Source organism: Pseudomaricurvus alcaniphilus (assembly GCF_011440395.1).
Taxonomy (GTDB): domain Bacteria; phylum Pseudomonadota; class Gammaproteobacteria; order Pseudomonadales; family Cellvibrionaceae; genus Pseudomaricurvus; species Pseudomaricurvus alcaniphilus.
Genome location: NZ_JAAOIX010000007.1, coordinates 115,344 through 230,686 on the forward strand (window position 1 = coordinate 115,344; position 115,343 = coordinate 230,686).

At 59.8% G+C, this 115,343-nt stretch carries 101 protein-coding genes (1 of these 101 only partly in view); 53 read left to right on the plus strand and 48 right to left on the minus strand.

The annotated features are described in order from the left end of the window. From G8764_RS14305 to nhaA, 7 genes are all read left to right on the plus strand, one after another. On the plus strand, positions 1–678 hold the end of the coding sequence (locus tag G8764_RS14305; protein WP_166165341.1) for a Na/Pi cotransporter family protein. It extends 972 nt beyond the left edge of the window; only the last 678 of its 1,650 coding nucleotides appear in the window; its start codon lies beyond the left edge, outside the window; its stop codon occupies positions 676–678. A 108-nt stretch (positions 679–786) separates the two neighbouring features. Further along, entirely contained in the window at positions 787–1,626 is an 840-nt protein-coding gene (locus G8764_RS14310; RefSeq protein WP_166165342.1) for a mechanosensitive ion channel family protein, read from the plus strand. Continuing rightward, on the plus strand, positions 1,619–2,518 hold the full coding sequence (locus G8764_RS14315) for a magnesium transporter MgtE N-terminal domain-containing protein (protein ID WP_166165343.1): 900 nt from the start codon (positions 1,619–1,621) through the stop codon (positions 2,516–2,518). Before G8764_RS14310 ends, G8764_RS14315 begins: the two co-directional genes overlap by 8 nt. Beyond that, positions 2,511–3,830 (plus strand): magnesium transporter, encoded by a 1,320-nt coding sequence (gene mgtE / locus G8764_RS14320; RefSeq protein ID WP_166165344.1) that lies wholly within the window; start codon positions 2,511–2,513, stop codon positions 3,828–3,830. Before G8764_RS14315 ends, mgtE begins: the two co-directional genes overlap by 8 nt. 57 nt (positions 3,831–3,887) lie before the next feature. Then, positions 3,888–4,718, plus strand: a complete 831-nt coding sequence (locus G8764_RS14325) for a universal stress protein (protein ID WP_166165345.1) — start codon at positions 3,888–3,890, stop codon at positions 4,716–4,718. A 213-nt stretch (positions 4,719–4,931) separates the two neighbouring features. Further along, complete coding sequence (locus G8764_RS14330) at positions 4,932–6,380, plus strand: dicarboxylate/amino acid:cation symporter (RefSeq protein WP_166165346.1); 1,449 nt, start codon at positions 4,932–4,934, stop codon at positions 6,378–6,380. Between the two features lie 513 nt (positions 6,381–6,893). Beyond that, positions 6,894–8,147 (plus strand): Na+/H+ antiporter NhaA, encoded by a 1,254-nt coding sequence (gene nhaA, locus G8764_RS14335; protein WP_166165347.1) that lies wholly within the window; start codon positions 6,894–6,896, stop codon positions 8,145–8,147. Positions 8,148–8,216: 69 nt separating this feature from the next. Here nhaA and G8764_RS14340 read toward each other — a convergent pair whose 3' ends face one another. Further along, the gene (locus G8764_RS14340) at positions 8,217–9,182 is read right to left on the minus strand and encodes a zinc transporter ZntB (RefSeq protein ID WP_166165348.1); all 966 of its coding nucleotides are present in this window, start codon (positions 9,180–9,182) and stop codon (positions 8,217–8,219) included. A gap of 98 nt (positions 9,183–9,280) precedes the next feature. Here G8764_RS14340 and G8764_RS14345 point away from each other — a divergent pair, with 98 nt between their 5' ends. Continuing rightward, a complete protein-coding gene (locus G8764_RS14345; protein WP_166165349.1) occupies positions 9,281–10,087 on the plus strand; it encodes a hypothetical protein in 807 nt (268 codons plus the stop codon). 36 nt (positions 10,088–10,123) lie between these two features. Continuing rightward, the gene (locus tag G8764_RS14350; protein ID WP_166165350.1) at positions 10,124–10,969 is read left to right on the plus strand and encodes a mechanosensitive ion channel family protein; all 846 of its coding nucleotides are present in this window, start codon (positions 10,124–10,126) and stop codon (positions 10,967–10,969) included. 73 nt (positions 10,970–11,042) lie between these two features. Here the strand turns inward: G8764_RS14350 and speB are convergent, their stop codons facing one another. The 4 genes from speB to speA form a co-directional block, all read right to left on the minus strand. After that, on the minus strand, positions 11,043–11,933 hold the full coding sequence (speB, locus tag G8764_RS14355; RefSeq protein ID WP_166165351.1) for an agmatinase: 891 nt from the start codon (positions 11,931–11,933) through the stop codon (positions 11,043–11,045). An 11-nt stretch (positions 11,934–11,944) separates the two neighbouring features. Beyond that, positions 11,945–13,120, minus strand: coding sequence for a carboxynorspermidine decarboxylase (gene nspC / locus G8764_RS14360; RefSeq protein ID WP_166165352.1), 1,176 nt, complete (start codon positions 13,118–13,120; stop codon positions 11,945–11,947). 11 nt (positions 13,121–13,131) lie between these two features. Beyond that, positions 13,132–14,328, minus strand: coding sequence for a saccharopine dehydrogenase family protein (locus G8764_RS14365; protein ID WP_166165353.1), 1,197 nt, complete (start codon positions 14,326–14,328; stop codon positions 13,132–13,134). 148 nt (positions 14,329–14,476) lie between these two features. Further along, the gene (gene speA, locus G8764_RS14370) at positions 14,477–16,405 is read right to left on the minus strand and encodes a biosynthetic arginine decarboxylase (protein ID WP_166165354.1); all 1,929 of its coding nucleotides are present in this window, start codon (positions 16,403–16,405) and stop codon (positions 14,477–14,479) included. Positions 16,406–17,059: 654 nt separating this feature from the next. Here speA and G8764_RS14375 point away from each other — a divergent pair. From G8764_RS14375 to G8764_RS14385, 3 genes are all read left to right on the plus strand, one after another. After that, positions 17,060–17,641 (plus strand): porin family protein, encoded by a 582-nt coding sequence (locus tag G8764_RS14375; protein WP_166165355.1) that lies wholly within the window; start codon positions 17,060–17,062, stop codon positions 17,639–17,641. A gap of 313 nt (positions 17,642–17,954) precedes the next feature. Further along, positions 17,955–18,722: a DUF1499 domain-containing protein gene (locus G8764_RS14380; RefSeq protein WP_166165356.1), complete on the plus strand. Its 768-nt coding sequence runs from the start codon at positions 17,955–17,957 to the stop codon at positions 18,720–18,722. A gap of 160 nt (positions 18,723–18,882) precedes the next feature. Continuing rightward, complete coding sequence (locus G8764_RS14385) at positions 18,883–20,694, plus strand: lipase maturation factor family protein (RefSeq protein WP_166165357.1); 1,812 nt, start codon at positions 18,883–18,885, stop codon at positions 20,692–20,694. Positions 20,695–20,915: 221 nt separating this feature from the next. Here G8764_RS14385 and G8764_RS14390 read toward each other — a convergent pair whose 3' ends face one another. Genes G8764_RS14390 through G8764_RS14400 form a run of 3 tightly spaced genes read right to left on the minus strand, consistent with a single transcriptional unit; the run spans position 20,916 to position 24,371 of the window. Next, the gene (locus tag G8764_RS14390) at positions 20,916–21,956 is read right to left on the minus strand and encodes a hypothetical protein (RefSeq protein WP_166165269.1); all 1,041 of its coding nucleotides are present in this window, start codon (positions 21,954–21,956) and stop codon (positions 20,916–20,918) included. Between the two features lie 32 nt (positions 21,957–21,988). After that, positions 21,989–22,822: a tetratricopeptide repeat protein gene (locus tag G8764_RS14395; RefSeq protein WP_166165358.1), complete on the minus strand. Its 834-nt coding sequence runs from the start codon at positions 22,820–22,822 to the stop codon at positions 21,989–21,991. Then, positions 22,803–24,371 (minus strand): metallophosphoesterase family protein, encoded by a 1,569-nt coding sequence (locus G8764_RS14400; protein ID WP_166165359.1) that lies wholly within the window; start codon positions 24,369–24,371, stop codon positions 22,803–22,805. Before G8764_RS14400 ends, G8764_RS14395 begins: the two co-directional genes overlap by 20 nt. 361 nt (positions 24,372–24,732) lie before the next feature. On the opposite strand from G8764_RS14400, the gene G8764_RS14405 reads away from it, so the two are divergent. From G8764_RS14405 to G8764_RS14415, 3 genes are all read left to right on the plus strand, one after another. Further along, the gene (locus G8764_RS14405; protein WP_207951898.1) at positions 24,733–25,926 is read left to right on the plus strand and encodes a multidrug effflux MFS transporter; all 1,194 of its coding nucleotides are present in this window, start codon (positions 24,733–24,735) and stop codon (positions 25,924–25,926) included. 220 nt (positions 25,927–26,146) lie between these two features. After that, positions 26,147–26,491 (plus strand): hypothetical protein, encoded by a 345-nt coding sequence (locus tag G8764_RS14410; RefSeq protein WP_166165361.1) that lies wholly within the window; start codon positions 26,147–26,149, stop codon positions 26,489–26,491. 49 nt (positions 26,492–26,540) lie between these two features. Next, on the plus strand, positions 26,541–26,846 hold the full coding sequence (locus G8764_RS14415) for a 2Fe-2S iron-sulfur cluster-binding protein (RefSeq protein WP_166165362.1): 306 nt from the start codon (positions 26,541–26,543) through the stop codon (positions 26,844–26,846). 93 nt (positions 26,847–26,939) lie between these two features. On the opposite strand, the gene G8764_RS14420 is transcribed toward G8764_RS14415, so the two are convergent. Together G8764_RS14420 and gtfA are read right to left on the minus strand one after the other, a co-directional pair. Beyond that, positions 26,940–28,490 (minus strand): sodium:solute symporter family transporter, encoded by a 1,551-nt coding sequence (locus G8764_RS14420; RefSeq protein ID WP_166165363.1) that lies wholly within the window; start codon positions 28,488–28,490, stop codon positions 26,940–26,942. A 56-nt stretch (positions 28,491–28,546) separates the two neighbouring features. Then, positions 28,547–29,989 carry a sucrose phosphorylase gene (gene gtfA, locus G8764_RS14425; RefSeq protein WP_166165364.1) on the minus strand — a complete coding sequence of 481 codons (1,443 nt, stop codon included), beginning with the start codon at positions 29,987–29,989 and terminating at the stop codon, positions 28,547–28,549. A gap of 404 nt (positions 29,990–30,393) precedes the next feature. On the opposite strand from gtfA, the gene modB reads away from it, so the two are divergent. The 7 genes from modB to G8764_RS14460 all read left to right on the plus strand — a co-directional run bounded on the left by modB (position 30,394) and on the right by G8764_RS14460 (position 37,446). Then, the gene (gene modB / locus G8764_RS14430; RefSeq protein WP_166165365.1) at positions 30,394–31,128 is read left to right on the plus strand and encodes a molybdate ABC transporter permease subunit; all 735 of its coding nucleotides are present in this window, start codon (positions 30,394–30,396) and stop codon (positions 31,126–31,128) included. Continuing rightward, positions 31,128–32,201 carry a molybdenum ABC transporter ATP-binding protein gene (gene modC / locus G8764_RS14435; protein WP_166165366.1) on the plus strand — a complete coding sequence of 358 codons (1,074 nt, stop codon included), beginning with the start codon at positions 31,128–31,130 and terminating at the stop codon, positions 32,199–32,201. Before modB ends, modC begins: the two co-directional genes overlap by 1 nt. A gap of 212 nt (positions 32,202–32,413) precedes the next feature. Next, positions 32,414–34,093: a phosphoethanolamine transferase gene (locus tag G8764_RS14440; protein ID WP_166165367.1), complete on the plus strand. Its 1,680-nt coding sequence runs from the start codon at positions 32,414–32,416 to the stop codon at positions 34,091–34,093. Positions 34,094–34,099: 6 nt separating this feature from the next. After that, entirely contained in the window at positions 34,100–34,579 is a 480-nt protein-coding gene (locus tag G8764_RS14445; protein ID WP_166165368.1) for a diacylglycerol kinase, read from the plus strand. Next, complete coding sequence (locus G8764_RS14450; protein ID WP_166165369.1) at positions 34,576–35,304, plus strand: phosphatase PAP2 family protein; 729 nt, start codon at positions 34,576–34,578, stop codon at positions 35,302–35,304. Before G8764_RS14445 ends, G8764_RS14450 begins: the two co-directional genes overlap by 4 nt. Positions 35,305–35,417: 113 nt before the next feature. Next, a complete protein-coding gene (locus G8764_RS14455) occupies positions 35,418–36,119 on the plus strand; it encodes a response regulator transcription factor (RefSeq protein ID WP_166165370.1) in 702 nt (233 codons plus the stop codon). Positions 36,120–36,144: 25 nt separating this feature from the next. Continuing rightward, entirely contained in the window at positions 36,145–37,446 is a 1,302-nt protein-coding gene (locus G8764_RS14460; RefSeq protein ID WP_166165371.1) for a sensor histidine kinase, read from the plus strand. Between the two features lie 3 nt (positions 37,447–37,449). On the opposite strand, the gene G8764_RS14465 is transcribed toward G8764_RS14460, so the two are convergent. Together G8764_RS14465 and G8764_RS14470 are read right to left on the minus strand one after the other, a co-directional pair. Further along, a complete protein-coding gene (locus tag G8764_RS14465) occupies positions 37,450–40,602 on the minus strand; it encodes an efflux RND transporter permease subunit (protein WP_166165372.1) in 3,153 nt (1,050 codons plus the stop codon). 109 nt (positions 40,603–40,711) lie between these two features. Beyond that, complete coding sequence (locus tag G8764_RS14470) at positions 40,712–41,857, minus strand: efflux RND transporter periplasmic adaptor subunit (RefSeq protein ID WP_166165373.1); 1,146 nt, start codon at positions 41,855–41,857, stop codon at positions 40,712–40,714. A 234-nt stretch (positions 41,858–42,091) separates the two neighbouring features. Here G8764_RS14470 and G8764_RS14475 point away from each other — a divergent pair, with 234 nt between their 5' ends. Continuing rightward, entirely contained in the window at positions 42,092–42,901 is an 810-nt protein-coding gene (locus G8764_RS14475; RefSeq protein ID WP_166165374.1) for an IclR family transcriptional regulator, read from the plus strand. A 156-nt stretch (positions 42,902–43,057) separates the two neighbouring features. Here the strand turns inward: G8764_RS14475 and G8764_RS14480 are convergent, their stop codons facing one another. The 4 genes from G8764_RS14480 to G8764_RS14495 all read right to left on the minus strand — a co-directional run bounded on the left by G8764_RS14480 (position 43,058) and on the right by G8764_RS14495 (position 45,677). Continuing rightward, positions 43,058–43,777, minus strand: a complete 720-nt coding sequence (locus G8764_RS14480; protein ID WP_166165375.1) for a hypothetical protein — start codon at positions 43,775–43,777, stop codon at positions 43,058–43,060. Between the two features lie 5 nt (positions 43,778–43,782). After that, positions 43,783–44,028, minus strand: coding sequence for a cupin domain-containing protein (locus G8764_RS14485; RefSeq protein ID WP_166165376.1), 246 nt, complete (start codon positions 44,026–44,028; stop codon positions 43,783–43,785). A gap of 187 nt (positions 44,029–44,215) precedes the next feature. After that, positions 44,216–44,941, minus strand: a complete 726-nt coding sequence (locus tag G8764_RS14490; RefSeq protein ID WP_166165377.1) for a ZIP family metal transporter — start codon at positions 44,939–44,941, stop codon at positions 44,216–44,218. A gap of 46 nt (positions 44,942–44,987) precedes the next feature. After that, positions 44,988–45,677: a VIT1/CCC1 transporter family protein gene (locus G8764_RS14495; protein ID WP_166165378.1), complete on the minus strand. Its 690-nt coding sequence runs from the start codon at positions 45,675–45,677 to the stop codon at positions 44,988–44,990. Positions 45,678–45,899: 222 nt separating this feature from the next. On the opposite strand from G8764_RS14495, the gene G8764_RS14500 reads away from it, so the two are divergent. Next, positions 45,900–47,381 (plus strand): protein adenylyltransferase SelO, encoded by a 1,482-nt coding sequence (locus G8764_RS14500; RefSeq protein WP_166165379.1) that lies wholly within the window; start codon positions 45,900–45,902, stop codon positions 47,379–47,381. Between the two features lie 65 nt (positions 47,382–47,446). On the opposite strand, the gene G8764_RS14505 is transcribed toward G8764_RS14500, so the two are convergent. Beyond that, positions 47,447–49,372, minus strand: a complete 1,926-nt coding sequence (locus G8764_RS14505; RefSeq protein WP_166165380.1) for a sigma 54-interacting transcriptional regulator — start codon at positions 49,370–49,372, stop codon at positions 47,447–47,449. 364 nt (positions 49,373–49,736) lie between these two features. Between G8764_RS14505 and G8764_RS14510 the strand changes: the two genes are divergently transcribed. From G8764_RS14510 to G8764_RS14545, 8 genes are all read left to right on the plus strand, one after another. Further along, on the plus strand, positions 49,737–51,203 hold the full coding sequence (locus G8764_RS14510; RefSeq protein ID WP_166165381.1) for a CmpA/NrtA family ABC transporter substrate-binding protein: 1,467 nt from the start codon (positions 49,737–49,739) through the stop codon (positions 51,201–51,203). Positions 51,204–51,205: 2 nt separating this feature from the next. After that, positions 51,206–52,033 carry a nitrate ABC transporter permease gene (gene ntrB / locus G8764_RS14515; RefSeq protein ID WP_166165382.1) on the plus strand — a complete coding sequence of 276 codons (828 nt, stop codon included), beginning with the start codon at positions 51,206–51,208 and terminating at the stop codon, positions 52,031–52,033. 3 nt (positions 52,034–52,036) lie between these two features. Continuing rightward, entirely contained in the window at positions 52,037–52,948 is a 912-nt protein-coding gene (locus tag G8764_RS14520; protein WP_166165383.1) for an ABC transporter ATP-binding protein, read from the plus strand. A gap of 33 nt (positions 52,949–52,981) precedes the next feature. Continuing rightward, a complete protein-coding gene (cynS, locus tag G8764_RS14525; RefSeq protein WP_166165384.1) occupies positions 52,982–53,422 on the plus strand; it encodes a cyanase in 441 nt (146 codons plus the stop codon). 161 nt (positions 53,423–53,583) lie between these two features. Continuing rightward, a complete protein-coding gene (locus G8764_RS14530) occupies positions 53,584–54,054 on the plus strand; it encodes a nuclear transport factor 2 family protein (RefSeq protein ID WP_166165385.1) in 471 nt (156 codons plus the stop codon). 389 nt (positions 54,055–54,443) lie between these two features. Then, the gene (locus G8764_RS14535; RefSeq protein ID WP_166165386.1) at positions 54,444–55,862 is read left to right on the plus strand and encodes an MFS transporter; all 1,419 of its coding nucleotides are present in this window, start codon (positions 54,444–54,446) and stop codon (positions 55,860–55,862) included. 222 nt (positions 55,863–56,084) lie between these two features. Then, positions 56,085–56,720 carry a uracil-DNA glycosylase family protein gene (locus G8764_RS14540; RefSeq protein ID WP_243748818.1) on the plus strand — a complete coding sequence of 212 codons (636 nt, stop codon included), beginning with the start codon at positions 56,085–56,087 and terminating at the stop codon, positions 56,718–56,720. Between the two features lie 148 nt (positions 56,721–56,868). Beyond that, entirely contained in the window at positions 56,869–57,195 is a 327-nt protein-coding gene (locus G8764_RS14545) for a cupin domain-containing protein (RefSeq protein WP_166165387.1), read from the plus strand. Positions 57,196–57,199: 4 nt separating this feature from the next. Here G8764_RS14545 and G8764_RS14550 read toward each other — a convergent pair whose 3' ends face one another. Next, positions 57,200–58,315 (minus strand): PA0069 family radical SAM protein, encoded by a 1,116-nt coding sequence (locus tag G8764_RS14550; RefSeq protein WP_243748819.1) that lies wholly within the window; start codon positions 58,313–58,315, stop codon positions 57,200–57,202. Between the two features lie 400 nt (positions 58,316–58,715). Between G8764_RS14550 and hisA the strand changes: the two genes are divergently transcribed. After that, entirely contained in the window at positions 58,716–59,477 is a 762-nt protein-coding gene (gene hisA, locus G8764_RS14555) for a phosphoribosylformimino-5-aminoimidazole carboxamide ribotide isomerase (RefSeq protein WP_166165388.1), read from the plus strand. A gap of 100 nt (positions 59,478–59,577) precedes the next feature. Here the strand turns inward: hisA and G8764_RS14560 are convergent, their stop codons facing one another. The 12 genes from G8764_RS14560 to G8764_RS14615 form a co-directional block, all read right to left on the minus strand. After that, entirely contained in the window at positions 59,578–60,873 is a 1,296-nt protein-coding gene (locus G8764_RS14560; protein WP_166165389.1) for an adenylosuccinate synthase, read from the minus strand. 79 nt (positions 60,874–60,952) lie between these two features. After that, complete coding sequence (locus G8764_RS14565) at positions 60,953–62,143, minus strand: ATP phosphoribosyltransferase regulatory subunit (RefSeq protein WP_166165390.1); 1,191 nt, start codon at positions 62,141–62,143, stop codon at positions 60,953–60,955. 37 nt (positions 62,144–62,180) lie between these two features. Then, on the minus strand, positions 62,181–62,366 hold the full coding sequence (locus G8764_RS14570; protein WP_166165391.1) for a DUF2065 domain-containing protein: 186 nt from the start codon (positions 62,364–62,366) through the stop codon (positions 62,181–62,183). A 172-nt stretch (positions 62,367–62,538) separates the two neighbouring features. Next, positions 62,539–63,411, minus strand: coding sequence for a protease modulator HflC (hflC, locus tag G8764_RS14575; RefSeq protein WP_166165392.1), 873 nt, complete (start codon positions 63,409–63,411; stop codon positions 62,539–62,541). A gap of 2 nt (positions 63,412–63,413) precedes the next feature. Then, entirely contained in the window at positions 63,414–64,559 is a 1,146-nt protein-coding gene (hflK, locus tag G8764_RS14580) for an FtsH protease activity modulator HflK (protein WP_166165393.1), read from the minus strand. 140 nt (positions 64,560–64,699) lie between these two features. Beyond that, positions 64,700–66,004, minus strand: coding sequence for a ribosome rescue GTPase HflX (gene hflX, locus G8764_RS14585; RefSeq protein WP_166165394.1), 1,305 nt, complete (start codon positions 66,002–66,004; stop codon positions 64,700–64,702). A gap of 21 nt (positions 66,005–66,025) precedes the next feature. Then, a complete protein-coding gene (hfq, locus tag G8764_RS14590) occupies positions 66,026–66,280 on the minus strand; it encodes an RNA chaperone Hfq (RefSeq protein WP_166165395.1) in 255 nt (84 codons plus the stop codon). A 153-nt stretch (positions 66,281–66,433) separates the two neighbouring features. After that, complete coding sequence (gene miaA, locus G8764_RS14595; RefSeq protein WP_166165396.1) at positions 66,434–67,396, minus strand: tRNA (adenosine(37)-N6)-dimethylallyltransferase MiaA; 963 nt, start codon at positions 67,394–67,396, stop codon at positions 66,434–66,436. A gap of 30 nt (positions 67,397–67,426) precedes the next feature. Beyond that, entirely contained in the window at positions 67,427–69,286 is a 1,860-nt protein-coding gene (gene mutL / locus G8764_RS14600) for a DNA mismatch repair endonuclease MutL (protein WP_166165397.1), read from the minus strand. A 14-nt stretch (positions 69,287–69,300) separates the two neighbouring features. Further along, positions 69,301–70,686, minus strand: a complete 1,386-nt coding sequence (locus tag G8764_RS14605; protein WP_166165398.1) for an N-acetylmuramoyl-L-alanine amidase — start codon at positions 70,684–70,686, stop codon at positions 69,301–69,303. A gap of 94 nt (positions 70,687–70,780) precedes the next feature. Beyond that, positions 70,781–71,290: a tRNA (adenosine(37)-N6)-threonylcarbamoyltransferase complex ATPase subunit type 1 TsaE gene (gene tsaE, locus G8764_RS14610; protein ID WP_166165399.1), complete on the minus strand. Its 510-nt coding sequence runs from the start codon at positions 71,288–71,290 to the stop codon at positions 70,781–70,783. After that, positions 71,291–72,829, minus strand: coding sequence for an NAD(P)H-hydrate dehydratase (locus tag G8764_RS14615; protein ID WP_166165400.1), 1,539 nt, complete (start codon positions 72,827–72,829; stop codon positions 71,291–71,293). Positions 72,830–72,956: 127 nt separating this feature from the next. Here G8764_RS14615 and queG point away from each other — a divergent pair, with 127 nt between their 5' ends. Next, the gene (gene queG / locus G8764_RS14620; RefSeq protein WP_166165401.1) at positions 72,957–74,114 is read left to right on the plus strand and encodes a tRNA epoxyqueuosine(34) reductase QueG; all 1,158 of its coding nucleotides are present in this window, start codon (positions 72,957–72,959) and stop codon (positions 74,112–74,114) included. Positions 74,115–74,478: 364 nt separating this feature from the next. Next, positions 74,479–75,120: a class I SAM-dependent methyltransferase gene (locus G8764_RS14625; RefSeq protein WP_166165402.1), complete on the plus strand. Its 642-nt coding sequence runs from the start codon at positions 74,479–74,481 to the stop codon at positions 75,118–75,120. On the opposite strand, the gene orn is transcribed toward G8764_RS14625, so the two are convergent. After that, positions 75,107–75,667, minus strand: coding sequence for an oligoribonuclease (gene orn, locus G8764_RS14630; RefSeq protein ID WP_166165403.1), 561 nt, complete (start codon positions 75,665–75,667; stop codon positions 75,107–75,109). The two genes, G8764_RS14625 and orn, sit on opposite strands and share 14 nt — an antisense overlap. Positions 75,668–75,742: 75 nt before the next feature. Between orn and rsgA the strand changes: the two genes are divergently transcribed. From rsgA to asd, 3 genes are all read left to right on the plus strand, one after another. Further along, positions 75,743–76,771 carry a small ribosomal subunit biogenesis GTPase RsgA gene (gene rsgA, locus G8764_RS14635; RefSeq protein ID WP_166165404.1) on the plus strand — a complete coding sequence of 343 codons (1,029 nt, stop codon included), beginning with the start codon at positions 75,743–75,745 and terminating at the stop codon, positions 76,769–76,771. A gap of 255 nt (positions 76,772–77,026) precedes the next feature. Next, a complete protein-coding gene (locus G8764_RS14640) occupies positions 77,027–77,833 on the plus strand; it encodes a sulfurtransferase (RefSeq protein WP_166165405.1) in 807 nt (268 codons plus the stop codon). Between the two features lie 57 nt (positions 77,834–77,890). Next, positions 77,891–78,757 carry an archaetidylserine decarboxylase gene (gene asd / locus G8764_RS14645; RefSeq protein WP_166165406.1) on the plus strand — a complete coding sequence of 289 codons (867 nt, stop codon included), beginning with the start codon at positions 77,891–77,893 and terminating at the stop codon, positions 78,755–78,757. Positions 78,758–78,823: 66 nt separating this feature from the next. On the opposite strand, the gene G8764_RS14650 is transcribed toward asd, so the two are convergent. The 12 genes from G8764_RS14650 to G8764_RS14705 form a co-directional block, all read right to left on the minus strand. Beyond that, positions 78,824–80,176 (minus strand): HD-GYP domain-containing protein, encoded by a 1,353-nt coding sequence (locus G8764_RS14650; RefSeq protein ID WP_166165407.1) that lies wholly within the window; start codon positions 80,174–80,176, stop codon positions 78,824–78,826. A 213-nt stretch (positions 80,177–80,389) separates the two neighbouring features. Continuing rightward, entirely contained in the window at positions 80,390–81,454 is a 1,065-nt protein-coding gene (hemE, locus tag G8764_RS14655) for a uroporphyrinogen decarboxylase (protein WP_166165408.1), read from the minus strand. A 162-nt stretch (positions 81,455–81,616) separates the two neighbouring features. Then, a complete protein-coding gene (locus tag G8764_RS14660; protein ID WP_166165409.1) occupies positions 81,617–83,035 on the minus strand; it encodes an FAD-dependent oxidoreductase in 1,419 nt (472 codons plus the stop codon). A 40-nt stretch (positions 83,036–83,075) separates the two neighbouring features. Continuing rightward, the gene (gltB, locus tag G8764_RS14665; protein WP_166165410.1) at positions 83,076–87,527 is read right to left on the minus strand and encodes a glutamate synthase large subunit; all 4,452 of its coding nucleotides are present in this window, start codon (positions 87,525–87,527) and stop codon (positions 83,076–83,078) included. Positions 87,528–87,766: 239 nt separating this feature from the next. Beyond that, positions 87,767–89,518 carry an AAA family ATPase gene (locus G8764_RS14670; protein ID WP_166165411.1) on the minus strand — a complete coding sequence of 584 codons (1,752 nt, stop codon included), beginning with the start codon at positions 89,516–89,518 and terminating at the stop codon, positions 87,767–87,769. A gap of 167 nt (positions 89,519–89,685) precedes the next feature. Continuing rightward, positions 89,686–90,765 carry a 3-dehydroquinate synthase gene (gene aroB / locus G8764_RS14675; RefSeq protein ID WP_166165412.1) on the minus strand — a complete coding sequence of 360 codons (1,080 nt, stop codon included), beginning with the start codon at positions 90,763–90,765 and terminating at the stop codon, positions 89,686–89,688. Between the two features lie 85 nt (positions 90,766–90,850). Next, entirely contained in the window at positions 90,851–91,366 is a 516-nt protein-coding gene (gene aroK, locus G8764_RS14680) for a shikimate kinase AroK (protein WP_425049211.1), read from the minus strand. Continuing rightward, the gene (locus G8764_RS14685; RefSeq protein ID WP_166165413.1) at positions 91,367–93,511 is read right to left on the minus strand and encodes a type IV pilus secretin PilQ; all 2,145 of its coding nucleotides are present in this window, start codon (positions 93,509–93,511) and stop codon (positions 91,367–91,369) included. It abuts the gene before it with no gap. Positions 93,512–93,516: 5 nt separating this feature from the next. Continuing rightward, positions 93,517–94,056 (minus strand): pilus assembly protein PilP, encoded by a 540-nt coding sequence (locus tag G8764_RS14690; protein ID WP_166165414.1) that lies wholly within the window; start codon positions 94,054–94,056, stop codon positions 93,517–93,519. Between the two features lie 2 nt (positions 94,057–94,058). Next, positions 94,059–94,670: a type IV pilus inner membrane component PilO gene (locus tag G8764_RS14695; RefSeq protein WP_166165415.1), complete on the minus strand. Its 612-nt coding sequence runs from the start codon at positions 94,668–94,670 to the stop codon at positions 94,059–94,061. A 2-nt stretch (positions 94,671–94,672) separates the two neighbouring features. Next, a complete protein-coding gene (locus G8764_RS14700) occupies positions 94,673–95,287 on the minus strand; it encodes a PilN domain-containing protein (RefSeq protein ID WP_166165416.1) in 615 nt (204 codons plus the stop codon). Then, positions 95,287–96,354, minus strand: coding sequence for a pilus assembly protein PilM (locus tag G8764_RS14705; RefSeq protein ID WP_166165417.1), 1,068 nt, complete (start codon positions 96,352–96,354; stop codon positions 95,287–95,289). The genes G8764_RS14700 and G8764_RS14705 overlap by 1 nt, the downstream gene beginning before the upstream one ends. Positions 96,355–96,663: 309 nt before the next feature. On the opposite strand from G8764_RS14705, the gene G8764_RS14710 reads away from it, so the two are divergent. After that, positions 96,664–99,069: a penicillin-binding protein 1A gene (locus tag G8764_RS14710; protein WP_341806400.1), complete on the plus strand. Its 2,406-nt coding sequence runs from the start codon at positions 96,664–96,666 to the stop codon at positions 99,067–99,069. A 64-nt stretch (positions 99,070–99,133) separates the two neighbouring features. On the opposite strand, the gene G8764_RS14715 is transcribed toward G8764_RS14710, so the two are convergent. From G8764_RS14715 to rpmE, 3 genes are all read right to left on the minus strand, one after another. Beyond that, positions 99,134–100,396: a malic enzyme-like NAD(P)-binding protein gene (locus G8764_RS14715; RefSeq protein WP_166165419.1), complete on the minus strand. Its 1,263-nt coding sequence runs from the start codon at positions 100,394–100,396 to the stop codon at positions 99,134–99,136. A gap of 143 nt (positions 100,397–100,539) precedes the next feature. Further along, on the minus strand, positions 100,540–101,406 hold the full coding sequence (locus G8764_RS14720) for a thermonuclease family protein (RefSeq protein ID WP_166165420.1): 867 nt from the start codon (positions 101,404–101,406) through the stop codon (positions 100,540–100,542). A 13-nt stretch (positions 101,407–101,419) separates the two neighbouring features. After that, positions 101,420–101,635: a 50S ribosomal protein L31 gene (gene rpmE, locus G8764_RS14725; protein ID WP_166165421.1), complete on the minus strand. Its 216-nt coding sequence runs from the start codon at positions 101,633–101,635 to the stop codon at positions 101,420–101,422. Positions 101,636–101,817: 182 nt separating this feature from the next. Here rpmE and G8764_RS14730 point away from each other — a divergent pair, with 182 nt between their 5' ends. From G8764_RS14730 to tatC, 13 genes are all read left to right on the plus strand, one after another. Beyond that, positions 101,818–104,049: a primosomal protein N' gene (locus G8764_RS14730; protein WP_166165422.1), complete on the plus strand. Its 2,232-nt coding sequence runs from the start codon at positions 101,818–101,820 to the stop codon at positions 104,047–104,049. A 125-nt stretch (positions 104,050–104,174) separates the two neighbouring features. Then, complete coding sequence (locus G8764_RS14735) at positions 104,175–104,747, plus strand: SPOR domain-containing protein (protein WP_166165423.1); 573 nt, start codon at positions 104,175–104,177, stop codon at positions 104,745–104,747. Between the two features lie 261 nt (positions 104,748–105,008). Beyond that, on the plus strand, positions 105,009–105,557 hold the full coding sequence (gene hslV / locus G8764_RS14740) for an ATP-dependent protease subunit HslV (protein WP_166165424.1): 549 nt from the start codon (positions 105,009–105,011) through the stop codon (positions 105,555–105,557). Between the two features lie 41 nt (positions 105,558–105,598). Continuing rightward, complete coding sequence (gene hslU / locus G8764_RS14745) at positions 105,599–106,918, plus strand: ATP-dependent protease ATPase subunit HslU (RefSeq protein WP_166165425.1); 1,320 nt, start codon at positions 105,599–105,601, stop codon at positions 106,916–106,918. After that, the gene (locus G8764_RS14750) at positions 106,918–107,301 is read left to right on the plus strand and encodes a gamma-butyrobetaine hydroxylase family protein (protein ID WP_166165426.1); all 384 of its coding nucleotides are present in this window, start codon (positions 106,918–106,920) and stop codon (positions 107,299–107,301) included. Before hslU ends, G8764_RS14750 begins: the two co-directional genes overlap by 1 nt. 153 nt (positions 107,302–107,454) lie before the next feature. Then, complete coding sequence (gene ubiE, locus G8764_RS14755) at positions 107,455–108,216, plus strand: bifunctional demethylmenaquinone methyltransferase/2-methoxy-6-polyprenyl-1,4-benzoquinol methylase UbiE (RefSeq protein ID WP_166165427.1); 762 nt, start codon at positions 107,455–107,457, stop codon at positions 108,214–108,216. Between the two features lie 73 nt (positions 108,217–108,289). Then, the gene (locus G8764_RS14760) at positions 108,290–108,916 is read left to right on the plus strand and encodes a ubiquinone biosynthesis accessory factor UbiJ (RefSeq protein WP_166165428.1); all 627 of its coding nucleotides are present in this window, start codon (positions 108,290–108,292) and stop codon (positions 108,914–108,916) included. An 11-nt stretch (positions 108,917–108,927) separates the two neighbouring features. Continuing rightward, the gene (gene ubiB, locus G8764_RS14765) at positions 108,928–110,559 is read left to right on the plus strand and encodes a ubiquinone biosynthesis regulatory protein kinase UbiB (protein ID WP_166165429.1); all 1,632 of its coding nucleotides are present in this window, start codon (positions 108,928–108,930) and stop codon (positions 110,557–110,559) included. Between the two features lie 132 nt (positions 110,560–110,691). After that, a complete protein-coding gene (gene hisI, locus G8764_RS14770; RefSeq protein WP_166165430.1) occupies positions 110,692–111,081 on the plus strand; it encodes a phosphoribosyl-AMP cyclohydrolase in 390 nt (129 codons plus the stop codon). Between the two features lie 35 nt (positions 111,082–111,116). Then, positions 111,117–111,482 carry a phosphoribosyl-ATP diphosphatase gene (locus G8764_RS14775; protein WP_166165431.1) on the plus strand — a complete coding sequence of 122 codons (366 nt, stop codon included), beginning with the start codon at positions 111,117–111,119 and terminating at the stop codon, positions 111,480–111,482. A gap of 24 nt (positions 111,483–111,506) precedes the next feature. Next, the gene (tatA, locus tag G8764_RS14780; RefSeq protein WP_166165432.1) at positions 111,507–111,752 is read left to right on the plus strand and encodes a Sec-independent protein translocase subunit TatA; all 246 of its coding nucleotides are present in this window, start codon (positions 111,507–111,509) and stop codon (positions 111,750–111,752) included. 9 nt (positions 111,753–111,761) lie between these two features. Further along, on the plus strand, positions 111,762–112,166 hold the full coding sequence (gene tatB / locus G8764_RS14785) for a Sec-independent protein translocase protein TatB (RefSeq protein WP_166165433.1): 405 nt from the start codon (positions 111,762–111,764) through the stop codon (positions 112,164–112,166). 12 nt (positions 112,167–112,178) lie between these two features. Next, complete coding sequence (gene tatC, locus G8764_RS14790) at positions 112,179–112,949, plus strand: twin-arginine translocase subunit TatC (RefSeq protein WP_166165434.1); 771 nt, start codon at positions 112,179–112,181, stop codon at positions 112,947–112,949. A gap of 65 nt (positions 112,950–113,014) precedes the next feature. Here the strand turns inward: tatC and dtd are convergent, their stop codons facing one another. Next, positions 113,015–113,452: a D-aminoacyl-tRNA deacylase gene (gene dtd, locus G8764_RS14795; protein ID WP_166165435.1), complete on the minus strand. Its 438-nt coding sequence runs from the start codon at positions 113,450–113,452 to the stop codon at positions 113,015–113,017. Between the two features lie 31 nt (positions 113,453–113,483). Beyond that, the gene (pip, locus tag G8764_RS14800) at positions 113,484–114,455 is read right to left on the minus strand and encodes a prolyl aminopeptidase (protein WP_166165436.1); all 972 of its coding nucleotides are present in this window, start codon (positions 114,453–114,455) and stop codon (positions 113,484–113,486) included. 125 nt (positions 114,456–114,580) lie between these two features. Between pip and G8764_RS14805 the strand changes: the two genes are divergently transcribed. After that, positions 114,581–115,183 carry a DNA-3-methyladenine glycosylase I gene (locus G8764_RS14805; protein ID WP_166165437.1) on the plus strand — a complete coding sequence of 201 codons (603 nt, stop codon included), beginning with the start codon at positions 114,581–114,583 and terminating at the stop codon, positions 115,181–115,183. Positions 115,184–115,343: the final 160 nt, after the last annotated feature.

Genomic DNA, 115,343 nt, shown 5'->3' on the forward strand with positions numbered 1-115,343 from the left:
AACTTTAATCAAATTCGGGAAAACCTGGAAACCGATGGCCAGCAACTGCTCAAGTTTTTGCAGGAGAATTACAGCACGGTGACCCTGAGTATCGAGACCAACTACAAGGGGATTTACGATGCCGCCGAGAAACGCCTGGAATACATCAGATTTGTCAAAAAAGAGTACATGAGCTACTTCTCCAAAATAGTCACTACCGTCACCGACCAACAGGATTCCAGGGAGCTGATCCGAATCATCAACCAGTTCGATTACCTGTTTCAAATCCACGATTCCATATGCGACCTGTTCGAAACCAAAAAGGTCATGCAGGAGCACTTTCTGGAGCTAAAAAGTGACATCCTGCTGCTGGTACGTGAACTGGCCAGTCAAACCCTCGGCCTGTTCGAGGACATCCACAAGTGCATGAGCAGTGACCAGAAGATTGACCTGCAAAGCCAATCCCGGGAGCTACAAGAGCAACTCGACGCCGCCAACTTCAAACTGCTGGAGCTGCTGGCCAACCCCCTGCGGCACGATGCCGGCGCCCTGACCAACTTCATTACCTACTCGCAACGCCTGAAAGACAAGCTGGAAAACTTCTATCGCGCCAAGCGCTTTAACGGCGCAAAAATCACCCCCGTCCCGGCGGCAATAGAGACCAGTGAACCGAATCTGCCGGCAAACAGTAATGATTAACTTGCCGGCCGCTGAAAAATAGCTGATATTGCCCTATACCTAGCGATAAAAGACTGGCTGGGGCAAGACCGCAAACCCCTTGCTCTCGCCCACTAATGGAGAATAACAATGCTGGATACAAACCAGGTTTCAGCGCAGCTCCAGGCCACAGTCGTCGAGTCTCTCAACACCCTGATAGAGCGCATTCCCAGTATTGCCGGTGCCATTCTGATACTGGTGCTGGGCTGGCTGATTGCCCGGCTGGTGCGCAGCCTCACCATCAAGCTGCTGACTGTATTCAATCGTTTTATGGAGCGGATACTGTCGGGTCGCACCCGCACAGTGGTGCATTTTTCCAGCGGCGTTACCCAGCTGGTCGCCGAGGTGCTGTTCTGGATCATCCTCTTCGTGTTTACCACTGCCGCCCTGCAGACAGCGGGGCTCTCCGCCATTGCCAGCTGGCTGGAGCGAATCGTCGATTTTCTGCCCGCCATTGTCACCGGCAGCCTGATTATGCTGATTGGCTATGTGCTCGCCTCGCTGGTAAAGGGCGTCACCTACGTCGCCGCCCACTCCGCCAACCTGGCCGAAGCGGAATTATTGAGCCGACTGGCCCAGGCCATTACCCTGGTTACGGCAGCGGTGGTCGGCCTCGACCAGGTCGGGGTGGATGTCACCTTTATTACCACCATTCTCGGCGTCTCCACCGCCGCCCTGCTGGCCGGCTTTGCCCTGGCCTTCGGCATGGGCGCGCGCACCATGGTCAGCAACCTGATCGCCGCCCACTACCTGCGCGAACTAGTGGAGCCCGGGCAAAAGATTCGCATTGGCGATTACGAGGGCACGGTGCTGGAGCTGTCCCCCACCACCGTAATTATTGAGAGCACCCACGGCCGCACCTCGATTCCGGCCAAGCTCTACCACGAACAGGCGGTAGTGGTGTTGCTGGAGGACAGCAGCAATGGATAACAGCAACCCTCTCAGCCTCGCCTTCCTGGAGCAAAAGCCCGGCGCCGCCGCCTCGGTCCTGCAGGAGTTTAGCGCCGAACGTTTGGCAGAGTTCCTGAGCGAAGTGCCAATCGACATATTGATACCGGTTATCGAGAATATGGCGGCCTGGCCGGCGGCCCGCTCGCTGGCGGAAATTCCACCCCATTTAAGTGCCGCCGTATTGCGCAAGCTGCCAGACGCAAAGGCCGAAACCCTGTTGCGGCTCATCGGCAGCGATCGCTACCAGGCCATTATCAAAAAAATGCCCGCCGCGGTGGCGCGCAAGCTGTACCACAAACTCGCCTACCCGATCAGTACAGTGGGTGCCTGGATGGACACGGCGATACCCAGCTTTACCGGCACCACCACCGTGGCTCACTGCCTCGAACAGGTGCGGCAAAACAAGAGCCACCTGGGTGGTATTGTCATGGTCATCAACGACAAGCGCGAACTCAGTGGCGTGGTCGATATTGAGCAAATCCTGATCAGTGATAAATCCGAAGCTCTCAATCGGCTAATGGACAAAAGTGTGACCGCCATCTCCTCCCGGGCCACGCTGTGGGAAGTGGAACACCACGACGGCTGGATCCACTTTCCCACCTTGCCGGTCACCGATCTCGATGGTCATGTGCTGGGCGCACTCACCCACAGCGCCCTGCGCACCGGCACCGCCAAGGCTGTCTACCGCGAGCGCCCGTCCAAATACTCACTGTTGACGCATATGACGCGGGCCTATTTTGTCGCCCTCGGCGGCATGATGCACGTGGTGACCGGGGTCGACTCCAGCGCAACCGAGCAGCGCATAACGCCGGCTCATGGCGGCGAGAAGGAGCCCGCGGAGACGGAATCCTGGGAGCGGCACTATGAGTAACCTTGCAACGCTTGACAGCGCGCAGATCGAGACAGAGCTGACCCGCAACTTCCTGCTGCGCTACCCGGCAGACGCCGCCCTGAAAATAGAAGCGCTGACGCCGACAGAGGTACTACCCTATCTCACCCCGCAATCCGCCGAGGTGCTGATCCCGGTCTGGAACAAGCTGGTACCCAGCATCGCCGCCAGATACACATTGCTGCTGCCGCAGCCGCTGGCAACCCGGATACTGAGTGATATGCCACCCAATAACGCGGTGCGTATCCTCACCCAGATGCCCCCCGGCAAGCGCCAGGAACAACTGGATCTGCTCAGCCCTGGCATCAGCCAGGAGCTGACCCAGCTGATGTCCTATCCGGAGGGCACCGCCGGGCGCCTGATGGACACCCGCATTCCCACCTATCGCGGTACCATGCTGGCCGGGGAGACCCTCGATTCCCTGCGCGAAACCGGTATGAAAACAGTTCGGGCGCTGTTTATCACCGAGACCGACGGCCGAATTCTCGGCCGGGTGTTACTGCAGGATCTGGCCCTGGCGCAGCCCTCAGCACACCTGGCGAGCCTGGCACAGCCGGTCAAGGCCACGGTCCAGCCCGTGGCCAGCCAGGAGGAGATTGGAGAGCTGTTTAAACGCTTCTCGCTGCTGGACCTGCCCGTGGTGGATCTCGATGGCGTTATGCTAGGCGTCATCATGCACACCAGCCTGCTGCAAACCATGCAGGAGAACTCCTCCGCCGACATTCAAACCATGGTCGGTGTCAGCCGTGAAGAGCGGGCGCTGTCGGCGCCACTGTTTGCGGTAAAAAAGCGCATGCCCTGGCTGCAAATCAACCTGTTAACCGCGTTTCTCGCCGCTGCGGTGGTGGGTATCTTCGAAAACACAATCGCCCAGTTCACCGCCCTGGCGATACTGCTGCCCGTGGTGGCCGGGCAGTCTGGTAATGCCGGCGCCCAGGCGCTGGCGGTGACCATGCGCGGTTTGGCGCTGCGGGAAATCACGGTGCGCCACTGGGTCCGGGTTATGTTCAAGGAAGTGCGAGTGGGTTTTCTCAACGGCCTCAGCATCGCCCTCACTTGTGGCATTGGCGTCTACTTCTGGAGTGGCTCCATCGGCTTGGTGGCCGTGATCAGCATGTCGATGGTACTGGCTATGATAGCTGCCGGTTTCGCCGGCGCGGTGGTGCCTATCCTGCTGGTGCGCCTGGGCCAGGATCCGGCCCAGTCATCGTCGATTATTTTAACCACGGTCACCGACGTGGCTGGCTTTTTTTCATTCCTCGGCATCGCCACTTTGTTAATGAGATACTTGTAGTGCACAGCCGAGTTTCGTTCCCCGAACATTCACTGTAACCCCATCAGGAGATCAAACATGCAAAACATTTTAGTCATTTGGGAATACGACAACCCCCACGATAATGTACTGAGCAGAATTCGCCACTTGCTGGGTGACAGCGTGGAGCACTTAACTCTGGTTGGCTACGCCTCTGGCGGTGCTGGTAAAACCGAGGCTGAAGTTCGCACTGCGGCCGGCGAAATAATTCCGCAGCCACTGCAGATCGATAAGGTCGTCCTGTCCAGCGCCGACACCCTGGAACAGGACATTATGGCCACCAGCGAGGCGCAAGCGTTCGACCTGCTGATCAAATCCGCAGCGCCGAAGACATCCCTGTTTACCACCAGCATCGATGCGAAGCTGTTGCGCCAGTTGCGACTACCGAAATTAATCTGCGCCAACCATCGACGTAAATCCGGCAATGCGATGCTGGCCACCGTGGACCTGAGCGACGACGCCCTGCAATCGGCCATCAACGACCAGGTGCTGACTGCCGCCGGGGAACTGTCGAAAAGCCTGCATAAAGAACTGAATATTGCCTATGTCATCCCCATCAAACGCACCGACTATGAACTGGAGTTGAGTGACCCTATGGTGCTGATGAGAAAACACGGCCCGGCCGCTACGGAAAAACTGAAGCAACTGGCGGCCCGCCACAACCTGCAGTCCGCCAAGCTGCACGTCAGTGCCGGCCTGCCGGAGATTGAAATAGGGACACTGGCGAAAGCATCCAAGTCCGACCTGGTGGTGGTCGGCAGTGTGGGTCGCAAGGGCCTCAAGGGCCTGCTGCTCGGCAACACCGCTGAAAGGGTTATAGAAAACCTGAAGAGAGATGTACTTGTTATAAGGCCGACAACGCAGGACTGATAGCTGCTCGCAGTATCACCGGGAGCGCCCTGCTGTACACGCCGGAAAGCGAACCAGGTTGGGGAAAACGCTAGCCTGGTGAGCTACCTGATTTCCCGGTAGCTAAACCCGGTGCCGCCAGGACACCGAATGTGCTAGCGCACATTCGGCCTGTCTCGGAGTTAATTCATCATCAGAACCCAGTCAGTAAAGACTGTTATCCAGGACGCCTGCATGGCAAACAGCCAACACTTTCCAGCCCTGAGCGCCCTTTATCCGCGCTCACTGAAATACCTCAGCCGCCATTTACAGACCCTGGTCAAAGGCCGGCTGTGGCTGCAGGTAATGGTGGGCATGGTGCTGGGCATTGTGGTCGGTGTCGCCCTAGGCCCCAGCGTCGGCCTGGTAGACCCGGCGCTGGCGGCGACCCTGGGTGACTGGCTGTCACTGCCGGGCAAGCTGTTCCTCGCCCTGATCCAGATGATGGTTATCCCGCTGGTATTCGCCTCCATCATTCGCGGCCTCGCCGCCACGGAAGACCTGGAGCAGTTGCGCAGTATCGGCGTGCGCGTGGTGCTGTATTTTATCGCCACCACCGCGCTCGCGATTGTCATCGGTATCGGCCTCGCCCTGATCATCAAACCCGGCACCTATGTCGACAGCCAGGCCCTGCAGGCAACCCTGGGCAGCATCCCGGCGGCCGCTGAGCTGCCGGCCCACAACGGCATCAATATCCAGGAATTGCCGCAAAAAGTGGTCGCTTTGCTGCCCACCAATCCGCTCAGTTCCATGGTGGAAAGCAATATGCTGCAGGTGGTCATTTTCGCGATAGTCATCGGCATCGCGCTGGTGATGATGCCGCCGGCACAGGCCAAACCGCTGCTGGACCTGATGGGTTCGCTGCAGGAGGTGTGCATGACGGTGGTGCGCTGGGCCATGCTGCTGGCACCGTTTGCGGTGTTTGGCCTGCTGGTGCAACTCACCGCCAAACTCGGCCTCAATGCCCTGCTGGGCATGGCGGTCTATGTGGGCACGGTACTGCTGGGCCTGCTGATCATGTTCGCGGTTTACCTGATTATCCTGTTTGTGGCCGCACGCCAATCGCCCATAAGCTTTATCGTCTCGGTAAAAGAAGTGTTGCTGCTGGCCTTCTCCACCTCCAGTTCCGCTGCGGTGATGCCCCTGTCCATCAAGACCGCCGAAGAAAAGCTCAAAGTAAGGCCTTCGGTGTCGCAGTTTGTGATCCCGCTGGGAGCCACCATCAATATGAATGGCACGGCACTCTACCAGGGTGTGGCGGCGATATTCCTGGCCCAGGTGTTTGGCATCGACATCAGCACTGGCGGTATGGTCCTGCTTATTATTACCGCGGTGGGCGCCTCTATCGGTTCCCCGGCCACACCCGGAGTCGGCATTGTCATTCTCGCCATGGTGCTGGGCAGTGTCGGCATACCCGCCTCGGGCATTGCCCTGATCATGGGCGTTGACCGAATTCTCGACATGAGCCGCACCGCAATCAACGTCGCCGGCGACCTGGTCACCGCCAAACTGATGGACCAAATGGTCGGCAGCAAGAGCAACCGCCGCAGCGAAGTGGTGACCGAACTCAGGCAGGAGCGTATTCGCCAGCAAACCGGAGAAGATGTACTGATCAACGGCAGTCGCGTCGACACCGGCAAGTGATGCCGCAGGGCGACCGCATCGGTATTGCTTGATTTTGCGCCGGGCATCAATACTATTGGAGCTCTAGGAGCCTGTCGGACTTAGGTGCCCGTAGCGAGAGAAAGTCCGATTTGAGTCAGTTTTTAACCATTTTTGAGGCGAATAGTGGTTCTATTTAACGAGAAAATGGTTAAAAAATGGCCAAGCTCGGCTTTTTCGCAGCAGGGCAACCCTAAGTCCGACAGGCTCCTAGTGCAGGAGTTGGCGTAATGTCCGGCGCTTACCCAAGGTGTGGACCTTAGCCAACTGCGCGGCCGACGCAATCCAATCTCCAGTTGTCCACGTAACCACAGCTTGCCTGTCACAAGCAAGCAACGACCAGCGTGCACAATAGGCGCAGGCGGCGTACCACTGCGGTGACCGGCCGCACCTGCAGATGCCTGCAAACCATTGATCGTGGCATCGACAAACCCTGTGCTCGCAGATTTAGCTGAGCATACAAACCGAATATTATTGAGCTGGTAAAGGCAACTAATGACTGCAGACCTCACCCCTGATGACGACCTGACCCCCATCGAGCGCTTTAGCCGCAACATTGAACGCTATATGCACACGGAAAGCTCCGCCGGAGTGATGCTGATTGGCGCCACCGTGCTGGCCATGATCATTGAAAACTCCCATCTGTCAGAGCTCTATGTATCCTTCCTGAGAATTGTCGGCCAGGTACAAATAGGTGCCCTCAGCATTGAGAAGCCCCTGTTCCTGTGGGTCAACGATGGCTGGATGGCGATCTTCTTTTTCGTGGTCGGGCTGGAGATCAAGCACGAATTGCTGCACGGCCACCTGTCGGATCGCTCGCAATTGGTGTTGCCACTGACCGGCGCCATTGGCGGCGTCGCAGCACCGGCCCTGATTTACGTGGCGCTGAATTGGCACGATCCAGTGGGCCTGAAGGGATGGGCGGTGCCAACCGCCACCGACATCGCCTTCGCCCTGGGGGTACTGGCAGCGGTGGGTTCACGTATTCCGGTGGCCTTAAAAGTATTTCTTATGACCCTGGCCATTCTCGACGACCTGATTGCCATTGTCATTATCGCCCTGTTCTATACCTCCGGCCTGTCGGTCGGTTCGCTGATCGCGGCTGCAGTAGTGCTCGGGTTGATGGTGTTGCTCAAGGTGCTCGGCGCTCGCGGTCCGTTTCCCTACATGGCCCTCGGCGCCATATTGTGGGTGTGCGTGCTAAAATCCGGCGTGCACGCGACCCTGGCCGGGGTTATAACGGCCTTCTTTATTTCGGCAAAGATTCCTGAAGGCCAGACGGAGTCTCCATCCAAGGCACTGATCGAAGACCTCCACCCCTGGGTGGCCTTTGTCATCCTGCCCATGTTTGCCTTTGTCAACGCCGGGATTCCCATGGAGGGGCTGAAGCTGTCGAGTTTGCTGGATCCGGTTCCCCTCGGCATCGCCCTGGGTTTGCTGGTCGGCAAGCCCGTTGGTGTCATGCTCTGCAGCGGCCTGGTGGTAATGGCTGGTAAAGCGCGCCTGCCCGACGGTGTCAGCTGGACCCAACTGTTTGGTGTGTCGCTGCTCTGTGGAGTGGGCTTTACCATGAGCCTGTTCGTCGGCGGCCTGGCGTTTGCGGAGGGAGGATCGGGCTATGCCCGGATCGATCGACTGGGTATTCTGGTGGGTTCCGGCTTGAGCGCCATAGCCGGCTACCTGGTGTTGCGGGCATCGGTCAGGGGGCAGCCCAAACCGGCAGCTGTTCCCGCTGGCACCTCACACTAAACTGGAAACTGGCTTGCCTTGTAAAAGGCTAGTCAGCTTCCATTTGCCCGCCAGTACCGCTCTGGCGGGCTAGAACCATTTTCGCCACTTGAAGAACAGCACCTGTACCACGACCATCGCTACCAGTAAGAGCGAAAACTCCCAAAAGGCAGAGGGATCATCCACCCCTGGCAGGCCGCCTACATTGATGCCGAGCAGACCGGTAAAAAATCCCAGCGGTAAAAAGACCGCGGCGATGACGGACAGTAGATAGGTATTCTTGTTGAGGCGATCACTCAGCAGTGAGGTCAATTCATCCTGCACGATTTGCGCCCGCTCCCGCACTGCATCCAGGTCCTCCACAAAGCGGGTCAAACGATCGTAACTTTCCTGCAGGTAGCGCTTGTCCATGCTGCTGAAAAATTTCAGGTCGGTGTTGCGCAGTTTGGCCAGCGCGTCGCGCTGCGGCGACAGGTAGCGCCGAAACATAATGGCGCGCTTGCGAATCAATACCACCTCGTGACGCAATCTGCTGTCGGGCTTCTCGATAATCCTCTCTTCCACGTCATCGGTTAACTCCCCCAGGCGGATCACCGAACTTTCCATGCGATCACAGAGCCCGGCGATCAACATAGAGAGCACTTCGCCCGTGGTCTTCGGGCCACTGCCTTTTTGCAGGCGCTGCTCCAGGTCCGCGACCGCCTTCAGTTTGCGCCGGCGATTGCTGATGATGCGATTCTGGTCGATATACAGGCGAATAGAGACCATGTCTTCCGGGTCTGCGTCTTCATTCAAATTGACAGCGCGCAAGAAACACAGCATACCGTCGCCGTGCTCCACCACTCGAGGCCTGGTCTCTTCCGCCGTCAGTGCCTCTACCAAGAGTGAGTCGAGGCCGCTGTGCTGGCGCAGCCAGTCCTGCGCTTGTGGCTGGGTAATATCCAGGTGAATCCAGTGCTTGCCGTCGATAGGTTGCGTTACTTCTGTGGCGGAAATAGGGTCGGCCCCACCCTTGCCATCCAACTTACAGGCCAATAACAGCCAGCCTTCATTCATAATCATTTTCCAGGTGTCGTCATTTCCGGGTAATCGCAGCGGGCCGCGATTGACCCGACCTCGGGCTACTGTATATCATCGAAGGCTTTAGCCGACAAATGAATGTAGATTCGATGAACGATTCGAGCAGCCAGCCAAACAACAACTCGGCCCCTGCACTCTGGGCCTCCCTGCTCACTGTCGCCGACAAACCTGTCTATGTCGAGGTAGGCGACCTGTGCCTTACTATTCGCAAAATGCTGCACGAGTGGCAGTTGAGTTATCACTGGGAAAAGAAAGGCAATCAGGGAGGGTTTGACTGCCGCTCACTGGACGGTATCGGCGACAACCCGGAAACCATTGTGCGCATCGCGATGGAAACCATGAGCGATGGCCTCAGCCTGCTGCCCCGGCTCGCCGACCGGCCAATTGTGGTGCGACCCTACTCGCCGTTTACCATCCCCGCGCACAACAAGGTCACTCTCTATGTGACCACGCCCATTTGGCTGAGTGTCAATTTCGCCGAACGGGTGACCCGGGAGTTTCCGGTGCAGCAGCTGTCCGACACCTGGATGGGCCCCAAATCCAATGCCGGCGAGCTCTGTTACGGCTCCCACACTCACGCCCGGCTGGATGAAGACATGTTGTTGCACCTGCCCTACCGGGCCCTGACTCCGGTGACTATGCACAACAAAAGTGGCGCTGACTTCACCCTTGAGCGCCTCAGTATTCCCGCGCCCCACCTGGCGCTTTATCACGATGGCGAACAGCTGATAACCCAGCCCCTGACCATTACCATCGATGCGGAAGGAAGACGCGGAATCGTTAATATCGGCAAGATCAGCGACCGCGAAGTCCTCTCCCCGGCACGCAAGAATGCCGAGCGCGGTATTCTGGTCAGCACCTGGGAAAACCTGTTTGCCTGAAACTGATCCACGCACCCAATTGTGAATGAGTAGTTTATGAATGAAGTAGTCACCGATCACAGCGTGCAGGACGCCATCACCTGGGCCGCGATTCTGAAAGCCATGGTGATCGTCATCGCCGGCTGGTATCTGTCCGGGTTGTTGAGCCGCACTTTCCGGCGCTCCAGCGAGGAAAAGCTCACCGTGCACCAACTGGCCATATACGGCCGCCTGGTATTTTACGGCGTCTTTGCGCTGTTTGTGGTCACCGCCATTCACCAGCTGGGCTTCAAGATATCGGTGCTGCTGGGTGCCGCCGGCATTCTCTCAGTAGCCATTGGTTTTGCCTCCCAAACTTCGGCCTCCAACCTGATCAGTGGCCTGTTTCTGCTGGGCGAGAAATCGTTTGAAGTGGGCGATGTGCTGCGGGTTGGCAGCGATGTCGGCGAGGTGATCAGCATCGACCTGCTGTCGGTAAAACTGCGCACCTTCGACAACCTGTTTGTGCGCATCCCCAACGAAGCGATGATCAAGGGTACCGTCGTCAACCTGACCAAATTCCCCATTCGCCGCGCCGACCTGACCGTCGGCATTGCCTACCGGGAGGATGTGCGCCAGGTGACCGAGCTGTTGCTGGATATCGCCGACCGGGAGATTCGGGTGCTGGAAGAGCCGCAACCCTTCTGCATTACCACCAATTTCGGCAGCTCGTCGGTGGACTTGCAGCTGTCGGTATGGTGTCGGCGGGAGTTTTTCCGGGAGCTGAAAAGCGAATTGATGATGGCCATCAAGGAAGAGTTCGACCAGCGCGGCATCGAAATACCCTTCCCCCATGTGTCCCTTTACAGCGGCTCGCAAACGGAGCCATTTCCGGTGCAGAGAGTCGAAGAGGGGCGGCCATAGTCACGAACTCTCGCGCTGTCCGGGGCGCTCCAGACCGGCAGCCTGTTTTGCCGCCGGCGGCGAACCGGTCACGCTATACCGGGGGGCGTTCGATAATTCCCATCATCTTGTAGGCCAGCAGCGCCGCCGAAAACTCGTAGGCATGAAAGCCCTCGATCGGGGCAAACTCGACAATATCAAAGCCGATAATCTGGCGCTGTTTGCGCACCGACTCAAACAGCGCCAGGGTCTGGTACCAGCCCAGGCCGCCGGGCACGGGTGTGCCGGTGGACGGAAAGATGGACGGGTCCATGCCATCGATATCGAGGGTGAAGTAAACCTTTTCCGGGAATTCGTCGGGCAACTCAAAGGTCTGCACGTTTTTCGGCACCAGCACCTCGGCGTCGAGATGACGCACACCGTGCACCTTGCGCGACTTGATCTCCTCCTGGCACATGGCTCGCACCCCCAGCTGGAACAGCGGCACATCCTCGTCGACGATGCGCTTCATCACCGAGGCGTGGCTGTAAGGGTTGTCTTCGTAGGCATCGCGCAGGTCGGCGTGGGCATCGATCTGCACCACCCCGAAGTCCTCCACCCCGGCCTCCAGCAAGCCCTTGATTACGCCGTAGGTGACCGTGTGTTCACCGCCCAGCATCACCGGCATCTTGCCCGCCTTGACGATTTCCTGGGTCAGCTGGGAGATCCGTTCGATCACCTCTTCCGGCGTGCCGCCCATATCCACCGGGGCGTGGGTGTAGATACCCTGCTGCGCCGGCGTGCTCTTGCCGTCCCAGGTTTCCAGCTGCCAGGACGCCGCCAGGATGGCCGCCGGCCCCTTGGCAGTGCCACCGCCGTAGGATACGGATTCTTCGTAGGGCGCCGGAATAATGTGAAAGCGTGCGTCTTCCGGCTTGGGCTGTTCCTGCTCGGAACCCAGGAATACGGGATAGCCCGGCGCAGCCAACTGGTCAAATTGATTCATAGTATCACCTGTCACGATAAGCGCTGCTTAAAGTCCTGATAACCAAACTCTTTTACCAGCCGCAGGTCGTCTGTTTCAGAGTTCCAGATAGCAATAGCCGGCAGGCCGATGCCATTAAAGGTCGAGGTTTTCACCATGGTGTAGTGAGCCATATCGTCAAACACCAGGCGCTGACCAATCCGCAACGGCTCGTTAAAACTGTAATCCCCCATGACGTCCCCTGCAAGACAAGTTTGCCCCCCCAAGCGATAGCAATGGGGCTTGGCACCGGCCTCGCCGGCGCCGAACACTTCGGCCCGGTAGGGCATCTCCAGGGTATCGGGCATATGGCAGGTGGCCGAGGTGTCGAGAATGGCCAGGTCCATCTGGTTGTGAGTCAGGTCCAGCACCTCGGCGACCAGCACCCCGGTGTGGATGGCGATGGCTTCGCCAGGCTCCAGGTAGACCTGCAGCTGGTACTTTTCCTGTACCTGCACGATGCGTTCGATCAGCCCATCCACATCGTAATCGCCCCGGGTAATGTGATGACCCCCACCGAAGTTGAGCCACTGCATATCCGGCAACAGGTGGCCGAATTGCTCTTCGACCGCGTCCAGGGTGCGCGCCAGCGGGGCAAACTCCTGCTCGCAGAGGGTGTGGAAATGCAGCCCGGAGATGCCCTCCAGCGACTGGCCGGCAAACGCCTGCAGCGGTATACCCAGGCGCGAACCCGGGGCACAGGGGTCGTACAGGGGCACGGCGCCTTCGGAGTGATTGGGGTTGACCCGCAAGCCGAATTTCAATTCTGGCCGCAGCGCCTGGGCCTCCTTGACCAGCGGCTGGAAACGCTGCCATTGGCCGAACGAGTTGAACACCACGTGGTGGGAGATTTTCAGTATCTCGCGCAGGTCTCGCTCCGTGTAGGCGGCGCTGAAGGTGTGCACTTCACCGCCAAACTCCTCCTGCCCGAGGCGCGCCTCAAACAGGCCGCTGGCGCAGGTGCCCGACAGATAGCGCCGCACCAGCGGCGCCAGACTGAACATGGAGAAGGCTTTCAGTGCCAACAGCACTTTGGCGCCGGACTCCCGCTGCACCCGCGCCAGTACCTGCAGGTTCTTTTCCACTGCCGCTTCATCGACCACGTAGCAGGGCGACGGCACCCGGGTCGGGTCGAAGCGGTGAAAGGTCTGACTCTTGATTTCAGCCATTGGCAACAACCTTAGAGCAGGTCAAAGTCGGGATCTTCGATAACGGTCCAGGGCAGGCCGTAGGCGTTCATATCCGCCAGGAACGGATCCGGATCCAGCTGCTCGATATTCCACACACCGGGCTGCATCCAGGTGCCTTCCATCATCATCTTGGCGCCGATCATGGCCGGCACGCCGGTGGTGTAGGAAATCGCCTGGGACTGCACTTCCTTGTAGCAGTCCTGATGGTCGCAAATATTGTACAGGTAGACGGTTTTTTCCTTGCCATCCTTGATGCCGCGCACCACACAGCCAATACAGGTGCGGCCCTTGGTGCGGGGGCCGAGGCTGGCGGGATCCGGCAGCAACTGCTTGAGGAACTGGATCGGTACGATCTGCTGGCCCTGGAACTCCACCGGCTCGATGCCAGTCATGCCGACATTGCCCAGCACCTCCAGGTGCTTCAGGTAGCTGTCGCCGAAACTCATCCAGAATTGGGCCCGCTTCAGGCTGGGGTAGTTTTTGGTCAACGACTCCAGTTCTTCGTGGTAGAGGCGGTAAATATTGAATGTGCCGACCCCTTCCGGGCAGGTAAAGGACTGCTTCACGGACATGGGTGGAGTGGTCACAAATTCGCCGTTCTCCCAGTGCCGGCAGTCCGCCGTCACCTCGCGAATATTGATTTCCGGGTTAAAGTTGGTGGCGAACGGGTAACCGTGGTCACCGCCGTTGACGTCGATAATGTCCAGGTAGTGGATTTCATCGAAGTAGTGCTTGGCGATATAGGCGGTAAAGACATTGGTGGCACCGGGGTCAAAGCCGGAACCGAGCAGGGCCATCAGGCCGGCGTCGCGAAAACGCTGCTGGTAGGCCCACTGCCAGCTATACTCGAATTTGGCGGTGTCCAGCGGCTCGTAGTTGGCGGTATCCAGGTAGTGCACGCCGGTTTCCAGGCAGGCATCCATAATGGTGAGATCCTGGTAGGGCAGTGCCACATTGATCACCATAAACGGTTGCACCTTGCGAATCAGGGCCACCAGTTCAGGTACATTGTCAGCGTCCACCTGGGCCGTCTCAATAGGGCGCGAGAGCTGGGCGGCAATTTTCTTGCACTTCTCTTCATTGCGGCTGGCCAGCACGATCTCCGGAAAGACATCGGCCAATTGCGCGCATTTGTGGGCTACCACCTGGCCGACGCCGCCGGCACCTATGATCAATACTTTTTTCATTTATGGGTCTCCATTGTCTCCGGTGGGCATACGGCATTCAACGCCCGGTGGAGGTTCCGATTTAGCGGTTTAAACAGACTGCCGGATTGCGCCCCGGCACGGATCCGGCTTGCGCGGCGGCGCCGTGGCACGGGCGCCGCACAAGCTGTTAGTCATCTTCGCGTTCGTAGTAGGTGTAACCGTCCATGCTGGCGCGGTAGGTCTTCAGCATTTGCTGGCGCTCGCGGGTGGTAATGCGCCCCTCGCGCACGGCGCGCTCGGCGGTGTTACGGTAGCGCAGCTCCATTTCTTTGGGCTCGAATTCCACGTAGCTGAGCACGTCGGCGATGGTGTCGCCGTGAATTTCCTTGACCATATCGAAGCTGGCATCGGCATTCAGTCGCACACTGACCACATTGGTGTCGCCAAACAGATTGTGCAGGTCGCCGAGCGTTTCCTGGTAGGCGCCCACCAGGAACACCCCCATATAGTACTCTTCGTTCAATTCGATGGCGTGCACCGGCAGGGTCTTGCTGACGCCCTTCTCCTGGTCGATAAAGCGGTCGATCTTGCCGTCGCAATCACAGGTAATGTCAGCCAATACCGCCTGCCGGGTAGGACGCTCATCGAGCCGGTGAATCGGCATAATCGGGAACAGCTGATCGATCGCCCAGATATCCGGCAGTGACTGGAACAGGCTGAAGTTGCCGTAATAGATATCGGCCATGGAGGTCTTCAGGTCTTCCAGCTCCGGGGGAATCTTTTCTACCTCATCCAGCATCGCGTCGATGCGGTGCAACACCTTCAGGAACAGGTTTTCGGCGATGGCCCGGCCGCGCAGGTCGAGCTGGCCGCGGCGAAACAGCTCGCGCACTTCATTGCGGTAGTAATAGGCGTCGTTGTAACACTCCTGCAGCCGGTCCGGCGTCAGGTAGTTCATGATCTCGCGCATCAAGGCCACCTGTTGCGGCTCATTGGCGGAATGATCCGGCAAGTCGATGGGCTCGAAATGGTTGTAATCGAGAATATTGAACAGCAGCACCGAGGAGTAGGCCACCGTCGCCCGACCTGACTCGGTGACAATGACCGGGTGCGGCATGTCATAGCGATCGAGGGTGGTCTTGAGGGTTTCGACGATGTCGGTGCAGTACTCTTCCAGGCTGTAGTTGCGGCTCTGGTTGTCGTTGCTGCGCGCGCCGCTGTAATCCACCGCCAGGCCGCCACCCAGATCGATATGGGTAAGTTGGGCGCCCTCCTTGAGCAAGTCGATATAGTAGCGACAGGCCTCGTTAATACCCCCGCGAATCTCGCGGATATTGGGGATTTGCGAACCCAGGTGGCAGTGCAGCAGCTGCAGGCAGTGCAGCATTTCCTCCCGCTTGAGAGTATCCACCACCTCGATGATCTGGGTGGTGCTCAAGCCAAACACGCTGCGGTCACCGCTGGTGGAATTCCAGTGACCACTGACCTGGGAGGTCATTTTGACCCTCACCCCGATTTTCGGCTCCACCCCCAATACCCGGCTGCGCTCGACAATAATCGGCAGCTCGGTAGGGGTTTCGATAACGAAATAGCACTGGAAGCCGAGCTTGATGGCCTGCAGGCCGAGGTCAATAAACTCCTGGTCCTTGTAGCCATTGCAGACTATCAGGCTGCCCGGCTCTTCCAGTGTAGAGAGCGCGGCGATCATTTCCGGCTTGCTGCCCACCTCGAAGCCGTGCTTGAAGCGCGCGCCAAAGTCGGCGATCTCCTGCACCACATGGGCCTGCTGGTTGACCTTGATGGGGTAGACACCGCGGTAGATATTCTTGTAACCGAGCTCTTCGATGGCTTTTCTGAAGGCGTTATTCAACCGCGACACCTGGGCGTCGAGAATGTTTTCGATCCGCAGCAGCACCGGCATTTGCAGGTCGCGCTCCAGCACGCCCTTGACGATGTTCATCAAGGGCACCTCGGTATGCAGGGTCTTGGCAGTTACCAGGCCGTCTTTATTGAGGCCAAAATAGTCATTGCCCCAACCGTTTATGCCGTACAGTTCAGCCGAATCCTCAGTGCTCCAGGCAGTGCGGTCACTCTCAGTGCGGTCACTCTGTTCCAATGGCGTCTCCCGTGTCAAAATACAGTTCTATCGAATAGAGTCTTACTCGCTGGCCAATATGAACCCGGGCCGACCCTGAAAGCGCGCAATTCTGGCGTAAATCCCCGGCCTTTACCACTCCTATATACGCGTGCCGGAATAACCCCGGCCGGGCACCGCCACAGCCGCCATTTCTGGCACCCGCCTATCAAAACATATAAGAAAGCACATTGAAACCCGAGCCCGGATTTGGCAGCGCCGGGGCGGCTGCCCGTGCTGTGATCGTCGCAGCAATTATGGCCAGGCTCCTTATTGGCGGGAAAATTGTCGCGCTATTTATCCGCGTCAGGATCGCCCCTCGCGCCCGTGATCGACACGGCGCCTCGGAAAAATGTACCCAGGTAACCATACTGGACAATCAAATGCGAAAAAGCATTGTCGATTCCATTTCGGCAAGCTACTCTGCTGCGCTGGTCCCTGGCAGCAGTCCGATAGCCTCGGGCCCGCTCACCGTCACTAGTGCATTGCGCAGCGGTCACATAGCCTACAATTATTGTGGCGGTAGCAACCAACCGCAGAACAAACAATTGCAATCATACTGTTGCGGCAACAGACGCTTGCTACAACAGCACCAATGAATCGGGCACATCCAGGAAAACAGACAAGGAAATTTCCATGAGTAACGGCACCAAAATAGTCGCAACAACCCTTCTCGCACTTGCCTCAGCAGCCACTTATGCAGGCCCCTACAGCCCCAGCGAGTCGGAGCGGTCTTATGTGACCGTCGCAGTTGGCAAGACCGACACGGGCGAGAAGGGATTTGACGAGGGCGATTACATCAGTGGCGCCCTGGGCTGGCAGTTCAACAAAAACTGGGGTATCGAAGGCAGTTACGCCGATATCGGTGACATCCATTCAGACGCGCCAGTGCCCGGTATTGGCATCGTTGAATTCCAGGGCAGCGCGTTCGTCGTATCCCTGGTTGGAATTATTCCGGTAACCGGTTTTATGAACCTGTACGGTAAATTCGGCCTGGCGTTCTGGGATGCCGAATTAAATGTGCCGGGCGAGGGCGAACTGCAAAGCTTTAACGGCGAGGATATTGCCCTGAGTGTGGGCGCCGAATTTCGCCTCAACGACAGTTGGAGTGCACTTGCGGAATACCAGCGCATCGACCTGAACGACTCCGGCGATGACGAATGGGAGTTGGACGGCGACCTCGACAGCTGGTCAGTAGGCATTCGCTACTCCTTCTAACAGGCTAACTCTGCCTGGGGCTGCTGTGTATTCGTGGCGCCCGACACGCCCGGAGCCAGGCAACTGCAGAGCCCCTCATCTTCAAGCGCAGGGCAATCTTGCCCTCGCTACGGGCGACCCCGGCGCAGCTGTGGGCTTGCCGGTCTCACCCGCAGGGTCTGCAAGCCTGTACCAAACCCAGCGGCCGCTAACCCGCTCGCGGCTCGCAGCCACGCTGCAGCATTGATCTTTGCAGGTTATAGTGGCAACTTAGCTACTACCCAATCGCGCCGACTTAACGCCCCCGATGGCGGTATAATCCCGGGACTACCTTATGCCTGAACAGCTTGCTCCAACCTACACCTGGCCGCGCCGCAGCGCCCTCGTCGCCCTGCTGGCGGCCTTTATCGCGCTGGCACTGCTAACCGCCAGTGGTTTCGGCTATCGCTGGCAGTGGTGGCCACTGGGCACCGCCTTCGCCATGCTGCGCTGGGGCGCCTGGCTGGGGGCGGCGGCAATGCTGCTGGGGCTGATTGCCGGCGGGCTGTCGCTGCGGCGTAAATCCGGCCACTTCACCGCCCTGGCCCTTATAGCACTGATCGGTGGCGGCGTGGCCCTGGCCATGCCCGGCCAGTGGCTGCTGAAAGCCCGCGACTTGCCGCGCATTCACGACATCACCACCGACCCCGCTGACCCACCGGCCTTCGTGGCCATTGTCCCCCTGCGACAGTCCGCACCCAACCCGGTGGGTTACGATTACGCCGTCAATGCCGAGGCCCAGCGCCAGGCCTATCCCGATATCCAGACCATGCGCCTGCCTGTACCCTCAGACCAGGTCTTCGCCGCCGCCAACCTGGCGGTGCAGCAACTGGGCTGGCAGCTGGTCGCCGCCGACGCTGAGGACGGCCGCATCGAGGCCACCGACACCACGCGCTGGTTTGGCTTTAAGGACGATGTAGTGGTGCGTATTCGCGCCGCCGATGACCAGACCCTGGTGGATGTGCGCTCCAAGTCGCGGGTGGGTAAATCCGATGTTGGCGTCAACGCCGATCGCATTCGCACCTTTCGCAAAAAACTGGAAAAGAATCTGCGCTTGCCTTAATCCGGCTTGAAGCTGTCCTGCAACCGAAAACAGCAACTTATATGACCTTTTCTAATCACCACTAAATCAATGCGTCGTGCAGCTGGTACTGAGGTTGGTCTGGCTTCGGGGGCTAATTAGATAGCCTTGCGCAACCGGTTTTTGGTTTATAGTCGAGTCTATGAGCCGACAACCCGTTCTTGTCTACGATGGTGAATGTCGCTTTTGCTGCAGCTGGATCAACTACTGGTCGCAGCTAAGTGCCGGACAGGTTCACTACCGCCCCTACCAGCAGGCCGCCGGCGACTACCCGCAGCTGGATACCCAGCAGTTCCAACAGCATATCCAGTACTTCGATAAACAGGGGCGACGCTACCAGGGAGCGGCGGCCGCCTTCCAGGTGCAGCGCAAAATAGCCGGCCAGGGTTATTGGTGGTGGCTGTATAGCCACCTGCCCGGCTTCGCCCCGCTCAGCGAGCGTATTTACAACCTGGTCGCAGCCCACCGCGGTCCGGCCTTTGCCGCGCAAAAGTTCTTCTGGGGCAAGGAGCTTTACCCGGATCGATACCAGCGTGTCAGCTGGCTATTCCTGCGCCTGTTGGCACTGCTCTACTTTGCCGCCTTTTTCTCCTTCTACCGCCAAGCGCTGGCTTTGATCGGCAGCAACGGCCTGTTGCCGCTGCCGGAATTTCTCGCCCAGGCTCGCGACCTCGGTTTCTGGCAGTTGCCCACCCTGTTCTGGTGGCAAACCTCGGACCTGGCCATCGAAGGGCTGTGCCTGGCGGGCCTGCTGGCCAGCTTGCTGTTGCTGCTCAACCGGCTGGTGCTACCCTGCCTGGTATTTCTCTACCTCGCCTACCTGTCGCTGCTGCACGGAGGCCAGGTCTTTATGCAGTACCAGTGGGACCTGTTGCTGCTGGAAACCGGGTTCCTGGCAATATTCCTCGGCCGCGGCCATAAACCGGTAATCTGGCTGTTTCGCTGCCTGCTGTTTCGCTTCGTGTTTCTCGCCGGCGCGGTCAAGCTGCTCAGCGGCGACCCCAGCTGGGCCAACCTCAGCGCCCTCCAATTTCACTTTCAAACCCAACCCCTGCCCTCACCACTGGCCTGGTATGCCCACCAGTTGCCGGAGACGTTGCTGCAAGTGGCCACCGCGCTGGCACTGGTCATTGAACTGGTCCTGCCGTGGCTGTTTTTCCTGCCACGGCGCCCGCGCCAGTGGGCGGCCTGGGGCCTGATCCTGCTGCAACTGGCGATCCTGCTGACCGGCAACTACAACTTTTTTAACCTGCTCACTCTGGTGCTGTGCCTGTTCCTGTTCGATGACCACAGCCTGCGCTGGCTGCCGATCCCGCTGGCCGCTGCTGAGCGCCAACCCCCGACCGGCCGCTGGCGGCTGGCGGCTATCACCACTGTCAGCCTGTTGCTGTTCAGCCTCAACGGGGTCTGGCTGTGGCTGGGATTGCAGCGCCCAACAACACCCGCCGCGATCTACGCCGTGGCCCGGGTCACCGAGCCCTGGCACTGGGTCAATGCCTACGGCCTGTTTGCCAACATGACCACCGAGCGGCTGGAAATCGTTATCGAGGGCTCGCTGGACGGGCAGCAGTGGCAGGCCTATGAATTGCCGTTCAAGCCCGGCGCTGTCGACCGGGCACCGGGCTGGAATATTCCCCACCAGCCGCGACTGGACTGGCAACTGTGGTTTGCCGCCCAGGACAGCGTCCGCCATCCCCCCTGGCTGCGCCCGCTAATGCTCAACCTGCTGTTCAACGCCCAACCGGTCACCGGCCTAATGGCTCACAACCCGTTTGCCGACACCGCGCCACGCTACCTGCGGGCACGCCTGTTTCGCTACCGGTTTACAGACTGGTCCGAGCGCAGCAAGTCAGGCAACTGGTGGCAGCGACAGTTGGTGAGTGATTACTACGGACCACTGTATGTGGAGATCGGTGTGTCCGAGCTCAGCCCGGGCCTGGAGCGGGCAGAGTAGCATTGTTCGCCCGCTGGCAGTGATGCAAGCCGGCGCTTTTAATCCTTAATGCTGCCACGCTTTCCGGTCGCTTTACTCTCGCACCGCTACTCTTTCGTGCCTTTCGCACCGCTAAACATTCCTACCGTTAAATATTGATACCGCCACACTCGATAGCGTCACGCTTTCACGCTGCCAACCTGATGATCCGGCCACCATTCAGGCTTTTACGCTTCATCCTTTTACAAAGACATAGTGCTTGTTACAAAGACATAGTGCTTGTTGGCCACCACACAGCTTACCAAAGTGGCGCCCCGGCGCTGACAGGCAGCAAGCTTGAGCGACGCACCGGGCCCCTGGGAGATGGCCACCTGCAGGCGCGCCTTGTCGCGCTTGAGGTATTTGTACATGGTGTCAAAGCGGCGGCTAAAGCTCACTCCCCGGGCACTGATGTCGTAAAAAATATACTGGAACTTGGCGAAGCTGAGGGTCGATTCCGCCAACCCGATCTCGATCATCTTGTGCACATAGCGGACAAAGGCGGCCTCCAGGTAACGCTGCACTTCGCTGGCATCCTCTATATTGCCGCTAAACGCCGGCAAATCCATACTGTTGGCCTCACTGAGGGCTGCTGCGGCCAGGGCATCATTGCGTCGATTCGCGGCGAAGCGGAACACCTCCCCAGCGCAGACGATGTGCGCCGCTTGCCAGCTGCAGCCGTGCAGCCCATGGTCGAGCCCGGCGTCGATTCTATTGCCGAGCTCCGCGCTGGTATCGCTCCCGGCGGCCGGGTTTGGCGGCGCGGTTGGCAAAGGTGCTTGCGGGGGCTGCTGCCTGAATTGTTGTGAGTCTTGCTGTGAACCAAGCTGTGAGTCTTGTTGCGAGGCTTGCTGCGGAGAACTTGGCCGCTGCCCGGCGGCCACCGTGGGCGCGCGCTCCGCTGGCGCTCGAGCGCCGGAGCGCGGTGGCTGGATAATGATACCCGCGCGCCGCGCCGGTCGCTGCAGCAGCAGCGCCTGGGTCACTTCGTCGTTATTCCTGAAGTCTCGCCAGGCCGGCAAGCCCTGGCTTTTGCCCAGCGCTTGCAGTTCGCAATAGACCTGTTCGTAGTAATTCTCCGCCAAACTGAAACAGAGCAGGTCCGCTCGCGCACTGCCACACACCAGCAGCAGGCCGAATACCGCCAGCCAGCTTAGCCATCCGGGTTGTTGCGCTGGCTGCAGCGCCCGCCGACCCGCGGAATGAATAGCTTTGCCAGTAACCGGGCTCACAACTGCACTCACTGCCGGCTTCACGACTAAATTTATGGTCGGATTCATGCTGGTATACCCGTCCGGGAGCGGCAGCTCTTTAGTGCCTCACCGCGGGCCTGCAAACGCTGCAAGGCCGGCGTTACTCTGCGCCGCTGCAACCCTGCCTGCATTTCCTGCACTAACGCCTGCGCCCGATCGCAATGCCCGGCCTGCACGTACAACTCAGCCAGCTGCAGTTGCCACAGGGGGCTGTGCTTCATGGTCTCGCCCAACAACTGCTGGCGCCGGATCGCGGCCGCCCACTGCTGGTTACTGAGCGCAAGGGCGATGGCGGCGCGCTGCAGGTTGATGTTCATTCCCAACCGAGCCATACCCTGATCGAGCAGCGCCAGCGCCAACTCCGGTTTATTGCTCTCCTCGGCCAGCGCCGCCAGCGCCAGGTATTGTCCCGGGGCCGGCGCCGCTGAGCCGGCTAAAAACTGGCGGTAATCTCCCAGTGCTCGCTCCGCCTCGCCCACCTGCTGCCAGGCTCGGGCCCTCGCTTCGAGGGCGGGCAGCGCGCCGGGATGGGACTGCAAATAATCGCTAAACTGCTCGATGGCCGCTGCCGCCTGACCGCTTTGGAACAGCAGCAGCCCCTGTACATAAGCCACCTGGCGCGGATCGCCGAGGGCTTTGGCGGCATCGATATCGGCTCTGGCGGCACTGAAATCCCCAACCTCGATCAGCAGGCTCGCGCGCTGCAAATACAGGTGCTGGGCCGGCGCCGCAGCAATTTGTCCGCTCAAATAGTGCAGGCTCAGCTCGCTGCCCGGGTGAGCCCAGAGCCACAGGGGCGCCAGCAGCGCTAAGCACCCGAGCCCCAGTGCTGCAGCTCTAGCGCCTGATAGAAACACTGTCCAGCACCTCACCCTGATCGTTGATAAAACGCGCCGTCAACACCGAGCGGCCGACATCGATGACCACCGAGCCCAGCTGCGCCAGGCCGTGGCGCAACTGCGGGTCGCGCGGCTGCATGGCGTGGGCCGGATGATCGAGCTTGCCCTTGCCGAGGGAGAGCTTGCCGGAGCTGCCGGCAACGGTATAAACCACCTTGTCGTCCGCCTGGCTGGCGGGGCTGACCTGCGAGTAAAACTGCTCACCCCTGCCGGTCGCGGGCTCTCCGTCGGCATTTAACTCGGCGTGCAACTCGGGCCGAAACGAATCGGCATCACCGCGATGGCCGTGCAAATACCAGGAGCGCTCGTAGGAATGGCTGTGGCCGCTGTACACCAGGTCCACACCGTAGTCCTCGAATACCGGCGTGAATTCCCGCCGCATATCGAGAATCGGCTGGTCATAGCCCACTCGCCTCGTCGCTTCGGTGTCGGAGTCATGACTGCCCTTGGTGTAGGGTGGGTGATGAAAGATGACGATGGTCCAGTCCAACTCATTGGCAGCCAGGTCCGCGACCAACCATTGCCGCATGGCCTCGCGCTGGCTGGCATCCCGCGCCGACAACTGGGAGTCGAGGCTGACCACATGCACATTGCCATAGTCAAAGGCGTAATACTGCTCGGTACCGCTAGCTACCCCCCCGGCCTCTGCCGCTGCCGGCAGGGTAAAGATATCCAGGTAGGGCATCCTCTGCGGTGCGCGCTGCTGCGGAGTCCAGAAGCTGTCGGCCGAGGCCGAAGTACTGACCCCGCTCCAGGTGACCCTGCCGTAGCCGGGGTAGTCGATCTCGCCATAGCCCATCTCGTGATTGCCAATGGTCGGCCACAGCGAACTCTGGTACAGGAGCGGGCCATACAGGTCGAACAGCGCCAGCTGCCACTCCCGATCAGTACCGGCGGGATAGGCGTTGTCGCCGAGTAACAGAATCATGTCCAGCGGATCGTCACTGCGGTCGCGGTTGTAGGCGAGAAACCCCTCCATAACCGCTTGCGCCTTGCCCGGGTACTTGGGAAGACCGGCGCCGTTGCGCACACTGGCGGTACCGGAGTCACCCAGTAACCAGAGTCGCAACGTGCCATCTGCAGGTAGCTGCCCGCTGCGAGGCGCGGTGCGAAAGCGTAACTCCGGCCCGCGATAAGTACCCACCGAGTAGCCATACTGGCGATCCGCCGACAGCCCGACAAAGCGAACCTCACGATGCTCAGACGCTGTTTCCAGCGCAGCCTGGCAACGGATTTTGCCCCCTGCGGCGGCATAGAGGCAGGCCTCTGCGGCCGGCCCCCGCCATTTGATAATGGCGCTGCTGCTGGTGACCTGTTGCAAAAACAGCCGCGCCGGTGGCGTACCGCTCGTCTCGGCCAGTACGGACGCTGGCACCGATAAGGAGGTTGATGTTGATGTTGGCGAACCAGTGGCGCTGAGCTCACTGCAGGCGGACAGGCCCAGCAGGCCGCACAATAGGGCGATAGCGGCACGGCTTGCGCGGGCTCTAATGCTACGAACGATCATGGTATGCATACCTGTTGTGCATTGTGTTATTTCCCTGGTTGAGGCCGGCAGATTATATTTCTCCCGGGCAAAGCACTGAAAGGTGCAAGTTTACCGCGGCTTGGCAGCCACCTTTAGCAATAATCACAAGTGACAATCCGCCCTATGATAAAAAGTGCAAACTACCCGGCAATCGCGCGGAAAAATCGTTAAACTTTGCCGCCTAAGCTCGCCACTGCAGCGCCGGCCAATCAAGCGTCTGCAGCCTGCTGCCCGAGCCCCGCGACTGTAGCCCCAAAATGCAAAAGCAAAGGACACGGAGCCGGTGGTTGCCAGGCGCTCCCGTCGAACAGACAACCGCTAGCCCATGCCAAAGGACCTAATGACCAACACACAACCGAGCAAATCCATTACCCTGGCGCAGATACTGATCCTCGCCGGCTTGTTGGCTACGGCACCGCTGGCAATTGATGCCTACCTGCCGGCCCTGCCGGCCATGGCCACCAGTTACGGAGTATCCATTCACGATGTGGAATTATCCCTGAGCCTGTTCCTGGCCGGCTTCGCCGTGGGTCAGTTGGTGGGCGGTCCTTTTTCCGACCATATAGGCCGGCGCATATCGATTTCTGTCGGCCTGGGCATATTCCTGCTCGGAACCCTGGGGATTATCTTCAGCCCCAACATCGAAAGCCTGTGGCTCTTTCGCGTGCTGCAGGCGTTTGGCGGCGGCCTGGCCGTGGTCAATCCCAACGCCATTATCCGCGACCTGAGTAGCGGCCTGGAAAGCGCTCGCAACCTGTCCCACATGGCCATCATCATGATGCTGGCGCCATTGCTGGCGCCGATGATCGGCACCGCAATCCTGCAGCTAACCGACTGGCGCGGCATCTTCGTTTTTCTGTTTATCTATTGCGCGCTGATCGGCCTGGTGATCGCCTGGCGCCTGCCGGAAACTCGCGCCGTGCAGCTGGAGCGACCCAGTGCCCTGAATCGCTACTGGCAGGTCATCAGCCATCGCCACGCCATGGGCTACGTCGCTACGCTGAGCCTGAGTTACGCCAGCATGTTCGCCTTTATTACCGCTTCACCGCTGTTATATATCGATTACTTTGGCGCCAGCACGGCCCTGTATCCGTTTTTGTTCGGCGCCAATGTGCTGGGACTAATGATATTCAACCGGGTCAATGTGCGGTTGCTGCGCTCCTTGCAACCCAGCTGGATCCTGAAGCTGGGCCAATACCTGCAATTACTCAACTGCGCCCTGCTGTTTGCCTATGTGAGCCTGAGCGACACGCCGCAATTGGCCCCTGTGGTCTGCATGATGGTGGCATTCTTCTGCTGCCAGGCCCTGATCGTCTCCAATGCCACCTCATCGGCTATCGAGTATTTCCCCCGCAACAGTGCCACCGCCACCGCTCTGCTGGGAGCCAGCGGTTTCATGGCCGGCGCCCTGAGCGGCACGGCAGTGGGCTTGCTGGGTGACGGCACACCGCTACCCATGGCCGCAATTATGCTCACCTGCAGCCTGTTAAGCCTGGGTTTGCGTCACTTTTTGCAACGGCGAAAAGCCCCCTGAGCAACCCCGGCGACCACCGCATCCAGCCCCGAGAGGCCGCGGCTTGGGCGTGACAGATATATGACAGTTGAAGTGTACGCAGTGGTTACCGTAGAATCTTGGCCCGGCAAAGAATTTAGCGCCAGACCATAGAGCAACTCCGTGCCACTTCTCGCACCCGACTGCCCTAAAAGAGCGAACCCACCAGCCGCAATCCAGACTCAACAGCTTGGGAATCACCATGAAAAGCAGCATTAAAGCTTGTATCGCCTACATCGCCGGCGCTGCCATTACCGGTAAAAAAGATTTTACGCTCTACGACTGTGGCAAAGAAGCGCGGGTGGTCATCAACGGCACCGTGGCCGACGGCATGGTCGACGTCAAGCATCGCAAGAAGGAATACCACATCACCGGGCCGCTGAATAACCTCCGGGACAAGAAAAACGACATCAAGATTGAAATAGAAATCGACGGCAAGAAATTCAAGGGCAAAGATAAAGCCTCTGGCACCAAGTTCAAAGGCAAGGTACGCGACGACGATATCGTGCTCACCGCCAATGGCTACAGTGTCTATCGCATGGACTAAAGCCCGGTCACACTAGACCGGGCACACGATTGCCCGCCCAGAGGCACCTATGCCAGCTTACTCTATTACCCTGAGACTGGATGATACCAGGCACAGGGTCAGCGATCGCGGCGAACTCACCCTCCTCAACCTCATGCACAGGCTTGAGCTGCCGGTGCGCAAGGCCTGCCGCAACGGCGCCTGCGGGGTCTGCCGCTGTCATTTGCTCAGCGGCACCATAACCTACCATGCGCGCCAGCCGTTTGGCCTGTGGCAAAAGGACATCGCCGCCGGTTATATCCTGCCCTGCATCGCCTACGCCACTAGCGACCTGGAACTGGATCAACTGGCCCTGACCACCGACCGCCAGTGTTAAACCCGGCTGTATTAAAACAAAATTCGGGTGGCCGAAAACCCTGTTTAACCGCCCCAACAACCCGCTTGGCCGCTGTTTCCAGCCCACGCAGCACTACCAGAAGGCAATCACCAGCAACACCGTCATGGCGGTCACCAGGGCAATACCCAGTCTGGCCCGGGCACTGACCCTGGCCCCCTGGCCCTGGGCGACCACGGCCACCTGTGCTGATGACGCCATGCCCGCCCCTGGCACATACTGCAGCAGCACAATCACCGCTAAGGTAAAGAAAAACAACAGGCCGGCGACGATGCTGAAATGCACGCTGTGCCAACCCAGTTGCGCGGCGACGAACGTAACCAGCGACACCAGGTGGCCAATTATCACGCCGCGCAATGCCGCCCAGGCCCCCACCCGCTTGCTGCAAAAACCCACCGCAAAGGCCGCCACCAGCGGCGGCACCACATAGGAAAAGGTCTGCTGCAGATAGGCAAACAGGCCCGGGAAGCTGTCGATGGCCGGCGCCCAGAGGGCGGCAAAAATCATCAGTCCAATGGTGCTGTAACGCCCCCAGCGAGCCATGGTTTGCGGGCTCAGGTCGGGGCGACGGGGGCGCACAAAATCCACCATCAGCAGGGTCGACGCCGAGTTGAGAGTGGAGTCGACACTGGACATGATCGCCGCCAGCAAACCGGCGACCATCAAGCCCGCCAGGCCGGCCGGGGCAAACTCCGCGATCAGGCGCGGAAACACGGTGTCCGCACGCTCCAGGTCGGTAAACAGGGCCGCCGCCATGGCGCCGGGCAGCACCATGATAAACAGCGGCAACAGTTTCAACGCCGCCGCCAGCATTGCCCCTTTGGCTGCGGCATCGGCACTCCTGGCACCGAGCAGGCGCTGGGCCACGTATTGATTCATGGTCCAGTAGTAAAACCCGAGGATCGGCAAACCGATCAGGGTGCCCAGCCACGGCAGGGACGGGTCGTCCAGGGGGCGGATCAATGACAGGTGATCGGCATCCAGCCGCTCCACCACCTGCGTCCAGCTGAAATCGAACTGCTGAAACACAATAATGGTGAGGATAAGCGAGCCCACCAGCAATACCAGCGCTTGCAACACATCGGTATAGACCACCGCTCGCAGGCCGCCGGCCGCCGTATAAAGACCGGCAAACAGCGCCATCATTGCACAGGTGGGGCCGAGACTCAGGCCGGGTACAAACAGCATCAGCACCAGTGCACCGGCGTACAAGCTGCCGGCAGTATCCAGCACAATACTCAAAAACAACGACGTACCGGAGAGGTACTTGCGCAGCCGGGAATCGAAGCGCCGCTCAAGAATTTCCGGCACCGTGGTGATGCGCTGCTTGATAAATACCGGCGCCACAAATACGGCCGTGAACAGCAGTACCAGTGCCGCCATCCACTCGTAGTTGGCCACCGCGATACCGTACTCCCAGGCGGCACCCGGCAAGCCAATCAGGGTGGTGGAGGAGATATTGGAAGCAAACAGGGACAGGCCAATCACCGCCGGCCCCAAACTGCGACCGGCTAAAAACAATTCGTCCATATCCGGGGCGCGGCGAGTCACCCGCCAGCACAGGCCGATCACAATGGCGGCGTAAACCAAAACGATGGTGTAATCCAGGCTCGTCAATGTGGGCATGAGTTCCTCTTATGGCTTATGAGTTTTTACTCAATATTATTCATCAATTTTATTTACTAACAACGAAAGCTTTTCTGCTCGAGGGTCTGTTCATCCAGGTACTCAATGGTAGCTGTGTTGAAATTCAGTTCCACAAACAGGTGGCAATAATAATCGCCGTGACGCCAGGCCATGGCGACACTGGAGTCGTTGGAATAGTTCAGCTCAAAGCGTCCGGCAAAGGCCGGATAGGCGCAGCGAAACTCCATTAACTTCAATAGCCGCTGCACCACCGGCTGCTCCATGGCCTCATCCACTTCTTCCAGGCTGTAGAAGTGGCGATTGATATCGCGCAGTTCACCGGTGGTATTCTTCAACTCTTCGTCGTTGCAACCGGCCAGCAAGCCTACGTAATACACCTGCGGGATACCCGGCGCGAAAAACTGGATGGCGCGGGCAGCCAGATAGGCATCGTCGTTCCGCATCAGCGCGTCGTAGAAAGTGCAGGTAATCTGGTAGATGGCGCCAACACTGTGAATGTCGGCGGCACTGCGGCGCAGGATCGGGTCGGCGCTGCGGGCGTCGATGTTATCAATCAGGATTTTTACCTTCTCCTCTGGCAGCACCCCCTCGACATCGGGAATGCAAATCCCGTCGTGGGTATCGAGCACCGTAACCTGATTGCGCGGGCACATACGCAGCCAGTTTTTCAGGTACACACTGTTGGCGTCCAGCAGTGAATACAACAACAGTGGCGGCAGGGCAAATCCGTAGGGGTGCATATTGCGGCGACTGATGGCGTACTGGTAGCTGGTGTGATCGTGCACTTCCGGCAGGCAACTGGCGCCATGCAGCAGGGCCAGTTCATTGATCCACTCCAGCAGGCGATAGACTTCCGGCTCCACCAGGAAACAGCTGGTGCCAATGCGCTTGGTGGTGTAGCCAAAGGCGTCGAGGCGAAACAATTTCACCCCGCGCGCCGCCAGGAAACCGATATAGTCTTCCATCAGTTTGTAGGCGTGCTCGGATTCGTAGTTCAAATCGATCTGCTGCTCGGTAAAGGTGCACCAGACCCGGCCCTTGCCACCGTCGGCAAAGGTCACCTCACGAAACGGTTCCTTCTCTTTGCGAATATGAATTTTAGCCAGGTCATCGGCACTGATCTCGCCGAATTTATCCACGTGCACAAACAGGTCCGCGTACTTTGAGGCGTAACCGTGCTGTAAAAAATCCTTGAACTCCTCCGACTCATCGGAGATATGGTTGACAGTCAGGTCAACACAGAGATCGTACTTGGCCGAGATGCGCTCGATGTCTTCCCAGTCGCCAAACTCCGGTGCTACCTCCTTGTGGGTCAGGGGCGAAAAGCCACCATCGGCATTGGACGGGTAAAACGGCAGGATGTGCACACCGCCGATGGCCTTCGACAAATGCTTCTCGATCACCGTGTTCAGGTCCCGCAGGTTGTTGCCCATGCGATCGGGGTAGCAAATCAACTGAATAGCATTGCGCAAATGCATAGATGTAATCTCCTGCAGGTTTTAGGGTAATGGACGATCCATTTACCCGGTTGCCAAATCAAAACAAAAACCCTGACTCTACCGGGTAAATCATCAAGATAACGATGGTAAAACTGTTATAAAACGCAGAATCGCCCGACCTCGCCAGGGCGGCGATCTATTTGACGCGGCTATACTGTGCCGCTGCAACACCCCTGCAGCTAAAAGCTATTGTGAGGATCAGGGCTTGTTGCGACAACCAGTGGCTATCGCGAGAACCAGTGGCCAACGCGACCTATACTGACAAAAAATCAGCCAACTTGCCAACCGGATTGACTCCCAGTGCCACACCGGTACTTTTCACAGCCACCGCGAGCGGCTATTGTGGCCAGCTAAACCGCCGACAACCCGGAACCCAATACTGCATGAGCGCTGCCTTAACCGATCTCGACTTAAGCCCGGTTTGGCTCTCCATCAAACTGGCCAGCGTGACCACGCTGATTCTGTTGCTGATCGCCATCCCCCTGGCCTGGTTTATCACCTCGCGCCAGCGCCGCTGGAAAAGTGCGCTCACCGCGCTGGCCACCCTGCCGCTGGTACTGCCGCCCTCGGTGCTGGGGTTTTATATGCTGATGCTGCTGGGCAGCAATGGACCCCTGGGCCAACTGAGCCAGCAACTGGGGCTCGGCAGCCTCGCCTTTACCTTTCCCGGGCTGGTAATAGCCTCAATCATCTACTCCTTTCCTTTCGCCCTGCAGCCGCTGCAAAACGCGTTTGAGGCCATTGGTCGGCGCCCACTGGAAGCGGCGGCGACCCTGCGTGCCAGCCCGCTGGATTGTTTCCTGACGGTGGTACTGCCGCTGGCGCGGCCGGGGATACTCACCGCCGCGGTGCTCAGCTTCGCCCACACCATTGGCGAGTTCGGGGTAATCCTGATGATTGGCGGCAACATCCCCGGTGAGACCCGGGTATTGTCAGTGGCCATCTACGACCACGTCGAGGCGCTCGAATACCAGCAGGCCTACCTGCTGTCCGGCGGCATGCTGGTGTTTTCATTTTTGGTGTTGTTTCTGCTGCACTACCTGAATGGCGCCGCCGGGCGCCACACGTTGACCACGGCGCCGCTGGCAGCAGCTAATGGTCGGGACTCGAGCCGTTGATGAGCGCCATCGAACTGGACTTTACCCTGGCCCGCGGCAATTTTCAGTTGCAGGTGGCGACCGATATTCCAGCCCGAGGGGTAACCGCCCTGTTCGGCCCGTCCGGCTCTGGCAAGACGACCCTGCTGCGCTGCATCGCCGGGCTGGAGCAGGCCGATAGCGGGCGCCTGCGAGTAAACGGTGAGATCTGGCAAGGGGAAGGGATCAACCTGCCGGTACACCGGCGGGCACTGGGTTACGTGTTCCAGGAGAGCAGCTTGTTCAGCCACCTGGATGTCCGGCGCAATCTTCTCTACGGTCTCAAGCGCACCCCTGCCACCGAGCGGCGCATTCCGTTTGCAGAAGCGGTGCAGCTGCTGAATTTAGAGGCCCTGCTGGAGCTGCGCCCGCAGCAACTGTCCGGAGGTCAGCGACAACGAGCGGCCATCGCCCGCGCCCTGTTGTCGAGTCCAAAACTGTTGCTGATGGATGAACCCATGGCCAGTCTCGACCTGCAGGGCAAGGCTGAGATCCTGCCCTATCTCGACAGCATCCACGAGCGCCTGCAAATACCGGTGATCTATGTCAGCCATTCACCGGAGGAAGTGGTGCGAATCGCCGACCATATGCTGTTGCTGGACAACGGCCGGGTCCAGGCCAATGGTGCACTCAACCAGTTGCTCACCCGCACCGACCTGCCCCTGGCGCACCTGGACGAAGCTTGTGCGGTGGTGGACGGGGAGATCGTCGAGCACGACCGGCAGTATCACCTCACCTACCTGGCCGTGGCCGGCGGCAAATTGGCCATCTCACAGCTGGCCAAACCCATCGGGCACCGCGCCCGCATCCGGATTCTCGCCCGGGATGTCAGCCTGGCCCGGCAACCGGCGCAGCAGAGCAGCATCATCAATGTGCTGCCGGTGCAGGTGGCGGCGATTGAGCCGAGCCACGATCCGGCCAAATTGTTGCTCAAACTGGATATGGGCGGTGACTTTATGCTCGCGCAAATCACCGCCAAATCGGCGGCCTTGCTGGCCCTGCAGTGCGGCGAGCAGGTCTACGCCCAGGTCAAGAGCGTGGCCTTGATGCGTTAACCCGCTTCTGAATTCGACCAAAACCCCAAGTTTTGCGCTGATTAATATCAGGATGCATCAATCAGCGTTTATCCCCGTTAAGTTTCCCCCTTGATAATTGCTTGATATTTGCCTGACGCCGGCTTGCCGCGGCCTGTTCGATAATCCCCTGACACTCACCGCCTGATCGAGACAGCCCTCTCCAATCCAGGCCGCCGGTCGGATTATCCGCTATGAATTTCCACCTAATACGCTTTCCCAAACGCTGCCCCGATTGGCTGATGACGCTGCTGGTAACCACTTATCTGCTGCTGGTGTTTAACAGCTGTTTCTTTGCTACCGTGGCTGAGTTACAAGGCCTCAGCGGCCTGCAAAACCTCACCTACCTGGGAAGTTTGTTTCTGCTGCTGCCGACCATTATCAACTTGTTCCTGACCCTGGTTGCCATTCCCTGGCTGTTGAAACCGGTCACCATACTGATTCTGATTAGCGCGGCGTTCGCGGCTTACTTTATGCAAACCTATAACGTCATGATCGATAAGACCATGATCCAGAACATGATGGAAACGGATGTCGCCGAGACCAGCGAGTTAGTCAATAGCAGTATGCTGCTGTATATCTGCCTGAGCGGCTTGCTGCCCGCCCTGCTGATAGCAAAAATCAAGATCAGCTACGGCTCGCCATTGCAGTTTGCCCTCGGCAAGATTGCCATTCTAATGATCAGTGCAACCGCCATGGCTCTTATCTCGATCAGCTTCTATCAGGATTATGCCTCGCTATTTCGCAACCATCGCTACGTACGCAATTTGATAGTGCCAGTCAACTATATCTACGCACTGCAAGCCTGGGGCAAACAAAAACTACCGCAACAACAAGCGCAGTTCCAGCTGCTGGGTGAAGATGCACAACTTGGGCCCAGCTGGACAAGCGCCAACCCCAAAAGAGTCGTGACGGTACTAATTGTCGGAGAAACGGCCCGCAGTGCGAACTTCTCCCTGTTCGATTACGCGCGCAATACAACCCCCAGACTGGCGCAACAGGATCTTATCCGTTTCAGTAATTTCTATGCCTGCGGCACCTCCACCGCGGTTTCTGTGCCCTGTATGTTTTCCAATTTGAATCGGTCCGAGTTCGACAACTATCGCGCCAACCAGTCTGAAAACCTGCTCGACGTGTTGCAGCGGGCAGGCCTCAGGGTCAAGTGGATCGACAACAACTCCGGCTGCAAAGGGGTTTGCGACCGGGTCGAGAGCGATAAGCTGGTACTGGAACTGGATTCCGCGAACTGTGTCGAGAATGAGTGTTTCGATATGGGCCTAATCGGGAAATTGCAGCAAACCATCGATGCAAGTGAGCGCGATATGGTGGTTGTGTTGCATCAGAAAGGCAGTCACGGGCCGGCCTATTTCATGCGCACGCCGAAGCAGTTCCAGCAGTTTATCCCGGTGTGCCACACCAACCAGTTACAGGAATGCAGCCAACAGGAAATTATTAACGCCTATGATAATACCATTCTCTATACTGACTACTTTGTCTCTGCTGTGATCGACTATTTAAAAAACCAGCAGGAATCTATAGATGCCAGCCTGATTTACCTGTCGGACCACGGCGAATCCTTGGGCGAACACAATATCTATTTACACGGTTTGCCCTATATGCTGGCACCGGAGGAGCAGACTCATGTACCACTGCTGGTGTGGATGGCCGATGATTTCGCCGACCGCTTCGCCATTGACAAGGGTTGCCTGCAAGGTATCAGCGCGCGCCGTTTCGAGCACGACAACCTGTTCGACTCCATACTCGGGCTGCTGGACGTGCGCACCAGTGCCTACCGGCAACAACAGGATATTTTCAGCGGCTGCCATTCGCCGGCAGTTATTGAGCCAGGCAACTCTGTGGCAGCGGGGGAATAGCGGCCAATGCCAGATTTCAGACAGACGATCGTACCGCCGGCCACCGACAACTTTAACGGTGATTACTCGAACACCAGCAACAGCGGCAATGGCAATTCGCTCCCCGACAACCGCAGAGGTTGCCAGCCGCAATTTAAAGGCCGGCGCGGCATCAAGCGCCTGCGGTCCGCCGCCAGCAATTCCCAGGCTGGTATTGTGGCCGCCTGGAAACACGAGGCGGCCTTTCGGCAGGAAGCTGTCTGCGCTGCGGTACTTATACCCCTGGCTCTGTACCTCGGTGCCGATCGACTGCAGCAGCTCTTACTGATTAGCAGTGTGCTGCTGGTACTGCTGGTGGAGCTGCTCAACTCCGCTATCGAGGCGGTAGTAGACCGGGTCGGCCTCGAAGCCCACGAACTCAGCGGCCGCGCCAAGGATATGGGGTCCGCCGCTGTTCTGCTCGCGCTGCTGCTGGCCGCCGTAACCTGGGGTATCCTTCTGCTGTGAACCGACGCGAATTGTCACCCTGGCTACTGCCCCTGTTACTGCTGTTCTTTGGCAGCTGGATTTTTGACTATCTGCAAGTAGATTTGCTGGTTGCTGATGCTCTCTACACGCTGCAAGGTAGCCACTGGAGGTTAAAACAAAGCTGGTTGCTGGAAGATATCGTACACCAGGGCGGCCGAATCCTGGTCGCGGTATTGATAAGCGGCAGCCTCGGCGCGTTGGTCAGCACCTGGTTTAGCCAGCGCATGCGAGCGCACCGGCAGGGCTTGGCGTTTCTGTGCAGCACAGTGATCCTGGCACTGCTGCTGGTATCGACACTCAAGGGGCTCACCCACATAGATTGCCCCTGGTCGTTTCAACGCTACGGAGGAGAACGAGCCTATGAGCCAATTTTCCAGAAAATATTTGGCAGCGGGAATGGCCGCTGCTTTCCCTCCGGCCACGCCAGCGGTGGCTACGCCTGGATCGCCCTGTATTTCTATTGCTTGCTCTACAAGCCCCGATGGCGATACGTCGGGCTGGCCTTCGGTCTGCTGCTTGGGCTGACCTTCGGCCTGGCCCAACAACTGCGCGGCGCCCATTTTGTCTCCCACGATATCTGGACCCTGACCATCTGCTGGTATACCGGCCTGCTTGGCTACGTCCTGCAGCGCCGCCTTATCGCTCGCTTGGAGGCTGGAGCGCCTGCGGAAATTGCCTCCGCGTCACTTCCTGAGCGGGCCTGAGTTAGTAGCTGTAGTTGCCGCTGATTCGCGCTAGAATTAGCCGACACTATGACTCTAATCAATCGAACTTACAGGCACCTGCTCCTGCTGACCATCGACCCGGCGGTGATTTCATGTCCGATAAGACCCAGCCCGCTGGTCGGGTACGACTGCTAATCGTCGAGGACCATAAGCAACTGGCTGAAAACCTGTTCGAATACCTCGGCGAACAGCGCTACGAACTCGACTACGCCGCCGACGGCCTCACGGCGCTGCACTTGTTGGCGCACAATGCCTACGATGTCATCATTTTGGATATCATGTTACCGGGTGTAGATGGGCTGAGCATCTGCCAGCGAGTGCGCCAGGACCTGAACTCGAACGTGCCCATCATCATGCTCACCGCACGGGACTCCATAGACGACAAGACTCTTGGTTTTCACAGCGGCGCCGATGATTACCTGGTCAAACCTTTTCATATGCGCGAGTTGGAGTTGCGCATTCAGGCCCTGTGTCGACGCCGGCACAGCGACAGCAACCGGCTCAGTGCCGGTCAGGTTCACTACGACCCCGGCACACTCAAGGCCAGCATCGATGGCGCAGGGGAAGTGTTGTTATCGGGCTATGGGGCGACCATTTTTGAAACCCTAATGCGTCACTACCCGCGCTTTGTCAGCTACCAAACCCTGAGTGAAAGCCTTTGGGGTAACGCCGATGGTGACCCAAACACCTTGCGCACCCACGTGTACAGTTTGCGCAAAGTGCTAAAAACCGGCCTCGGTCGGGAACTGATCAGGACCCTGCACGGCCGCGGCTATTGCCTAACGGACGAATAACCTCATTCATTGGATGGCGTCAGCTTTGAGCGAAACAGCGAGTCTGTACAAGTCACGTTCAATCTCCAGCCGGATCAAACGGGCTTTTTTCTGGACCTATTCACTCAGTGTATTGCTGGTACTGCTGGCGGCCTGGGTGGCGCTTGAGGATCTCGAGGCGACAACCATGGAAATGGACAAGCAGGCGGAATTCGAGCACTTTCTCAACCGCCATGAAACGGAAAAAATCGTCAATGTGCAATCCGCCACCCTGACCCTGACCTACTTGCCCGCCAACAGCTCAGCCGAAGAGAACCTGCCGATCATTTTTCGCGGCCTGCCGGTACCCTTTGAAGGCGAGGTCGATTTCCTCGACCGGGAATACCTGGTCATCATCAATCAAATTCCTCAGGGCACCTATTACTTCGCCAAGGACCTGTCGCTATTTACTCAACGCGAACACCTGATGATGAGCGCGCTGCTGGCGCTGGCCGTTGTGGTACTGCTGCTGGGTTATGGCTTGTCGCTGTTCGTCAGCCGGATGTTTTCCCGGCCGATCCAATTGCTCTCCAGAGATATTTTACGTATCAGCGGCAGCGGTGAAACTACGCCACTGCCGGTCAATTACAAGGATGCGGAGCTCAACCAGATTTCCACTTCGTTCAATCAATACCTGGCGGAAATCGAGCAACTGATAAAACGCGAACGCTCCCTGATTGCCATGGCCAGCCATGAATTGCGAACCCCGATTGCGGTTATTCTAGGAGCAACGGAAGTGATTGAGCGCCGCCAGCAACTTGCCGCCAATGACCAAAAGACCCTGCAGCGTATCATTGCCTCAGCCCAAACCATGTCTGCCAATGTGCAGGCATTACTGGCTTTGGTCAGGCGGGGCAGAGCGGAGACCAGCACTGAGACCTGCCCGATGCAGGCAATAATTGCGGATGTGATGGCTGAAATATTCGAACTCGACCCCGGCCTGCAACAGCGCCTGGAATTTCTCCCCCCACCTGCGGAGGTGCTTATCCCAACCAACCGGACCACTACCCGCATGCTGCTACAAAACCTGATCAACAATGCCCTCAACCACAACGCCGGCAAAGTCACTATCGAGTTGACCACAGGGTACCTGGCGGTGCGGGACGAGGCAAAAAGTACTGCGCCCACCCCTCAGGAGGAGGGTTTGGCCCGCGACAGTCACGACAATACCGGCCTTGGCTTATACATAGTCACACTGATCTGCGAACAGTTACACTGGAAGTTCTCTCTGACCACGTCACCCAACCAACAAACCATTGCCCGGGTAGATTTTAGCCAGTCACTCGGCCCGGGCACTGGCCGACAATAACGGTCAGGACTGCTCCCGGTTAGCGCTGGGCATGGGCGCTCGGGTGAAACCCGCCGCCAGCGTCGCCACCAGCACATAAAACAGCGGGATAAAGAATATCGCCAGCAGCGTCGCGCCGACCATACCGCCCACCACCGCCGTGCCGATGGCCTGTTGGCTGCCCTGGCCGGCCCCCGTGGCCAAGGCCATGGGCAGTACGCCGAAGGTAAACGCCAGCGAAGTCATGATAATGGGCCGCAGACGCAAGCGTGCGCCCTCGATGGCCGCGTCCCGCAGGCTGACACCGCCCTGCTCAAAGCGGGACTTGGCAAACTCCACGATCAGGATGGCGTTTTTCGCCACCAACCCGATGGTGGTCAACAACCCCACCTGGAAGAAGATGTCGTTGTTGAAATCCCGCAACAGAGTCGCCAGCACGGCACCAAGTACACCCAGCGGCACCACCAGCAGCACGGCGATGGGTACCGCCCAGCTTTCATAGAGAGCGGCCAGGCACAGGAACACCATCAACAACGACAAGCCGTAGAGCAACGTCGCCAGCGATCCGGCCTGGCGCTCCTCGTAGGAGATGCCGGTGTAGGACAGGCCCATACCAGCAGGCAATTCCGCCGCCGCTTCCTCCAGCGCCTGCATCACGTCACTGCTGCTGTAGCCCGGTGCCGGATTGACCGACACCTCGGCGGCGAGAATACCGTTGTAGCGATCCAGCTTGGTGGGGCCGGTGGTCCAGCGCCCCTGACTGAAGGCCGCGAACGGCACCATCTCGCCGGAGCTGTTGCGCACATACCACTTGCCGAAATCTTCCGGCGCCAGGCGCGCCCGCTGGTCGCCCTGCAAGTAGACCCGCTTGACCCGGCCCTCATCGATAAAGTCATTGATGTAGAGCGATCCCCAGGCCGCGGCCATGGTGGCGTTGACGTCGGCAATACTCACCTGGTAGGCCGACGCCTTTTCGTCGTCGATGGATACCTGGTATTGGGGCGCGTCGGGCATGCCGATGTGATTCGCTCGCTGCACCCGGGGATCGGACTGCAGCCGCTGCAGGAATTGCTGCAAACTGGCACTCAGCGCCGGATAGCCGAGACCTGCGTAGTCCTGCAGATAGGCGCTGACGCCATCGGCATTGCCCATTTCCATAATTGCCGGCGGCACCGCGGGAATGATCATGGCATCCCGGAACTTCGAACTCGCCGCAAAAATGCGACCCGTCAGACTGAAAATGTCCGCGCCCTCACCGCTGCGCTCCTGCCACGGCTTGAGCTGCACGATCAGCATGCCCTGGCTTTGGCCACGACCGAAAAAATTAAACCCGGTGACGGCAAACGCCGATTCAACCACCTCGCCCTCCTGCTGCATCAGGTGCTCGCGAACGTCTTGCAGCACACCGGCAGTGCGTTCGGCACTGGCGTTGGCGGGCAGTTGCACCGCGACAAACATAAGGCCCTGGTCTTCATCAGCCAAATAGGCGCTCGGCAAATTCGAGAACAGATAGCCGAGACCGCCAACGATCAGCACAAACACCAGCACAAAACGCCGCGGCCGGTTCAATATTGCCACCACGCTGTTCTCATAGCCGCGTGAGCTGCGCGCAAAAGCGCGGTTAAACCAGCGGAAAAAACGCCCCTTGGGGGCATGGCCCGGCTTGCTACCCCGCTCGTCCTGGCGCAGTAACATCGCACACAGGGCCGGGGTAAAAATGAGCGCCACCAGCACCGACAGTGCCATGGCGGCAACGATGGTGATGGAAAACTGGCGATAGATAACCCCCGCCGAACCGCCAAAAAACGCCATGGGGACGAACACCGCCGACAACACCAGGCCTATGCCTACCAGCGCGCCCTGGATCTGGCCCATGGACTTGCGGGTCGCCTCCCGCGCCGACAGGCCCTCTTCCGCCATCACTCGCTCGACATTTTCCACCACCACGATAGCGTCGTCGACCAGCAGGCCGATGGCCAGCACCATGGCGTACATGGTCAGCACATTGATGCTGTAGCCAAAAGCGTAGAGCACACCAAAAGTGCCGAGCAGCACCACTGGCACCGCCAGGGTGGGGATCAGGGTCGCGCGCAAGTTTTGCAGGAACAGGTACATCACCAGGAATACCAGCACGAAGGCCTCGATCAACGTCTTGATCACCGAGTTGATGGAGGCGGCCACCACCGGTGCGGTTTCCAGCGGATAAACCACTTTCACCCCTTGCGGGAAATAGGGCTCCAGTTCCGCTACCCGGGCCTTGACCCGATCGACGGTTTGCAGCAGGTTGGCACCGGACGCCAGTCGCAGCGCCATGGCGGCTGCGGGGTTGCCATTGAATTTGGCCGAGGTGGAGAAGTTTTCACTGCCCAGCTCAACCCTGGCCACATCCGCCAGCTTGACCTGGGAACCGTCCGCCTGCACCTTGAGCAGGATGCGTTCAAAATCGGCGGTATTGGTGAGCCGGGTCTTGCCGACAATGGTGGCATTCAGTTGTACACCGCGACTGGCCGGCAAGCCGCCGAGCTGACCGGCGGAAATTTGCACATTCTGGGCGCGCACTGCGGCGGCTACATCGGCCGGCGTCAACTGGTAGCTGTGCAGCTTGGCCGGATCGAGCCAAATGCGCATGGCGTACTGGGAGCCGAACAGAATGAAATCACCTACCCCCTGGACCCGGGAGATGGGATCGCGCATTTTCGAGGCGATGTAGTTGCCTAGATCGAAGTTGTCGAGCTTGCCACTCTCGTCAATCAGGCCGATCACCAACATGAAATTGCGCTGGTATTTGGCCACCCGCAACCCCTGCCGCTGCACCTCTTCCGGCAGCAGCGGCGTGGCCAGCTGCAACTTGTTCTGTACCTGCACCTGGGCGATGTCCGGATCGGTACCGGGCTCAAAGGTGATGATAATGCTCATGCTGCCGTCGGCTTCGCTGCTGGAGGACATATAGCGCAAGCCATCGATACCATTCATCTGCTGCTCGATGACCTGCACTACCGTATCCTGTACCGTCTGCGCCGAAGCACCGGGATAGGTCACACTGACGGCGATGGCGGGCGGAGCGACATCGGGGTAATGACTGACCGGCAACTTGAAGATCGCCAGGCCGCCAGCCAGCATGATGACAATGGCTACCACCCAGGCGAACACCGGCCGGTCGATAAAGAAATTCGACATAGTTGTTACTTACGCTTGTTGCTGATTATTTATTTAGGCCCTGCCAGTGGCACTGGCAGGGCCTATTCAAAGCGCGGACAGAGGGCCCGCCTGCGCAAGCCCAACGACCTTAACTACGCTGTGCCACCAGGTTGAAATCCAGGATCGGGTTGACGTTGCTGGCCGGTACCGGCTCTACCGTGAGGCCGGGCCGCAATTGCAGCAACCCCTCAGTGACCACTTTTTCCCCGGCCTGCAAGCCAGCGCTGACCAGCCACATATTGCCCACCGTGCGCGCGGTCTTGATGGAGCGCAACTCAACCTTGTTGGTGGCATCCACCACCCACACGGCCGGCGCTCCGGTGGCGTCCCGCTGCACCGCTTGCTGGGGCACCAGCAAGGCATCCTGCTTGCGCCCTTGCAGCAGGCGGGCGTGTACAAACATACCCGGCAATAACCGTCGCTCGGGGTTGGGCAGGATCGCACGCATGGTTACCGAGCCGGTACCCTGGTCGACGCTGACTTCGGAGAAGCGCAGGCTGCCGACGTAAGGGTAGAGGGAGCCATTTTCCAGCAGCAGTTGCACCTGCGCACCTTCCGCACTACCTTGCAGTTCATTGGCATCCAGGGCGTCTTGCAGGCGCAGCATTTCCACCACCGGCTGGGTGATATCCACGTACATCGGATCAATCTGCTGAATGGTGGCCAATGCCTGTGCCTGGCCCTGGTTGATCAACGCCCCCTCAGACACCGCCGAGCGACCAATGCGCCCGCTTACCGGCGCCAGTATGCGGGTGTTTTCCAGGTCGATACGGGCCAGTTCCGCATTCGCCTGGGCCAGTTTCCAGGCGGCGTCGGCGTCGTCAAACTGTTGCTTGCTGACCGAGCCGGATTTCACCAGCTCCTGATAGCGGCGGCGCTGGGTGGCGGCATTGTGCAAGGCAGCCTGGGCGTGCTGGTAGGCAGCTCGATACTTGTTGTCCTCTATCTGGTAGAGCTGCTGGCCAGCGCTCACCTCGGCGCCTTCGGTAAACAATCGCTGCTCGATCAGTCCGTCCACCTGCGGCCGCACTTCCGCCAGCCGATAGGCCACGGTGCGACCGGGCAAATCCACGGTCAGGTCCAGCGGCTGGCTTTCGATGGTATAGACACCCACCGATTTCAGGGCCGGCACATAGGGGGTCTTGGTCTCTGAAATACAGCCAGTCAACAACACGACGCCGGTCACCAGGACAGTGACCAGCAATCCAGCGCTTCGGGCTGACAACAAATTCATTCTCACTTCAATACCTCGGGGGAACATTATCGACAGACGGAATGTTACCTTTTTACTCAAAAATTCAATTTTGTCCAAGATACAGGACACTGTACAATAATGCGAGACAGTTAATAAAAATTTACAACGAAAATGGTTACCCTAGGTAACCAAAAAGCAAAAAAGCTGCGCGCAGGATAAAAATAAACAGGAATCAGTTGCTTTCGGCGCCAATCCGCAGAAGAGGATCGAACAATGACCAGCCAATCAACGAGCGATAAGTTAAAAGCCGCCGAGCCAAAAAGCAGCTCCGCCGAATGCAAGCAGGGCATCCAGGTAATCGCCCGCTCCGCCGACATATTGCGGGTGCTGAGCGACTTCCCCCAGGGTTTGAGCCTGGCCGAAATTGCCGATCACACCGATCTGCCGCGCTCCACCGTGCACCGTATCGTCAACGCCCTGACCGACGAATACTTCGTGGAGCCCGCCGGCCAGGACCGCGGCTTTCGCCTCGGCCCCGGGCTGGGCAAGCTGCTGCACAAGAGCCGCAAGGACATAGTGGCCGAGGTGCGGCCGCACCTCGAGGAGCTGACCCGGGAGTTTCACGAATCCTCCTTTCTCGGCATCCAGTCCGGCAACAGTGTCAATACCATTTACCGGGTTATCCCGGAGCGGGTGCTGCGCGTCGACTTTCCGGTGGGCTTCAGTGTTCCCATGTACAACACCTCCGCCGGCAAAGCGCTGCTGGCAAACTGCAGCGAAGCGGAGCTGGAGCGCCAATTGGCGGCGGGGCTGATACCGGCGGATGCGGCTGCGGATAGCGAAGCGGATTTGCGCCGAGAGTTGCACGCCATTCGCCAAACCGGTGTCGCGGCCGACTACGAGCGCCATGTCAGGGGCGTGTGTGCTTTCAGCGTCTGTCTCAACACCTATATGGGCGTATTCAGTTCCGGGATTGTGCTGCCGACCGCGCGGATCGAGGGCAGGGAAGACGCCATCTGGGCGGCCCTGAAAGCATTTAAGGTCGAGGTCGAAAATCGTATCGGCTCGGCAGCGCCGCGCTAAACAACAGCCGCTACTGCACTAGCGGCTGTGTCGGACATCCCGCAGCGGCTCTTTGCCTGTAGGGCGACTCTGTTTGCTGCTGCCGCCACAATCCCGCAAGCCCTTGACCCGCAAGCCCTCGAATAGTCACTGCTTTGATCCCGCCCGGAAGCCCTCTTATTGCACCTCGGCCAGGGCCTCAATGCCGCGCCTGGGGATACAATAGATGCTCTTGGTGTAGTGCTCGTTCAGGAGCGAGCGGAAGGTCAGGTGGATGTCGATCGAGGTAATGGACTTCAGCACCTTGTTCTTTTGTGGATCACCGTAGCTGACCTCAAAAATGACTCGCTCGTCATTGGCGCCCAGTGCCCAGCCAACACTGAAAAAGGTGATATCAAAATCTTTGCTAACCACCAGGCCCTTCTGGCCCAATGCCTCCACCAGCCCGGTGTAGCTGAGCCGGTTGGACACCACCCCCAAATTTGTACCAAAGCTGTAGCTGCACTCGGTCACCACCGCCACCCCGCCGACATTTTTTAAGGTGGTGCGCATATACTTGCCGCAGCTCCCCTGCGCCTGCAGGTTGTGCTCTGACTCGGAGCTCTGCTGGATGCGATAATTGAGCAGCGGCATCAATCCGAATTCGAACTGCTTTCTGGCATAAAACAGGGTCAGCACTGCCACCAGGAAAGTGAGGGCTTCGGGAAAATCCAACAGCTGCAACCGCCACCAACGCCAGTCGGGATCAAGCCAGGCGTACAGCGACAGGTTAACTTTGAAAAACGCGAACAGCACCAACACCAGGGCCAGCGCAACCGGGTAAAACAGGGCGTTGCGCCAAACCCGCCTGGCCAGTTTTTTCTGCGGCCCGGGATGCTCTGGTCGCTGGTCGCTCACCGGCTTCAGTCAGGCGCCCGGTGCTGGAGCGTAGCGCCGGTGCCGACACAGGACACCTCGGCAACCTGGGCACCGATATTAGTAATCGAGTGTGGTGTTTTGGCGGGCACCGGCAGGGGCTTGCCCGGCTCCAACAGCACCACTTGCCCCGTCAGTTCCGCCTCCACAGTCCCCTGCACGAGAACCGTCAGGCTGGGTTCAGAGTGGAAGTGCTCAAACACTTCTCCGGGCTGTAACAAGATTGTGGCCACGTCCTTTTCACCTCAATTATTTTTCCTGAACCTGAGCTCGCACTCCGGTATTAACCGCGATGATTGCTGCGATTACCAACTGCGATTACCGACTGAATCCACCATGCCCCAGATTAAACGCCCTATTCACCGTCGTGACAAGCAGTCACTGAGCATTCTGGTATGCTGCAGAATGGCAGCACGGAGACTACGCCGCCGCTAGCAACAAATTATTCCCCAACATCCCCAGGCAAAAGCCGAGCACTGCACCCAAAGGCGGAGCCCAATGACGCTGCATATGCGCCTGGGGGGCTATGTCCTGGAAAATCAGGTAAAGGATACCGCCAGAAGCCAGCAACATGACAGCCCCCAGCAATGGCTCATAGTGACTGACGTAGGCCCAGCCCAAAACACCGACCAGCGGGCCCACAGGTACCAGCAACAGCATAAACAGCAGGATTCGGCCACGGCTGCTCTTTTGACCAGCACGCAGTTCGCGGAAGGCATTGAATCCTTCCGGCAGGTTTTGCAAACCGATAAACAACGCCAGTAATGGTGCTGACTTTGACCCCAGGGCAAAGGCGCCACCGAGAGCCAGGGATTCCGGCACGTAGTCCAGCAACATCGCGGTAAACTGCGGGCTTTCCCGGCGCCGCCCACCGAGAAAGCGCTCCATGCCGAAAAAGCCGGCGCCGCCAAGCGCAAACAGCAGCACACTCCATAACGGCGAGCCCACGTAATGAGTACCTTCCGGAACCAGCACCAGCGCCACCGCAGCGACCAGGATGCCACCCCCAAATGCGATTACCGCGTGACGAAATTCATTTTCCAGCCAAGCGGGGCGTATTTTTTCAAAATTAGCCAGCAAGCCACCCAGCGGAATGCAGGCTCCGGCGCCCAGGGTATAGAGCACTATTGCGGTCAATTCGCTCAAACTGTTTACTCACATCGGCAGCGGATAACGGAAAACTTGCTCTGCGCTAGGCCACTACACCAAAGAAACGACCCACGGCAGCGGTCAAGCCCATGGCCAGCGCCCCCCAGAAAGTCACCCGCAAGGCTCCCTTGCTGATGGCAGCGCCGCCGGCGCGGGCGGCGATTGCCCCCAGCGACGCCAGGAATACCAGTGACAGCAACGCCACGGCAACGATCAATTGCGGGCCCGGCACCAGCCAGGCGGTTGCCAGCGGCAGCGCCGCACCACCGGTGAAGGTAGCCGCCGAGGAGAGCGCCGCCTGCACCGGTTGGGCACGCGCCATATCGGTTATGCCCAGCTCATCCCGGGCGTGGGCGGCGAGGGCGTCGTGGGCCATCAGTTGCGCCGCCACTTCCGCGGCCAGCTCTGCGGTTAAACCCCGGCCTTCATAGATTTCCGCCAGCTCCAGCTGCTCCAGGGCCGCGTGCTCCTCCAACGCCACGCGCTCGATTTCCAGGTCCGCCGCTTCGGTGTCAGACTGGGAGCTGACCGACACGTACTCACCGGCAGCCATGGACATGGCCCCCGCCACCAGCCCGGCGACACCGGCCACCAGGATATCAGTGTGGCTGGCACTGGCGGCCGCGACACCGATAATCAGGCTGGCAGTGGAGACAATGCCATCATTGGCCCCCAGCACAGCTGCGCGCAACCAACCGACCCGGTGCACCCGATGTGTTTCGTTGTGATACATGCTGCATTCGCTCGACAAGAAAGGATTAGCCGCGGTTATACACACAAGCGCTGGTGTGATCAATGCCGCGGACAGGCGATGTAGAGTGACTATCGCGCCGGAACAGGCACTGCTGCGGCTAATCTCGCCGCCCGCCAGGTTTCATATTCACAACAACTAACGCACAATAGTTGCGCTACGCAAGTTAACCAGGGCAGCGTGCCCGGCCACAGGTATGATCTTATGAAATCCGAATCACCCATCCTGTTCGACAACAGTTACCTGCGGCTGGGGGAAGAATTCAGCCGGCGGCAATTGCCCACCGTGGTGCAAGACCCGCAACTGATTCACATCAACTACCCGCTCGCCAATTACCTGGGCATTGACAGTGCCTGGCTTGCATCCGACGCCAGCCTGCAGGCGCTGGCCGGCAACACAACCCTGCCCGGTTCCGACCCTATTGCCACCGTCTACGCCGGCCACCAGTTTGGCAGCTGGAACCCGCAGCTGGGGGACGGCCGCGCCATCCTTCTGGGCGAAGTGGTTGCCAGCGACGGCAAGCGCTTCGACCTGCAGTTAAAAGGCAGCGGGCAGACACCCTTTTCCCGCATGGGCGACGGCCGCTCACCGCTGGGCCCGGTGCTGCGGGAATACCTCGTCAGCGAAGCCATGGCGACACTGGGCGTAGCCACCACCCGCAGTCTCGCCGCAGTCACCACCGGCGAGCGAGTGTTCCGCGAGGGCGCCCTGCCCGGCGCCATTCTCACCCGGGTTGCCAGCAGCCATATCCGGGTCGGCACCTTCCAGTTTTTTGCCGCCCGCGACAATACCGAGGCGGTAAAAAAGCTGGCCGATCACGTGCTCCAGCGCCACTACCCCGAGGCTCTGGACGCTGCCAACCCCTACCTCAGCCTGCTGCAGCAGGTGATCGAGCGCCAGGCAAAGCTGATCGCCCAATGGCAGGGTATCGGTTTTATCCACGGGGTGATGAATACCGACAATATGCTGATCTGTGGCGAGACGGTCGACTACGGCCCCTGCGCGTTTATGGACACTTACCACCCCGAAACTGTGTACAGCTCCATCGATCATCACGGCCGCTACGCCTACCACAACCAACCGGCCATCGCCCACTGGAACCTGGCCTGGTTCGCCCAGAGCCTGATGCCGCTGCTGGACACCGACGAAGAGCGGGCCCTGCAATTGGCGCAACAGGCCATCAAGACGTTTATGCCAGCCTGCAACGGACACTACCAGCAGTTGCTGGCCAACAAGCTGGGCCTGCGCGAGGCCAGCGAACAGAGTGCGACACTGGCGGCTGAACTGTTGCAACTGATGAGCACAGAGAAACTGGATTTCACCCTCACCTTCCGCCGCCTGGCGGATCTCGCCGACCCGGCGGCCGGCCCCGGCGTCGAAGCCCTGCTGCAGTTGCCTGCCAGCCTCGACAGCTGGCGCCAGCGCTGGCAGGACCTGGTGGCGCAGCAAAACCTGGCCGCCGCCGAGATTCAGGCGCTGATGTACCGCCACAACCCGGCCCTGATCCCGCGCAATCACCTGGTGGAAGAAGCCATTTTCAAGGCCACCTACGACCAGGATTTCAGCTACTTTGAACGCTTGCTGGAGGTCTCGGCCAAGCCGTTTGACTACGTCCCGGAGCTGGCCAAGTATGCTACCCCGCCAACACCGGAGCAGGTGGTTCGGCAAACCTTTTGCGGAACCTGATCCCGGCCCATTACCGTCATCCAAGAACCCCTGTTTAACCAGAGCCGGGGCTTAGCCGAGCTTTTTTAATCCAGGGCCTCCTCCTTCAGTCGATTGCCGCTCATGGGCGGCTTGCGCTGATCGGCTGACTTGAAGTCGCGCAGATCAAGGCCGTATTTTTTAATCCGCGATGCCAGGGTGGTGGGTTTGACGCCCAACAGCTCGGCCGCACCAGCAGCACCAAACACCTTGCCCTGGCAACGCCGCAGGGCGTTGATAATGTTGTTTTTCTGCTGCTGCCTGAGCTCATCGTCCGACACCAGGGCGGCTCGCAGAGGTGGCGACTGCGGCTCCACAGGGCTATCGGCGGTGACAATCGAATCGTCAAACTGCAACACCCCATCGCGGGCCAAAATCACCTGGCGCTCGATAACGTTTTCAAGCTCGCGGATATTGCCGGGCCAGGCGTATTGGCAGAGCTTCTCCAGCTCGGCCATCGGGATCTTCAGGTTGGCCTTGTTCACCAGGCGGCTGGCCTTGGCCAGGAAGTGCTGGGTCAACAGGGGAATATCCTCCTTGCGCTGCCGCAGTGGTACCGACTCAATGGGAAACACATTGAGACGAAAATACAAGTCTTCGCGAAAACGCCCCTCGCGCACCAGTTGCTGCAGGTCGCGATTGGTGGCGACGACAATGCGTACATCCACATTGCGCGTGCGCGCCTCCCCCACCCGCTCGAACTGCTGCTCCTGCAACACCCGCAACAACTTGCCCTGCAAGTGCAGGGGAATTTCACCCACCTCGTCGAGAAACAGGGTGCCGCCGTCGGCCAGTTCAAAGCGCCCGGCGCGGTCACTGCTGGCACCGGTAAAGGCACCTTTGACGTGGCCGAAGAACTCGCTCTCAAACAGGTCCTCGGGTATGGCAGCGCAGTTGACCCGGATCAGGGAACGCTGTGAGCGCTGGCTGTTGTCGTGCAGGGCGCGGGCGATAAGCTCCTTGCCAGTGCCCGATTCGCCATGAATAAATACCGTGGCATTGGTGGGCGCCACCAATTGAATCTGCTGCAGGATTTTTTTCACCGCGGCACTCTTGCCAACCATCTGGTGGTGATTGAATTCCGAATTGATCTCCTCCTGCAGGTAGGCGTTTTCCAGTTCCAACCGATGCTTTAACTGCTCCACTTCAGTGAGGGCAGCCAACAGGCGCCTTTGATCGGCCTTTTTTTGCGACACGTCGCGGAAGATCACCACGGCGCCAACTATTTCATTGCCGTCGCGAATCGGTGTACTGGTGTACTCCACGTCGATGGGCTGGCCGGTTTTGCTCCAGAACACATCGTCTTCCACCCGATGCACAGTGCCATCGCGAAAGGCCGCAAAAATCGGGCAGCTGTCAGCCTGGTAGTGGGAGCCATCGGCGTGGGAGTGATGCACCATGGTGTGCATATTGCGACCCGCCATCTCTTCGGCGCTGTAGCCGAGGATGCGCTCGGCCGCAGGGTTGACGAAGGTGGTGGCGCCGTTAGCGTCCACGCCGTAGATCCCCTCGCCGGCGGCCTCCAGCAACAGGTGATTCTCCCGCTCAAATTCCTGGAACACCCGCGACACCCGGCGCCAGTGGCCGATGCCGGACAAATAGTGGCGATGGGCATCGGAGCGGTTGCGCAATTCGTCCAGCTCCTCGGCGGGCTGCATACTGAAGTGCAAATAGCGCTCTTCGCCCGACTCCAGCTGCCGGCCGGTGATTTCCAACCGCAGCGGCTCATCGGCGACGAGGATTTGCAACTGGTCGGTCCAGCCCCGCCCCCGCGCTATCAACTCCTGGGAAAACACCAACAGGCCGGGCAGGCAGGGAGCAAAAAAATGGCTGGCCCGCAGTGACTGCAGCGCCCGCCGGTCCTGGCCAAGCAGACGGCAAGCCTCCTGGTTGGCATCGACGATCGTGTCATCCACCGGCTCAATAATCAGCTGGGCCGTGGCCGCAAAGTTAAAATATCGATCAAAGCTCATAGACTTGCCCCGCTCGCAGGTAAAGCCATCCACTGGCCTGAATCTATCCCCGCCTTGATCATTCAATTACCGGGCCACACTACGAAGTCTCGTAATTACTCGAAACGAACTTTCGTAATCTACGAATATTCGTATCCCGCCACACTCTCGGAAAATTCATTTAATTCTATACAAATCAATACGTTAGAAAGATTTTGGCGAACTGGCACCGGTATTGCTTTACAGCTTGGTATACGGCTGCAAGGTTGGCTCGGGAAAATCCCTGGCAAACGATCCGGCTCCAGCGCCCACCAGGACGCCCCGCAACCGGCTGCAGCGCACCATTTTGACTCACCCGTTTATCATCGACTGAGGAACTAGTGACATGACCAACAAAAGCCTGGGAAACCCCTACGACGCCGACGCCAGACTGGTCCACGGCAACAGCTGTCGCTGCGACTCCTGCGCCGCCGAGGCCAGCAGCGCCGGCGCGCTCAGTGACCGCGACCGGCAGAGATTGCTGGAACAGCAGGTTGAAAACAACACTCATCGGCATGCTCCGGCAGCGGCGACCGGGGAAACCTTTGCCTCCTCCGAGGACATGCTCGACCGGGTGGTGGAAAGCGCCATAGTGCGAGGGGTTTTCGGTCACAGCGACAACAGTCGGCGCGATTTTATCAAGCTGGTGGGCGGCGGCACCCTGGCGGCAGTACTGGGCACCATGATTCCCATGGACAAGGTCAAGGCAGCGGTCAAGGACTCGTTCGGGCCACTGGAGAAATCCAAACTCAAGGTAGGCTTTGTCCCCATTACCTGCGCTACTCCCATCATCATGGCCCAGCCGATGGGTTTTTACGCCAAGTACGGCCTGGATGTGGATGTCATCAAGACCGCCGGCTGGGCCGTGGCCCGGGACAAGTCACTGAACGGCGAGTACGACGCCTCCCACATGCTCACCCCCATGCCACTGGCCATGAGCATGGGCGCCGGCTCCACCGCCACCCCATACATCATGCCGGCGGTGGAGAACATCAATGGCCAGGCCATCGTGCTGCACAACAAGCACAAGAACAAGCGCAACCCGAAAGACTGGAAGGGCTTCAAGTTCGGGGTGCCGTTTGACTACTCCATGCACAACTTCCTGTTGCGCTACTACGTCGCCGAGCACGGTATCGACCCCGACCAGGACATCCAGATCCGGGTGGTGCCGCCGCCGGAAATGGTCGCTAACCTGCGCGCCGGCAACCTCGATGGCTACCTGTCGCCCGATCCGTTCAACCAGCGTGCGGTGTATGAAAAGGTCGGCTTCCTGCACACCCTGACCAAGGATATCTGGGAGGGCCACCCTTGCTGCGCCTTTGCCTGCAGCCAGAAATTTGCCACCGAGATGCCCAACACCTACGCGGCGCTGTTCAAAGCCATCGTCGACGCCACCCACTACTCCGCCAAGGCGGAAAACCGGGCCGAAATCGCCAAGGCGATCTCACCCAAAAACTACCTCAACCAGCCGGAAATCGTGGTTAACCAGGTGCTTACCGGCCGCTATGTAGACGGGCTGGAGAAAAAGGTCTTCGATGTGCCAGATCGCATCGACTTCGACCCATTTCCCTGGCACTCAATGGCAGTCTGGATACTTACCCAGATGAAGCGCTGGGGCTACGTCAAGGGCGATATCGACTACACCGGCATTGCCGAGCAGGTGTACGTGGCGGCCGAGACCGGCAAGGTGATGCGCGAGCTGGGCTATACCCCGCCGTCCAAAACCTATGAAAACTACACCATCATGGGCAAGGAGTTCGACTACACCAAGCCCGAAGAGTACATCAACAGCTTTGCCATCAAGAGGGTGTAACTGTGGCGTCACTCAATGTCCGCGCGACTTTGGTGTCGCTGCTGATACTGGTACTGCTCCTCGGCCTGTGGGAGGCGCTCAACCAGCCCCCCGCGGCCACCGAAGCGCTGACCGAATTCGAGCTGCTGATGGGCGGCGCCGACGACGAGGCGCGGGTACCGCCGCCGTCGGCGGTGCTGCAGCACGCCTGGCACGAACTCAGCAACCCGTTCTACGACGCCGGCCCCAACGACAAGGGCATCGGCATCCAGCTGGCCTATTCCCTATTGCGAGTGCTGACCGGCTACTTCGGCGCGGCCCTGATCGCCATTCCACTGGGCTTCGTGATCGGCATGTCACCGCTGATGCACAAGGCGCTGAACCCCTTTATCCAGGTACTGCGGCCCATTTCGCCGCTGGCGTGGATGCCACTGGCGCTGTTTATCATCAAGGACTCGGAGCAGTCGGCCATCTTTGTGATCTTTATCTGTTCCATCTGGCCAATGCTGATCAACACCGCGTTTGGCGTCGCCAATGTGCGAGAAGACTGGATCCGGGTGGCCCAGACCCATGAGTTGAGCCATTTACAAACCGCCTTCCAGGTGATCCTGCCAGCAGCGGCCCCCACCATCCTCACCGGCATGCGCATCTCCATCGGCATCGCCTGGCTGGTGATCGTCGCCGCCGAAATGCTGGTGGGCGGCACCGGTATCGGCTACTACGTCTGGAACGAGTGGAACAACCTTGACCTCAACAGCGTGATCTTCTCCATCCTGATGATCGGTGTGGTCGGCATGGTGCTGGACATGGCCCTGGGCCGGATCGAGAAACTGGTGCAGTACGAGGAGTAACTTATGCCCAATCATTTTGTCAGTGTCGAGGGGCTGACCAAAAAATACCCCTCCAAAAATGGCGAGCTGGTGGTTTTTGAAGACGCCAACTTCACCATCGAGAAAGGCGAGTTCGTGTGCATCATCGGCCACTCCGGCTGCGGCAAATCCACGATATTGAACGTCCTTGCGGGGCTCGACAGCCCCACTGGCGGCAACATCATTATGGATGGCAAGGAGGTCATTGGCCCCAGCCTCGACCGCGGCGTGGTATTCCAGAACTACAGCCTGCTGCCCTGGCTATCCACCCTTCACAACGTCAGCTTTGGCGTCAAGGCACGCTGGCCCCAGTGGAGCAAGCAGCAAGTCGAGGCCCACAGTAGCAAGTTCCTGGAGATGGTGGGCCTGGCCCACTCCCTGCACAAGAAGCCTTCGGAGCTGTCCGGTGGTATGCGCCAGCGGGTCAGCATCGCCCGCGCCTTCGCCACCAGCCCCAAACTGTTGTTGCTGGACGAGCCTTTCGGCGCCCTCGACGCCCTCACCCGCGGTGTGATCCAGGACGAGCTGATCAAGATCTGGAACGAGACCCACCAGACCGTGTTTATGATCACCCACGATGTGGATGAAGCCATATTACTGGCCGATCGCATCTTGCTGATGACCAACGGCCCCGACGCCCGGGTGGCGGAGTCGGTCAAAATCAGCATCGAGCGGCCGCGCAATCGCGCCAATATCATCGAGGATCCAGGCTATTACAAGATTCGCAACCACCTGGTCAACTTCCTGATCAAGCGCTCCGGGCAACTTTCCGGTTCGGATACGGGCCGGGGAGAGCCACCCAAGCTGGTCGATCCGGCCAACAGCCATCTGAGCGCGGAACAGATTCGCACCCAGAGCGAAGATTCAACCTCACTGGCGGTCAAGGCCGCCAGTTAATACTTCTATCCACTCGCCGCAGGAGGCCATCAAATGGATAAACTCACCATGACAGAAACCATTGTCGCAACCAAGATCGAAAAGGGTCTTAGCTGGGAGACTATGGGCAAAGAACTGGGTATGTCGCCGGTCTGGCTCACCTCCGCTTGCCTGGGCATGAACAGTGCTCCGGCCGAGAAAGCCAGCGCCATTGCCGATTACCTCGGTCTCGGCGCTGACGTCGCCGCAGCGCTGGCGGCCTTCCCCACCAAGGTCTGGGACCAAACCGTACCCACCGACCCGCTGATCTACCGGCTCTATGAAGTGGTCGGTGTCTACGGCGAAACCCTGAAAGAAGTGATCCAGGAAAAGTTTGGCGACGGCATCATGAGCGCCATCGACTTCTCCATGGAAGTGGACAAGATCGAGGACCCCAAGGGTGACCGGGTACTGCTCACTTTGAACGGCAAGTTCCTGCCCTACAAAAGCTGGTAATACCGCAGCGCCAACACCAGAATGGGACCGGACAAGAGCGCCACTGAGGTGGCGCTTCTGGAACTCGATTCAGGTTTGCCTGATTTGGATTTGGCCTGCTGACTCTGTACCTGTTAACGCTTTGCCTATTAACTTTTTACCTGTAAGTAAGGGACCCCATTATGGATCAACCACGTCCACCCCTGCCGCCCTTTTCCCTGGAAGACGCAATACTCAAGGTACGCAAGGCGGAAGATGCCTGGAATATGCAAAATCCGGAAGCCATCGCCCTGGCCTACTCCAGCGACTCGGTGTGGCGCAATCGCTCGGAATTTGTCCGTGGCCGCGAGCAGATTATCGCTTTCCTGCGGCGCAAGTGGGTGCGGGAACTGGATTATCGCCTGATCAAGGAAATCTGGGCCCACAGCGACAACCGCATTGCGGTTCGCTTCGCCTACGAATGGCACGACGACAGTGGCAACTGGTACCGCTCCTATGGCAACGAAAACTGGGAGTTTGATGAACTGGGACTGATGCGTGCCCGCCATGCCAGTATCAACGACCTGCGCATCTCCGACAGCGAACGCAAATTTCACTGGTCATCCGGGCCGCGGCCTGCAGAGTACCCCGGCCTGACCGAGTTAGGCCTGTAACCACACACTGGCCTCTTGCACAGCCACCTGCTTTTGCAACCTGCTTTTGCAACGTACCGCGCCCAGATCGCCTCTGCCTCACCTGCCGGGGTGACAGCAAGGCCGGTGCCATAAAACCCCGGACAATTCAGCCGCGGGATTACCCATGCTGATCCCGCCGGCCTGACGGCGGGCAAATAAACTGCCAACACACCCCAGGTGTTGGTATTTGCCTCCAAATACAGGCAGCATAGCGCTGGCTGGCAGGGTACACTGCTGTACCTCGATGGCCGCGTAAGCGCAGACTCGCCGCCATGCACCATAAGACATTTAGCGGAACATTTTGACCAGATCACAGGGCACCGGGCTGCCGTGCGCCTTGCCCGCTGGCGACACTCTACCTACATAATATGACCGACACAGTGAACGCCCCCAACCAGCGCCAGCCTTCGTGGCTGCGCCTGACCTTGCGCCGCTCCCAGCAGGAAGCCGTGGCGTCCTCGGCGATGACTGCCACCAACGACAACTTTCTCAATGCCTTTGCGGTTTACCTGCAGGCCAGCGCCGCCCAAATGGGCTGGCTAACCGCCATTCCGCAGTTCTTTGCCGCGGTCTGGCAACTGGTGTCCGCCTGGATGGGCAATCACATGTCGCGCAAGCGGCTGGTGATCGGAGTTGCAACACTGCAGGCGGTGATCATGCTGGCCATGGCGGTGCTGGCGCTGTGGCGCGGCTTCGGCGGGCTGGCCAGCTGGCAAATACCGGCACTGATCACCCTGGCAGTGGGTTACTTCTCCTGCCTCAACATTATCCAGCCCCACTGGCGCGCCTGGATGGGGGCACTGGTGCCGGGGCGCCGGCGCGGCCTGTTTTTTGCCCGCCGCACCCGCCTGACCATGATTTCCTCGCTGCTGGTATTTATTCTCGGCGGCACCCTGCTCAGCGGCAGCGATGCCACCGGCCTGGCCTGGCTGGGTTTCGCCCTGCTGTTTGGCGTAGCGGCAGTGGGTCGTTTCTGGTCAGCCCAGTTGATGCGCTCTATGCATGACCCCAGCAACATGCCCATCGCCTCCGATGCCGAACTGTGGGCCACCTTGCGCCAGGTCGGTGTTGCCCTGAAGGAGCCAACCTTCCGCCAGTACAGCTTTTATGTCGCCTCCATGCAGGGGATGGTGGCGATCTCGGCACCCTTTTTCGCCGTCTACATGCTGCGTGACCTGCAGTTCAGCTACCTGCAGTTCAGTCTCAACAATATCGCCTCGGTGGCCACCCAGTTCCTGCTGCTGAGCAGCTGGGGCCGCTTCAGCGATCGCTTTGGCAACCGCGCGACCATGATTATCTGTAGCTGCCTGATTCCGGTGCTGCCACTGCTGTGGCTGGTGTCGCCAAACTTTTATTATTTATTGCTGGTGCAAGTGCTGTCGGGACTGGCCTGGAGTGGCTATACCCTGAGCACCGGCAATTACCTGTACGACATTCGCCCCCACCAGACCAACTTCGCCTTTTACGCCGCCATCCAGGCCGCCGTATCGGCGCTGGCGGTATTTGGCGGCGCCCTGCTGGGCGGCTATGTGGCCAGCCAGGCGCCAACCTTGTGGAACTGGCTTATGCCAGACTGGGGCTGGGGCAGTGCGCTGTTTATCGTCTTCCTGACCAGCTCGCTGCTGCGCATCGCGGTGGCCGCGTACTATTTGCCGCGCCTGCACGAGCCGACCCTGCGCAAGCGCCCGCAGGTGCTGCAGGTAATCTTTCGGGTGGCGCGCATCAGCGCTATTTCCGGTGTGGTACTGGACTGGATGAGTGTGACCCGAAAAAACGACGACAAATGACAGCTGGCTAAAAATACCTGTGAACACTGGTTAACTGAAAAATCATGACTGGCTGCGCAGCCTGGTTATTTTCACAATAACGTTAATTGCGCACGGCGGTTAATCGCGTAAAGTGGTTAATTGCATAACGCGTGCAAGCTGGAGCAAATGCCGAGCCCGCGGGCGGCCCTGGGCCCGAACTGCTCAGCAGCACCACGGATTGGAAAATATCGGGGGCAGAACTTGGCCGACAGAATTCCCGCACTGGATTTATTGCTGCAACAGGTGCGCAGCTGCCAGCTGTGCGCGCCCCACCTGCCGCTGGGCCCGCGACCGGTGCTGCAGTGCCACGCCAGCGCCCGCATCCTGATTGTTGGCCAGGCTCCCGGGCGCAAGGTGCACGACACCGGCATCCCCTTCAACGACCCCAGCGGCGAGCGCTTGCGCGATTGGCTCGGCATCGACCGGGATACCTTCTATGACCCCGAGACTGTAGCCCTGCTGCCCATGGGCTTTTGCTACCCCGGCAGCGGCAAGTCCGGCGATTTGCCGCCGCGCCCGGAGTGCGCCGCGACCTGGCGACAGGCGCTGCTGGCGCAGCTGGGCAATGTGCAGCTGACCGTGGTGCTGGGCAAATACGCCCAGGACTATCACCTGGGCAAGAGCTCAGAGCCGCTGGTACAGCGGGTAAGACGGTGGCAGGATTATTGGCCCGAGCTGTTGCCGATGCCCCACCCCAGCCCGCGCAACAACCGCTGGCTGCGCAACAACCCCTGGTTCGAAGCCGAGGTGGTGCCGGCATTGCAGGAGCGGGTCAAGGATATTCTTGGCGCCAAGCGCAAAAGCAACCCGGGGAGCGCACGGCGGGAAAAAACTTGAGTGGTCTGCGCAATGAAGGCATTACTGCTGCGTTATCTGCACTTTGTTGGCACCATGGTTTTAACCTGAATGCCGATTCTACCCTCGCTATCAGCAGTAAAGCAGATCGGGCCAATCAACTTGTGCCGGCGCCCCTGAGGACAACACCATGATCAACCTGTTCGCTAACTTACCCGAGCAACTCGACGCCGAACTGGTCACTACCCTGCTCCGCCAGGACCGGCTGCGCATCGAGCGCATCGTCTCCCAGGGCCATACCGCCCCCGCCGAAGGCTGGTACGACCAGGCTGAGCACGAATGGGTGCTGGTGTTACAGGGTGGCGGCACAGTGGAATTCGAAGACGGCGACAGGGTCCAGCTGGGGGTGGGTGACCACCTCAATATCCCGGCGCACAGCCGCCATCGGGTAGTGTGGACCCACCCCGATAAACTGACTGTCTGGCTGGCGGTGTTCTACCCGGCAGAGCCCGCTTGAGAAGTTACAGCAGTGAGAGCTGGTCCCCGCGTCGGGGTGGCACCCGAAACTGGCTGCAATCGAGGGCGAAACCCTCCCGATTCCCCAGGCCCGCTTTGCGCCGTGCCACCTGAAAGCGCTGGCTGATCAATTCGGCGAAGATACCTTCACCGGTCATGCGTCGGCCGAAACGGCCATCGTACAGCTGGCCGCCACGCATGGCGCTGAGGCGACTGAGTACGTGCCCGGCCCGCTCGGGGAAGTGCTGGTGCAGCCACTCGGCGAAAATAGGGGCGACTTCATGGGGCAGGCGCAACAGGATGTAGGCAATGGATTGCGCCCCGGCCGCTGCCGCCGCATCGATGATTGACTCCATTTCGTGCTCGTTGATCAGCGGAATCAGCGGCGCCAGCAGCACCGTCACCGGCACTCCGGCCGCTCTCAGTTCGCGGATTACCCGCAGGCGCATGGACGGCGATGCCGCCCGCGGCTCCATTATCCGTTTGAGGTCATTGTCGAGACTGGTGACACTGACTGCTACGTGCAACAGGTGCTGCCGGGCCATGGCCTGCAGCAGATCCAGGTCGCGCAGGATAAGGCCGCTCTTGGTAATGATCGACAGCGGTTGCTTGAATTGCAGCGCCACCTCCAGCAGGCGCCGCACCACCCCCTGCTCCTTCTCCAGCGGTTGGTAGGCGTCGGTATTCACCCCCAGGGCGATGCTCTCGCAGCGGTAGCCCGGTTTGCGCAACTCCTGCTCGAACAGTTGCGGCGCATTGTGCTTGACCCGCAACCGGGTTTCGAAGTCGAGGCCCGGCGACAGGTCGAGGTAGGCGTGGCTGGGACGGGCAAAGCAGTAGATACAACCGTGTTCGCAACCGCGATAAGGGTTGATGGACAAATTAAAGGGCACATCCGGCGAGCGATTGCGGGTAATCAGCGTCCGCGCAGTCTCGGCGCTCACTTCCGTGGCCGGGTGTGGCAGCGGCTCGCCGTCGGCGTCCAGTTCGACACTGGTGATGGCAAAACGACCCGGGATACGACTGGCCGTACCGCGACCTTTCAGGGCTGTGGATGGAGCTTTGGGCATCGATTCAGGCATAACTGCGGGCTCGGGCACAGCCTCGGGGAAAGGATTCATCACCAGCCTCCAATTATTAGAGATCAACTGTATTTATATACAGTATTATTGTTTACTGCTGAAATCAACTCCCTGCCAACAAACCAGGCAAACTCTTGCCCTAACTACCTCGATTTCGGATGGGCTCCCGCCGGCGACTATCGCTGGAGCGAGGAGCTCCGACTCCACAAGCAGGCCGCATGTAAGTCTGCAATCGAGCAATGATGTTAAATGATACTGATAGGCAAGCCTGCGGCTGCCTTGCAAGAGATGCCGCAATAGTGGCCATAATGCTGGCGACGCTGTTTAGCGGTCGCAGGAAAAAATGTCGCCGGCCTTTTTCACCCCCGGGCCCAAGCCATCTTTGCTATACTCGCGCACCTGCAGCAGCAGGCAGACATCAGCAAATGGAGCCAAAGACGTGACCCAGTTCAGACCCTGCATCGACCTGCACCAGGGCCAGGTCAAACAAATTGTCGGCGGCAGTCTCAGCGACGCCGGTGCCGACACCAATTTTGTCAGCAGCCAGGATGCCGCCTGGTACGCGCGGCTGTATCACGACCACAATTTGCACGGTGGGCATGTGATTGCCCTCGGCCCGGGCAACGAGGAACAAGCGCTGGCGGCGCTGCAGGCCTGGCCCGGCGGTCTCCAGTTCGGTGGCGGGGTCAACCCAGGCAATGCCGAAAAGTATTTGCAGGCCGGCGCCTCCCACGTGATCGTCACCTCCTACCTGTTCGAGGGCGAGGCGTTTTCCTGGCAGCGGCTGGAAGAAATCAAAAGCGTGGTCGGCAGGGAGCGGCTGGTATTGGACCTGAGTTGCCGGCGCACCGGCAAGGGCTGGAATATCGCCACCAATCGCTGGCAGACGGTGACTGCCACCCGCATCAGCGCCGAAACCCTGGCGGAACTGAGCCAGCACTGTGCCGAGTTCCTGGTGCACGCCGCGGATGTGGAAGGCCTGCAAGCGGGCATCGATGAGCCGCTGGTGACCCTGCTAGGTGAACTGTGCCACATTCCGGTCACCTACGCCGGTGGCGCGCGCAATCTCGACGACCTGAAGCTGGTGGACAGGCTGTCCGCAGGCAAGGTCGACCTGACCATTGGCAGTGCGCTGGATATCTTCGGGGGCAGTGGTGTTAGCCTGGCGGAGTGTATCGCCTGGAATCAGGAGCAGGGCTAATTGCCCGCTGATCCCCGCCGGTTTTCGCTTCGACGGGGGTCAGGTAAACCTGCGGCAGGCTTACCCGTGGCAGGTTTACCAGAAGCAGGCAGATCTGTGACTAGCAGTCGAACGGGTGGCGCAAGACGATGGTTTCGATGCGGTCCGGGCCGGTTGAGATAATATCCGCCGGCGCTCCTACCAGTTCTTCCAGGCGCTTGATGTAGGCCTGGGCGTTGGCGGGCAGGTCATCCCAGCGGCTCACCCCAAACGTGCTTTCTTTCCAGCCGGCCATGGTTTCATAGACTGGCTGTACCTCTTGCCAACCCTCGGCGTCAAACGGTACGCAGGTGTCATAGCCATCGCGATCTTTGTAACCGATGCAGATTTTGACTTCATCCAGCCCGTCCAGTACATCCAGCTTGGTCAGGCACAGGCCGGAAATGCTGTTGATGCGAATGGCGTGGCGCACGGCGATGGCATCAAACCAGCCGGTGCGACGCTGGCGACCGGTGGTGGCACCGAACTCGTGCCCCTTTTCCCCCAGGTGCTTGCCCACAGCACAGGACAATTCGGTGGGGAACGGCCCCGAGCCGACGCGGGTGGTGTAGGCCTTGGTGATGCCCAGTACGTAATCGAGATAGAGCGGGCCAAAACCGGAGCCAGTGGCGGTGCCGCCAGCCGTGGTATTGGAGGAGGTCACAAAGGGGTAGGTGCCGTGATCGATATCCAGTAGCGAACCCTGGGCGCCCTCGAACAGGATGCTCTCACCATTTTCCCGGGCGTCGTGCAGCAGGTGGGTAACATCGGCAATCATCGGCGTCAGTTGCTCCGCCATGGTCAGCGTATCTGCCAGCACCTTGTCGTAATCCACCGCCTCGACCTTGTGATAATTGACCAGGGTGAAGTTGTGGTATTCCATCACCTCTTTCAACTTGACCGCAAAGCGCTCGGGATTGAGCAGGTCACCGAGGCGCAGGCCGCGGCGCGCTACCTTGTCTTCGTAAGCCGGGCCGATGCCGCGCCCGGTGGTGCCAATTTTGGCATCGCCACGGGCGGATTCGCGGGCTTTGTCCAGCGCCACGTGATAGGGCAAAATCAGCGGGCAGGCAGGTGACAGGCGCAGGCGCTCGCGCACCGGCACCCCGGTTGCTTCCAGCCCGGCCATTTCCTCGATCAGGGCATCGGGCGCCAGCACCACGCCATTGCCGATCATGCAGGTGACCCCGGCGCGCAGGATTCCCGAGGGAATCAGGTGCAGGACGGTTTTCTTGCCGTCGATCACCAGTGTGTGGCCGGCGTTGTGGCCGCCCTGGAAGCGCGTCACCAGAGATACCTGATCGGTCAACAGATCAACTATCTTACCCTTGCCCTCGTCACCCCACTGGGTGCCCAATACAACAACGTTTTTGCCCATTGTTTTCCTGACTCTTTAATTTGATTGCTACTTGATTTAGTTGCTACTTGATTCAATTGGTACCTGATTCGATCGGCACTTACAGGGGCTGAAGCCGGTAGTCACCGCCCTCGAACACCAATTGCCGATCACACGCGGGCGTTGCCGCACTGGCCTCCTGGCCGGCAAAACCACACACCACCACCTCGCCGCTATCGCGCAGTTCAGTGATCTTGTTCCAGTAATCATCGTTGTCAGCGCGGTCGACGGCGGGCGCAAAAATGGCGCCCCTGCGACCCTGCACTGGCTGCAGCAGACCGTCGAGAGCGGTAATATCCACGGCAAAGCCGGTTGCCGGACGCGCGTTGCCAAACACTTCACCGACGTGGTCATAGCGGCCACCATTGGCCACCGCCGCACCGTAGCCCGGCGCAAATGCCGCGAAGACGATGCCGGTGTGGTAGTGGTAACCGCGCAATTCGCTCAGGTCAAAATACAGTTGTGCCGCCGGGTAGCGCCGGGCAATGGTCTCCGCCACCGTCTCCAGGGTATCGAGGGCGGTGAGCACATCCGCCGGGGCCCTGGCCAACACTTTGCGGGCGCGCTGCAGCACTTCCCGGTCGCCGGCCAATTGCGGCAGCGCCAGTAACATTTCGGACAGCTCCGCCGAGGCGACATTGGCCTTGACCCAGTGGCGGATATCGGTGCTCGCCTTGGCTTGCAACAGGTCGAACAAATCCTGCTCGCCGGCTTCATCGAGCCCGGCGGCGTCGGCCAGGCTGCGATAAATGCCGACGTGGCCGAGGTCGATATTGAGCTGTTCCAGGCCGCTTTCCTGCAATGAGGCCAGCAGCAGTGAGATCACTTCGGTGTCGGCACTGACACCGGCTTCACCGTACAGCTCGACACCTGCCTGGATGGGCGAGCGGGTCGCCAGTGGCGATTTGGGCCGGGTGTGCAAAACATGGCCTGCGTAACACAGGCGCGAAGGGCCGCTGCGCTTGAGACTATGGGCATCCATACGGGCGGTCTGCGGGGTAATATCGGCCCGAATCCCCATGCTGCGACCGGAGAGCTGGTCAGTAACCTTGAACGTCATCAGGTCGATATCGCGACCCAGACCGATCAACAGGGAGTCGGTGTACTCCATCAGTGGTGGAATCACCAGTTCGTAGCCCCAGCGACCGTAAAGGTCCACCAGCCGCCGGCGCAGGGATTCTATGCGCAGCGCTTTTGCCGGGAGAATATCTTCGACACCGTCTGGTAATAACCAGCGATCAGCGTAAGTCATGGCCGAATGTTGCCTCTTGCCTGGAGCTTTTTTGAATTCATTTAATCAGGTACAGCAGGCCGGCGCCGAGCAGCATGCTGAACAGGCCAACCATGCGCAACTGCCGCTCGCTCACAGTAGCCAATGTTACCACCATGTTGCGCCAGCGTTGCGGGTATAAAAACGGCAGGATACCCTCGAGTACGAGCATCAAACAGAATGCCTTGCCCAGCTCTTCCCACATACCTGAATTGTTAACCTTTGCTGCCTGTACCCTTGTGGCACAAAAAAACCGGGCCCACTGGGCCCGGTTGACGAATTCTACCACCGATGGCGGCCGCGGACCAAATTTTACCCGCTTTCGCCGCCTGGCCGTCGGGAGCAGACGGCCAGCCAGCGCCGCTGCCACCGCCCGGTTATTTACCCTTGCTGGATTTCAGGTAGCGGAAAAAGTCGCTCTTCGGATCCACCAGCATCATGTCGCCCTTGTTGTTAAACGTCTCTTTATAAGCCGTCAGGCTGCGCACAAAACTGTAGAACTCCGGATCCTGGGTGTAGGCCTGGGCGTAGATGGCTGCCGCCTTGGCGTCACCGGCACCGCGCAACAGCTCGGCATCCCGATAGGCTTCCGCCTCGAGGATGGTGCGCTGGCGATCGGCGTCGGCGCGAATCACTTCGGCCTGCTCCTTACCCTTGGAGCGGTGCTCACGCGCCTCCCGCTCCCGCTCACTGGTCATCCGGTTAAACACCGATTCGCTCACCTGCTCGGGCAGGTCTATGCGCTTGACCCGCACGTCCACCAGGCGGATACCGTAGCGCTGTATGGTCAGTTTGTTCAGGTTCTCAGTCAGGTCGGTCATCAGCTGGTCGCGCTCGCCACTGACCACTTCCTGCAGGGAGCGCTGGGCGAACTGGTTGCGCAGGCCTTCATTGATGCGCTGGGACAATAACTGCACCACGCGGCTTTCCTCACCGTTGGTGGCGGTGTAGTAGTCACCCACGTCCTCGATGCGCCACTTGGCGAACGAATCCACCATGATGCCTTTCTTCTCAATGGTCAGGAAACGCTCGGGGCGGGCATCCAGGGTCAGCACACGACTGTCAAACTTGCGCACCTCGTGCATCAGTGGTGCCTTGATGTGCAAGCCGGGTTTGAGGTCATCGTTGACCACCTTGCCGAACTTCAGCAGCACCCCGCGCTCGGTTTCCATAATGATAAACAGGGTATTGGAGGCGACAATAACGGCAATCAGCAAGCTGATCACCAGCGCCATGACTTTATTGTTCATAGTTAGCGAACCTCCCGGCGACGGGTATTGGTTATGTTTTCGCGACGAATCTGGTCCGCCACACGCTCACTGATCTCGCGCACTATTTCCGGGGAGAGTTCCTGGGTGCGAGCCGACACTGCGCTGGCATTAACCAGCTTGTCCAGCGGCACATAGAGCATGTTATTGCCACCTTCGACATCGATCATCACCTTGGAGCTGTTGGCCATCACCTCTTGCACGGCATCCAGGTACAGGCGCTCCCGGGTTACCGCCGGCGCCTTGTTGTATTCAAACAGCAATTGCTCAAAGCGCTTGGCTTCACCCTCGGCCTTGGCGATCACTTGCTCCCGGTAAGCGGTAGCTTCTTCGATAACCCGCTGGGCTTTACCCCTGGCCTCCGGAATAATACCGTTGGCGTAGGCCTCGGCCTCGTTCTTCAGCCGCTCCTCATCCTCTCGCGCCTTGTTGACGTCATCGAAGGCTGCCTGCACTTCGTTCGGTGGCGCTGTGTCTTCAACGTTGACAGTACTGATTTCAATACCGGTGGTGTAGGCGTCAAGATAAGCCTGCAGCCGCGCCTGGACATCGAAGGCAATTTTTTCCCGGCCCTCGGTCAGCACTTCGTGCATGGGTGACGAACCAACGACGTGGCGCAGGGCGCTATCGGTGGCCTGGGCCAGCGACTCCTCCGGAGCGCGCACCATCAGGGCAAATGCCCGGGCGTCGTTAATGCGGTACTGAACTGACAGATCGACTTTGACGATATTCAAATCCTCAGTCAGCATCTCTCCGCGCGAACTGTGCGAGCGCACCTTGGTGACGTTAAGCTTCTCAACAGTGTCGATAAGCGGTGGATTCCAGTGCAGGCCGGGCCCCTTGGTTTGCGAGTAAACACCCAGCCGCAGGATCACCGCCCGCTCCTGTTCGTTGACCTGGTAAATACCAAACAGGGCGTAGACGACAAGCAGGCCGACCACAATAATGCCCAGCGCCGAACTGCTCAACCCGCCACCCTGGGAACCGCCGCCACTGCCGGCACCGCCGAACAGACCGCCAAGTTTTTCCTGAAACTTCTTCAGTGCCTCGTCGAGGTCCGGCGGGCCATCATTGCCGCGCTTGCCACCCCATGGGTCCTGATTATTTCCACCCGGTTCATTCCAGGCCATAGTGAATCTCCGTCATTGTGTTCTTTGGGGCAGTGCCGCCCTGTGCCGAAAATGGCAGATTCTAGCAAAAGCCCGTTCATTATTGGTTAATTCGTTGTGCTGCCGCAGCCAGTACTGCCCGCGTAATTTACAGCGATGCTTTATACCTTACGTCTGGCGTGCCATTCCAGAGCATCGAAAGCGAGATTTTCCTGGCTCAGGATACGCAATAGATCCGATTTTTGAATACTCAGGCCCAGCTCTATCTGGCCATTTTCGCCGTGCTGCTCATCGGTGACAGCGTTGTGCTGGTAGAGCTTGGCCCGCAGCCGCGCTTGCTCCGGCGCCAGGCACAATACCTGTTGCACCCGATCGTCGCCGAGCAATTCCGCCACCGCTTCCAGCAGCAGATCGACGCCGGCGCCGGACCTGGCCGACAGCCACACCGCCTGGGGCTTGCCCTCGTCGTCGCGATCGATACGAGGGTTAAAGTCCTCTAGCAGGTCAATTTTATTGTAGACCCGCAACTCGGACAGTTCGCTGGCACCAATTTCCTCCAGCACTTCCTCGACCTGTTCGATATTGTGGGCCCGCTCTTCCGCCGCCGCATCAATAATATGCAGCAGCAGGTCAGCGCTCGCGGCCTCCTCCAGGGTAGCGCGGAAAGCCTCTACCAGGCGGTGCGGCAGATGACTGATAAAGCCCACTGTATCCGCCAGCACCACCGCCCCCAGCCCGTCCAGCTCCAGCCGGCGCATGGTGGGGTCGAGGGTGGCGAACAGCTGGTCTTCGGCGTAGACGCCAGCCGCAGTGATATAGTTGAACAGTGTGGATTTACCGGCGTTGGTATAGCCCACCAGGGATACCGTCGGCACTTCCGCCCGCCGTCGGGAGCGGCGACCCTGGTCCCGCTGTTTACGCACCTTCTCCAGCCGCTTGACGATATTTTTGATGCGCGCGCGCAACAACCGCCGGTCGGTTTCCAGCTGGGTTTCACCCGGGCCGCGCAGCCCGATGCCGCCCTTCTGCCGCTCCAGGTGGGTCCAGCCGCGCACCAGTCGCGTCGACATGTGCCGCAACTGGGCCAGCTCTACCTGCAGCTTGCCTTCGTGGGTGCGGGCGCGCTGGGCGAAAATATCGAGAATCAGGCCAGTACGATCCAGCACCCGGCACTTCAATTCGGCTTCGAGATTGCGTTCCTGGCTGGGCGAGAGATTGTGATTGAAGATCACCAGTTGTGCATCGTGCTGAAGCACACTCTGCCGCAATTCTTCCAGCTTGCCGGTACCAACGAAATAGCGGGCCTGGGGGGCGGAGCGTTGACCGGTGATAAAGTCCACCGGGTCACCGCCCGCTGACAATACCAGCTCTTCAAACTCGCGTGGATCTTCGGCGTCGGTACCGTGGGAAATCTCCAGGTGAACCAATACCGCCAGTTCACCGGAATCAGGGCGCTCAAAAAACAACGAAATACCTCAGCGAGATAGCTATTCTGCGTCCTCGCCCTCACCCGCCTGTGGGTTGAGCATAGGTACGCGCACCGCACGCGAGGGCACGACGGTAGAAATAGCGTGCTTGTAGACCATTTGACTGACCGTATTTTTCAACAGCACCACAAACTGGTCGAAAGACTCAATTTGGCCTTGCAGCTTGATGCCGTTGACCAGGTATATAGATACGGGGATGCGCTCTTTGCGCAACACATTTAGGTAAGGGTCTTGTAGGCTATGCCCTTTTGACATGATCATTCTCCTTCAAATAGATTAAAAAGTGCCGCGCAACAGGTTCCAGTTCGAAATTTCCCCCAAGCTGGAAGCAGCGGCAAGCGTTAGCAAGACGATACCTTGCAATAAACTGACCATGAGCGGTCGAAGTCGTTCCTATTATAAGGATGTTTATTGCAAATAGTTCATTAATTCCTGAATCAGGGCGCTTTTTTTTCGTATTTGCCCCGCTTCGTTGTCGATATAGACCCGCTGCAGATCCGGCCAGCCCCGCAGCCAGGTCAATTGCCGCTTGGCCAGCTGCCGCGTAGCCACGACGCCGCGCTCGATCATGGCCTGGCGATCATAGTCACCGGCCAAATACTCCCAGGCCTGGCGGTAACCCACGGCCCGGATGGCCGGCAAATCCTTGTGCAGGTCCCCGCGCTGGCGCAGCTGTGCAACTTCCTCCAGCAGGCCGTCGGCCAGCATCCGCAGGAAGCGCTCTTCAATGCGCTGATGGAGAAGTGCGCGATTATGGGGCATCAACCCAAACTGCACCACCTCAAAGCACTGATGCAGGCTTTGCCCCGAGCGGTCCTGGCGCTCCCACAGAGCGCTCATGGTTTCCCCCGTGGCCCGATAGATCTCCAGCGCCCGGCTGATACGCTGGGAGTGCTGCGGGTGAATCCGCGCCGCGGCCTGGGGATCGACGGCCGCCAACTGGGCGTGCACGAAGGGCCAGCCGTGGGCACTGGCATCCGCCTCTATCTGTGCCCGGAGCGTCGCGTCGGCGACGGGCAGGTCCGCCAGGCCTTCCAGCAGCGCCTTGAAGTAGAGCATGGTGCCGCCCACCAACAGGGGGATACGACCAGCGGCGTGAATAGCCGTAATTTCGGCCAATGCATCGGCGCGAAAGTTGGCCGCCGAGTAGGGCTCGGATGGGTCGCAGATATCGATCAAGCGGTGCGGGGCAAGGGCCAGCTCCGCCGCCGATGGCTTGGCACTGCCAATATCCAGGCCGCGATACACCAGGGCCGAATCCACGCTGATCAGCTCCACCGGCAGGTGCTGGCGCAAGCCGATGGCCAGGTCGGTTTTGCCCGAGGCGGTGGGGCCCATTAAAAAGATAACCCGGGGTTTGCTGTCGCTCATGGCATCGTCACTGGCGTCATTGCGGACGGTTTACTGGCCGCGCAGAAACAGCTTGTCCAGCTCATCCAGGCTCTGCAGCACCCAGGTGGGACGGCCGTGGTTGCACTGGCCGCTGCGCTCGGTAATTTCCATGTCGCGCAGCAGGGCGTTCATTTCCGGGATAGTCAGCTTGCGGTTGGCCCGCACTGAGCCGTGGCAGGCCATGGTGGCGAGAATCTCGTTGATGTGCTCATCGATGCGCTTGCTGTCGCCGTACTCGAGCAGGTCCGAGAGCACATCGCGCACCAGCTGCTCGACATTGGCTTTGTTGAGTACCACTGGCACCTGCCGGATCAGGACACTCTCGGGGCCCACCCGCTGCACCTCAAAACCGAGGGCGGAAAAGGTCGGCTGGTTTTGCTCCAGGCAATCGGCCTCCTTTTCGCTCAGTGCAATGGTGGTCGGCACCAGCAGTGGCTGGGCGCGCAGGCCCGCCTCGCTGTGCGCCGCTTTCATGCGCTCGTAGACGATGCGCTCGTGAGCGGCGTGCATATCAACCACGATCAGCCCCTGGGCGTTTTCCGCCAGGATATAGATGCCCTTGAGCTGGGCAATGGCGTAACCCAGCGGCGGAATTTCGCTATCGGCACTGGCCAGCTCCGCCAGTTGTGGTGCTGCCGGACCGGGTGCCGGGGCGGAATAGAGTTGCTGGTAGGCGGGCAGTTGCTCGGCGAGGGACGAAGCGCCAGCCGCGCCGAAGCCGGCTGCACCTGAACCGGCCCCAGCGAAGCCGCTGCGTACCGGCGGCTGGAAACTCATGCGCTCCTGTTGCCGGAATACCCCCGCCTCGCGCGGGTCCGCCGGAGCCGCAGGCTGGCTCTGGTGCGGGCGAGCCAATTCGTCCTTCGGTCGCACATCGGCCAGCGCATGGTGCAGGCTGCGGAACAGGAAATCGTGCACCATACGGCCGTCGCGAAAGCGCACTTCGTGCTTGGTGGGGTGCACATTCACATCGACGATGCCGGGGTCGAGATCGAGGTAGAGGACAAAAGCCGGATGGCGGCCGTGAAACAGCACATCCTGAAAGGCCTGGCGCACCGCGTGCGTCACCAGCTTGTCACGAATGGCGCGACCGTTGACGTAAAAATACTGCAGATCTGCCTGACTGCGAGAAAACGTCGGCAAGGCCACCCAGCCGCGCAGGGACAGACCGCTGCGCTGCATGTCGATATGCACGGCGTTTTCCATAAACGCCGGCCCGCACACCTGGGCCACCCGGCGCTCCTGCTCCGCCTGGCTGTGCGCCTCGCGCCAGCTGTGGATGGCACGCGCGTTGTGACGCAGGTTAAAGGCCACATCAAAGCGCGACAGCGCCAGCCGCTTGACCACATCCTCAATGCGACCGTACTCGGTTTTTTCAGTGCGCAGGAATTTGCGCCGCGCCGGGGTGTTAAAAAACAGGTCCCGCACTTCCACCGTGGTGCCGAGCGGGTGCGCCGCCGGCACCAGTTCGGTGTCCATTTCCCGGCCCTCAGTCTGGGCCGCCCAGCCGCTGCTGCCGGTCCCGGTATTACTGGTCAGGGTCAGGCGTGACACCGAGCTGATACTGGCCAGCGCCTCGCCCCGAAAGCCCAGGGTAGCCACCGCTTCCAGGTCGTCCAGCTGGTAGATTTTACTGGTGGCGTGGCGGCTCAGGGCCAGCGCCAGGTCATCTTTCTCGATACCACAGCCATTGTCTCGCAGGCGCATCAGTTTGACCCCGCCCGCTTCAATCTCGATGTCGATGCGCGTAGCACCGGCATCGATACTGTTCTCCAGGATTTCCTTGATCACTGAGGCTGGCCGTTCCACCACTTCACCAGCGGCTATCTGGTTGGCCAGGCGAGGGCTTAGTAATTTGATTTTAGACATGGGGACTGCTGTGGTCAGGAAGTTGGGATAAGCAAGCGCTGGCCGACGCGAATGGTACTGCCACTGAGGCCATTGACCTTGAGCAACTGGCTGACACTGACATCGTAACGTCGGGCGATAGTGCTGAGGGTATCACCTTTGGCGATCACATACTCGACGTGTTGGCCACTGCCGTCATCGCCGCCATTTTTTTGCCAGGCGATATAAGTGCCGGCCGGCGGCATGGCGTAGAAGTGTTCCTTGATGCCTTTAAAGATGGAGTTGGCAAGCGACTGCCGATAGAACTGGCTGTTGAGCTTCTTGGCTTCGTCCGGGTTGGAGATAAAGCCGGTCTCCACCAGGATACTGGGTACATCCGGCGATTTCAGCACCGCAAAGCCGGCCTGCTCCACCTGCTGCTTGTGCAAACGCGCCACGCTGTCCATGGATTTCAGCACCCTCTCCCCCACCTGCAGGCTGGAGCCCAGGGTTGCGGTCATCGACAGGTCCACCAGCACGCCGCGCAAGACTTCGTCTTTATCGTCCAGGCTGACACTGCCCACACCACCGATGAGGTCGGCCTCGTTTTCCTTTTCCGCGAGGAAGCGGGCAGTTTCACTGGTGGCGCCACTGCGCGAGAGGGCATACACCGAGGCGCCATTGGCTTGATGGTGCTTGAAGGCGTCGGCGTGAATCGACACGAACAAGTCGGCGCGCAGTTCACGGGCGCGATCGCGCCGCTTGCGCAGGGGTATGTAGTAATCCCCGGTGCGCACCAGCTCAGCTTTGTAGCCTTTCTCGCGATTGATCAACGCCGCCAACTGCTGACTGATGGCCAGCACCACGTCTTTTTCCTGGATACGGCGGGAGCCAAATCTGGGGCCCAGCGCACCCGGGTCTTCACCGCCGTGCCCGGCATCGATGGCAATCACGATATCCCGCCGACTACTGGACTGCGGCACCACCTCGGCCACGGTCCGCTCCACCACTGCCGCCTGGTCAAACAGGTCGATCACCAGGCGGTCGTCGTTGTCGCCGTGCTTTTGCAGAAAAAAGCTTTTGGGCTGCACCCGGCTGTTGAGATCCAGCACCACCCGCAGATCGCTGCCGTGGCGCACCGCAGTGCGCACCTTGCCGATGGGGGATTTGTCCAGTGCCAGTGCAGTTACGTCGGCTTGCAGCCGGGTTTGCTTGAGGTCGATAACCAGGCGTTCGGGGTTATCCAGACTAAACAGGCTGTGCTCCACCGGGGCACTCAGGTCAAACACCAGTCGGGTATGATCCGGAGCTCGCCAGATACGCAGGCCCTCCACTGCGGCGGCCGCTTGTAATTTCTGGCTGCCCAGCAGCGCGAGCAGACACAACAGCAGCACGAACGTGCTGATATTCCACCGCTGTTTGTCGCCTACTGCTCCCGTCATTCTGCCACGTATTTCATAATCTGGTTTTTTTACCCGCCTGCCAATATCTGTAATGTTAACCCACTGGCGGCAAAGCGCCAGTGAATCTGTCGCCCTAACTCTTGCCCGCCGCCGAGTGAGCGCGCTGCAAGGCGGCCAGAATATTTCGTCCGCACTCACTGTGGGCACTGATACTGGCCTGCCGGCCGGGACTGCCCCCAGGAATCGTGACCACCGCTAACTCGATCAGCAGATCCGCCGCCGGCAGAAAGCCCTCGCCCCGCGCCGGCCATTCCACCAGGCAGGTAACCCCGCTGCTGAAGTAATCCCGGATGCCCATATACTCCAACTCTTCCGGGTCTCCCAGTCGATACAGGTCAAAGTGATAGACCTGTGCGCCGCCATTTAATTCATAGGGCTCCACCAATGTATAGGTGGGGCTTTTCACCGCCCCCCGGTGACCAAACGCCTGCAGCACACCGCGGGTAAAAGTGGTTTTGCCGGCCCCGAGGCCACCCTGCAAAAACACCAGCGCGCCTCCGGCCGCCTGGATCAAACCGCCCACTTCACCGCCCAGCGCCACCGTGGCCTGTTCGTCGGCCAGCAACACAGACCAGGGGGACATTTAACACGCCCCGCTGTTTAACAGCTGCCGCATCCACGGAATCAGGTCCGCTGCCAGCATACCCCGCTGACCGTCCTCTTCCGCCGCCAGGTCCGCCGCGGTGCCGTGCAGGCAAACCGCCAACTGCACCGCCAGGTCCTGCTCGACACCCTGGGCCAACAAGCCGCCAATAACACCGCTGAGCACATCACCCATACCTCCTGACGCCATGCCCGGGTTGCCTACATTGGCGAGACTGAGGCTGCCGTCGCGGCTGGCAATCACCGTGCCGGCGCCTTTTAGCAACACGCTGCCGCCATACTGTTGCTGCAAGCGAGCGACGGCGGCAAAGCGATCCTGTTGCACCTCTGCCACACTACAGCCCAGCAAGCACGCCGCCTCACCCGGGTGCGGGGTGAGCACCCAATTAGCGCGCCGCTCCCGGCCCAGCACTCGCCCGGCCGCCAGTAAATTGAGGCCATCCGCATCCAGTACCATGGGCAAATTACTGGCCGCGGCACACTGCAGTAACTGTTCTGACCAGGGCGACTGGCCCAGCCCCGGGCCGACCACCAGCACCGTGGCGCGCTGTAACAGCGGCTCCAACTGCAGGCCGCTGGCCACCCCACTGACCATCAACTCCGGGCGCCGCGCCAGGATTGCCGCCAGGTGTTCGGCCCGGGTCGCCACACTGGTGAGCCCGGCGCCAATGCGGGCCGCGGTTTCCGCAGCCAGCGCCGCTGCCCCGGCAAACCCCAGGTCACCGCCCACCACCATCACGTGGCCAAAACTGCCCTTGTGGGCATCCGCGGCGCGGGGCGCGAGTTCGGCCAGCAATCGCGGCAGCTGCAAGCGCTGTGCTGCTGGCACCTGGCTTTCCAGCACCGCCGCCGGCACCTGCAGATCCGCATACAACAGCTCGCCACACAGCGCCGGCCCGCGCCCGGTCAGCAGCCCCCGCTTGAGGCCGATAAAGCTCACGGTCAGGGTGGCATTAACAGCAGCACCCAGCACCTGGCCGCTATCGGCACAGAGGCCGGAGGGAATATCCACCGCCAGCACCGGCAGCCCGCTGCTGTTGATCTTCTCGATCGCCTGCTGGTAATTGCTGCGCACCACGCCGCTCAAGCCAGTGCCGAGCAGTGCATCGACAATGATGCCACTACAGCGGGCGGGCACCGCGAAGGGCTGCATCACAACCCCTTCGCGGCGGGCAAACTGGTACGCCAGGCTGGCATCGCCCTGTAACTTTTCCGGATCCGACAGATACATGACCTCCACCGGCACGCGCCGCTGGGCCGCCAGTGCCGCGATTACATAACCGTCACCGGCATTGTTGCCGGCGCCGCACAAAACTGTGATCTGTTCCGGATTCGGCCAGCGCTGCAACAGGGCTTCAAAGGCCGCCCGACCGGCACGCTTCATCAGCACGATGCCGGCGATATTGTGTTCTTCGATCGCACAGCGATCCAGGGCCCTGACCTGCTCGGCGCGATACAAAGCGGTGGGAAGCTGGCTACTGAAGGTTGGCGTTACCGGCGATGTGACAGGGTTTGACATTCAATGCTCTCGGATTGGGACGATTTCTGGCAGAATTATACGGGCGTTTTGCGGAGACATACACCGCAACTCCTGGCCGAAGCCAACTGTCGGCCCCACACCGCCAAAAAAAGTTAATGCCATACCTATGCCCACACCTCCGCCCACACCTGTGCCTACCGAGCAGCCGCCTTATCCACCCGGCTTTCTGCAGCAGCTTGCCGCAGATATAAAAACCTGGGGCCGGGAAGCCGGGTTTCAACAGGTGGGCATTACCGATACCGACCTCGGCGCCGAACCGCAGCGCCTGCAACAGTGGCTGGCCAAGGGCTACCAGGCCGATATGCAGTGGCTCGCCGAGCGCGCCGATATGCGCACACAGCCCGCACAACTGCTGCCCGGTACCGAGCGGGTCATTTGCCTGCGCATGGATTACCTGCCGGCAGACACCAACCAGATCAAAGTCCTGAAAAATCCGGCCCAGGCCTACGTATCCCGCTACGCCCTGGGCCGCGACTATCACAAACTGATTCGCAAGCGCCTGGCGGCGCTGGCGCAAAAAATAGAACAGCGCGTGCAGGCACTGCTGCCCGACCAACCCATTCAACAGCGCGCCTTCGTCGACAGCGCCCCGGTGCTGGAGCGGCCGCTGGCCGCCCGTGCCGGCCTCGGCTGGGTCGGCAAGCACACGCTGGTGCTCAACAGCGACGCCGGCAGCTGGTTTTTTCTCGGTGAAATACTCACCAGTGTGCCGCTACCCGTCGATACCAGTGTACAGCCCGACCGCTGCGGCACATGCCAGGCCTGCCTCAAAGTCTGCCCGACCGATGCGTTTCCCCGGCCCTACGAACTGGACGCGCGACGCTGCATTTCCTACCTGACCATCGAAAACAAAGGCCCCATTCCAGAGGAGTTTCGCGAGCCCATGGGCAACCGGGTGTTCGGCTGCGACGACTGCCAGGCCATCTGCCCGTGGAACAAGTTCGCCTCGTTCAGCGCCGAAGATGACTTCAAACCCCGCCAGCAACTGGATCGAGCCACCCTGGTGGAGCTGTTCCACTGGAGCGAGCAGCAGTTCCTCGACAACACCGCCGGCTCCGCCATTCGTCGCACCGGTTACCAAGGCTGGCTGCGCAACCTGGCCGTCGGCCTCGGCAACGCCCCCACATCCCCGGCGGTGGTTGCCGCCCTGCAGGCCCGGGCAGAACACCCGTCAGAGCTGGTGCGCGAACATGTGCAATGGGCCCTGCGCCAACACCAAAACCCGGGGCGCGTGCGACGGCGCAAGATTAAGCGTGATCAATAAAAAGGCCACTACCAACCGAGCCAATTGCGCTGCGGTTTATTGAACCCGGCTTGAGATCACGCAGTAATCCGTGGAAACCCACCTACGCACTAATGAACATGCTACTGAAATTCTGCAACTTGCGCATTCGCTGGAAAGCAGTTGGCTCTCGGGTGGGTGGCAGACCTTCTGCCGCCATGGATGGCGGCAGAGAGCCCCCATGGAGGGTTCAGAGCCTGCCCCGCGAGCGCAGCGAGTGCTTTGGGTACGGCGTGTCTGCCACCCGCCCGAGAGCCAACTGCGCCGCGCCGACCTGCAATACCAAAGTTAATAAATCACCCTATTTCTTTTATTACTCCTATAACTCGATGGATCAATTAACAACATGACCACCAATCACATCATAGACGCCTTTGGCCTGCAGATTCTCAAGCCCTCCCACCCGCATATTCGGCGCCTGAAACGCCAGTACCCCAATGCTGAACTGCACGGCAATAAATTCTGGAAAGCCACCTACGTATTGCTGGATTACTTGCTGGAATACCCCCTGCAACCCGGCAGCCGGGTACTGGAGCTGGGCTGCGGCTGGGGTCTGGGCGGGATTTTTTGCGCCCGGGAATTTGACGCTGAGGTGATCGGCCTGGACGCCGACGAGTCAGTACTGCCCTTTCTCGAGTGTCACGCCGAACACAACGGCGTGGACATCGACACCATCCAGATGCGCTTTGAGGATATCGAGGCCGCGGACCTGCAGCAATTCGACGCCATCATCGGCGCCGACATCTGCTTCTGGGACCAGTTGACGCCGGTGGTCAGTGAGCTGTTGCAAAAAGCCCAGGCTGCGCAAGTGCCGAGAATCGTACTCACCGACCCCGGTCGCCCCTCGTTCCGCGCGCTGGCCGAGCAGTTTGCGGACCAGCCCGGCTGTGTTTACAGTGACTGGGCAGTACCCGAACCCTACAACGTCTGGGGGCTGGTGCTGGATCTCGCCGCCGCTGGCGAACCCGGCGACCTCACCGGCGAATAAATGTCTCGCGGTAGTGGCGCAGCTCTTCGATGGAATCCTTGATATCCTCCAGCGCCAGGTGCGCACCGCTCTTCTTCACGCCCGCCAGGGACTCCGGCTTCCAGCGCCGGGCCAACTCCTTGAGCGTGCTCACATCCAGATTGCGGTAGTGAAAGTAGGCCTCAAGATCCGGCATATGCCGGGCCATAAAGCGCCGGTCCTGGCAGATGGAATTGCCGCACATGGGCGACTTGCCCTCCGGTACCCAGCCGCGCAAAAAAGCGATGGTGGCCTCCTCCGCCGCAGCGGTGGTGATTTTGCTGGCCAGGACCCGGGCAGTCAGCCCTGATTTGCCGTGCTGGTTGGTGTTCCACTCATCCATGGCCGCCATGGTGGCCTCACTCTGGTGAATGGCACACACCGGTCCCTCGTCGAGGATATTGAGCTCGCTGTCGGTAACGATGGTGGCGATTTCAATTATCACATCCTGTTCCGGTGACAGCCCGGTCATCTCCAGATCGATCCAGATCAGGTTGTCGTCCGGTGAATTGCTAATATTACTGCTCATACTTTCCTAATCCGTTGGCTAATCCACTACAATGCTGCTGCTAACTATAGCCGCACCGCTGCAGGAAACCCACCTTTGAGCAAACGAAAGCTGTCCCGCCGCCAGCAATGGCGCATCGATAAGATCCAGCAGGAGCGCGCCGACCGCGCCGCCAAGCGCGACGCCAAGGCGGACGAACAACTGCTGGAGGGCGACCTCGGCCCGGAACAGGAGGGCCTGGTAATCGCCCACTACGGCACCCAGGTGGCGGTGGAGCCCGCCGGCCAGACTGCCGCCAGCGGGGACAATGTTGTACGCTGCCACCTGCGCACCAACCTCGGCTCACTGGTCACCGGCGATCGGGTTATCTGGCGAGCTGCTGATCCCATCGGGGTCGTGGTGGCGGTGTTACCGCGCCACTCGGAGCTGAGCCGGCCCGACCCCTACGGCGAGATGAAAACCATCGCCGCCAATATCGACCGCATTATCATCGTTATCGCTCCCTACCCCGAACCGCACCGCAACCTGGTCGATCGCTACCTGGTGGCCGCCGAGTCCCTCGCTATCCAGCCCATTATTCTGCTCAACAAAATGGATCGCGTGGACGACAGCAACCGTGCCACGCTGCAGCAGATGCAACACGACTATCAGGAATTGGGCTATGAATGGCTCAACGCCTCGGCCACAGACGGCACCGGTATGGAGGCACTGATCGACTATCTCGCACATTTTACCAGCGTGTTTGTCGGGCAGTCCGGAGTTGGCAAGTCCTCACTTATTAACGCCCTGCTGCCCCACCAGCAGCTCAAAGTGGGGCCCCTGTCGGAAGTGACCCAGAAGGGCACCCACACCACCACCACCGCCCAGTTGTTTCACTTTCCCGCCGGTGGCCACCTGATCGACTCACCCGGCATTCGCGAATTTGGTCTCTGGCATATGGATGAGCAGGACCTGCTGCACGGCTTCGTGGAGTTCCGGCCATTCCTCGGCCACTGCAAGTTTCGCGATTGCGCCCACCAGAGCGAACCCGGCTGCGCCCTGCGCCAGGCCCTGACAGAGGGCCGGATCAGCCAACAGCGCATGGCCAGTTTTCGGCACATTCTCTCGACCCTGGAAAATCCCTAGGCGCAAGCCACCGCCAGCGGCGGGACGCGAGGCGAGTTCAGCACGATGTTGTTTCCAGAACACTGTTGTTTCCAGAACAATGTTGTTTCAGTGGCGCGCTAATTCAGTACAATAAGAAATTGATACCCGGGCGAGATTGCTGCCCGCTTAAGGTTAAAACCCGTCCGGCGCAGGCAGCGCCAGTTTCAGACACAGCAACCAGCGGCTGGCGCCAGCGCTGCCAGCCCGAGCCAACCATTAATGGGGATGAAATCCATGAGCAAGGACTACCTGCCACTGTTGATCGAAGTGGAAGACCTGGCCCGGCACCTGAACGATCCGGAACTGCTGATCGTCGACCTCTGCAACCGGGAGACCTACCTCGCCGGCCACGTGCCCGGGGCCGTGCATGTATCCCCCAACGCGCTGGTGTGCGGCCAGGCGCCAGCACCGGGCAAGATCGCGCCCATGGAACAACTGCAAGAGCTGTTTGGCAAACTGGGGCTGACCCCGGCTACCCATGTGGTCGCCTACGACGACGAGGGCGGCGGCTGGGCCGGCCGCTTGCTCTGGACCCTGGAGGCCATTGGCCACCACAGCTACTCCTATCTCAATGGCGGTATCCACGCCTGGCGCGCAGCCAGCCAGCCCTTGAGTACCGAGATTCCCAGCCGCACCGAAGTGCTGCAGCAACTTGCCATCGATAAGGATGTAGTGATTGAGCTGGAGGACATTCTGGCGCAGTTGGGTTCGCCGCAGTTTGCCGTGTGGGACGCGCGCAGCCCGCAGGAATACCGGGGCGAACGTGTCACAGCCAATAAAAACGGCCATATTCCCGGCGCCATCAACTGCGAGTGGACCAGCATGATGGACCCGCAGCGAGACCTGCGCATTCGCACCGATGCCCTGGCGCGGCTCAACGCACTGGGGTTTAATCACCAGCAGCAGATTGTCACCCACTGCCAGAGCCACCACCGCTCCGGCTTCACCTGGCTGCTGGGTAAAATACTCGGCTTTAACATCAAGGGCTACCACGGCTCCTGGTCCGAGTGGGGCAACCACCCGGATACGCCGGTTGAGTAGAATACGCCCGTTTAAAAACGCCACTCCCCAAGCCCCCGACTTAAAGTTGACGATTGCATGAAAGAAAGTTTATTTATCGGCTTCCAATACCTGGTGCCGCAGCGATTCCTGTCCCGCGCCGCCGGCTGGCTCGCCAATACCCGCATCAAATGGATCAAGAATTCCTTTACGCGCTGGTTCGTGGATCGCTACGGCATCAACATGGCCGAAGCCATCAATTCCGATCCCTGCGCCTACCCGACGTTCAACGATTTTTTTACCCGCGCACTGAAGCCCGGTGTGCGCCCGGTTTGCACCACCCCAGGCGCTGTTGTCAGCCCGGCGGATGGCGCCATTAGCCAGCTGGGAGATATTCGCCACCAGCGCATCCTGCAGGCCAAGGGCCAGGATTACAGCCTGCTGGAACTGGTGGGTGGCGACACGGCCCTGGCGGCGGAATTCAGCGATGGCAAATTTGCCGTGGTCTACCTGTCGCCGAGGGATTACCACCGGGTGCACATGCCCCTGGCCGGCAAGTTGCGCAGCATGACCCATGTACCCGGCGACCTGTTTTCGGTCAACGATACCACCGCCGCCAATGTGCCACGGCTGTTTGCCCGCAACGAGCGCGCCGTCTGCATCTTCGACACCGAGGCCGGGCCAATGGCGGTGATTCTGGTAGGGGCGATGATAGTGGCCAGTATCGAGACAGTCTGGGCCGGCCAGATAACCCCGCAACCGCGCACCATCAAAACCATCAACTACCAGCAACCCGAGACCTTCGAGTACCAGGCCGGGGATGAAATCGGGCGCTTCAAACTGGGCTCAACCGTGGTCATGCTGTTTGGCAAGGAAGCCATGCGCTGGAGCGACAATCTGGGCGCCGGCAGTGCTGTGCGCATGGGTACCGAGATCGGCCAGCTGGCTGCCGACGAAGACAGCTGATCGGTCGTCCGGTCACTGGGTGCCTGGCCGGGGGCGCCTAGCCGGGGGCGCCCAGCCGGGGGGTCGCTATTTTTTCAGGAACGAAAACAGGCTTTTTCGCTTTGTCTCCGCCGACAGGTAATTGTCCCGCACCTGGGCGATGTCTATGCCGTAACTGCCTGGTTCCAGGTCCTGCACGATTTCAATCTTGGCCACTTCCAGCAAATGCTTCTTGCCGCTGTCCACCAGCGCCTGCTTTTCCCGGTCGTCCGCCGCCAGGTCGATAAACACCGTGTGGGCCAGGTTATTTTTATGGGCGTCCATCACCACTACCACTTTCGGTTTCAAGCGCCGCTCAAAATTTTGCTCCACCACCACGGCCACTTCACCGCTATTGAGCTCCACCAGGGTGCCGGTGGGATAGAGGCCTATGGCGCGAATAAATTCAACCACCAGCTCTTCCTGGAACTCTTTGTCCCGGCTCTCATACAGCTGCGCCACCGCCTTCGACGGGCGCATCGGACTGAGTTCACCGTGAGGGTGAATAATCTCATCATAGAAGGTCACAATAGCGGCGATTTTGCCCAGTAACGGAATCCGGTCGCCCTTGAGCTGTAGTGGAAAACCGCTGCCATTGACCCGTTCGCAGTGGCTTTTCACCACCGCGATGACCCGCGGCTCCACGTCCGGGGTGCGGCGCAATATTTCAGCACTCAACTCCACAAACTGTTCGTACTGGCGCTCTTCCGCCGCCGTGCGCTGCAGGTTATTCAACAGGGCCGGATCGAGCCTGGCCTTGCCCACGTCTTTGAGCAACATGCCCAGCGCCAGGGTATCCAGTTCTTTCTTTACCAGCCCCATATGACGCCCAAAGCTGATCGCCCACACCGCTGCGCGCAGGGGGTGGCTGAGAAGGTGTTGGTTCAGCTCACGGATTCGACACAACCAGGTGAAAGCGTCGGGATTGCGCAGCACACTGCCCACCATTTCGCCGGCCAATCGATGCAGCTCCCGGGTGGGCACAATGTGACCACTGCTCAACTGCTGCAAGACGTCAGCCAGTATTAGCAGTAGCGTATCGTGCAAGCGGCGGGCAAAGAGGAATTCAGTCTTCAGCGGTACTTCCAGCGAGTAAACGCCGCGCCGAATTTTCAGCGGCGCGACCTCAATCCTGGCCTTACTGGTACGGGACACCCGGGGAGCGCGCTGCACCGCCTCATGGGCAATATTTTTCAGTTGCACCGCCACCCTGCCGGAACCCTTGACCATATCGATATAGACGTAGCGACAATAGGTTTTCAGCAGCCGGATTTCTTCCGCGTCGCGAATATAGAAACCGTTCAGGGGAAAGGGGGTCTGCGCCCAGGGACGATCCAGTCCGGCCACAAACATCCCTATGGTCAAATCATTTACATCAACTTTTAACTGCTTGGCGCCCATGGCAACAACCCCGTCGCTCTGGCTAGGACTTAAAAAAGGTCAACGGAAGAATATCTCCCTCGCCTGCTTCCAGTGTAGTTCCCAATACAGGGCGCTGCACTGGCGCACCCCAACTCACTGACCACAGCTTACAGCGGCGGCCAGTTGGGTCTCCTGCCTGCTTCCATCCTGGCCCAGGCAGGGATTCAATCTCATGAAAACGACAACTGTCTGCTATTGATGATAGGCCGGAGACAGTTCGTGCACAGCATCAAAAAATGCCCCGGCGTGCTCCGGCTTGACCTCCGGGGTGACGCCGTGACCGAGGTTAAACACGTGTCCGCTACCGGCACCGTAACTGGCCAGCACCGCCGCCACTTCCTCGCGAATCCGCTCCGGGCTGGCATAGAGTACTGCCGGGTCCATATTGCCCTGCAATGCCACCTGATCCCCGACCCGGGTTCTGGCCAGGCCTATATCGGTGGTCCAGTCCAGCCCCAGGGCAGTGGCGCCGCTGGCGGCCATGGCTTCCAGCCACTGGCCGCCGCCCTTGGTAAAGAGAATCACCGGTACTTTGCGCCCCTCGTGCTCTTTAATCAGGCCGTCGATAATGCGCTGCATGGGCGCCAGGGAAAACTCCCGGTAAGCGGTGTGACTGAGCGCCCCGCCCCAGGAGTCGAAAATCTGCACCGCCTGGGCACCGGCCAGGATCTGCGCATTGAGGTAGGCCGTGACCGCAACTGCCAGTTTATCCAGCAACTCATGCATCACTTGCGGCTGATTGTAGAGCAGGGTTTTGGTGCGGCGGTAGTCTTTCGAAGAACCCCCCTCCATCATATAGGTGGCCAGTGTCCAGGGGCTGCCGCTAAAGCCGATCAATGGCACGCTGCCATTGAGCTCGCGCCGAATCAGGCGCACCGCGTCCATAACATAGCCCAGATCCTGCTCCGGATTCAGCTCCGGCAGCGCGGCAATGTCCTTGCCATCTACCAACGGCTTGCGAAAACGCGGGCCTTCGCCAGCTTCAAAGTAGAGGCCGAGTCCCATGGCGTCGGGAATCGTGAGAATATCGGAAAACAGGATCGCCGCGTCGAGGGGAAAGCGCCGCAGCGGCTGCAGTGTCACTTCGCAGGCCAATTCGGGATTCATACACAGGCTCATAAAGTCACCGGCCTGCTGGCGCAGTTGCCGATACTCGGGCAAATAGCGGCCCGCCTGGCGCATCATCCAGACCGGGGTCCGGTCGACGGGTTGCTTCAGGAGGGTCCTTAAAAATCGGTCATTTTTCAATTCAATCATTGTCTTCCGGCTAGCTGTTGCTGAGCTTGCTATTGCTTGCATTGGTTTGGTGTACTGTAATCTGCTTTGCCGCGGCGGGAGCCACTAAAAAAGGGCCTCTGCGGGCCCTTTTTTAGTGCCATCGACTGAATCTTCAGTCGATAAGCTAGCAGCGCTGCAGGATTATACGTCTAAATAGTCGAGAATGCCTTCCGCGGCCTCGCGCCCTTCCCAGATTGCCGTTACCACCAGGTCGGAACCGCGCACCATATCGCCACCGGCGAAGACCTTCGGGTTGCTGGTCTGGAATTTGTAAGCCTGCTGCTCCGGCGCCACCACGCCACCCCAGTCGTTGACGTCGATCTTCTGCTCGCCAAACCAGTCGGCCGGGCTGGGTCGAAAACCAAAGGCGATCAACACCACGTCGGCGGGCAGTATTTCCTCACTGCCGGGCACTTCCTGCGGCCGGCGGCGGCCGTTTTCATCGGGCTCACCGAGCTTGGTGGTGACCACCTTGACCCCTTCGACCTTGCCGTTGCCGACAATTTCCACCGGCTGGCGATTGAACAGGAACTTGACGCCCTCTTCCCGCGCGTTGGTGACTTCGCGGCGCGAACCCGGCATATTCTTCTCGTCGCGGCGGTAGGCACAGGTCACCGAACCGGCGCGCTGGCGAATGGAGGTGCGGTTGCAATCCATCGCCGTATCACCGCCGCCGAGCACCACAACCTTCTTGCCGGTCACGCTGATAAAGTCGGCGGGATCTTTTTCAAAACCCAGGTTGCGATTGACGTTGGATATCAGGAACGGCAGGGCATCGTAGACCCCCGGCAACTCCTCGCCGGGGAAACCGCCTTTCATATAGGTGTAGGTACCCATGCCCATAAACACCGCATCGTATTCCGCCAGCAACTCTTCCATGGTGATGTCGGTGCCGACTTCGGTGTTCAGGCGAAACTCGATGCCCATTTCGGTAAACAGTTCGCGGCGGCGCACCAGCACCGATTTTTCCAGCTTGAACTCGGGAATACCAAAGGTCAGCAGGCCGCCGATTTCCGGGTAGCGATCAAAGACCACCGGTTTCACCCCGTTGCGCACCAGCACATCGGCGCAGCCGAGACCGGCCGGACCGGCGCCGATAATGGCCACCTTCTTGTCGGTCCAGACCACTTCCGACATATCCGGCTTCCAGCCCATGGCCAAGGCGGTATCGGTAATGTATTTCTCCGCGCTGCCGATGGTCACAGCACCAAAACCGTCATTAAGGGTGCAGGCGCCCTCACAGAGGCGGTCCTGGGGACACACCCGGCCGCAGACTTCCGGCAGGGTATTGGTTTGGTGGCTGAGGTTGGCGGCTTCAAATATATTGCCTTCGGACACCAGCTTTAACCAGTCGGGAATAAAATTGTGGACCGGGCATTTCCATTCACAATAGGGGTTACCACAGGCCAGGCAGCGATGAGACTGGTCTTTGACCTGCTCTTCGCTGTAGGGCTTGTAAATTTCCACGAACTCGGTCTTGCGCGCCCGGATCGGCTTTTTATCCGGGTCCTTGCGACCCACATCCAAAAACTGAAAATGATTATCTAAACGGTCAGCCATAATTGTGTCTCTAATTTCGCTCGTTGACGGCAACAGCGGGCTATTCGCCGCGCTGCTTAACGTGCTCCAGCAGCATTTCCAAACCGGCTGCCTTGGGTTTTACCAGCCAGAAACGACCGATGTAATCGGTGAAGTTTTCCAGTAACTCCTGACCCCAGGGGCTGCCTGTCTCCGTCACGAACTCATCGATGATATTGCGCAAATGGTGACGATGCGCCTCGAACGACTCGCGGTGGATGCGGTGAATCTCGATCAGTTCGTGGTTGTACTTGTCCACAAAAGTATTGCTGCGATCAAGCACATAGGCAAAGCCGCCGGTCATTCCCGCGCCGAAGTTGACGCCAGTCTCACCCAGTACCGTGACCACGCCGCCGGTCATATATTCACAGCAGTGATCACCAACTCCTTCAACCACCACCTGGGCCCCGGAGTTGCGCACACCACAGCGTTCACCCGCGGTGCCAGCGGCAAACAGCTTGCCGCCAGTGGCGCCGTACAGGCAGGTGTTGCCCATAATGCTGGTTTCATCGGACTTGAACTCCGAACCCTGGGGTGGACGCAGGACGATTTTACCCCCGGCCATACCCTTGCCGACGTAATCGTTGGCATCACCTTCCAGGTACAACTCCAGGCCACCGGCATTCCAGACCCCAAAACTCTGCCCGGCAACACCGGTCAGCTTTAACTTGATGGGGGCGTCGGCCATACCCTGGTTGCCGTGGCGCTTGGCAATTTCACCACTGAGGCGAGCGCCGATAGAGCGATCGCAGTTGGTAATATGGAAGGAGAATTCACCGCCGGACTTGGCTTCGATGGCCGGTAGTACCGCTTTCACCATCCGCTCGGCGCACTCACCCTTGTCGTAAGGCACGTTGCGAGCCACCTTACAGGTCTGGGGCTTGGTCTCCAGCAGCGCATCGGTGTATATGATCGGCTTCAGGTCCAGCTTGCCCTGCTTCACTGTGGTGCCTTCGACACACTCCAGCAAATCGACCCGTCCCACCAGTTCATCGAGACTGCGCACACCCAGTTGCGCCATCCACTCGCGAGTTTCCTGGGCCACGAACTTGAAGAAGTTCATGGCCATCTCCACCGTGCCGATATAGTGCTTCTTGCGCAGCCGCTCCTGCTGGGTCGCCACGCCGGTGGCGCAGTTATTTAGGTGACAGATACGCAGGTACTTACAACCCAGCGCCACCATGGGCGCGGTGCCAAAGCCGAAGCTCTCGGCGCCGAGCATGGCCGCCTTGACCACGTCGAGGCCGGATTTCAGGCCGCCATCGGTCTGCACGCGCACATTGCCGCGCAGGTCATTGGCGCGCAGGGTCTGGTGAGTTTCACTCAAACCCAGCTCCCAGGGAGAGCCGGCGTAACGAATGGAGGTCAAGGGGCTGGCCGCGGTACCGCCATCGTAACCGGAAATGGTGATCAGGTCGGCGTAGGCCTTGGCGACCCCGGCGGCGATGGTGCCGACGCCCGGGCGCGATACCAGCTTGACCGACACCAGCGCATCCGGATTGACCTGCTTGAGATCAAAAATCAGCTGCGCCAGATCCTCGATGGAATAGATATCGTGGTGCGGCGGCGGTGAAATCAGGGTAACCCCGGGCACGGAATAGCGCAGCCGGGCGATCAACTCGTTGACCTTGCCGCCGGGCAGCTGGCCGCCCTCACCGGGCTTGGCCCCCTGGGCCACCTTGATTTGCAGCACATCGGCGTTGACCAGATAGTGCGGTGTCACACCGAAGCGGCCGGAGGCAATCTGTTTGATCTTCGACACTTTGGGGGTATTGAAGCGGGCCGGGTCTTCGCCGCCCTCACCGCTGTTGGAGCGGCCACCGAGGGTATTCATGGCTTCGGCCAGGGCCTCGTGGGCCTCCGGCGACAGGGCACCCAGGGACATGGCGGCCGAGTCGAAGCGACGGACGATGGATTCCACCGGCTCCACTTCATCCAGTGGTACCGGCTGCAGGTCCGCCTTGACCCGCAGCAAATCCCGCAGGGTGGCGGTGGGGCGGTTGTTTACCAGCGTCGAGTAGTCGCGCCAGGCTGAGTAATCGCCGCTTTTTACCGCGTTTTGCAGAGCCTGCACCACATCCGGGTTGAAGGCGTGGTATTCCTCACCGTGCACGTATTTCAGCAGCCCGCCCTGGGCAATCGGCTTGCGCGCGGTCCAGGCAGTTTTCGCCAACCGCTTCTGGTCGTTTTCCAGGTCGCTGAAGTCGGCTCCCTGGATGCGACTGGCGGTACCTGCGAAACACAGGTCGATGACCGGCTCGGCCAGGCCAATGGCCTCAAACAACTGTGCACCGCGGTAGGAGGCGATGGTTGAAATCCCCATCTTGGAGAGAATCTTCAGCAGCCCTTTGTTGATGCCCTTGCGGTAGTTGTTGAAAGCGGAAGTGGCGTCCAGCAACAGCTCACCGGTCTCGATCATCTCGTTGAGAACCTGGTAGCTGAGGTAGGGATAGACGGCGGTCGCGCCATAGCCGATCAGGGCCGCCACCTGGTGCGGGTCCCGGGCGGTACCACTGGCCACGATAATATTGGCATCGCAGCGCAAACCGTCCACCGTCAGGCGGTGATGCACGGCACCGGTAGCCAGCAGCCCGTGAATCGGCAAGCTGTCCTTGCTGATGCTGCGGTCGTCGAGCACGATCTGCACCTTGCCGGCCGCGACCGCTACCGCGACCGCGTCGCTGAGCTGGCGAATGGCCTGCTCCAGGTTGAGCTTGGCCGGATCGTAGTTGAGATCAAAGATTTCGACATCGTAGCCCGGGCGGTCGCAGTCCAGCAGCGCCTGGAACTTGGCCGGTGACAATACCGGTGACGTCAGGATGATGCGGTCGGCATGGGCCTCGGTTTCCTCGAACACCGACAGCTCGCGCCCGATGCAGGTTTCCAGCGACATCACAATCGCCTCCCGCAGCGGGTCGATGGGCGGGTTGGTCACCTGGGCAAATTGCTGGCGGAAGTAGTCGTAGAGGCTGCGCTCCTTGCTGGACAACACTGCCATCGGGGTATCGTCACCCATGGAGCCGACCGCTTCCTGGCCGCCTTCGGCGAGGGGACGCAAAACCTGGTCGCGCTCCTCGAACGACACCTGAAACATCTTCAGGAAAGTTTTCAGTTGCTCCCGCGACAGCACGGAATCGGTGGATTCCAGCTTGAAGGTACTCTCCAGGCGCAGGGCTTTGGCCCGCAACCACTTCTTGTAAGGGTGGCCGGCTTTCAGCTGGTTATCGACATCGGCGGTGTGGAACAGCTGGCCGGTTTCGGTATCCACCGACAGGATCTGGCCCGGTCCCAGGCGGCCCTTGGCCACCACATCTTCCGGCTTGTAGCCGTAGGTGCCCACTTCCGAGGCGACGGTGATAAAGTCGTCCTTGGTGATCACCCAGCGCGACGGGCGCAATCCGTTGCGGTCGAGGGTACACACGGCGTAGCGACCGTCGGTAATTACCAGGCCAGCGGGGCCGTCCCACGGCTCCACGTGCATGGAGTTGAATTCGTAAAACGCGCGCAGGGCCGGATCCAGGTTTTCGACGTTTTGCCACGCCGGCGGCACCAGGGTACGCACCGCGCGGTGCAACTCCATACCACCGATAAGCAGTATCTCCAGCATATTGTCGAGGCTGGAGGAGTCGGAGCCGGTACGGTTCACCAGCGGCGTTACTTCGTTCAGGTCGGGCAGCAGCGGGCTTTGAAATTTCGGGGTACGCGCTACCGACCAGTTGCGGTTACCCATGACGGTGTTGATTTCACCGTTATGGGCCAGCATGCGAAACGGCTGCGCCAGCGGCCAGCGCGGCATGGTGTTGGTGGAAAAGCGTTGGTGAAAAACGCAGATGGCGGTTTCCAGCGCCGGATTGGCCAGGTCCGGGAAAAATTTCGGCAGGTCCACCGGCATCATCAAGCCCTTGTAGGTGATGACACTGGCGCTCAAACTGGCAACGTAAAAGCTGTCGTCGTGCTGCAGGCGTTTCTCCGTCTTGCGACGCGCCATAAACAGCGCCGAGGCCAGCTGCTGCGGATTCATCTCCGCAGCGGGCTCGACGAACAGGTGCTCAAAGCGGGGCAGGCTCGCCAGGGCAATCGGGCCGAGGCAATCTTTATTGGTGGGTACGATCCGCCAACCCACAGCATTCAGGTTTTGCCCGCGCAGCTCCTCTTCCACGATAACGCGGGCGGCCGCGGCCTTGGCCTCGTCCTGGGACAACATAATGGCGCCGATACCGTACGCGGCACCTAATTCAACACCCAATTCATCCCGCGCTACTGCGCGCAGGAAACCGTCGGGCTTTTGCAGCAACAGACCGCAGCCGTCTCCGGTTTTGCCATCCGCGGCAATACCACCGCGATGGGTCATACAGGTCAGGGATTCAATGGCTGTCTTGAGCAATCGGTGGCTGGTTTCACCCTTAAGGTGAGCAATCAATCCAAAACCGCAGTTGTCTTTAAACTCATCTAACTGGTAGAGGCCGGTGCTCATACGCTGTCTCTCAAATTGCAAACTTAAACTGAATAGGCCGCCGCCTCGCTGTCGCCGAACGGTGGCTGTACCCCGGGGTGCCCGTGACATGGCCCGGCCCCCCAGACAAAAAAGCCCCTGACTAGATGAGGGGCTCCTTGGCAAATGGGCGCAGAATATTACCCGCTCAACGCCCGCTGCGCAAGGTCAGCGCCCCCGGAGAGCCGTTTGCCCGGAAGCTAACTGTGGTGATCGAGCAGCTAAATACCGCGAAACTGGCGAATTCCAGCCTGTATCTCGGTAACTTTGCGCGGCCAGGGGCCCAGTTTCTGCTGCTCATCGGGCAGCAACTTTAACTGCCGTCGCGCCTCTTGCACCGTGGCGTAACCACCCGTGACGACCACATACCATTTGGCGCCTGCGCGAGTCGTGGTATAGACACGCAGCTGGTCGCGATTACTCTGGCGCGCGACGAACTCAGTGACAGAGCGCTGCGACGCCGCCGCCAGCACTTGCAGCAGGTAGTAATCCGCCGGTAGTGCCAGCAATTGGCGCTCATCTGCGCTCAAGCCGTTCGGCGCGGGCTTGACCGGAGGCCGCGCGGTGCTGGCCGCTTCGGCTGGCGAGGCTGGCCTGGTCGCGGCCTGGCCCGAAGCAGCCTGGTTCGAAGCACTTTGACTCGAACCAACTGGGCTCGTAGCAAGCGGCCTGGAAGCGGTTGAACTCGAAACAGTTGGACTCGGCGCCGTCACGGGCGGGCTGGCCGGCTTTTTAGCGGCCGGCTTATTTGCCTCCGTCACGGCAGGCTCCGCGCTGGTGACTTCAGACCGCGCGACGACCTTATCTTGCAGGTTTTGTACCAGCGGCCCTGACACCGCGACTTTTGTCTTCGAGGCCGTGCTACCCTCCCTCAGCGCCGCTGTGGCTGCACCATTATCCACCCCGGAATCGGCCCCGGAAGTCTCTTTGGTGCCCACGGGAACAGCGTCCCGGCCCGCGGCAATTGCCGGCTCTTCCGCGGCTTGGCCCGGCGCCGGGATCGCAGCGGGCACCCCGTTCGCAGACCACTGATCCGCACCAGTCAAGGGTGCCAGCTGCTCCCCCGCACCAGAATCGGGCAGCTGCTCACTGCTGCTGTCACGGTACAGGTAGGCCATAAGCAATAGTGTCAACAGTGCCACCACACCAATCATATGAGTCACCGGCAAACCGGCCGAGCGTGGCGGACTCTCTTCCAGCTCCAGGTCAATGGCCGGCAGCAACACGGCGCCCAGCTTGTTGAGTGCCAACGGATTGCCCTCGGAGCGACGCCACAGATCGTCCAGTTGCGCGTGGCTCAAATCCAGGTCGACCTGACGTCCGTCACCGTAGCGCAAGCGCAGGTAGTCACCCACATCCTTGAGGCTCAAAGGCGACAGGCGAATTACGTGGCACAGGCACTGCCCGTCACTCAGCATCTGCACTCGAGCGGACAAGTCGGGATCGCCAAACATCACCACATGACAGGGCGAGTCTTCCCCTTCCGGGGGCGTCACCAGGCCAATCACAGCGGCCAGCAACTGGTCACTGAGCAGGTGGGCGTCGTCCAGCAGTAAAATGCGCTCGCCGGCGCCCGCCAGAGGCAAGCCTTGCGCGAGCGCCTCGCGTAACTGGGCAATCGGATCCTCGTCCTCGGCCGTTGCCACCACCCCGAAACCGGCGGCAATGCCAGCCACCAGTTCGAACATGGAGCTGAGGGCAATGCCTTCAAGCTCGCATATCCGCCAGCTGTCGTCCAGCTCCAGCAGCAATTGCTGTTTAATAGTAGTGCGGCCACTGCCCGGCTCACCCAGCAGCAACAGCAAGGCGTTGCTAAAGCAGCCGAAGTGCAGCAGTTGTTCCAGGGCGGCGCCGCGGCCGGCGCCAGCAAAGAATTCAAATTCCGGCTCAGCCGGCGAACCAGACTCCATCGGTGCCTGCACACCAGTACCGGGGGCAGCGGCATCCTGTGGCTGCGCCTGTTCTCTATTCATAGCATCCTTTGCGGTACACCCGCAACCTTTCCCCTGTGGCCCGGCCAGCCATACCTGGCCTGAGCCGGGGCAAAAAACACAAATCCCAAAACCCGCAAACCCCGCAGCTCACATAGCCCGCAGGTTAGAAAAGTCGCAGCTTACTCAAGCCATTACTGGTAAAAATTTCAGTTCGCGGCAGCAGACAAAGTCTGCTGCAGACAATCCGCGGAAAAATCCGTTGTTACTATGGCCTGTCCAAGGCCTTTCAGCAAGACCAACCGCAGCCGGCCGTCGAGTACTTTTTTATCCACCGCCATCAACGTCATAAACTCGCTGGCACTCATGTCCGACGGTGGGCTGACCGGCAACCGGGCGCGCAGTAACAGCGCCTGCAGACGGGTCGCAATACCCGCCTCCAGCCAACCCAGGCGCACCGACAGGTCGCAGGCCATCTGCATGCCCGCGGCCACCGCTTCGCCGTGCAACCAGTTGCCGTAGCCCTCGCGGGTCTCGATGGCGTGACCGAAGGTGTGCCCCAAATTGAGGATCGCGCGCACACCACCCTCGCGCTCGTCACTGGCCACCACATCGGCCTTGTCCTGGCAGGAGCGTTCGATGGCGAAAGCCAGCGCTTCGGCATCGTTCGCCAGCAATCGCTCGACATTCTCCTCCAGCCAGAGAAAAAATTTCGTATCGCAGATCAGGCCGTATTTGATCACCTCGGCGATGCCCGCGGACAGCTCGCGCTGGGGCAGGGACTGCAACACCCCAGTATCAATAAACACCGCGCGGGGCTGGTGGAAGGCGCCGATCATGTTTTTACCGCGCGGGTGATTAACCCCGGTTTTCCCGCCCACCGATGAATCCACCTGCGACAGCAGGGTTGTGGGAATCTGGATAAAATCCACACCGCGCTGGTAACTGGCCGCGGCAAAACCGGTCATGTCACCCACCACGCCGCCGCCCAGGGCCAACAGTGTGGTGGTGCGGTTGTGGCCATCGCAGAGCAGGCGATCATAGATTGTGGCCAGTACTTCGAGGGTCTTGTGCTGTTCGCCGTCGGGCAGGATTACCGTGGAGACCTGCAGGCCGGCCAGGGCCTCCTGCAGCCCCGCCAGGTAGAGTGGCGCTATAGTTTCGTTGGTGACAATACAGACCTGCTTGCCCCGGATAAAAGAGCGCAAGCGCTGACTCTCGGCCAGCAATCCCGCACCAATAAAAATCGGGTAACTGCGGTCACCCAGATCCACGTTAACTGTTCGCATAATTCGCCCATACCTGTCCACAACCTGAAGGCCGCACAGTTTAGCACAGGCGAATTAATGAAAAGGAGAGGGGAAAGTGCAGTGTTCAGCGACTACGCAGCGCCGCCGCGATTTCCTGGGCCACCACTTTGGGGCCGCGCCGATCGGTGGCGATCACCAGGTCGGCCACCTCCCGGTAGAGCGGGTCGCGCAGGGCGATCAACTCGCGAATCCTGGCTTCCGGGTCCGCCACTTGCAGCAGCGGCCGCTTTTTGTCCTTGTAGGTGCGCTCTACCAACTGCTCGGTGGAGGCGGTCAAGTAGACCACCGCCGGCTGCCGTTGCAACAGCTGGCGATTTTCAGCGCGCATAACGATGCCTCCGCCGGTGGCGATCACACCCTCGGCACTGTTCAGGAGGTCGGCCAGGACCGCCGACTCGCGCTGGCGAAAGCCGTCCTCCCCTTCCACGTCGAATATCCAGGGGATATCGGCGCCGGTGCGCTCCTCGATGACCCGGTCACTGTCGTAAAACGGCAGGTGCAACTGCCCCGCCAGCACTTTGCCAATGGTGGTCTTGCCGGCCCCCATGGGGCCGACCAGTACGACGCAGGTGGGCAGCACTTACTTGACCAGTTTGTCCGAAAGAATTTTGGGGGTAATGAAAATCAGCAGTTCACGCTTGTTTTCGCTGTGCACGTTCTGGCGGAACAGGCGGCCCAGGTAGGGGATATCCCCCAGTACGGGTACCTTGGTTTCACCCGATACCAGCTCCGTCTGGAATATACCGCCCAGTACCACCGTCTGCCCATTAGCCACCAGCACCTGGGTGTGCAACTCTGTGGTATCGATAGTAGGTAACTGGGAGTTATTTTCTCCAGCGATAAACGCGCCGATTGAATCCTGATTAATCTGTAGGTCCATGATGATGTGGTCATCCGGGGTAATCTGCGGCGTCACCTCCAGCTTCAGTACCGCCTCCTTGAACGACACGGATGTGGCTCCGCTCGATGCTGCTTCCTGATAGGCGATTTCCGTACCCGACTGGATATGCGCTACCTGTTTGTCACCAGTAATTACTTTTGGCTGGGAGACAATCTCGGCGAAGCCCAAATCCTCCAGTGCGGAAATTTCCAGACCCAGCAATATATTGTCATTGAGGAAGCTGAGGGCAAAGCTGCCAGCCGGATTGGCCACGCCCAGATCCACCACCAGGTTTTCCACGATATCGGTGGTGCCACCGCCGAGGAAGAACTCACCCGGCGAGCCGGGATCGCTGTCCAGCGAATCGTAGGAACCGGCGAAAGCCACCTGGGAGTTCTTCGGCGTATCCACCCCGGCCACACCCCACTTGATACCCATCTCCTCGCGGAAATCGGAGTTGGCAATCACAATGCGGGCCTCGATCATCACCTGGCGAATGGGGATATCGATCTGCTCGATCAGGCGCCGGAATTCTTCGATCTTGTCCGAGGTGTCGGTGAGGATAATGGAGTTGGTGCGCTCGTCAATAATTGCCGAGCCGCGCTCGGAGAGAATGCTCTCGGTAGCGCCATCCTGGGCGCCGCCACTGCTGCCCTTGTTCTTCTTGAACAGTTTGAAGATTTCCTCGGCACTGGCGTAGCGCACCCGGATATACTCGGTGTAGAGGGGCGCCAGCTCCTGCAGTTGCTTCTGGGTTTCGATTTCCTGGCGCTCGCGCTCGGCAATCTCCGCCGCCGGTGCCACCATCATCACATTGCCCACCTGGCGCTTGTCCAGGCCCTTGGTTTTCAGTACCAGGTCGAGGGCCTGGTCCCAGGGTACATTGTCGAGGCGCAGGGTGATATTGCCGCGCACTGTGTCACTGGCCACCAGGTTGAGTTCGGTGAAATCGGCGATCAGCTGCAACACCGAGCGCACTTCAATATCCTGGAAGTTCAGCGACAACTTCTCACCGGAGAAGGCAAAGCGCGACTTTTTCTCTTCCAGCTCCTGCACAGTCAGTGGCTTGACACTGACTACGTAGGTGTTGTCCGCCTGGTAGGCCAGGTAGTCATACTCGCCACTGGCCTTGATCACCAGGGTGGTCTTGTCGCCATCGTAGTCGGCGTCGACCATGGTGACCGGGGTGGCGAAATCCACCACATCGAGACTGCGGCGCAGGTTTTCCGGCAACCTCACCCCGAGAAAGGCTATATTCACGGCACCACCGCGCTGGTCCACATCGATGCTCACCGAGGGATCACTCAAATCGACGATCACCTTGCCTTCCCCCGCTTCGCCCCGGCGGAAGTCGATACCGGTAATGGCTGCACCTCCAGAGGCCTGCACCGTCGCCAGGGAATCGGAAATACTGGTGCTCTTGCTGACGAATTCGCTGCCGGCCTGGCCGCCGCCCACCTCCACGATCAGGGCATTGCCCTCAGCGACGGTGGTGTAAGTGGTCAATTCATTGAGATTGAGGATCAAGCGGGTGCGGCCGCCACTGCTGAGAATAACCGCCGACTTGGCGTTTTCGAATGACAGGGGAAACTTGCGCTGGCTCAGGGCGTTATCAACGCCGGCAAAATCCAGCACGATTCGAGCCGGTTGATCGATGGTGTAACCGGAGGGTTCCACTGGCAGGCTGTCGAAGTCCAGCCGCACCTGAAAGCGATCACCGGGCAACTCGGCAAAGCGCACGTTCTGCAGTGCACTGGCACTGGCCAGGCTGCAAGCTGTCGCCAGCCACACTGCCACCGCCGCCGCTACCCGGCCAGCTCTTGTCTTAAGTTGCACACTGAACATGATCGCTATCCCTTCTCTGCAATTTGGAGTATTTGTGGTCGTTCAACCCAACCATCGGTACCGTTCGGCACTATCTCTATTATTTCAATCTGGAGTGGTGAGGTCGCCACAATACGGCCGTGATTCTTGCCGATGTAATTACCTTGCTTGACCCGGTGAATACCGCCCACGCCGTCGTTAATCAGGGCCCACAAAGTACCGCCGCGCTCGAGGGTACCCACCATGCGCAAGCTGGCAATGTTAAACGATTCCAAAAACTCTTTCTCTCGATTGAGGTCCGGTTTGACATCGGTCTGCTTGCCGCGCACCAGCATTTCGATATCGTCAACCGGCGGGTCAAACGGACTGCGCATGGCCATCGCGCTGTAGACAAAACTCTTGTAGGGCACAAACGGCGGCAGCGGCTCGATTTGCCCGGCCGGGCGACGCTTGGTCTCCTCCATGTAATCCAGCAGGTCCTGGTGCTCACTGGTTCCACCGCAGGCGGACAGCAGCAGCGCGACTGCTAACAGGGTGCAAATAGATCCCGGTCGACGGTAGCACATCGCTATTGTTCCTTACTGTTGTAGCGGTAGGTCTTGGCCAGGATGGTCATGTCCAGCAAACCACCGGTCTTCGCCGCCTTGATATCATAATCGTGCAGCGTGACGATGCGCGGCATACCGGCGACGCCACTGACGAAGGTGCCAAAGTCGTGGTAGGGGCCGGACACCTTGATGGATATCGGCAACTCCACGTAAAACTCGCGCTTGACCTCCGGCTTTAACTCGATAGAACTGATCACCAGACCGCTCTCCGAGCCCTTTTCATCGATATCTTCCAGCAAGCCCGGCACTTCTGTATCGCTGGGTAACTGGGCCAGCAAGGCGCCGAAGGATTCCTCGATCTCCTTCATTTGCTCCCGGTAAGCCTCGAGGTTGGCCGCCTGGAAAGCCTTGGTCTTGAAGGTTGAGCGCAAATCCTGCTCCTGCGCCGTAACCCGCGCCAACTGGATGTTAAGGTCCTTGATAAAAAAGAAATAGCCGCCAGCCACCAGCACTGTCACCAGCAGCGTGCACAGTACCAGTTTGCCAGCGACGGGCCAGACCCCCATACGAGTCCAGTCGATATCGTTGATATCAAAGCTATTGATCTGGTCGATTACATCTTGCAAAGCCATGTCTAACCCCGTTTTTTCCCTGGCTGCTTGCCGGGCGCTTGCCCGCCGGCAGAGGTCGCCTGATCATCACTTTCATTGGGTTTGGTGGTATTGAATGTCATGACGAATTCACTGGCCTGGTCGCCGAACTTGGGCGCGGCCTTGACCGACTTCAGGTTGGGCGTGGAAAACCACTCGGAGGCATCCAGGTTGCGCATAAAGGAGGACACGCGCACATTGGATTCGGTAATCCCGGACACATTGACACTCTTGCCGGTACGGGTCAGCTTGGTCAGGTAGACACCCTCCGGCACCGCTCGCACCACCTCGTCGAAATAGCGCACGATCACCGGGCGCTCACCCTGCAAGCCCTGGATAACCTTCATCCGCGACAGCAGCTCCTCGCGCCGTTTTTTCAGCTCACGAATCTCCCGCACCCGCTTGTCGAGCACGGCAATCTCCTTAGTGAGAATCTGGTTGCGCTGTTTTTGCGAGTCGATTGCGCTGTTGACACTGCTGATCCAGATGTACACACAGACCAGGGCCAGGATCGCCACTGCCGCCAGCACCCCGAGAAACTCGCGCTGCTTTTCGCGCCGGTATTCGTCCCGCCAGGGAAGAAGGTTAATTCTGGCCATTAGTCGAAGCTCCTCATTGCCAGACCTGCGGCGATCATCAGCGCCGGCGCGTCATTGGCCAGCGCGATGGCGTTTACCCGCGGCGCCACACTCATCCGCGCGAACGGGTTGGCGACGCTCACCGGTGTGCCGAGTTTTTCACTGATCACGTCACTCAGCCCTTCCATGGCGGCAACACCACCCGCAAGCAAAATATGATCGACGTCATTGTACTGGCTGGAGGAGAAAAAGAACTGCAGCGAGCGTGTCATCTGCTGCACCACCGCATCCTTGAAGGGCCCCAGCACCTCGCTTTCATAGTCATCCGGGAGGCCGCCCTGCTTTTTCGCCAACCCGGCCTCTTCCGAAGAGAGACCGTAGCGGCGCTGGATTTCTTCAGTCAGCTGCTTGCCGCCAAACAACTGTTCCCGGGTATACACAGTTTTGCCGGCGGACAAGACGCTCAAGGTGGTCATGGTAGCGCCGATATCGAGCACCGCGACTACCTGCTCCTCCTGGTCTTCAAACTGCTCGGCCACCAGGCTGAAGGCCCGCTCCATGGTGTAGGCTTCCACGTCGACGATTTTCGGCTTCAATTCGGCCAGCTCCAGCGCCGTCACGCGCAAGTCGACATTTTCCCGGCGACAGGCGGCCAGCAACACGTCCACCTGATCGGGGTTGTTGTCGGAGGGCCCCTGGACTTCAAAATCGATGGCCACTTCTTCCAGCGGGTAGGGGATGTACTGGTCAGCCTCCAGGGAAATCTGGGTCTCCAGCACGTCTTCGCTCATGCCGGCCGGCATTTCAATTAATTTGGTAATAACCGCTGATCCGGCCACCGCCACGGCGGCGTCCCTGATTTTGGTTTTCGACTGGCGCAGGGCGACCTTGATGGATTCTGCGAGAGCTTCGACTTCGTTGATGTTTTTCTCAACCACGGTGTTGGGGGGCAGCGCCTTGACAGCGTAGCTCTCCACGCGATAGCTATCGCCCTGGCGACTTAATTCCAGAACTTTTACCGAGGTCGAGCTGATATCCAAACCCAGGACCGGTTTGGTTTTTCGCTCCAAGAAACCTAAAATCCCCATTTTTCTATCAATTTCCGTAACTTAGGTGCACTTTATGTTATAGCACTTTAAATGGAACCTGCAACAACACAGACCGTATGTAAACTGCGGAAAACAGCTTATAATAGCCGCCCCGAAGCCCCCGCTTTCCCTAAGCCATTAATTCCCATAGAAAAAATGACTCGTAAACAAAAATATTTAAAATTGACTTTTTGGCTTGTATTTGCCGGTTTGAGCGCGACCGTCAGCCTGTTTTCCGCCACCTACCTATACCTTAGTCCGAAATTACCGGAAGTGGAGTCACTTCGCCAAATAAAATTACAGACGCCTTTGCGCGTTTTTTCCAGTGATGGCGCCCTTATCGGCGAGTTTGGTGAAAAGCGTCGCACTCCGATTGCCATACAGGACACACCCAAAGCCTTTATCCAGGCAATTCTCGCCGCTGAGGACGATGGATTCTACTCCCACTCGGGTGTGGATATTAAAGGGCTTTTGCGGGCCGCCTCGGAATTGCTTACCAGCGGCCAGATCAAAACCGGCGGCAGCACCGTCACCATGCAGGTCGCACGCAACTTCTTCCTCACCCGCAAACAGACTTTCAGCCGCAAATTCAATGAAATACTGCTGGCGCTGCAGATCGAAAAGGAGCTCAGCAAGGATGAAATCCTAGAGCTCTACGTCAACAAAATCTACCTCGGCAACCGCGCCTATGGTATCGAGGCGGCGGCCCAGGTCTACTACGGCAAACCCATAAGCCAACTCAACCTGGCACAACTGGCCATGATTGCCGGGCTGCCGAAAGCCCCTTCCGCCTACAACCCCATTGTCAATCCCAGCCGGGCGCTGATTCGGCGCAACTGGATTCTCGGACGCATGCTGAACCTGGGCTATATCAATGCCGAGGAATACAATGTAGCGGTCAGTGCACCGGTAACTGCCAGCTACCACGGCTCGCGACTGGACCTGGACGCGCCCTACATCGCTGAAATGGCCCGCCAGGAGGCCGTGGATCGGCTGGGCGAAGCCGCTTACACCGACGGCTTCCGGGTCTACACCACGGTTAACGCCAAACTTCAGGCCAGCGCCCAGCGCGCCGTGATCGACGGCTTGCTCACCTACGACCAGCGCCACGGCTATCGCGGCCCGGAAGCGCGCCTGAAAACACCGCAACCCCCGCCTGCCGACGCCGCGGCGGAACTGCAGCTGGCCCAATGGCAGCAGTCGCTGCGATCCTTCAGTACCATTGCCGGCCTGCGCGCCGCGGTGGTCACCCAGGTCAACCCGGACAGTGTCGACTTTATGCTCGCCGACGGCACCCGCTCGACCCTGCTGTGGGAGCACGGTCTTTCCAGCGCCCGGCCCTACATCAGCGAGAACAGTCGCGGCCCGGCCCCGAAACAGGCCGCGGACCTGTTCAAGCCGGGGGATGTGATCCGGGTCAGCGCCCAGCCGGACCACTGGCAACTGAGCCAGATTCCCGCTGCCCAGGCGGCCCTGGTTGCCATCAACCCCACCGACGGCAGCATCCAGGCCTTGTCCGGCGGCTTTGACTTCAACCAGAGCCATTTCAATCGCGCCATCCAGGCCAAGCGCCAGCCCGGCTCCAACTTCAAGCCCTTTATCTACGCCACCGCACTGGAGCACGGCTTCACCCCGGCGACCATCGTCAACGATGCCCCCATTGTCTTCGACGATCCCTCGCTCGAGAGCGCCTGGCGGCCGGAAAACTCCAGCGGCCAATTCGCCGGCCCGACACGGTTGCGCAAGGCGCTGTATGAATCCCGCAACCTGGTTTCTATCCGGGTGCTGCGCAGCATCGGCATCGACACTGCCATCGCCAGTATGGGCCGCTTTGGTTTCGACACCAGCAGCTTGCCCCGCGACCTGTCACTGGCCCTGGGCAGCCACGCCTTCACCCCCCTGGAAGTGGCCAGCGGCTATACCGTATTTGCCAACGGCGGCTACAAGGTCGACCCCTACCTGGTACAGCGCATCGAAAGCGCCCGCGGCCAGGTGGTCTACCAGGCGCAGCCATACACCGTCTGTCGCCAGTGCGAGGCGCCAGCGCCCAGCGCGCCGGCCGGCAACAGCCAGGCGGGCATGGATTTGCAAGCCATGGCGGCACTGGAATCGGCCATGGCGGCGGAGCTGGCCAATGCCCAGTCGCCCCAGGCCAACGGCGGCAACTCCGCTACCGCGGCGGCCCCCACCGCCACACCGACCAAACCGCCGGCTCCCCGGGTGATGAGCCCGCAGGTGGCCTACCTGATCGATGACATGCTGCGCGATGTGATTACCAAGGGCACAGGCCGCAAGGCGGGAGTCCTCGGGCGCAAGGACCTGGCCGGTAAAACCGGCACCACCAACGGCCCCGTGGATGCGTGGTTTTCCGGTTACAACCATCACATAGTGGCCACCACCTGGCTCGGCTTTGACCAGAACCTGCTGTTGGGTCGACGGGAGTTTGGCGGCACCTCGGCCCTGCCCATCTGGATCGATTTTATGCGCACCGCCCTGCAGGGAGTACCGGAAAAACCGCGTTCACTGCCCAACGGCCTGACCTCGGTGCGAATCGACCCGGCCACCGGCATGCGCGCCCGGGCCAGCAACCAGCGCGCTATATTCGAGCTGTTCCAGGCGGGGGATGTGCCGGAATTCGGTAACGAGCCAGCGCCTGTATTTGACGATATGAATCGATCCGACGAAGACGAGGCCCTGCCGGAAGAGCTGTTCTAGCAGTGCCCGAACAGCAGGCGAAAAAAAACTGCCCGCGGGCAGTTTATATCGCCATTGATACGGCTCAGCAATCTTCGATAGTGCGCAGCGGGTAGTGGCTGGGGTAGGGCAGGCGCGCCACTCCGGTGGCCACTGCCGCCTCGGCCACTGCAGCCGCGACTGCGCCCAGCAGGCGTTCATCCGTAGGCTTGGGAATAATGTAGTTGCGGCCGAACTGCAAATCGATGCCGCCGTAGCCCTGGCTCACTCGCGCCGGCACCGGCTCCCGGGCCAGGTCTTTAATGGCTTTGACCGCCGCCAGCTTCATCTCGACATTGATTTCCGTGGCGCGCACATCGAGGGTGCCGCGAAACAGAAACGGGAAACAGAGCACATTGTTAACCTGGTTGGGAAAGTCGGAGCGACCGGTTGCCATAATCAGGTCATCGCGCACCTCGTGTGCCAGCTCCGGGCTGATCTCCGGGTCCGGGTTGGAACAGGCAAAGATCACCGGCTTGGGAGCCATTTTTGCCAGCTGCTCTGCCGACAGCAGGTTGGGGCCCGACAACCCCAGGAAGGCGTCGGCACCATCGATGGCATCGTCCAGGGTGCGCGCACTGGTGGCGTTGGCAAATTCCAGCTTGTATTGGTTGAGATTGTCCCGGCCGGCATAGATGACGCCCTTGCTGTCCACCATGGTGATATGTTCACGTTTGGCGCCAGCCTTGATCATCAGGGTGCAGCAGGCGTGGGCGGCAGCGCCGGCACCGAGGCAAACAATACGAGCTGTCTCGATGGTCTTGCCCTGGATCTCAAGGGCATTGAGCATGCCCGCCACCGTAACAATGGCCGTGCCGTGCTGGTCATCGTGGAAAACCGGCACCTGGCAGCGCTCGATCAGGGCTTTCTCGATCTGGAAGCACTCCGGGGCCTTGATGTCCTCGAGATTGATGCCGCCCCAGGTATTGGCGATGCTGGCCACTGTGTTGATAAACAGCTCCGGGCTGTCCGACTCCACTTCGATGTCCACAGAATCAATACCGGCAAAGCGCTTGAACAGCAGGCTCTTGCCCTCCATAACCGGCTTGCTCGCCAACGGGCCCAAATTGCCGAGGCCGAGAATGGCACTGCCATCGGTGATCACCGCCACCATATTGCCCTTGGCGGTGTAGCGGTAGGCATTTTCACTGTCTTTGGCAATCTCACGCACCGGCTCAGCCACACCCGGGCTGTAGGCTAACGACAAATCTTCCTGGGTTTCCGCCGGCGTAGTGATCTCGATTGCCAGCTTGCCGGGCTTGGGGAAAGCGTGGTAGTCAAGGGCCGCTTGCTTGAATTTGTCTGACATTGTCGTTAGTCCATTCACGTGTGGTTACAATTAATAAAATGTGTCGCTATGCTAGGTAGTAGCCGGTTAATTTTTTCAGGGGCGTGCAGGATACCGGAGCCCCCCGAGCTACTCAAGCGCATACCCGACCAAATTCTGTGGGTTTATTCCAGCTCCAGATCGTATTCTGTCGCCAATTCCAGCATATAAGGCTTGTGTTGCAGCTTCTTACCGCGCTCAGACAAGGTCCGTTCAAACAGCCAGCCGCTTACCTGCAGTTGCCGCCCGCGCAAATCCCGCCAGCTCTTGCCGTCCAGCCAGCGGTCAAAATTACCGAGGTTCTGCCGGTCTATTTTCACCACCAGCCTGTCATCCAGCTCCAGATAGACAGCGCCGGGCTGATCCACCCGGGTGACCACACCCCGCAGGCGGCGATAACCCAGCTGCCCGGCGTTAATACTGGTTGCCGACAGCGGGCGCCAGTAGGGCGCTGACCACACCCCCAGCCGCTGCTGGCGGGCGGATGCCTGGGCAGCGGCGAAACAGCGGGCGTGCGCAGTGTAGGGTGGCTTTACCACCAGGAAGGCCAATCCCTCGCGCAACAACTCCAGCTCCGGACTGCGACCGGAGGCCGATACCGGGTAACCGAGGCGACGACCATAGTGATCGAAGCGCCGTGCCCCGGACAGCAGGTACCAGTCCTGTTCGCTCTGCAGTATTTGTTCCAGCCGGCGCTTGGCCTGCCGTGCCAGCGGCTGTTCCGGCTGCTGCTGGCGGTGCATTTCGGGGGTGTTAACACCGGCAAAACGCAGCGTTTTGCCATCCCCCAGGCGCACACTGTCGCCGTCCAGCACCGCCGCAATCCGGATTGGCGCGGCCGCCGCGGGGGCGAGGAAAGCGCAATCGGGTGTTGAGGGCTGCTCGACACTGGCATCACAAGCTAAAAAAAAAGCGCCTGCACCCAAGGCACAAAGCGCTTTTCTCAACAATGTCAGGGCTTGCCCGGCGACGTGCCAGCGCCTGGCGCTCACACGTCGGATCCCGTTATTTGCCGCCGATACGGCTTCCAAAACGTTTCTTGAACTTGTCAACCCGACCACCGGTGCTGGCTTGCTTCTGCTTGCCGGTGTAGAAGGGGTGGCAGCTGGAACATACGTCCAGGTGCATTTCGCGAGCGCGAGTGGAGCCAGTGGTAATGACATTGCCGCAGCTGCAAGTTGCGGTCAATTGTCCGTATTTAGGATGGATATCTGCTTTCATTGGGATCGCCTTAGTATATTCTGTGCCGCCACCCGATCTTGTGTCGGGCACCGCACAACGGTTAATCTTAGCGGGCTAAAATTCAAGACCGCGCATACTACCAGAATCCATCACCAACGCAAGAGACTTGCGCATTTTTTCAACAACCAGCCAGCAGCCCCCGGGAACCTCCAATCAAATTCATGCCTGAGCCCGCAATCCTCGCCGTCGCACTGCCCACTCCATTGCGTAAAACATTCGACTACCTGGCCGCCACCGAGCCCGCTGCAACCAGCGGCGCCGACACCTGGGTTGGCTGCCGGGTCGCGGTCCGCTTCGGTCAACAGCGACTGGTGGGCATCGTGGTGGCTGTGAAACAAAACAGCCCTGTGGATCCGGCCCGCTTGCGCCCCATCGAGCAGCGCCTCGACCTGACTCCGCTGCTGCCCAATGAACTGCTGGAGCTGTGTCAATGGACGGCAAACTATTACCACCACCCGCTGGGAGAGGTGCTGGCCACCGCCTTGCCCGCCGGCCTGAAGCTGGGCGAAGCGGCCGAGCGCACGCCAGTCAAGGCCTGGCAGCTAACCACTGCCGGCTGCCAGGCAGCGCCCCAGTCCCTGGCCCGCAGCCCGCGCCAACGGGCCCTGCTGGAAGAGCTGCAGCAGCGCCACCAGGCTGGCCAAGAGCTGGTTCTGCACAGCGACTTGCTGCAAATCGGCTTCCAGAACAGCAACCTCAAGAGCCTGCAGGACAAACAGTTGCTGACCCGGCAGCAGGCAAACTACAGCCCGGATCGCAGCCAGCCACTGCTGCGCCAGGAGCCTCTGGCGCTCAACCCGGACCAGGCCAGCGCCCTGGAACAAATTGACTTTAGCGGTTTTGCCACCTACCTGCTGCATGGCACCACCGGCAGCGGCAAAACCGAAGTCTACCTGCAGGCCATCGCCACAGTGCTGGCCGCCGGCCAGCAAGCGCTGCTGCTGATTCCCGAGATCGGCCTGACGCCGCAGATGCTAAAACGCTTCCAGCTGCGCTTTAACCGGCCCCTGACCATTATCCACTCCGGCCTCAGTGACGGCGAACGCAAACAGGCCTGGCTCGATGCCAGCAACGGTGACACCGACATCATTATTGGCACCCGTTCAGCGGTGTTCACCCCGCTGCCACGGCCCGGAATTATCATAATTGACGAGGAGCACGACCTGTCGTTCAAGCAGCAGGACGGCTTGCGCTACTCCGCCCGCGACCTGGCGGTGATCCGCGCGCAAAAACTGCAGATTCCGCTGCTGCTGGGCAGCGCCACTCCGTCGCTGGAGAGCCTCTGCAACGCCTACAACCAGCGTTTTCAGCTGCTGCAATTACCGCACCGGGCCGGTGCCGCCAATCCGCCCGCCATCGAATTGATCGACCTTAAGCGCCAGGCCCTGCTGGAAGGCATCAGCCAGACCGCACTCGACAGTATCGACCAGCGCCTGGAGGCCGCCGAACAGGTGCTGGTGTTTATCAACCGGCGCGGTTTCGCCCCGACCCTGATGTGCCACGATTGCGGCTGGATCGCCCAGTGCGCCCACTGCGACGCCCGCCTCACCGTGCACCAGCAGCCCAACCACCTGCACTGCCACCACTGCGACCACCAGCGCAGCCCCATCAAGCGCTGCCCCAATTGCCACAGCCTGCAGCTCAACTGCCTGGGGCAGGGTACCGAGCGGGCCGAAACCGTGCTGCGCGAGCGCTTTCCCCAATACCCGGTGCTGCGGGTCGACCGGGATTCCACCAGTCGCAAACACGCCATGCAATCGATTCTCGACCAGGTCAATCGCGGTGAACCCTGCATCCTGGTGGGCACCCAGATGCTGGCCAAGGGACACCACTTCGCCAACGTCACCCTGGCGGTCATTCTCGACGCCGACAGCGGTATGTTCAGCACCGATTTCCGCGGCCCCGAGCGTATGGGCCAGCTGCTGATCCAGGTGGCCGGCCGCTCCGGCCGGGCCAGCAAGCCGGGCAAGGTGCTGATCCAGACCCACCTGGGCGACCACCCGCTGCTGCAGACATTGCTGCGCCAGGGCTACAGCGAATTTGCCAAGCTGCAATTGCGCGAACGCCAGTTGACCCAGCTGCCGCCCTATCGCTACCTGGCCCTGCTGCGGGCGGAATCAAAACGGCCGGAAAACGCCATTGAGCTGCTGAATCTGGCGCGCCAACTGGCCCTGGCCTGCCATCCCGCCGTCCCGCAGATGAGCTACCTGGGCCCCCTGCCGGCGCCCATGGAGCGCCGCAACCAGCGCTTTCGCTACCAGTTGCAGATCAATGCCGGCAGTCGCGCGCAGCTCCATCACCTGTTACAGCAATTGCTGCCGCAGCTGGAACAAAGCGCCCTCAGCCGGCGCGCACGCTGGTCCGTGGATATCGACCCCCAGGACATGAGCTAATCTGGAGACATGACCTTTAACCATCGCGGCTCGGTGAAAAGGCCGGTCACTGGTTGGTGGCCCTTGCCGGGTCGAGTACAATAGCCGCCTCCACGAGGTAACCCCGCAGTAACAGAAGCCCTTTAATGACCCGAGACTTTGCCAAAAAGCCCCGCCCGGCGCCCAAAAACAAACCCAGGAACAAGCCCGCAGCCGCCACTTCAAGTCGGGTGCCGGCCTGGATATGGCTGGTCACCGGCGCCGTGTTGGGGGCCTTTATTACATTTCTGGCCTATCTGTCCGGGATCGCCCCCCAACAATTGGCCGACCCTGGCCAGGGGCAGCGCTCGCCTGCGGCGAAACCGGCAACAGAAGTCCCCAAGCCGCGCTTCGACTTTTACACCCTGCTAAAAGAGAGCGAAATTGAAGTCAAGCCCCCCACCAGCCCAGCCAAGGCGCCCGGCAGCAACAACCCCGACGAAGAGTTTATCCTGCAGGTTGGCTCTTTTAAAAAGCTGGCGGACGCTGATCGACTGCGCGCCGAACTGATTCTTCTGAACCTGGACGCCCAGGTGGAAACCGTCACCGTGCGCAACGGCCAGACCTGGCACCGGGTACTGGTGGGGCCCTACTACAGCAGTTCTACCGTGGCCCGGGCGCGCAGCGTACTGGCGTCCAACGACATCAACCCGCTGCTGCTCAAGCGCCCGCGTCACTAACTGCCCGGCCTTAATCACAGCGCAGCAGAGCACAGGTAAGAGCTGGTAAATGCTAACCCGGCCCCGTCCGTGAGGCCGGCTGCCGGCAGGCCAATGACCCGAATTGGCGCCAATTCAAGGGAGGCAACCTTGAATCCGCCAGATTCAACCCCATGTTGCTGCAAACGCCTGCGCAAACAAGCTGGCCGTCGGCGCCAAACCGCCGGACACTATGCACCGGATTGGACTGGCACAGGTTTGATGACTGATTGAGGATTCACAGTGGAACAATATCGAGGCACCACCATTTTGTCCGTGCGCCGCAACGGCAAGGTTGTAATCGGCGGCGACGGCCAGGTATCCATGGGCAACACGGTTATGAAGGGCAATGCCCGCAAGGTGCGACGCCTGTACAACAACCAGGTTCTGGCGGGATTCGCCGGCGGCACCGCCGATGCCTTTACCCTGTTCGAACGCTTTGAGGCCAAGCTGGAATCCCACAATGGGCAACTGGTGCGCGCCGCAGTTGAGCTGGCCAAGGACTGGCGCACCGACCGCGCCCTGCGCCGGCTGGAAGCCCTGCTGGCAGTGGCGGACAAGGACGCCTCGCTGATCATCACTGGCAATGGCGACGTCATCCAGCCGGAGCAGGACCTGATCGCCATCGGCTCGGGCGGCCCCTTCGCCCAATCCGCCGCCCGCGCCCTGCTGGAAAACACCGAGATGGAAGCCCGGGATATTGTCAGCAAAAGCCTCGGCATCGCCGGCGACATCTGTGTGTTCACCAACCACAACCACACCATTGAAGAGCTCGATTACCAGAGCAACTGATGCCGGCCAGACCGCAGCAACAACTTGAGAAAGGTTACCCAATGCCAGATATGACCCCCAGGGAAATCGTCCACGAGCTGGACAAACACATTATTGGCCAGGCCGACGCCAAGCGCGCAGTGGCCATCGCCTTGCGCAATCGTTGGCGCCGCATGCAGCTCGACGAGAGCCTGCGCAACGAAATCACACCGAAAAACATTCTTATGATCGGCCCCACCGGCGTGGGTAAAACCGAAATCGCCCGGCGCCTGGCAAAGCTCGCCAACGCCCCGTTTTTAAAGGTTGAAGCCACCAAGTTTACCGAGGTCGGCTATGTCGGTCGCGACGTGGAATCCATTATCCGCGACCTGGTTGACGGCTCCATCAAGATGCACCGCGAACAGGAGATGAAGAAGGTCGAGCACCGCGCCTCGGACGCCGCCGAGGAGCGCATTCTCGACGCCCTGTTGCCACCGGCACGGGGCGATGAACCAAAAGAGGGTAGCGAGTCCACCACCCGGCAGATCTTCCGCAAGAAGCTGCGCCAGGGCGAACTGGACGACAAAGAGATAGAGATAGAGCTCGCTGCCGCCGCGGTGGGCGTGGAAATCATGGCCCCGCCGGGCATGGAGGACATGACCAACCAGCTGCAGAATATGTTTTCCTCCCTGTCCTCGAAAAAGACCCGCACCAGCAAGCTGACGGTAAAACAGGCCTTCAAGCAACTGCGCGACGAGGAGGCGGCCAAGCTGGTGAACGAGGAAAACCTGAAAGCCAACGCCATCCAGGCGGCGGAGCAGAACGGCATTGTCTTCCTCGATGAAATCGACAAGGTGGCCAAGCGCAGCGAGAGCACCGGTGGCGACGTTTCCCGCGAGGGTGTACAGCGCGACCTGCTGCCCCTGATCGAGGGCTGCACCGTCAGCACCAAACACGGCATGATTAAAACCGATCATATCCTGTTTATCGCCAGCGGCGCCTTTCACCTGGCCAAGCCCTCGGACCTGATTCCGGAACTGCAGGGTCGCCTGCCGATTCGGGTGGAACTGGGGGCCCTGACCCCGGACGACTTCGAGCGCATTCTGACCGAGCCCGACGCCTCCCTGACGGAACAGCAAATTGCCCTGCTCAACACCGAGGGTACCCACCTCAGCTTCACCAGTGACGGCATTCGCCGCATCGCCGAGACCGCCTACGAGGTCAATGAGCGCACCGAAAACATCGGCGCCCGTCGCCTCCACACCATTATGGAAAGATTGCTCGAAGACGTCTCATTCAGTGCCAGTGACGGCGAAAAAACGGTCACTATCGACGCCCACTACGTTGACGAACACCTGGGCGAACTGGCTCGCAACGAAGACCTCAGTCGCTTTATCCTCTGATGAGTACTGCACCGAGCAAGATCAAGCTGCACCGGCAGAGCCGCACCCTCGAAGTACAAATGGGGGATAACACCTATCACCTGCCGGCCGAGCTATTGCGCGTGCACTCGCCCTCGGCTGAGGTGCGCGGCCACGGCCCCGGCCAGGAGGTGCTGGTGTACGGCAAAAAACACGTCACCATCGAGCGCCTCGAAGCCACGGGCAACTATGGTATACGAATTGTTTTCGGCGACGGTCACGACTCCGGCATTTTCACCTGGGATTACCTGGCCAAACTCGGCCAGGAGCAGGAATCCCTGATGCAAGCCTACGAGCAGGCACTGCACGACGCCGGCCGCACCCGCGAGCCCGACACCCAGGTGGTGAAACTGCTGGACCCCTAGCTGAACCCCTGGTGTAGCCCAGGTGTAGCCCCCGGTCACAGGACCGCCAATTGAGCCGCTAATCCGGCCCGCGCAACAGTCACTGGCATTCACCCCTGTGACGGGTACAATAGCCGGCGTTATTGCACAGCCCTATTGTAGAGAGAAGCGCAGATGAGCGATCGCCGCCAGGATAAAAAAACCACGCACTTTGGCTTTAAGGAAGTCCCGGTCGAAGACAAGGCCAGCCGGGTCGCGGAGGTATTTCACTCCGTCGCCGGCAAGTACGACCTGATGAACGACCTGATGTCCGGCGGCGTCCACCGCCTCTGGAAGCGCTTTACCATCGAGGTCTCCGGTGTGCGCCGGGGCCATAAGGTGCTGGATATCGCCGGTGGCACCGGCGACCTGAGCTATAAATTTTCGCGCCTGGTGGGCCCCGACGGGCTGGTGGTGCTGGCCGACATCAACGACTCCATGCTCAAGGTCGGCCGCGACCGCCTCACCGACCGCGGTATCAGCGGCAACCTGGTGGTAAGCCAGGCAGACGCCCAGCAGCTGCCGTTTCCCGACAATACCTTTGACTGTATTACCATTGCCTTTGGCCTGCGCAACGTCACCGATAAGGATATGGCCCTGCGCTCCATGTTGCGGGTATTAAAGCCCGGTGGCCGGCTGTTGGTACTGGAATTTTCCAAACCCCGCAGCGAGCTGCTGAACAAGGCCTACGATACCTATTCCTTCCGCCTGCTGCCGCTGATGGGCAAACTGGTGGCCAACGACTCGGACAGCTACAGCTATCTGGCCGAGTCGATCCGCATGCATCCGGACCAGGCCACCCTCAAACAGATGATGGAAGACGCCGGTTTCAGCAACTGTGACTATCACGACCTGACGGGCGGCATCGTCGCCCTGCACAAAGGCACCAAGCCCTGAACCCGGCACTGCCTTCGGGCCCTGACCATAGCCCAAACCACAGCCCAGCAACCCCTATGCCGTTGACCCCAGCATGATAGACCCGACCCTGATCAGCGCCGCCACCGCGACTCTCGAAGCCGCCATCGACAAGGCCTTGCGCTACGACCCGGCGACCCGCCAGCGGCTGCAGCAGCTGGCGGGAAAGAGTCTCGCCATCGAGCTGACCGAACTGCAGTTGACCCTCGGCGTCTATTTTGAAGAGCAGGGCATCGCGCTCAGCACCCATATCGAAGAGCCCAGCACCCGCCTCAAGGGCAGCCTGCCGGCCCTGCTGCTGATTGCCCGGGATCCGGGTACCAGCCTGGCCCAGGCGGGGGTTGAGGCCGAGGGCGATACCAGTGTGTTGCTGGCCGTGCGGGACATCGGCAGTGACCTGGAGCTGGATTGGGAGGAGGCGCTCAACGACTGGCTCGGAGACGTGGCCGGCCACCAACTGGCCCAGGTACTGCGCGGCCAGGTCAACTGGCTGCGCGAGCGGGCCAACAGCGGCCGGCGGCTGGTGGGTGAGTTCCTGACCGAAGAATTGCGCGCCGTTCCCAGCCCCAGTGAACTACAGCACTTTAGCGAGCAGGTAGACCAACTGCGCCTGGCCAGCGATCGCCTGCAAGCGCGCTTCGACCGCCTGCGCGACCTCCTCAGCAACTCCGGCTCGGCCTAGGGTCTCACACCATGCGCACCTTGCATCGCTTCTGGCGAATCTTCTTTCTGGCGCTGCGCTATCGCCTCGATGAACTAATGCCGCAACAGCGATTGCCACTGGCCTTGCGCCTGTTGTTCAGGCTGGTCAATTTATTGCCCGCCAACCAGCTCAATCGGGGCCAGAAACTGCGCTACTTTCTGCAGGACCTGGGCCCGGTATTCGTCAAATTTGGCCAGCTGCTGTCCACCCGCCCCGACCTGGTACCGGTGGATATAGTCACTGAGCTGGATCATTTACAAGACAACGTAGCCCCGTTCGACAAGGATCAATGCCGCCAGATCGTCGAGCAGGCGCTGGGGCAGCCGGTGGCGCAACTGTTCAGCAATTTCGAGACCGAGCCGCTGGCCTCAGCCTCCGTCGCCCAGGTCCACGCGGCCCGCCTCAAAGACGGCAGGGAAGTGGTGGTCAAGGTGTTGCGGCCGGGAATCGAGGCCACTATCGAGCAGGATATCGCCCTGATGTATATCCTCGCGCGACTGGTGCAGCGCTACTCTGTGGACGGCCAACGCCTGCGGCCGGTGGAAGTGGTGGGCGAATACGAACACACCATTCTCGATGAGCTCAATCTGCAGCGCGAAGCGGGCAACGCCTCCCAGCTGCGGCGCAACTTTACCGATTCGCCGCTGCTCTATGTGCCGGAAGTGTACTGGGAGTTCACCCGCCGCAACGTTATGGTCATGGAGCGTATTTACGGCATTCCGGTGACCGACCTGAAACAACTGCAAGCGCAAAACACCAATATGGAGTTACTGGCCGAGCGCGGTGTGGAGATTTTCTTCAAGCAGGTGTTCGAGCACAACTTTTTCCATGCCGATATGCACCCGGGCAATATATTCGTCTCCCGCCAGCACCCCGAACAACCGCAATACATCGCCGTCGACCTGGCCATCGTCGGCTCTCTCAGCCAGTCAGACCAGTATTATATGGCGCGCAATATGCTGGCCATATTTCGCCGCGATTACCGCCTGGTGGCGGAATTGCACGTGCAGAGCGGCTGGGTGCCCGAAGACACTTCCATCGGCGAACTGGAGGCGGCCATCCGCACCGTCTGCGAACCGATTTTTGAAAAGCCGCTGAAAGAGATTTCCTTTGGCGCCATTGTCATCAGCCTGTTCCAGACCGCACGCCGCTTCCAGATGCAGGTGCAGCCGCAACTGGTGCTGCTGCAAAAAACCCTGCTCAACATCGAGGGGCTGGGGCGCCAGCTGTACCCCGACCTGGACCTCTGGAAAACCGCGCATCCGTTCCTTGAACAGTGGATTCAGGAGCGTTATCACCCCCGCAACCTGGTCGAGCAGCTGAAGCGCTACGGCCCGGAACTGCTGGAACAGGCGCCGCAGATGCCGCACAAGCTGTCCGCCGCACTGGACCACCTGCAGGAGCTGGCCGAAGTCGCGCCGCAACTGCAGCAGGCGGCCCGGCAGATCAATCAACAGCAGCAACAGCAGCGCCGGCGCCGGCGCCAGACCCTGTTGGCCCTGGTGGCCGGAGCTGCGGCCATCGGTACAGTCCTGCCGGTGCAGGCCATCAGCCTCGACAGCATCGCCCCGCAGACCTGGCTATTGACCGCCCTGTGCTGCTGGCTGCTGCTGAGAAACTAGGCGCTGCTGCGACTGGCGCGAAATTGCCACCTGCCGAAGAGAGACGGGCAGGTCCGGAGCGCAAACGGCGCCGTTATCCAAAGCCCCGGCGATGGGGTAGAATAACAGGATTGAATCAGTAGCGAGGCCGGCGTGAGCGCAACTTCTTTTCTCGACAGTATCCGCTGGACCGCAGAGGGCCTGGTGCCGGCCATTGCCCAGGACGCCGCCAGCGGCCGTATTCTGATGATGGCCTGGATGAATCGCGAAGCCCTTAGCCTGACCGTGAGTCGGGGTGAAGCCGTCTACTGGTCGCGCTCCCGGAACCAGTTGTGGCACAAGGGCGAGACCTCCGGCCACACCCAGGTGGTGAGTGAAATTCGGCTCGACTGCGATGCCGATGTAGTGGTGCTGCAGGTGCAGCAGCAGGGCGGTATGGCCTGCCACACTGGCCGCGAGTCCTGCTTTTACCGGGTCCTGCGCGACGGTGAGTGGGTCGCGGTGGACCCGGTGATCAAGGACCCCAGGGAAATTTACGGCTAGGGCGCATACCAGCCCCGGCAGCAAGAGTTGTGTTTATGACAGATCGTTCAAATAGCAAACCACTGGCCAACGACGATGTATTGGCCCAGCTAACCCGAATCCTGGCCGAGCGTAAAAACGCCGCTGACAGTGACAAGTCCTACGTCGCCAGTTTACACAGCAAGGGTCTCAACAAGATCCTGGAAAAAGTGGGAGAGGAGAGCATTGAAACCATCATCGCCGCCAAGGATGCTGCCATTTCCGGCAACAACCAGGATGTTATCTACGAAACGGCGGATCTTTGGTTTCACTCGCTTGTCATGTTGTCCCATCTGGGCGAAGATGCCAGCGCTGTGATGCAGGAGCTGGCGCGGCGCTTTAATATGTCGGGCCTGGAAGAGAAAGCGGCGCGAGCCAAATAAATTCAATTGTAGGAGAGTGCTGTAATGGGCATTGGTGGTATCAGTATCTGGCAACTGTTAATTATTCTGGCGATCGTCATCATGTTGTTTGGAACCAAGCGCTTGCGCAACCTGGGTGGCGACCTGGGCTCAGCGGTAAAGGGCTTTAAAAAAGCCATCGACGATGATTCGGACAAGGATAAAGTAGAAAACAAGACTGACCAACCCGCGGAGAAAGTCATCGAGGGTGAAGCGGAAAAAGTGAATAGCGAAAAGCAACCCCCCAAGTAAGCCGCCCGCGTGTTCGATATCGGTTTTTTCGAGCTTTTGATTATCGGTGTTGTCGCCCTGTTGGTAATAGGCCCGGAGCGATTACCCGAGACCCTGCGTACCCTGGCCCTGTGGTGGGGGCGGCTCAAGCGCGGCCTGCAATCGACCCGCACCGAGCTGGAGCAGCACCTGGGCGCCGACGATATTCGCCGGCAGCTGCACAATGAGGACATCATGCGCCAGTTGCAGGCCACCAAGCGCGACATGGAGAGCTTGCTTGATGGCGACCCCGGCAAGTCTGCTGCAAAGCCTGCTTCAGCACCGTCCGATACCCGGCCCGAAGCCGATAAATCCGACGCACCTGCAACTCCGGCCGCGGCAGCAAAACCCGCCAGCCCGGCCAGCGGCGGCGCGGATGACAAGGGGTCGGCCTAAGACCGCAATTTGATGACCACAGAACCCACAAACGACGCGGAAATGTCCCTGGTGCAGCACCTGATCGAGCTGCGCAACCGCCTGCTGCGCATCCTGCTGATTGTCACCCTGATCTTCGCTGGCCTGTTTTATTTTGCCAACGATATCTACACCTTTGTCTCGGCCCCGCTACAGGAGTTGCTGCCTGCCAACAGCACCATGATTGCCACCGAGGTGGCGTCGCCGTTCCTGACCCCCTTCAAGCTGACATTTTTTATCGCCCTGTTCCTGGCCATGCCTTTCGTGCTCTACCAGCTGTGGGCGTTTATAGCGCCGGCCCTCTACCAACGTGAACGCCGGCTGGCGCTGCCCATTCTAATCTCCAGTATCCTGCTCTTTTACAGCGGTATCGCCTTTGCGTACTTCGTGGTCTTTCCCCTTATTTTCGGCTTCTTTACCAGCGTTGGCCCCAGCAATGTCACCGTGATGACCGATATCAGCAGTTACCTGGACTTTGTCCTGAAGCTGTTTTTTGCGTTTGGGCTGGCGTTTGAAATCCCCATCGCCGCGGTCATCCTGATCATCGCCGGGGTCATCTCCGCCGACGACCTGGCCAAAAAGCGGCCCTATATTGTGGTCGGCTGCTTTGTCCTGGGCATGCTGCTGACGCCGCCGGATGTCATCTCCCAGGCCCTGCTGGCCATACCCATGTGGATGCTGTTTGAGGTGGGGCTGCTGTTTGGCCGTATCCTGACCCGCAAGCCGGACAGCCCGGCGGAAGAAGATCTGCCGGAAAAACACTAACACTGAGGCCTGGCGACCACTAACGCAGCCGTCCTAACCGGAGAGGGCGTTACCGGGCGCTTGCTTCAGGTTTCCAAGAGGAAGGTTACCGGACCGTCGTTAACCAGCGCTACTTGCATATCCGCCGCAAACACGCCACTGGCGACTCGGGGGTGGCGACTCGCCAGCTCGGCCACAAAGCGGTTATACAGCGCTTCCGCCCGCTCCGGCGCTGCCGCACTGGAAAAGCCCGGGCGCAAGCCCTTGCCAGTGTCAGCGGCGAGGGTAAACTGGGACACTACCAACACCCCGCCTTCGATATCCGCAACGCTCAGGTTCATCTTGCCGTCGGCATCCGGGAAGACCCGGTAATTAAGCAGCTTGTGCAGCAACTTGTCGAGGCTGGCCTCGTTATCCTCGCGCTCGACCCCGAGCAGCAATAACAGGCCGCGATCAATGCGGCCTACCTCTGCACCGGCCACCCTGACGCTGGCCTCACTGACCCGCTGAATCAAACCTTTCATCTAGCGCTTCGCCCGAACTGTGTTGCCGGGCTCAGGCCCGGGTCGGGTAGTCGTCGGCAAAGCGCCGCGCCATGGCCCGGGTCGCTCGAACCAGACCGTCGACAATGCTGGGCTCGCGGGAGGCGTGGCCGGCATCGCGAATGATGTGCAACTCCGAATCGTGCCACTGGTGGTGCAGTGCCTGGGCGTTGTCCAGCGGGCATACCATGTCGTAGCGGCCGTGGACGATGATGCCCGGGATCCCGTCCAGGTTTTTGACGTTGTTGAGAATCTGGTTTTCCTCCAGAAAACTCTGGTTGATAAAATAATGGGCTTCGATGCGCGCCAGTGACAGGGCCCGGTGCGGGTCGCCAAACGATTCGATCACGTCGGCATTGGGGCGCAAGGTGGCACAGTGCGCCTCCCACAGCGACCAGGCCTTGGCACAGGCCATCTTCGCCAGCTCGTTGGCACCGGTCAAGCGCTCGTAGTAGGCCTTCACCAGGTCGCCTCGCTCCTGCTCCGGGATGGGCTGTAAAAAATCTTCCCAGTAATCCGGAAACACCAGGCTGGCGCCGTATTGATAGAACCATTCGATGTCCTGGCGGCGGCAGAGGAAAATACCGCGCAAGATCATTCCCATAACCCGCTGCGAGTAGGTCTGGGCGTAGACCAGGCTCAGGGTTGAGCCCCAGGAGCCACCGAACAGCAGCCAGCGCTCAATACCCAGGTGCTCGCGAATCCTCTCCATATCGGCGATCAGGTGCGCGGTTGTATTGGCGCTGAGCTCGGCGTGGGGTGTGGAGCGGCCGGCGCCGCGCTGGTCGAACAGGATGATGCGATAGCGACCCGGGTCGAAGAAACAGCGGTCCTGGCGGGAGCAGCCGGCACCGGGGCCGCCGTGCACGAACAGTACCGGAATACCCTCGGGGTTGCCGCTCTGTTCCAGGTAAATTTCGTGACCGTCACCCACTGGCAACATTTGGGTTTGATACGGTTTAATATCGGCATATAGTATGTGCAAGACGACCCCCTGTGTCTCGTTGGCAGGTTCTTAAACTGCGGTATTACCGAGTGTAACGCAATTGACCCTGCCGGGAATACAGCTGTCCTGCATGCCAGACGGACCGACTAACGGACCCAACTCCAATGACCGAGAAACGCTGCCCCTGGTGCCTGGGCGATCCGCTCTACCAGGATTACCACGATCGTGAGTGGGGCAGTCCCTGCTACGACGATCACACCCTGTTTGAGTTCCTGTTGCTGGAGGGCGCGCAAGCGGGGTTGGCCTGGATCACCGTCTTGCGCAAACGGGAAAACTACCGCCAGGCCTTCGACCATTTCGATGCCGAGCGCATCGCTCGCTACAGTGAGCGCAAGCTGGAGAAGTTACGCAACAATCCCGGGATTATTCGCAATCGACTGAAAATTGCCAGCGCGGTGCAGAATGCCCGTGCCTACCTCGCCCTCAAAGAGCAGCACGACTCTTTTGCCAGCTATCTGTGGCAGTTTGTCGACGGCGCCCCGATCCAGAACCGGTTCCAGTCATTAGCGGAGTTGCCCGCCGCCACTCCCGCCTCCGAGCGCATGAGCAAGGCCCTGAAGCAGTCCGGTTTCAACTTTGTCGGCCCTACGATTTGTTACGCCTTTATGCAGGCTACCGGCATGGTCAACGATCACCTGGTGAGCTGCCCCAGGCATCAACAGGTGCAGCAGCAACACAAAAGTGTTCCTGATTTGCCCTGCAGATAAGCCGGCTAGCGGCGATAGTCGATATAATTTTATATTGTAGCTCTTGGGACATCAGTTCTTAATCCGGCCTGGCTGCAGGGACTTGCTTTCAAGACTCGCCGTACACCCGTCCATGGGGGCTCCACGACAGCATCCATGCTGTCGAGGGTCTTGAAAGCAA

Coding starts and splice junctions, on each gene's coding strand:
- G8764_RS14510 (WP_166165381.1), top strand. CDS start 49,737: ATGACCAACAAAAGCCTGGGAAACCCCTACGACGCCGACGCCAGACTG.
- G8764_RS14470 (WP_166165373.1), bottom strand. CDS start 41,857: ATGAATTTGTTGTCAGCCCGAAGCGCTGGATTGCTGGTCACTGTCCTG.
- G8764_RS14735 (WP_166165423.1), top strand. CDS start 104,175: ATGACCCGAGACTTTGCCAAAAAGCCCCGCCCGGCGCCCAAAAACAAA.
- G8764_RS14640 (WP_166165405.1), top strand. CDS start 77,027: ATGAGCAAGGACTACCTGCCACTGTTGATCGAAGTGGAAGACCTGGCC.
- gltB (WP_166165410.1), bottom strand. CDS start 87,527: ATGAGCACCGGCCTCTACCAGTTAGATGAGTTTAAAGACAACTGCGGT.
- queG (WP_166165401.1), top strand. CDS start 72,957: ATGCCCACACCTCCGCCCACACCTGTGCCTACCGAGCAGCCGCCTTAT.
- cynS (WP_166165384.1), top strand. CDS start 52,982: ATGGATAAACTCACCATGACAGAAACCATTGTCGCAACCAAGATCGAA.
- G8764_RS14705 (WP_166165417.1), bottom strand. CDS start 96,354: ATGGGGATTTTAGGTTTCTTGGAGCGAAAAACCAAACCGGTCCTGGGT.
- G8764_RS14750 (WP_166165426.1), top strand. CDS start 106,918: ATGAGTACTGCACCGAGCAAGATCAAGCTGCACCGGCAGAGCCGCACC.
- miaA (WP_166165396.1), bottom strand. CDS start 67,396: ATGAGCGACAGCAAACCCCGGGTTATCTTTTTAATGGGCCCCACCGCC.
- G8764_RS14570 (WP_166165391.1), bottom strand. CDS start 62,366: ATGTGGGAAGAGCTGGGCAAGGCATTCTGTTTGATGCTCGTACTCGAG.
- nhaA (WP_166165347.1), top strand. CDS start 6,894: ATGACTGCAGACCTCACCCCTGATGACGACCTGACCCCCATCGAGCGC.
- nspC (WP_166165352.1), bottom strand. CDS start 13,120: ATGGCTGAAATCAAGAGTCAGACCTTTCACCGCTTCGACCCGACCCGG.
- hflC (WP_166165392.1), bottom strand. CDS start 63,411: ATGAACAATAAAGTCATGGCGCTGGTGATCAGCTTGCTGATTGCCGTT.
- G8764_RS14805 (WP_166165437.1), top strand. CDS start 114,581: ATGACCGAGAAACGCTGCCCCTGGTGCCTGGGCGATCCGCTCTACCAG.
- mgtE (WP_166165344.1), top strand. CDS start 2,511: ATGAGTAACCTTGCAACGCTTGACAGCGCGCAGATCGAGACAGAGCTG.
- G8764_RS14660 (WP_166165409.1), bottom strand. CDS start 83,035: ATGGCTGACCGTTTAGATAATCATTTTCAGTTTTTGGATGTGGGTCGC.
- G8764_RS14315 (WP_166165343.1), top strand. CDS start 1,619: ATGGATAACAGCAACCCTCTCAGCCTCGCCTTCCTGGAGCAAAAGCCC.
- G8764_RS14415 (WP_166165362.1), top strand. CDS start 26,541: ATGCCAGCTTACTCTATTACCCTGAGACTGGATGATACCAGGCACAGG.
- G8764_RS14700 (WP_166165416.1), bottom strand. CDS start 95,287: ATGGCCAGAATTAACCTTCTTCCCTGGCGGGACGAATACCGGCGCGAA.
- hflK (WP_166165393.1), bottom strand. CDS start 64,559: ATGGCCTGGAATGAACCGGGTGGAAATAATCAGGACCCATGGGGTGGC.
- G8764_RS14530 (WP_166165385.1), top strand. CDS start 53,584: ATGGATCAACCACGTCCACCCCTGCCGCCCTTTTCCCTGGAAGACGCA.
- gtfA (WP_166165364.1), bottom strand. CDS start 29,989: ATGCATTTGCGCAATGCTATTCAGTTGATTTGCTACCCCGATCGCATG.
- G8764_RS14775 (WP_166165431.1), top strand. CDS start 111,117: ATGACAGATCGTTCAAATAGCAAACCACTGGCCAACGACGATGTATTG.
- hfq (WP_166165395.1), bottom strand. CDS start 66,280: ATGTCAAAAGGGCATAGCCTACAAGACCCTTACCTAAATGTGTTGCGC.
- G8764_RS14400 (WP_166165359.1), bottom strand. CDS start 24,371: ATGATCGTTCGTAGCATTAGAGCCCGCGCAAGCCGTGCCGCTATCGCC.
- ubiE (WP_166165427.1), top strand. CDS start 107,455: ATGAGCGATCGCCGCCAGGATAAAAAAACCACGCACTTTGGCTTTAAG.
- ubiB (WP_166165429.1), top strand. CDS start 108,928: ATGCGCACCTTGCATCGCTTCTGGCGAATCTTCTTTCTGGCGCTGCGC.
- G8764_RS14330 (WP_166165346.1), top strand. CDS start 4,932: ATGGCAAACAGCCAACACTTTCCAGCCCTGAGCGCCCTTTATCCGCGC.
- G8764_RS14340 (WP_166165348.1), bottom strand. CDS start 9,182: ATGAATGAAGGCTGGCTGTTATTGGCCTGTAAGTTGGATGGCAAGGGT.
- aroB (WP_166165412.1), bottom strand. CDS start 90,765: ATGCGAACAGTTAACGTGGATCTGGGTGACCGCAGTTACCCGATTTTT.
- G8764_RS14495 (WP_166165378.1), bottom strand. CDS start 45,677: ATGTATCACAACGAAACACATCGGGTGCACCGGGTCGGTTGGTTGCGC.
- G8764_RS14405 (WP_207951898.1), top strand. CDS start 24,733: ATGACCAACACACAACCGAGCAAATCCATTACCCTGGCGCAGATACTG.
- G8764_RS14365 (WP_166165353.1), bottom strand. CDS start 14,328: ATGAAAAAAGTATTGATCATAGGTGCCGGCGGCGTCGGCCAGGTGGTA.
- G8764_RS14440 (WP_166165367.1), top strand. CDS start 32,414: ATGAATTTCCACCTAATACGCTTTCCCAAACGCTGCCCCGATTGGCTG.
- G8764_RS14465 (WP_166165372.1), bottom strand. CDS start 40,602: ATGTCGAATTTCTTTATCGACCGGCCGGTGTTCGCCTGGGTGGTAGCC.
- mutL (WP_166165397.1), bottom strand. CDS start 69,286: ATGTCTAAAATCAAATTACTAAGCCCTCGCCTGGCCAACCAGATAGCC.
- G8764_RS14690 (WP_166165414.1), bottom strand. CDS start 94,056: ATGTGCTACCGTCGACCGGGATCTATTTGCACCCTGTTAGCAGTCGCG.
- G8764_RS14455 (WP_166165370.1), top strand. CDS start 35,418: ATGTCCGATAAGACCCAGCCCGCTGGTCGGGTACGACTGCTAATCGTC.
- G8764_RS14420 (WP_166165363.1), bottom strand. CDS start 28,490: ATGCCCACATTGACGAGCCTGGATTACACCATCGTTTTGGTTTACGCC.
- G8764_RS14760 (WP_166165428.1), top strand. CDS start 108,290: ATGATAGACCCGACCCTGATCAGCGCCGCCACCGCGACTCTCGAAGCC.
- asd (WP_166165406.1), top strand. CDS start 77,891: ATGAAAGAAAGTTTATTTATCGGCTTCCAATACCTGGTGCCGCAGCGA.
- G8764_RS14685 (WP_166165413.1), bottom strand. CDS start 93,511: ATGTTCAGTGTGCAACTTAAGACAAGAGCTGGCCGGGTAGCGGCGGCG.
- G8764_RS14445 (WP_166165368.1), top strand. CDS start 34,100: ATGCCAGATTTCAGACAGACGATCGTACCGCCGGCCACCGACAACTTT.
- hemE (WP_166165408.1), bottom strand. CDS start 81,454: ATGATTGAATTGAAAAATGACCGATTTTTAAGGACCCTCCTGAAGCAA.
- G8764_RS14475 (WP_166165374.1), top strand. CDS start 42,092: ATGACCAGCCAATCAACGAGCGATAAGTTAAAAGCCGCCGAGCCAAAA.
- G8764_RS14715 (WP_166165419.1), bottom strand. CDS start 100,396: ATGTCAGACAAATTCAAGCAAGCGGCCCTTGACTACCACGCTTTCCCC.
- speB (WP_166165351.1), bottom strand. CDS start 11,933: ATGAATCAATTTGACCAGTTGGCTGCGCCGGGCTATCCCGTATTCCTG.
- G8764_RS14520 (WP_166165383.1), top strand. CDS start 52,037: ATGCCCAATCATTTTGTCAGTGTCGAGGGGCTGACCAAAAAATACCCC.
- G8764_RS14380 (WP_166165356.1), top strand. CDS start 17,955: ATGCCTGAACAGCTTGCTCCAACCTACACCTGGCCGCGCCGCAGCGCC.
- G8764_RS14350 (WP_166165350.1), top strand. CDS start 10,124: ATGAATGAAGTAGTCACCGATCACAGCGTGCAGGACGCCATCACCTGG.
- tatC (WP_166165434.1), top strand. CDS start 112,179: ATGACCACAGAACCCACAAACGACGCGGAAATGTCCCTGGTGCAGCAC.
- rpmE (WP_166165421.1), bottom strand. CDS start 101,635: ATGAAAGCAGATATCCATCCTAAATACGGACAATTGACCGCAACTTGC.
- G8764_RS14625 (WP_166165402.1), top strand. CDS start 74,479: ATGACCACCAATCACATCATAGACGCCTTTGGCCTGCAGATTCTCAAG.
- modC (WP_166165366.1), top strand. CDS start 31,128: ATGAGCGCCATCGAACTGGACTTTACCCTGGCCCGCGGCAATTTTCAG.
- dtd (WP_166165435.1), bottom strand. CDS start 113,452: ATGAAAGGTTTGATTCAGCGGGTCAGTGAGGCCAGCGTCAGGGTGGCC.
- G8764_RS14385 (WP_166165357.1), top strand. CDS start 18,883: ATGAGCCGACAACCCGTTCTTGTCTACGATGGTGAATGTCGCTTTTGC.
- G8764_RS14565 (WP_166165390.1), bottom strand. CDS start 62,143: ATGACTTACGCTGATCGCTGGTTATTACCAGACGGTGTCGAAGATATT.
- G8764_RS14325 (WP_166165345.1), top strand. CDS start 3,888: ATGCAAAACATTTTAGTCATTTGGGAATACGACAACCCCCACGATAAT.
- G8764_RS14670 (WP_166165411.1), bottom strand. CDS start 89,518: ATGAATAGAGAACAGGCGCAGCCACAGGATGCCGCTGCCCCCGGTACT.
- G8764_RS14410 (WP_166165361.1), top strand. CDS start 26,147: ATGAAAAGCAGCATTAAAGCTTGTATCGCCTACATCGCCGGCGCTGCC.
- G8764_RS14730 (WP_166165422.1), top strand. CDS start 101,818: ATGCCTGAGCCCGCAATCCTCGCCGTCGCACTGCCCACTCCATTGCGT.
- G8764_RS14615 (WP_166165400.1), bottom strand. CDS start 72,829: ATGTCAAACCCTGTCACATCGCCGGTAACGCCAACCTTCAGTAGCCAG.
- G8764_RS14605 (WP_166165398.1), bottom strand. CDS start 70,686: ATGACGGGAGCAGTAGGCGACAAACAGCGGTGGAATATCAGCACGTTC.
- G8764_RS14375 (WP_166165355.1), top strand. CDS start 17,060: ATGAGTAACGGCACCAAAATAGTCGCAACAACCCTTCTCGCACTTGCC.
- tatA (WP_166165432.1), top strand. CDS start 111,507: ATGGGCATTGGTGGTATCAGTATCTGGCAACTGTTAATTATTCTGGCG.
- G8764_RS14505 (WP_166165380.1), bottom strand. CDS start 49,372: ATGAGCTTTGATCGATATTTTAACTTTGCGGCCACGGCCCAGCTGATT.
- tsaE (WP_166165399.1), bottom strand. CDS start 71,290: ATGTCCCCCTGGTCTGTGTTGCTGGCCGACGAACAGGCCACGGTGGCG.
- G8764_RS14535 (WP_166165386.1), top strand. CDS start 54,444: ATGACCGACACAGTGAACGCCCCCAACCAGCGCCAGCCTTCGTGGCTG.
- G8764_RS14310 (WP_166165342.1), top strand. CDS start 787: ATGCTGGATACAAACCAGGTTTCAGCGCAGCTCCAGGCCACAGTCGTC.
- G8764_RS14650 (WP_166165407.1), bottom strand. CDS start 80,176: ATGGGCGCCAAGCAGTTAAAAGTTGATGTAAATGATTTGACCATAGGG.
- orn (WP_166165403.1), bottom strand. CDS start 75,667: ATGAGCAGTAATATTAGCAATTCACCGGACGACAACCTGATCTGGATC.
- G8764_RS14550 (WP_243748819.1), bottom strand. CDS start 58,315: ATGAATCCTTTCCCCGAGGCTGTGCCCGAGCCCGCAGTTATGCCTGAA.
- hslU (WP_166165425.1), top strand. CDS start 105,599: ATGCCAGATATGACCCCCAGGGAAATCGTCCACGAGCTGGACAAACAC.
- G8764_RS14695 (WP_166165415.1), bottom strand. CDS start 94,670: ATGGCTTTGCAAGATGTAATCGACCAGATCAATAGCTTTGATATCAAC.
- G8764_RS14545 (WP_166165387.1), top strand. CDS start 56,869: ATGATCAACCTGTTCGCTAACTTACCCGAGCAACTCGACGCCGAACTG.
- G8764_RS14500 (WP_166165379.1), top strand. CDS start 45,900: ATGAAATCCGAATCACCCATCCTGTTCGACAACAGTTACCTGCGGCTG.
- G8764_RS14560 (WP_166165389.1), bottom strand. CDS start 60,873: ATGGGCAAAAACGTTGTTGTATTGGGCACCCAGTGGGGTGACGAGGGC.
- G8764_RS14345 (WP_166165349.1), top strand. CDS start 9,281: ATGAATGTAGATTCGATGAACGATTCGAGCAGCCAGCCAAACAACAAC.
- modB (WP_166165365.1), top strand. CDS start 30,394: ATGAGCGCTGCCTTAACCGATCTCGACTTAAGCCCGGTTTGGCTCTCC.